At 60.4% G+C, this 115,343-nt stretch carries 99 protein-coding genes and 2 pseudogenes (2 of these 101 cut by a window edge); 65 read left to right on the plus strand and 36 right to left on the minus strand.

Annotated elements, in window-relative coordinates:
* The 9 genes from narH to TSA66_RS12675 form a co-directional block, all read left to right on the plus strand.
* Window positions 1-1,534: the 3' portion of a nitrate reductase subunit beta gene (narH, locus tag TSA66_RS12635; protein WP_040040285.1), read on the plus strand. It extends 23 nt beyond the left edge of the window; the window shows 1,534 of its 1,557 coding nt (coding positions 24-1,557); its start codon lies beyond the left edge, outside the window; it ends in the stop codon at window positions 1,532-1,534.
* A 60-nt stretch (window positions 1,535-1,594) separates the two neighbouring features.
* Window positions 1,595-2,263 carry a nitrate reductase molybdenum cofactor assembly chaperone gene (gene narJ, locus TSA66_RS12640; protein ID WP_040040286.1) on the plus strand — a complete coding sequence of 223 codons (669 nt, stop codon included), beginning with the start codon at window positions 1,595-1,597 and terminating at the stop codon, window positions 2,261-2,263.
* 27 nt (window positions 2,264-2,290) lie between these two features.
* Complete coding sequence (narI, locus tag TSA66_RS12645) at window positions 2,291-2,974, plus strand: respiratory nitrate reductase subunit gamma (protein WP_040040287.1); 684 nt, start codon at window positions 2,291-2,293, stop codon at window positions 2,972-2,974.
* 30 nt (window positions 2,975-3,004) lie between these two features.
* The gene (locus TSA66_RS12650; protein WP_040040288.1) at window positions 3,005-3,751 is read left to right on the plus strand and encodes a peptidylprolyl isomerase; all 747 of its coding nucleotides are present in this window, start codon (window positions 3,005-3,007) and stop codon (window positions 3,749-3,751) included.
* Between the two features lie 200 nt (window positions 3,752-3,951).
* Entirely contained in the window at window positions 3,952-5,064 is a 1,113-nt protein-coding gene (locus TSA66_RS25575) for a GGDEF domain-containing protein (RefSeq protein ID WP_052452292.1), read from the plus strand.
* Between the two features lie 178 nt (window positions 5,065-5,242).
* Complete coding sequence (moaA, locus tag TSA66_RS12660; protein ID WP_040040289.1) at window positions 5,243-6,217, plus strand: GTP 3',8-cyclase MoaA; 975 nt, start codon at window positions 5,243-5,245, stop codon at window positions 6,215-6,217.
* Between the two features lie 16 nt (window positions 6,218-6,233).
* On the plus strand, window positions 6,234-6,899 hold the full coding sequence (locus TSA66_RS12665; RefSeq protein ID WP_040040290.1) for a carbonic anhydrase: 666 nt from the start codon (window positions 6,234-6,236) through the stop codon (window positions 6,897-6,899).
* 121 nt (window positions 6,900-7,020) lie between these two features.
* Window positions 7,021-8,964 (plus strand): type IV pili methyl-accepting chemotaxis transducer N-terminal domain-containing protein, encoded by a 1,944-nt coding sequence (locus tag TSA66_RS12670; protein WP_040040291.1) that lies wholly within the window; start codon window positions 7,021-7,023, stop codon window positions 8,962-8,964.
* Between the two features lie 29 nt (window positions 8,965-8,993).
* Entirely contained in the window at window positions 8,994-9,674 is a 681-nt protein-coding gene (locus tag TSA66_RS12675; protein ID WP_040040292.1) for a response regulator, read from the plus strand.
* A 100-nt stretch (window positions 9,675-9,774) separates the two neighbouring features.
* On the opposite strand, the gene TSA66_RS12680 is transcribed toward TSA66_RS12675, so the two are convergent.
* From TSA66_RS12680 to TSA66_RS26890, 3 genes are all read right to left on the minus strand, one after another.
* A complete protein-coding gene (locus tag TSA66_RS12680) occupies window positions 9,775-10,044 on the minus strand; it encodes a heavy-metal-associated domain-containing protein (protein WP_040040293.1) in 270 nt (89 codons plus the stop codon).
* Window positions 10,045-10,225: 181 nt separating this feature from the next.
* Window positions 10,226-11,074, minus strand: coding sequence for a universal stress protein (locus tag TSA66_RS12685; protein WP_040040294.1), 849 nt, complete (start codon window positions 11,072-11,074; stop codon window positions 10,226-10,228).
* A 222-nt stretch (window positions 11,075-11,296) separates the two neighbouring features.
* Complete coding sequence (locus TSA66_RS26890; RefSeq protein WP_157691675.1) at window positions 11,297-11,488, minus strand: hypothetical protein; 192 nt, start codon at window positions 11,486-11,488, stop codon at window positions 11,297-11,299.
* Between the two features lie 11 nt (window positions 11,489-11,499).
* Here TSA66_RS26890 and TSA66_RS12690 point away from each other — a divergent pair, with 11 nt between their 5' ends.
* The 13 genes from TSA66_RS12690 to TSA66_RS12750 all read left to right on the plus strand — a co-directional run bounded on the left by TSA66_RS12690 (window position 11,500) and on the right by TSA66_RS12750 (window position 26,782).
* Window positions 11,500-14,196 (plus strand): bifunctional acetate--CoA ligase family protein/GNAT family N-acetyltransferase, encoded by a 2,697-nt coding sequence (locus TSA66_RS12690; RefSeq protein WP_040040295.1) that lies wholly within the window; start codon window positions 11,500-11,502, stop codon window positions 14,194-14,196.
* A gap of 87 nt (window positions 14,197-14,283) precedes the next feature.
* Window positions 14,284-15,483, plus strand: coding sequence for an NnrS family protein (locus TSA66_RS12695; protein WP_040040296.1), 1,200 nt, complete (start codon window positions 14,284-14,286; stop codon window positions 15,481-15,483).
* Between the two features lie 243 nt (window positions 15,484-15,726).
* Complete coding sequence (hemN, locus tag TSA66_RS12700) at window positions 15,727-17,157, plus strand: oxygen-independent coproporphyrinogen III oxidase (RefSeq protein ID WP_040042536.1); 1,431 nt, start codon at window positions 15,727-15,729, stop codon at window positions 17,155-17,157.
* A 270-nt stretch (window positions 17,158-17,427) separates the two neighbouring features.
* Complete coding sequence (locus TSA66_RS12705; RefSeq protein ID WP_040040297.1) at window positions 17,428-18,213, plus strand: sulfite exporter TauE/SafE family protein; 786 nt, start codon at window positions 17,428-17,430, stop codon at window positions 18,211-18,213.
* On the plus strand, window positions 18,213-20,756 hold the full coding sequence (locus TSA66_RS12710) for a heavy metal translocating P-type ATPase (protein WP_084199574.1): 2,544 nt from the start codon (window positions 18,213-18,215) through the stop codon (window positions 20,754-20,756). The genes TSA66_RS12705 and TSA66_RS12710 overlap by 1 nt, the downstream gene beginning before the upstream one ends.
* A gap of 17 nt (window positions 20,757-20,773) precedes the next feature.
* Window positions 20,774-21,007: a cbb3-type cytochrome oxidase assembly protein CcoS gene (ccoS, locus tag TSA66_RS28210; RefSeq protein ID WP_040040298.1), complete on the plus strand. Its 234-nt coding sequence runs from the start codon at window positions 20,774-20,776 to the stop codon at window positions 21,005-21,007.
* Window positions 21,008-21,126: 119 nt separating this feature from the next.
* Window positions 21,127-22,551 carry a cytochrome-c oxidase, cbb3-type subunit I gene (ccoN, locus tag TSA66_RS12720; protein WP_040040299.1) on the plus strand — a complete coding sequence of 475 codons (1,425 nt, stop codon included), beginning with the start codon at window positions 21,127-21,129 and terminating at the stop codon, window positions 22,549-22,551.
* 16 nt (window positions 22,552-22,567) lie between these two features.
* Window positions 22,568-23,179 carry a cytochrome-c oxidase, cbb3-type subunit II gene (gene ccoO, locus TSA66_RS12725; protein WP_040040300.1) on the plus strand — a complete coding sequence of 204 codons (612 nt, stop codon included), beginning with the start codon at window positions 22,568-22,570 and terminating at the stop codon, window positions 23,177-23,179.
* Window positions 23,180-23,181: 2 nt separating this feature from the next.
* The gene (locus TSA66_RS12730; protein ID WP_040040301.1) at window positions 23,182-23,364 is read left to right on the plus strand and encodes a cbb3-type cytochrome oxidase subunit 3; all 183 of its coding nucleotides are present in this window, start codon (window positions 23,182-23,184) and stop codon (window positions 23,362-23,364) included.
* Window positions 23,357-24,289, plus strand: a complete 933-nt coding sequence (gene ccoP, locus TSA66_RS12735) for a cytochrome-c oxidase, cbb3-type subunit III (protein ID WP_040040302.1) — start codon at window positions 23,357-23,359, stop codon at window positions 24,287-24,289. The genes TSA66_RS12730 and ccoP overlap by 8 nt, the downstream gene beginning before the upstream one ends.
* 144 nt (window positions 24,290-24,433) lie before the next feature.
* Window positions 24,434-25,828: a cytochrome c oxidase accessory protein CcoG gene (ccoG, locus tag TSA66_RS12740; RefSeq protein WP_040040303.1), complete on the plus strand. Its 1,395-nt coding sequence runs from the start codon at window positions 24,434-24,436 to the stop codon at window positions 25,826-25,828.
* A gap of 16 nt (window positions 25,829-25,844) precedes the next feature.
* Entirely contained in the window at window positions 25,845-26,384 is a 540-nt protein-coding gene (locus tag TSA66_RS12745) for a FixH family protein (RefSeq protein WP_040040304.1), read from the plus strand.
* 158 nt (window positions 26,385-26,542) lie between these two features.
* A complete protein-coding gene (locus TSA66_RS12750) occupies window positions 26,543-26,782 on the plus strand; it encodes a hypothetical protein (RefSeq protein ID WP_040040305.1) in 240 nt (79 codons plus the stop codon).
* 94 nt (window positions 26,783-26,876) lie between these two features.
* Here the strand turns inward: TSA66_RS12750 and fnr are convergent, their stop codons facing one another.
* Window positions 26,877-27,638 carry a fumarate/nitrate reduction transcriptional regulator Fnr gene (gene fnr / locus TSA66_RS12755; protein WP_040042538.1) on the minus strand — a complete coding sequence of 254 codons (762 nt, stop codon included), beginning with the start codon at window positions 27,636-27,638 and terminating at the stop codon, window positions 26,877-26,879.
* A 602-nt stretch (window positions 27,639-28,240) separates the two neighbouring features.
* Here fnr and TSA66_RS12760 point away from each other — a divergent pair.
* The gene (locus TSA66_RS12760) at window positions 28,241-28,966 is read left to right on the plus strand and encodes a hemerythrin domain-containing protein (RefSeq protein WP_040040306.1); all 726 of its coding nucleotides are present in this window, start codon (window positions 28,241-28,243) and stop codon (window positions 28,964-28,966) included.
* On the opposite strand, the gene TSA66_RS12765 is transcribed toward TSA66_RS12760, so the two are convergent.
* Both TSA66_RS12765 and TSA66_RS12770 read right to left on the minus strand, forming a co-directional pair.
* A complete protein-coding gene (locus TSA66_RS12765; protein ID WP_040040307.1) occupies window positions 28,963-30,300 on the minus strand; it encodes a GAF domain-containing protein in 1,338 nt (445 codons plus the stop codon). The two genes, TSA66_RS12760 and TSA66_RS12765, sit on opposite strands and share 4 nt — an antisense overlap.
* The gene (locus TSA66_RS12770) at window positions 30,297-30,788 is read right to left on the minus strand and encodes a pyridoxamine 5'-phosphate oxidase family protein (RefSeq protein ID WP_040040308.1); all 492 of its coding nucleotides are present in this window, start codon (window positions 30,786-30,788) and stop codon (window positions 30,297-30,299) included. Before TSA66_RS12770 ends, TSA66_RS12765 begins: the two co-directional genes overlap by 4 nt.
* Before the next feature lie 135 nt (window positions 30,789-30,923).
* Here TSA66_RS12770 and TSA66_RS12775 point away from each other — a divergent pair, with 135 nt between their 5' ends.
* Both TSA66_RS12775 and TSA66_RS12780 read left to right on the plus strand, forming a co-directional pair.
* Entirely contained in the window at window positions 30,924-31,640 is a 717-nt protein-coding gene (locus TSA66_RS12775) for a pseudouridine synthase (protein ID WP_040040309.1), read from the plus strand.
* Window positions 31,641-31,757: 117 nt separating this feature from the next.
* A complete protein-coding gene (locus TSA66_RS12780) occupies window positions 31,758-34,067 on the plus strand; it encodes a DUF1631 family protein (RefSeq protein WP_040040310.1) in 2,310 nt (769 codons plus the stop codon).
* Between the two features lie 36 nt (window positions 34,068-34,103).
* On the opposite strand, the gene ppnN is transcribed toward TSA66_RS12780, so the two are convergent.
* Entirely contained in the window at window positions 34,104-35,474 is a 1,371-nt protein-coding gene (gene ppnN, locus TSA66_RS12785) for a nucleotide 5'-monophosphate nucleosidase PpnN (protein ID WP_040040311.1), read from the minus strand.
* Window positions 35,475-35,775: 301 nt separating this feature from the next.
* On the opposite strand from ppnN, the gene TSA66_RS12790 reads away from it, so the two are divergent.
* From TSA66_RS12790 to TSA66_RS12840, 12 genes are all read left to right on the plus strand, one after another.
* Entirely contained in the window at window positions 35,776-38,457 is a 2,682-nt protein-coding gene (locus TSA66_RS12790) for a sensor domain-containing phosphodiesterase (protein ID WP_052452293.1), read from the plus strand.
* Window positions 38,458-38,468: 11 nt separating this feature from the next.
* Window positions 38,469-38,705: a hypothetical protein gene (locus TSA66_RS26895; protein ID WP_157691676.1), complete on the plus strand. Its 237-nt coding sequence runs from the start codon at window positions 38,469-38,471 to the stop codon at window positions 38,703-38,705.
* A gap of 36 nt (window positions 38,706-38,741) precedes the next feature.
* Window positions 38,742-38,966 carry a hypothetical protein gene (locus TSA66_RS12795; protein ID WP_040040312.1) on the plus strand — a complete coding sequence of 75 codons (225 nt, stop codon included), beginning with the start codon at window positions 38,742-38,744 and terminating at the stop codon, window positions 38,964-38,966.
* 436 nt (window positions 38,967-39,402) lie between these two features.
* Entirely contained in the window at window positions 39,403-41,661 is a 2,259-nt protein-coding gene (locus TSA66_RS12800) for an alpha,alpha-trehalose-phosphate synthase (UDP-forming) (RefSeq protein ID WP_040040313.1), read from the plus strand.
* 1 nt (window position 41,662) lies between these two features.
* Window positions 41,663-42,466: a trehalose-phosphatase gene (otsB, locus tag TSA66_RS25580; protein WP_084199576.1), complete on the plus strand. Its 804-nt coding sequence runs from the start codon at window positions 41,663-41,665 to the stop codon at window positions 42,464-42,466.
* A gap of 91 nt (window positions 42,467-42,557) precedes the next feature.
* On the plus strand, window positions 42,558-44,345 hold the full coding sequence (locus TSA66_RS12810) for a glycoside hydrolase family 15 protein (RefSeq protein ID WP_040042541.1): 1,788 nt from the start codon (window positions 42,558-42,560) through the stop codon (window positions 44,343-44,345).
* A 21-nt stretch (window positions 44,346-44,366) separates the two neighbouring features.
* Window positions 44,367-45,362 carry an ROK family protein gene (locus tag TSA66_RS12815; RefSeq protein ID WP_084199578.1) on the plus strand — a complete coding sequence of 332 codons (996 nt, stop codon included), beginning with the start codon at window positions 44,367-44,369 and terminating at the stop codon, window positions 45,360-45,362.
* A 122-nt stretch (window positions 45,363-45,484) separates the two neighbouring features.
* Window positions 45,485-46,333: a 2OG-Fe(II) oxygenase gene (locus tag TSA66_RS12820; RefSeq protein WP_040040314.1), complete on the plus strand. Its 849-nt coding sequence runs from the start codon at window positions 45,485-45,487 to the stop codon at window positions 46,331-46,333.
* 87 nt (window positions 46,334-46,420) lie between these two features.
* The gene (locus TSA66_RS12825; RefSeq protein WP_052452294.1) at window positions 46,421-48,298 is read left to right on the plus strand and encodes an adenylate/guanylate cyclase domain-containing protein; all 1,878 of its coding nucleotides are present in this window, start codon (window positions 46,421-46,423) and stop codon (window positions 48,296-48,298) included.
* A complete protein-coding gene (locus TSA66_RS12830; protein WP_052452295.1) occupies window positions 48,295-48,741 on the plus strand; it encodes an SH3 domain-containing protein in 447 nt (148 codons plus the stop codon). The genes TSA66_RS12825 and TSA66_RS12830 overlap by 4 nt, the downstream gene beginning before the upstream one ends.
* A 137-nt stretch (window positions 48,742-48,878) precedes the next feature.
* Window positions 48,879-51,398, plus strand: a complete 2,520-nt coding sequence (locus TSA66_RS12835; RefSeq protein WP_040040315.1) for a cation-translocating P-type ATPase — start codon at window positions 48,879-48,881, stop codon at window positions 51,396-51,398.
* Window positions 51,341-52,963, plus strand: coding sequence for a bifunctional aminoglycoside phosphotransferase/ATP-binding protein (locus tag TSA66_RS12840; protein WP_084199580.1), 1,623 nt, complete (start codon window positions 51,341-51,343; stop codon window positions 52,961-52,963). Before TSA66_RS12835 ends, TSA66_RS12840 begins: the two co-directional genes overlap by 58 nt.
* Window positions 52,964-52,970: 7 nt before the next feature.
* On the opposite strand, the gene TSA66_RS12845 is transcribed toward TSA66_RS12840, so the two are convergent.
* The 3 genes from TSA66_RS12845 to TSA66_RS12855 form a co-directional block, all read right to left on the minus strand.
* Complete coding sequence (locus tag TSA66_RS12845; RefSeq protein WP_052452297.1) at window positions 52,971-54,095, minus strand: glycosyltransferase family 4 protein; 1,125 nt, start codon at window positions 54,093-54,095, stop codon at window positions 52,971-52,973.
* A gap of 51 nt (window positions 54,096-54,146) precedes the next feature.
* Window positions 54,147-55,274 (minus strand): GNAT family N-acetyltransferase, encoded by a 1,128-nt coding sequence (locus TSA66_RS12850; protein ID WP_040040317.1) that lies wholly within the window; start codon window positions 55,272-55,274, stop codon window positions 54,147-54,149.
* Between the two features lie 294 nt (window positions 55,275-55,568).
* A complete protein-coding gene (locus TSA66_RS12855) occupies window positions 55,569-56,525 on the minus strand; it encodes a ketopantoate reductase family protein (protein ID WP_040040318.1) in 957 nt (318 codons plus the stop codon).
* A 222-nt stretch (window positions 56,526-56,747) separates the two neighbouring features.
* Here TSA66_RS12855 and TSA66_RS12860 point away from each other — a divergent pair, with 222 nt between their 5' ends.
* On the plus strand, window positions 56,748-57,680 hold the full coding sequence (locus TSA66_RS12860) for a serine hydrolase (protein ID WP_040040319.1): 933 nt from the start codon (window positions 56,748-56,750) through the stop codon (window positions 57,678-57,680).
* Window positions 57,681-57,893: 213 nt separating this feature from the next.
* Window positions 57,894-59,087: a serine hydrolase domain-containing protein gene (locus tag TSA66_RS12865; protein WP_040040320.1), complete on the plus strand. Its 1,194-nt coding sequence runs from the start codon at window positions 57,894-57,896 to the stop codon at window positions 59,085-59,087.
* Window positions 59,088-59,129: 42 nt separating this feature from the next.
* Here the strand turns inward: TSA66_RS12865 and TSA66_RS12870 are convergent, their stop codons facing one another.
* Window positions 59,130-60,050 (minus strand): LysR family transcriptional regulator, encoded by a 921-nt coding sequence (locus TSA66_RS12870; RefSeq protein ID WP_040040321.1) that lies wholly within the window; start codon window positions 60,048-60,050, stop codon window positions 59,130-59,132.
* Window positions 60,051-60,165: 115 nt separating this feature from the next.
* Here TSA66_RS12870 and TSA66_RS12875 point away from each other — a divergent pair, with 115 nt between their 5' ends.
* The 3 genes from TSA66_RS12875 (at window position 60,166) to TSA66_RS12885 (ending at window position 63,080) form a co-directional block, all read left to right on the plus strand.
* The gene (locus tag TSA66_RS12875; RefSeq protein WP_040040322.1) at window positions 60,166-60,786 is read left to right on the plus strand and encodes an FMN-dependent NADH-azoreductase; all 621 of its coding nucleotides are present in this window, start codon (window positions 60,166-60,168) and stop codon (window positions 60,784-60,786) included.
* 36 nt (window positions 60,787-60,822) lie between these two features.
* Window positions 60,823-61,698 carry a pirin family protein gene (locus tag TSA66_RS12880; protein ID WP_040040323.1) on the plus strand — a complete coding sequence of 292 codons (876 nt, stop codon included), beginning with the start codon at window positions 60,823-60,825 and terminating at the stop codon, window positions 61,696-61,698.
* 158 nt (window positions 61,699-61,856) lie between these two features.
* On the plus strand, window positions 61,857-63,080 hold the full coding sequence (locus tag TSA66_RS12885; protein ID WP_052452298.1) for an MFS transporter: 1,224 nt from the start codon (window positions 61,857-61,859) through the stop codon (window positions 63,078-63,080).
* Window positions 63,081-63,142: 62 nt separating this feature from the next.
* On the opposite strand, the gene pal is transcribed toward TSA66_RS12885, so the two are convergent.
* The gene (gene pal / locus TSA66_RS12890) at window positions 63,143-63,664 is read right to left on the minus strand and encodes a peptidoglycan-associated lipoprotein Pal (protein WP_040040324.1); all 522 of its coding nucleotides are present in this window, start codon (window positions 63,662-63,664) and stop codon (window positions 63,143-63,145) included.
* 270 nt (window positions 63,665-63,934) lie between these two features.
* Window positions 63,935-64,606 carry a YitT family protein gene (locus tag TSA66_RS12895; protein ID WP_084199586.1) on the minus strand — a complete coding sequence of 224 codons (672 nt, stop codon included), beginning with the start codon at window positions 64,604-64,606 and terminating at the stop codon, window positions 63,935-63,937.
* Window positions 64,607-64,993: 387 nt separating this feature from the next.
* Between TSA66_RS12895 and TSA66_RS12900 the strand changes: the two genes are divergently transcribed.
* From TSA66_RS12900 to mnmH, 3 genes are all read left to right on the plus strand, one after another.
* On the plus strand, window positions 64,994-66,244 hold the full coding sequence (locus TSA66_RS12900; RefSeq protein WP_040040325.1) for an acyl-CoA dehydrogenase family protein: 1,251 nt from the start codon (window positions 64,994-64,996) through the stop codon (window positions 66,242-66,244).
* 96 nt (window positions 66,245-66,340) lie between these two features.
* Window positions 66,341-66,592: a hypothetical protein gene (locus TSA66_RS12905; protein WP_040040326.1), complete on the plus strand. Its 252-nt coding sequence runs from the start codon at window positions 66,341-66,343 to the stop codon at window positions 66,590-66,592.
* Window positions 66,593-66,630: 38 nt separating this feature from the next.
* Window positions 66,631-67,686, plus strand: coding sequence for a tRNA 2-selenouridine(34) synthase MnmH (gene mnmH, locus TSA66_RS12910; protein WP_232429467.1), 1,056 nt, complete (start codon window positions 66,631-66,633; stop codon window positions 67,684-67,686).
* Between the two features lie 27 nt (window positions 67,687-67,713).
* Here the strand turns inward: mnmH and TSA66_RS12915 are convergent, their stop codons facing one another.
* The gene (locus tag TSA66_RS12915; RefSeq protein WP_040040328.1) at window positions 67,714-68,943 is read right to left on the minus strand and encodes a nucleoside recognition domain-containing protein; all 1,230 of its coding nucleotides are present in this window, start codon (window positions 68,941-68,943) and stop codon (window positions 67,714-67,716) included.
* A 391-nt stretch (window positions 68,944-69,334) separates the two neighbouring features.
* Complete coding sequence (locus tag TSA66_RS25585; RefSeq protein WP_052452299.1) at window positions 69,335-70,204, minus strand: response regulator; 870 nt, start codon at window positions 70,202-70,204, stop codon at window positions 69,335-69,337.
* 269 nt (window positions 70,205-70,473) lie between these two features.
* Between TSA66_RS25585 and TSA66_RS12925 the strand changes: the two genes are divergently transcribed.
* The 3 genes from TSA66_RS12925 (at window position 70,474) to TSA66_RS26905 (ending at window position 73,026) form a co-directional block, all read left to right on the plus strand.
* Window positions 70,474-72,351 carry a potassium transporter Kup gene (locus TSA66_RS12925; RefSeq protein WP_040040329.1) on the plus strand — a complete coding sequence of 626 codons (1,878 nt, stop codon included), beginning with the start codon at window positions 70,474-70,476 and terminating at the stop codon, window positions 72,349-72,351.
* 136 nt (window positions 72,352-72,487) lie between these two features.
* Window positions 72,488-72,712: a hypothetical protein gene (locus TSA66_RS12930; protein WP_040040330.1), complete on the plus strand. Its 225-nt coding sequence runs from the start codon at window positions 72,488-72,490 to the stop codon at window positions 72,710-72,712.
* A 155-nt stretch (window positions 72,713-72,867) separates the two neighbouring features.
* Window positions 72,868-73,026 carry a hypothetical protein gene (locus TSA66_RS26905; protein ID WP_157691678.1) on the plus strand — a complete coding sequence of 53 codons (159 nt, stop codon included), beginning with the start codon at window positions 72,868-72,870 and terminating at the stop codon, window positions 73,024-73,026.
* Window positions 73,027-73,086: 60 nt separating this feature from the next.
* On the opposite strand, the gene TSA66_RS12935 is transcribed toward TSA66_RS26905, so the two are convergent.
* Together TSA66_RS12935 and TSA66_RS12940 are read right to left on the minus strand one after the other, a co-directional pair.
* On the minus strand, window positions 73,087-73,827 hold the full coding sequence (locus TSA66_RS12935) for a Mut7-C RNAse domain-containing protein (protein WP_040040331.1): 741 nt from the start codon (window positions 73,825-73,827) through the stop codon (window positions 73,087-73,089).
* Window positions 73,828-73,883: 56 nt separating this feature from the next.
* Window positions 73,884-75,053 carry a methyltransferase gene (locus TSA66_RS12940; RefSeq protein ID WP_052452300.1) on the minus strand — a complete coding sequence of 390 codons (1,170 nt, stop codon included), beginning with the start codon at window positions 75,051-75,053 and terminating at the stop codon, window positions 73,884-73,886.
* A 132-nt stretch (window positions 75,054-75,185) separates the two neighbouring features.
* Here TSA66_RS12940 and TSA66_RS12945 point away from each other — a divergent pair, with 132 nt between their 5' ends.
* On the plus strand, window positions 75,186-76,016 hold the full coding sequence (locus TSA66_RS12945; RefSeq protein WP_040040332.1) for a class I SAM-dependent methyltransferase: 831 nt from the start codon (window positions 75,186-75,188) through the stop codon (window positions 76,014-76,016).
* A 7-nt stretch (window positions 76,017-76,023) separates the two neighbouring features.
* On the opposite strand, the gene TSA66_RS12950 is transcribed toward TSA66_RS12945, so the two are convergent.
* The 3 genes from TSA66_RS12950 to TSA66_RS12960 form a co-directional block, all read right to left on the minus strand.
* Entirely contained in the window at window positions 76,024-79,962 is a 3,939-nt protein-coding gene (locus tag TSA66_RS12950) for a translocation/assembly module TamB domain-containing protein (protein WP_040040333.1), read from the minus strand.
* A gap of 2 nt (window positions 79,963-79,964) precedes the next feature.
* Window positions 79,965-81,764: an autotransporter assembly complex protein TamA gene (locus TSA66_RS12955; RefSeq protein WP_332309943.1), complete on the minus strand. Its 1,800-nt coding sequence runs from the start codon at window positions 81,762-81,764 to the stop codon at window positions 79,965-79,967.
* A gap of 212 nt (window positions 81,765-81,976) precedes the next feature.
* The gene (locus TSA66_RS12960; RefSeq protein WP_040040334.1) at window positions 81,977-82,426 is read right to left on the minus strand and encodes a PPC domain-containing DNA-binding protein; all 450 of its coding nucleotides are present in this window, start codon (window positions 82,424-82,426) and stop codon (window positions 81,977-81,979) included.
* 174 nt (window positions 82,427-82,600) lie between these two features.
* On the opposite strand from TSA66_RS12960, the gene TSA66_RS12965 reads away from it, so the two are divergent.
* On the plus strand, window positions 82,601-84,439 hold the full coding sequence (locus TSA66_RS12965; protein WP_040042551.1) for a glycoside hydrolase family 15 protein: 1,839 nt from the start codon (window positions 82,601-82,603) through the stop codon (window positions 84,437-84,439).
* Window positions 84,440-84,587: 148 nt separating this feature from the next.
* Complete coding sequence (locus TSA66_RS12970) at window positions 84,588-85,136, plus strand: bacteriohemerythrin (RefSeq protein ID WP_232429468.1); 549 nt, start codon at window positions 84,588-84,590, stop codon at window positions 85,134-85,136.
* Between the two features lie 97 nt (window positions 85,137-85,233).
* Here the strand turns inward: TSA66_RS12970 and TSA66_RS12975 are convergent, their stop codons facing one another.
* Entirely contained in the window at window positions 85,234-85,695 is a 462-nt protein-coding gene (locus TSA66_RS12975) for an RT0821/Lpp0805 family surface protein (RefSeq protein WP_040040335.1), read from the minus strand.
* On the opposite strand from TSA66_RS12975, the gene TSA66_RS26910 reads away from it, so the two are divergent.
* Window positions 85,679-85,870, plus strand: coding sequence for a hypothetical protein (locus tag TSA66_RS26910; RefSeq protein ID WP_157691679.1), 192 nt, complete (start codon window positions 85,679-85,681; stop codon window positions 85,868-85,870). The genes TSA66_RS12975 and TSA66_RS26910 overlap by 17 nt on opposite strands.
* Before the next feature lie 131 nt (window positions 85,871-86,001).
* Here the strand turns inward: TSA66_RS26910 and TSA66_RS12980 are convergent, their stop codons facing one another.
* A complete protein-coding gene (locus TSA66_RS12980; RefSeq protein ID WP_040040336.1) occupies window positions 86,002-86,310 on the minus strand; it encodes a DUF2471 family protein in 309 nt (102 codons plus the stop codon).
* 320 nt (window positions 86,311-86,630) lie between these two features.
* Window positions 86,631-87,569, minus strand: coding sequence for a LysR family transcriptional regulator (locus tag TSA66_RS12985; protein WP_040040337.1), 939 nt, complete (start codon window positions 87,567-87,569; stop codon window positions 86,631-86,633).
* Between the two features lie 175 nt (window positions 87,570-87,744).
* Here TSA66_RS12985 and TSA66_RS12990 point away from each other — a divergent pair, with 175 nt between their 5' ends.
* From TSA66_RS12990 to TSA66_RS13000, 3 genes are read left to right on the plus strand one after another with little or no spacing between them, the layout of a single operon-like run.
* Entirely contained in the window at window positions 87,745-88,998 is a 1,254-nt protein-coding gene (locus tag TSA66_RS12990; RefSeq protein ID WP_084199589.1) for an L-lactate dehydrogenase, read from the plus strand.
* Window positions 88,968-90,596: an FAD-binding dehydrogenase gene (locus tag TSA66_RS12995; RefSeq protein ID WP_040040338.1), complete on the plus strand. Its 1,629-nt coding sequence runs from the start codon at window positions 88,968-88,970 to the stop codon at window positions 90,594-90,596. Before TSA66_RS12990 ends, TSA66_RS12995 begins: the two co-directional genes overlap by 31 nt.
* A gap of 19 nt (window positions 90,597-90,615) precedes the next feature.
* Window positions 90,616-92,349: a thiamine pyrophosphate-binding protein gene (locus TSA66_RS13000; protein WP_040040339.1), complete on the plus strand. Its 1,734-nt coding sequence runs from the start codon at window positions 90,616-90,618 to the stop codon at window positions 92,347-92,349.
* Between the two features lie 24 nt (window positions 92,350-92,373).
* Here the strand turns inward: TSA66_RS13000 and TSA66_RS13005 are convergent, their stop codons facing one another.
* Window positions 92,374-94,344, minus strand: a complete 1,971-nt coding sequence (locus TSA66_RS13005; RefSeq protein ID WP_040040340.1) for a peptidase U32 family protein — start codon at window positions 94,342-94,344, stop codon at window positions 92,374-92,376.
* 309 nt (window positions 94,345-94,653) lie between these two features.
* Here TSA66_RS13005 and TSA66_RS13010 point away from each other — a divergent pair, with 309 nt between their 5' ends.
* Both TSA66_RS13010 and TSA66_RS13015 read left to right on the plus strand, forming a co-directional pair.
* Entirely contained in the window at window positions 94,654-95,271 is a 618-nt protein-coding gene (locus TSA66_RS13010; RefSeq protein ID WP_040040341.1) for a trimeric intracellular cation channel family protein, read from the plus strand.
* A gap of 107 nt (window positions 95,272-95,378) precedes the next feature.
* Window positions 95,379-95,711, plus strand: coding sequence for a cupin domain-containing protein (locus TSA66_RS13015; RefSeq protein ID WP_040040342.1), 333 nt, complete (start codon window positions 95,379-95,381; stop codon window positions 95,709-95,711).
* Window positions 95,712-95,763: 52 nt separating this feature from the next.
* Here TSA66_RS13015 and hemN (TSA66_RS13020) read toward each other — a convergent pair whose 3' ends face one another.
* Complete coding sequence (gene hemN / locus TSA66_RS13020; RefSeq protein ID WP_040040343.1) at window positions 95,764-97,152, minus strand: oxygen-independent coproporphyrinogen III oxidase; 1,389 nt, start codon at window positions 97,150-97,152, stop codon at window positions 95,764-95,766.
* Between the two features lie 386 nt (window positions 97,153-97,538).
* Here hemN (TSA66_RS13020) and senA point away from each other — a divergent pair, with 386 nt between their 5' ends.
* Window positions 97,539-98,726, plus strand: a complete 1,188-nt coding sequence (gene senA, locus TSA66_RS13025) for a selenoneine synthase SenA (RefSeq protein ID WP_198358788.1) — start codon at window positions 97,539-97,541, stop codon at window positions 98,724-98,726.
* Here the strand turns inward: senA and TSA66_RS13030 are convergent.
* From TSA66_RS13030 to TSA66_RS13045, 4 genes are all read right to left on the minus strand, one after another.
* A complete protein-coding gene (locus tag TSA66_RS13030; protein ID WP_040040344.1) occupies window positions 98,707-99,216 on the minus strand; it encodes a bacteriohemerythrin in 510 nt (169 codons plus the stop codon). The two genes, senA and TSA66_RS13030, sit on opposite strands and share 20 nt — an antisense overlap.
* 227 nt (window positions 99,217-99,443) lie before the next feature.
* On the minus strand, window positions 99,444-100,112 hold the full coding sequence (locus tag TSA66_RS13035) for a hypothetical protein (RefSeq protein ID WP_157691680.1): 669 nt from the start codon (window positions 100,110-100,112) through the stop codon (window positions 99,444-99,446).
* A gap of 158 nt (window positions 100,113-100,270) precedes the next feature.
* Entirely contained in the window at window positions 100,271-101,824 is a 1,554-nt protein-coding gene (locus tag TSA66_RS13040; protein ID WP_040040346.1) for a methyl-accepting chemotaxis protein, read from the minus strand.
* A 541-nt stretch (window positions 101,825-102,365) separates the two neighbouring features.
* The gene (locus tag TSA66_RS13045) at window positions 102,366-102,893 is read right to left on the minus strand and encodes a hypothetical protein (protein ID WP_052452301.1); all 528 of its coding nucleotides are present in this window, start codon (window positions 102,891-102,893) and stop codon (window positions 102,366-102,368) included.
* A gap of 796 nt (window positions 102,894-103,689) precedes the next feature.
* Between TSA66_RS13045 and TSA66_RS27720 the strand changes: the two are divergent.
* A pseudogene (locus TSA66_RS27720) lies at window positions 103,690-103,800 on the plus strand (HAD family hydrolase); the annotation flags it as partial.
* A 12-nt stretch (window positions 103,801-103,812) separates the two neighbouring features.
* Here TSA66_RS27720 and TSA66_RS26200 read toward each other — a convergent pair.
* A protein-coding gene (locus TSA66_RS26200) for an IS5 family transposase (RefSeq protein WP_408639479.1) occupies window positions 103,813-104,638 on the minus strand; the annotation gives its coding sequence in 2 pieces (ribosomal slippage) (window positions 103,813-104,280 and window positions 104,282-104,638; 825 coding nt in all).
* On the opposite strand from TSA66_RS26200, the gene TSA66_RS13060 reads away from it, so the two are divergent.
* The 3 genes from TSA66_RS13060 (at window position 104,637) to TSA66_RS13070 (ending at window position 107,303) form a co-directional block, all read left to right on the plus strand.
* A complete protein-coding gene (locus TSA66_RS13060; protein ID WP_052452302.1) occupies window positions 104,637-105,200 on the plus strand; it encodes an HAD family hydrolase in 564 nt (187 codons plus the stop codon). The genes TSA66_RS26200 and TSA66_RS13060 overlap by 2 nt on opposite strands.
* Before the next feature lie 236 nt (window positions 105,201-105,436).
* A complete protein-coding gene (locus TSA66_RS13065; protein ID WP_157691681.1) occupies window positions 105,437-105,664 on the plus strand; it encodes a hypothetical protein in 228 nt (75 codons plus the stop codon).
* A gap of 616 nt (window positions 105,665-106,280) precedes the next feature.
* Complete coding sequence (locus TSA66_RS13070; protein WP_040040351.1) at window positions 106,281-107,303, plus strand: sensor domain-containing diguanylate cyclase; 1,023 nt, start codon at window positions 106,281-106,283, stop codon at window positions 107,301-107,303.
* 409 nt (window positions 107,304-107,712) lie between these two features.
* Here the strand turns inward: TSA66_RS13070 and yedF are convergent, their stop codons facing one another.
* The 4 genes from yedF to TSA66_RS13090 all read right to left on the minus strand — a co-directional run bounded on the left by yedF (window position 107,713) and on the right by TSA66_RS13090 (window position 111,552).
* The gene (gene yedF, locus TSA66_RS13075) at window positions 107,713-107,952 is read right to left on the minus strand and encodes a sulfurtransferase-like selenium metabolism protein YedF (protein ID WP_040040352.1); all 240 of its coding nucleotides are present in this window, start codon (window positions 107,950-107,952) and stop codon (window positions 107,713-107,715) included.
* On the minus strand, window positions 107,949-109,166 hold the full coding sequence (gene yedE, locus TSA66_RS13080) for a selenium metabolism membrane protein YedE/FdhT (RefSeq protein WP_040040353.1): 1,218 nt from the start codon (window positions 109,164-109,166) through the stop codon (window positions 107,949-107,951). Before yedE ends, yedF begins: the two co-directional genes overlap by 4 nt.
* A 119-nt stretch (window positions 109,167-109,285) precedes the next feature.
* Entirely contained in the window at window positions 109,286-109,651 is a 366-nt protein-coding gene (locus TSA66_RS13085) for a DsrE/DsrF/TusD sulfur relay family protein (protein ID WP_232429469.1), read from the minus strand.
* Between the two features lie 290 nt (window positions 109,652-109,941).
* A complete protein-coding gene (locus TSA66_RS13090) occupies window positions 109,942-111,552 on the minus strand; it encodes a sensor domain-containing diguanylate cyclase (RefSeq protein WP_084199591.1) in 1,611 nt (536 codons plus the stop codon).
* A gap of 385 nt (window positions 111,553-111,937) precedes the next feature.
* Here TSA66_RS13090 and tnpA point away from each other — a divergent pair, with 385 nt between their 5' ends.
* The 3 genes from tnpA to tnpC are packed head-to-tail and all read left to right on the plus strand — an operon-like array spanning window position 111,938 to window position 114,292.
* On the plus strand, window positions 111,938-112,363 hold the full coding sequence (gene tnpA, locus TSA66_RS13095; RefSeq protein WP_040038455.1) for an IS66-like element accessory protein TnpA: 426 nt from the start codon (window positions 111,938-111,940) through the stop codon (window positions 112,361-112,363).
* Window positions 112,339-112,689 carry an IS66 family insertion sequence element accessory protein TnpB gene (tnpB, locus tag TSA66_RS13100; protein ID WP_040038456.1) on the plus strand — a complete coding sequence of 117 codons (351 nt, stop codon included), beginning with the start codon at window positions 112,339-112,341 and terminating at the stop codon, window positions 112,687-112,689. Before tnpA ends, tnpB begins: the two co-directional genes overlap by 25 nt.
* Window positions 112,690-112,720: 31 nt before the next feature.
* The gene (gene tnpC, locus TSA66_RS13105; RefSeq protein ID WP_040040355.1) at window positions 112,721-114,292 is read left to right on the plus strand and encodes an IS66 family transposase; all 1,572 of its coding nucleotides are present in this window, start codon (window positions 112,721-112,723) and stop codon (window positions 114,290-114,292) included.
* A gap of 69 nt (window positions 114,293-114,361) precedes the next feature.
* On the opposite strand, the pseudogene TSA66_RS28215 reads toward tnpC, so the two are convergent.
* Window positions 114,362-114,493: pseudogene (locus tag TSA66_RS28215) on the minus strand (IS5-like element ISDds9 family transposase); the annotation flags it as partial.
* Window positions 114,494-115,264: 771 nt separating this feature from the next.
* On the minus strand, window positions 115,265-115,343 hold the final stretch of the coding sequence (locus TSA66_RS13110) for a DMT family transporter (protein ID WP_040042557.1). 293 nt of this gene lie beyond the right edge of the window; 79 of the gene's 372 nt are visible here — the last part of the coding sequence; the start codon falls outside the window, past its right edge — the gene reads right to left on this strand; it ends in the stop codon at window positions 115,265-115,267.

Consider the following 115,343-nt stretch of genomic DNA (forward strand, 5'->3'; position numbering starts at 1 on the left):
CATGGTGCTGAACCTGGACAAGTGCATTGGCTGCCATACCTGTTCGGTGACCTGCAAGAACGTCTGGACCAGCCGCGACGGCGTCGAATATGCCTGGTTCAATAACGTCGAAACCAAGCCGGGCATCGGCTACCCGAAGGAATGGGAAAACCAGGACAAGTGGAACGGCGGCTGGAAGCGCAACGCCGAAGGCAAGCTGGAACCGCGCCAGGGCAGCCGCCTGAAGATCCTGGCCAACATCTTCGCCAACCCGAACCTGCCGGAGATCGACGACTACTACGAGCCGTTCACTTACGACTACGAGCGTCTGCAAAACGCGCCGCTGTCGGAGACGCCGCCGACCGCACGCCCGATCTCAGTCGTTACCGGCAAGAAGATGGACAAGATCGAATGGGGCCCGAACTGGGAAGACGACCTCGGCGGCGAATTCGCCAAGCGCAGCAAGGACAAGCTGTTCGACGGCGTGCAGAAGGAGATGTACGGCACGTTCGAAAACACCTTCATGATGTACCTGCCGCGCCTGTGCGAGCACTGCCTGAACCCGGCCTGCGTCGCCTCCTGCCCGTCCGGCTCCGTGTACAAGCGCGAAGACGACGGCATCGTGCTGATCGACCAGGACAAGTGCCGTGGCTGGCGCATGTGCATCTCCGGCTGTCCGTACAAGAAGATTTATTACAACTGGTCTTCCGGCAAGGCCGAGAAGTGCACCTTCTGCTTCCCCCGCATCGAAGCGGGCCAGCCGACGGTGTGCTCCGAGACCTGCGTGGGCCGCATCCGCTATCTTGGCGTGATGCTGTACGACGCCGACCAGATCGAGTCCGCCGCATCGGTGGCCGACGAGCAGGACCTGTACGAATCGCAGCTCGGCCTTTTCCTGAACCCGCACGATCCGAAGGTGATCGAGGAAGCGCGCAAGCAGGGCATCCCGGATTCGTGGCTGGAAGCCGCCAAGCGCTCGCCGGTATACAAGATGGCAATGGAATGGAAAGTCGCCTTCCCGCTGCATCCGGAATACCGCACGCTGCCGATGGTCTGGTACATCCCGCCGCTGTCGCCGATCCAGGCCGCTGCCGAGTCCGGCAAGATGGGCATGAATGGCATCATCCCAGATACCCGCAGCCTGCGTATCCCGGTGAAGTACCTTGCCAACCTGCTCACCGCCGGAAAGGAAGCGCCTGTGGTGCACGCGCTGGACCGCATGCTCGCCATGCGCGCCTACATGCGCGGCAAGTCGGTCGACGGAACCGAAAACCTGGACGTGCTGAAGCAAGTGGACCTCACCAAGGATGTGGTGGAAGACATGTACCACATCATGGCGATCGCGAACTACGAAGACCGCTTCGTGATCCCGAGCAGCCACAAGGAGATGGTCGAGGACAGCTTCAACGAGAAGGGCTCCTGCGGCTTCAGTTTCGGCAACGGCTGTTCGGACGGCGTAAGCGACGCTTCGCTGTTCGGCAAGAAGAAGCAGGGATCGGTGATCTTTGTTGACATGCCGAAGTCGCGCAAGAAGAAGACCGCTGAAAACGTCTGAGCGTGAAGTGTCCGTTCCTTCTCCGCCAGGAGAAGGAACAACTGGGCTAAAGGAATCACAATGAAACACTACCAGGCGCTATCCGCCTTATTGCTCTATCCCGAACGGGAGCTGATCGACAGCCTTCCCGAGATCGAAGCGATCCTGCAGCAAGCCCCGGTTTCGGCTGCATCGCTGCAGCCGTTGCTGGCTTACCTGAAGCGGGAAGACCTGATCGCGCTGCAGGAAAACTATGTCGCCACCTTCGACCGCAACCCATCCCACTCGCTGCATCTGTTCGAGCATATCCACGGCGAGTCGCGCGACCGCGGGCAGGCGATGGTGGACCTGATGGAAGAGTACAAGAAGCACGGCTTGCAAATGGCCGGCGATGACTTGCCGGACTATGTGCCGCTGTTCCTTGAATTCCTCTCTCAGCTGGAGCGGGATGAGGCAGAACACCTGTTGGGCGACGCAGTGCATGTGCTGGCACACGTCGGCCGCAAGCTGGCCGCCAACGGCAGCCCGTATGCGCCGGTATTCGACGTGTTGCAGCAGCTGAGCCCGGTCGTGGCCGAAGAGTTGTCCGAGCCGCCGGTACGCGATATGGACGAGGCGCTGGAAACCTTCGGCCCCGGCGCGGACGGCGTCGAGCCGCTGCTCAAAAAGGCGGCGGGCGGCGTACAGCCGATCAATTTCCATCCAAAGGGAACGCGCGCCGGGGCTGGAACTACCGGCTGCGCCGGTTGACCGGATTCATGAAAAGGAGATAACAACATGAGTTACCTGCATCAATTCGCATTCGGAATCTACCCGTATATCGCGCTGGCGATCTTCCTGCTCGGCAGCCTGATCCGCTTCGACCGCGAGCAATACACCTGGAAGTCCGACTCCAGCCAGCTGCTGCATCGCGGCAGCCTGCGCGTCGGCAGTATCCTGTTCCACGTCGGGATCATCGGCCTGTTCTTCGGCCATGCAGCGGGCCTGCTCACCCCCGTATGGGTGTGGGACACGCTGGGCGTGGAGCACGGCACCAAGCAGGTTGTCGCGATGGTGGCCGGCGGGGTGATGGGCTCGCTATGCATGATCGGCCTGCTGATCCTTCTGGCGCGCCGTTTTTCCAATGACCGTCTGCGCGCGGTAACCACCTTCAAGGATAAGGTCGTGATGCTGTGGATTCTGGTGACCCTGTCGCTTGGCCTGTGCTCGATCGTGCTGTCCGCATCGCATACCGACGGCCACCTGATGGTGCAATTCATGAGCTGGGCCCAGCATGTGGTGACCTTCCGTGGGGATGCCGCACAATTCATCGACGAAGCGCCGCTCCTGTTCAAGCTGCATCTGTTCATGGGCATGTCGCTGTTCGTTATTTTCCCCTTCACCCGTCTGGTGCACATCTGGAGCGGCTTCGCATCGGTCGGCTACCTCGGCCGCGCTTACCAGCTGGTCCGCCCGCGCTAATCGATAACAGATTGATACAGGAGTGACATCATGGGTATTTCCGTCAACGGCGTCGAGATCACCGACCAGGACATCGAACTGGAGTTGCCGCATCATCAGAAAGCGGGTAACCCGTTGAAGGAAACGGTCCATGAGCTGGTGCTGCGCGCGCTGCTGCTGCAGGAAGCCGCGCGTCTCGGGATCGAAGCCGAGGACGATGATGAGCGTATCGAGGCGCTCTTCGTGCAGCAGGTTCGCGTGCCCGAGGCCGACGACGCAGCTTGCGAAACCTTCTACCGCAACCGCCCGGAGCTGTTTGCTAGCGGTGAGATGGTGGAGGCGCGGCATATCCTGTTTCAGGTAACGCCGACCGTGCCGCTCGATCTGCTGCGCGAAACCGGCGAAGCGGTCCTGGATGAGCTGAAGCAGCATCCGGAACGCTTCGAAGAACTGGCCAGGCAGTATTCCAACTGCCCGTCGGGCCAGGTCGGTGGAAGCCTCGGCCAGCTTACGCGCGGTCAGACTGTGCCGGAGTTCGAGGACTTCGTGTTCCGCCTCGCGCCAGGGGAACTGGGCAACCGGCTGCTGGAAACGCGCTTTGGCTTGCATATCGTGCAAGTACAGCGCCGGATCGATGGCAAGCGCCTTCCTTTTGAAGCGGTAAAGGCGCAGATTGCCGAAACGCTGACACGCCAGTCATGGCAGCGCGCCGTGCACCAGTATTTGCGCATCCTGGCAGGGAAGGCCGATATCCAGGGAGTGTCGCTGGAAGGCGCCGACAGCCCGCTGGTGCAATAGCGATAGATTGACTCGTTCTTGATCCAGCTTCTTCTTTTTGAAGAAGGTCTCACCGGGGGAATTGCGTGAAATCGGTGGCGCGGTTAAGCTGTTCGTTGCCAAAACGAAAAATTACGTGTCATTCCCCGTCGGTTTCTGCCGTTATTCATGCCATCGGTGGGTCCCCGGAAGTCGCGTTGATGCTAACCGGGAGCTGCTGGGTGCTACTAGACATACTGAACCCATCGCCTCTGCCGCCCGATGCCGAACGGCGTCTGCGCGACAAGCACGAGACGCTGATGGCCCTGCTGGCGTCCGCCGTAGCGCCCATGCTCGGCGCCCTGGTCATCCTGTTTGTCGTGTGGGACTATTTTGTCGATCCCACCCGCGTTGCCTGGACGCTTCCTGTCCGGATTGCCTTTGTCGCCCTCAGCGCACTCGGTTATCGCCCTGGAGTGCTGCCGCTGGGCGCTTCGGCGCGCTGCATCTACATCCACTGGATGTTCAGCGCCGCCATCATCCTGTCCGATTTTCTGCTGACGGACGGCTTTCGCTACGGCCTGGTCGGCGTGGTGGCCGGCGTCTTTTTCGTCTCGCTCATTACGCAGACTACCCGCGGCTTCCTGCTGGCCGTGAGCGCGCCGTTCGCGCTGTTCGTTGCATGCGCGGCGGTCGACAGGCCGTTGCCCGAGCTGGCGAACGACATCGTTTTTTATCTGCTCGCCATGGCCATTGCCTTTGTGCTGATGGCCATGATCCGCTATCTGCGCCGCAGCGAGGCGTTGCTGGAGGAAGAGCTGATGCGACAGGCAACGCATGACAGCCTGACCGGGCTGTTGAACCGTGGTCGCCTCAACGAGCTGGCGGCGCGCGAAATGGCACTGGCGCGTCGGCACGGCCGGCCGCTTGCGGTGCTGATGCTCGATATCGATCGTTTCAAGCTGGTCAACGACACCTATGGACATGACGTCGGCGATATGGTGATCCGGCGGCTGGCCGACGCTTGCCGGGAGCAGATGCGCACGGTCGACCATGTAGGTCGTTTTGGCGGCGAGGAGTTTGTCTGCATTCTGCCGGAAACCGATCAGTCCGCAGCGCTGGCTTGTGCCGAACGGCTGCGCCAGGTAATGGAGCGGCAGCGCGTCGAGTCGGCGCGCGGCGAAGTGCGCTTCACGGTCAGCATCGGTGTCGCGTTGTATGACTCCGCCCATGGCGACTGGGATGCATTGCTCAAAGATGCCGATACCGCTTTGTACCGCGCCAAGCAGTCGGGCCGCAATCGCGTCATGCTGGCTGACGACTGCTTGCCGGTTTGCGCCGAAGCCGATCGCTGAAGATCGTTAGCGCCGGGTGCAGCTTGCGATGCAACCGCTTTCGCATGCGCGCGAACCATGAAAGAGGCCAAAAGGCGCTCTAATACCAAAGGACTACTCGCGCTAGCTCGTCGTGCCAACTGCCAGGCACAGCCGCTCCCCCCTACAATGGGATCATCCACCATGTACGGGAGTGACGATGTTAAGCGATAGGTTTGGCCGTTCCATCGACTATCTGCGCCTGTCGGTGACCGACCGTTGCGATTTGCGCTGCACCTATTGCCTGCCGAAAGGCTTCAAGGGATTCGAGGAACCGAAGCACTGGCTGACTTTCGACGAGATCGAGCGCCTGCTTGGCGCGTTCGCGCGCCTAGGCACTTCGCGCGTGCGCCTGACCGGCGGCGAACCACTCTTGCGGCGCAATCTGCCGGAGCTGGCGGCGCGCATCGCGCGGCTTCCCGGCATGCGCGACCTGTCGTTGTCGACCAATGCGACACGCTTGAATCGCCATGCAGGCGAACTCAAGGCGGCTGGCGTATCGCGCATCAACGTCAGCCTCGATTCGCTCGACCGCGAGTGCATGGAAAAAATCACCGGCCGCGACAGCCTGCCGCAAATCCTTGAAGGAATCATGTCCGGCAAGGCCGCCGGATTCGATCCGATCAAGATCAACATGGTCGCCATGCGCGGCATTAACGAGAACGAAATCGATGCGATGGTGGCGTTTTGCATCGAGCACGGCTTTATCCTGCGCCTGATTGAGGCGATGCCGATGGGAGCGACCGGGCGTGATGCTGCGTTCCTTGAACTCGGGCCGATCCAGACGCGCCTGCAGTCGAAATTCGGCTTGCAGCCGCAGGCGGCCGAGCTGGGCGGCGGACCGGCGCGCTATCTGGCCACTGCCGACGGGCGGGCCAGTGTCGGATTCATCACGCCAATGTCGCAGCATTTTTGCGCCACCTGCAACCGGGTGCGCCTGGCCGTCGACGGCACCTTGTACCTTTGCCTCGGCCAGGAAGAAAAATTCGAGTTCCGGCCGCTCTTGCGCGGCGGCGCGAGCGATGCCGAACTGGAGCAGGCGATCCGGACCGCAATCGAACTCAAACCGCAAAAGCACGAATTCCGCGAACAGCCGGACAAGGTCATTCGGTTCATGGCGCAGACCGGCGGCTGACCACGAAAGGCTGAGCATGGAAGACATCGAAAAATTCATCCACGGCTTTTCCCGCTTCCAGCAGCAATATCTCGGCGAACACTGCCTGTTCAACAGCTTGCGCGAAGCACAGCGGCCCGGCACCCTGGTGATCGGCTGCTGCGACTCGCGCGTCGACCCGGCGCTGCTGACCGGCAGCGACCCCGGCGATATGTTCGTCGTGCGCAACGTCGCCAATCTGGTTCCCCCGTGTACGCCGGATGCGCCGCCCGGAGTGGCTTCGGCCATCGAGTTCGCGGTATGCGGCCTCGAAGTGGAACGCGTGATCGTGCTCGGCCATGCACGCTGCGGCGGCATCCGGGCGCTGATGTCCCCAAGGCGCCTTGCGCAGGAAACGGATTTCGTCGGCCGCTGGATGCGGCACGCAGAACCGGTGCGGCAGCGCGTCCTGCGCGAACTGTCGCACAAGACGGACGACGAGCAGCACAAGGGGTGCGAGATGGCCAGCATTCTGCATTCCCTCGATAACCTGTTGACCTATCCCTGGCTGCGGCGGCGGGTGGAGGAGGGCCGGCTGCGCTTGCATGGTTGGTATTTCGATATCGATTCCGGCGCGCTGCTGGCCTACTCGGCGCGCCAGCAGGAGTTCTTGCCGCTGGTTTGTCCTCTGGAAAAACCTGAGATGGAAAGACGGCGGGCATGACTGGCACCAGGGGCGCCACTTCCGGGCGCACACGCCATATTGGCTGGCGCAATGCAACCGCTATCCCGTATGATTGGCAGATAGGCCTGCTATCGGGCCCGACCGGGCTATCACCATCTCAATGAACTTAGAGACACTCCTGCCGACGTGGCAACGGCTTTCGACCAAGATCGTCAGCATGCTGCTGGGCTTTTTCGTGCTGGCGCTGTTCGCGATCTGCGCCACGCTTTTCCTGTCTTGGCAACTGGAGGGGAGCTCCGCCGCGATCAATGAAACCGGCAGCCTGCGCATGCGCAGCTACCGGCTGGCTACGCTGTTGTCGCGCATCGTCAACGAACCGGAGACGGCGGCGGCACGCGCAGAAACCGTCGCAGAACTGAATACGATAGAAGCTGCTTTCGCGGCAGTGCGCAGAGGAAATCCGCAGCGCCCGCTATCCCTTCCTCCAACCGAACAGATCCAGGTGGAGTTCGATCAGGTGTACAGTCACTGGCAGCAGACCATGCGCCCGATGGCCACTCTCATCCTCGACAGCACAGGCGCCGAGCGCAACGCGGCGTGGCGGCGGTATCAGCCTCGGGTCGCGCCTTTCGTGGCCGAGGTCGATGCGCTGGTGCAGCTGATCGAGCGCGACAGCGAGTTGCGCACTGCCTGGTTGCGTTCATCGCAGCTGGCGCTCGTGGCATTGGCGGTCGGCGGCACCGTGGTCATGACCTATTTTATGTTCCTGGTTATCATCACCCCGGTGTCGCGCCTGCGCGGCGGCATTCTGCGCATGACGCAGAAGGATTTTACGGTGCGCCTGCCGGTGGAGAGCAAGGACGAGTTCGGCCAGCTGGCGCTGGGCTTCAACCAGATGGCCGACCGCCTGGAAGAGCTGTACGCCAGCCTGGAAGATCGTGTCAAGGTGAAAACCGCCGCACTGGAAGACCAGAACCGGGAGCTGGCGCTGTTGTATGACAGCGCTGCCTTCCTGCAGCGCCCGCAGGGCGTGGAAGCCATGTGCCAGGGGTTTTTGCAGCGTATCAGCCAGTATTTCAATGCCGACGGCGGCGCCGTGCGGGTGCTCGACGAGCGGAGCGGCAACCTGTTCATGGTCGCGCATCAGGGCGTATCGCCGGCGCTGGCGAAAGACGAAAAATGCCTGAAGGTGGGCGAGTGCCTGTGCGGCGATGCGGTAACGAAGAAAATCTCGGTGGTGCACGACCTGCAGCAGATGGACCGGGCGAATGACTTGCAGTGCCACCGCGACGGCTTTGCCACGGTGTCGGTATTCCACATCCTGGTGCATCAGCAGCACGTCGGTTTCTTCAATTTGCATTTCCGTAACACGCGAAGCTTTACCGAGCGGGAAAAAGCCTTGCTCGAAACGCTCGGCCAGTTGCTCGGCATCGCCATCGAAAACCTGCGGCTGGCATCGCGCGAGAAGGAGATGGCGATTTCCGAGGAACGCAACTTGGTGGCACAGGGCTTGCACGACAGCATAGCGCAGGGGCTGACCTTCCTGAACATCCAGGTGCAGATGCTGGATGACTCGTTACGCAATGGAAAAATCGAGGATGCTGCCGCGATCGTACCGGCGCTCCGGGCCGGTGTGCAGGAAAGCTACGAAGACGTGCGCGAACTGCTGCTGAATTTCCGCAGCAAACTGGCCGAGGGCGATCTGATCGTGGCGCTGAAAACGACCGTCGAAAAATTCCGCCGCCAGACTGGCATCGCGGTCGATCTCGTCGATGCCGACACCGGCGCACCGTTCGGGCGCGAACAGCAGCTGCAGATGCTGTTCATCGTGCAAGAGGCGCTCTCCAATATCCGCAAGCATGCATTCGCCAAAAAGGTCGACATCCGGCTCGACGACAGCCAGGACTTCACGCTGATCATTCGCGACGACGGCGTCGGATTCGATGCGGCCACGTTGCTGCAAAAGGGCGATTCGCACGTCGGCATCAATATCATGCGAGAGCGGGCGCAGCGCATTCACGCGTCGCTCGACATCCATTCCCGACTCGGCGAAGGTACGACCGTCGCCCTGCACCTGGCGCAGGAACACCGACGCGCCGCATGAACACTACATTTCACGGACAAGAGCCCAACATGAATGCTGCATCTAAACCGATTTCAGTCCTGCTGGTCGACGACCACACTCTGTTCCGCAGCGGAATACGCTCCCTGTTGCAGCGGCACTCCGATTTTTCCATCGTGGGCGAGGCATCCGACGGCGTCGAGGGCATCAAGCGCGCCAAGCAGTTGCGCCCGGACGTCGTCCTGCTCGACCTGAACATGCCCGGCATGTCGGGGCTGGAAACGCTGCAGCTGCTGCTGCAGGATTGCCCGGATATCGCGGTCATCATGCTGACCGTCTCCGAGGAAGCGGAAGACCTGACCTCAGCGCTGGCCTCCGGCGCGCGCGGCTATCTGATCAAGAACATCGACGCGGATTACCTTGTGCGCGCCATCCGCCGTGCCGCGGCGGGCGAGCCGGTACTGGCCGAGGCGATGACGACCAAGCTGGTCGCGCACCTGCAGGGCGGTACGCCAAAACCTGCGGCCCCCTCCGAATTGGACAAGCTGACGCCGCGCGAAAAGGAAATTCTGGTCTGCCTGGCGCGCGGGGAAAGCAACAAGATCATTGCGCGCACGCTGGAAGTGGCCGAGAGCACGGTCAAGATCCACGTGCAAAACATACTCAAGAAGCTCAACCTGACCAGCCGCGTGCAGGCGGCGGTGTTTGCGGTGGGACACGGGATGGCGGGCTCGTCGGACAAGCCGAATTGATTATGGTGATAACAAATACCGCCGCCTGCGCCTGCCAGCACGGGCAGCGGCGTGATGACTCGCGGCGCCAAGTGCTTGCAAGCACTCGCCGCTTCCGCGCTTAACCGCAGCCGCCACCGCAGCAGCTTCCGCCGCCACTGCCGCTCAGGTCGATCGCCCTGACGCCGACGACGCCATAGCCCGCCTGCTTGATTGCGGCGACCAGCTGCGGCCTGGCGAGGCGCTGTTCGTCGAACTGGACTACGGCCTTGTTGCAGGAGACGGACACGCTGGCGCTGGCCACACCGTCGAGGGATTCCAGGGCTCGCTTGACATTCTCGCCGCAGGCGTCGGACGACATGCCGTTGATTTTCAGGGTTTCGGTTTGCATTCTGATATTGAAGAGTGAATTGATCGGTTCTGATAGCCGCGCGGGAACGGCGTGGACCGATACTACTGGAGCGTTTCCGCCGGAATAAATGATCAGGATCAAGTTTCCGTAACTGGCGCAAACACGAAAAAACGGCCGTCGCCATCGGGCGGCAGCCGCTACAACTGGATGGACTGCGCTGTCAGTGCGCCATCAGCACCGGCACCGTCATCGATTCGAGCACCGTGCGCGTGACGCCGCCCAGCAGAATCTCGCGGAAACGGGTGTGCCCGTAGCCGCCCATGACGATCAGGTCGGAGGCGAAGTCGGTCGCCGCCGACAGCAGCGCATTGCCAATATCGATCTTGCTCTTTTGCCGGACCACGTTCACGCGAATGTTGTGGCGGGCCAGGTACAGTGCGATATCGGCACCGGGCTGCTCGCCATGCGCATCGCCCTGATCGTCGGCATTGAATACGAGGACCTCGACAATGTCGGCGCGCTTGAGCAGCGGAATGGCCGCCGTCACGGCACGCGTTGCGCTGGTGCTGGCATCCCATGCAACCAGCACGCGCTTGCCGACCGTGTCAAACTGGCCGGCGTAGGGCACGATCATCACCGGCCTGCCGGAATTGATCACCACATATTCGGGAAAGTCGGGCAGGGTGGCAGGTGACGGATCTTCCAGGTCTGTCTGGCCAATCACCACTAGGTCGCTGTAGTGCGCCTGCAGGCTGACACCGGCGCCGGCTTCGTCATCCACCAGATGCGATTCGAAGGAATTTACGCCCATGCGCTGCACCGTTTTCTCGAACTCCTGGAGCGCTTCCTTGCCCTGCTGCCGCAGCACTTCCATGTGCGCTTCCAGATGTGCAGTGAAGCCGGCGCCGTCACCCAACATGCCCGCCTGGTAAATGTAACGCGACACGCCGGTCGGGGCGGCACCGATCAGGTGTGCGTCTTCATTGAGCGCGATCGCGGCCGCAAGCTTGACGCGCTCGGCGGAATGCTTTGATTTGTCTACATGCACGAGAATGGTTTTGTAAGACATGTGGTGCCCCTTTCAGGTTCGGCTCGTTGTCGGGAATGGGTCTTTTCTTGTTGATTTTCAGTTTCGAAGAGCTCTTCTCTTGGTCGATGACCCAGCTTCATTAGCGTAGGGCCAAGCCAAAAACCAGTCCAGAGAAAATGCATGCCGATCAACGAATAGTTTTGGCATATTTGACTTGAGTCAAATTTTTCGGGGGAGCCCATTTGTAACATCGGTCGAATATCAACATGCGGGTTTTCGGCCCGGCGAAAATGCAGGTTTGCCGGGCTTTTTCCATGTGTTTGCGCCGTCGTTGACTTGCCAGTAGCCGCCCGTTCCGGAGGCGACAAGCTCTACCGTTACAATCATGTCGCGCAGTGCGGCAATCCACACGCTGCCAACCCAGGCGGAATTCACAGCAGAAAGCATATCCAAGGACGGTACCCATGAGCGTCAGAAACCTCAAGCATCTGTTCGAGCCTCGTTCCGTTGCCGTGATCGGCGCGTCGATCCGGCCGCACAGTGTCGGCGCGACCGTACTGCAAAACATGGTGTCCGGCGGCTTCGAGGGCGAGATCATTCCGGTCAATCCGAAATACGACACGCTTGCGGGCCTGAAGGTGTATTCCAGCGTTTCGCACCTGCCGAGCGCACCCGACCTCGCGATCATCTGCACGCCGCCATCGACCGTGCCCGAGATTATCAAGGACCTCGGCGCGCTCGGCACGCGGGCCGCGATTGTCCTCACGGCCGGGTTGGGCACGATCAAGGACCTGCGCGGGCGCACCATGAAAGACCTGATGCTGGCTGCCGCCAAACCGCATCTGCTGCGCATCCTCGGACCGAATTGCGTGGGGCTGCTGGTGCCGAAAATCGGGCTGAATGCGAGCTTTGCGCACACCAGCGCACTGCCGGGCAAGATTGCGTTTGTATCGCAGTCGGGCGCGATGGTGACCGGTGTGCTGGACTGGGCGCGGTCGCGCGGAATCGGGTTTTCGAAATTCATTTCGCTTGGCGACAGTGCCGACATCGATTTCGGCGACGTGCTCGACTATCTGGCCAGCGACAGCGATACGCAGGCGATCCTGATGTACATGGAAGCGGCCAGCGCCGCGCGCAAGTTCATGTCGGCCGCCCGCGCAGCTGCGCGCGCCAAACCGACCCTGGTGATCAAGGCAGGGCGCGCGCCCGAAGGCGCTAAGGCGGCGGCATCGCATACCGGCGCGCTGGCCGGCGCCGACGATGTGTATGACGCCGCGATCCGCCGGGCCGGCATGCTGCGCGTATATAGCACCACAGACCTGTTCGACGCAGCCGAAACGCTTGCTCGTGCCCGGCCGATGAAAGGCGACCGCCTGGCGATCATGACCAACGGTGGCGGTCCTGGCGTGATGGCTACCGATGCGCTAATCGCGCAACAGGGGCGCCTGGCGAACCTGTCCGAACAGGCGCTGGCGAAGCTGGACGAAATCCTGCCAGGTACTTGGTCGCACGGCAATCCTGTCGACATCATCGGCGATGCGCCGGCGCAGCGCTACGTCGACACGCTCGGGGCGCTATTGCAGGAGCCGGAAGCGGACGCTACGCTGTTCATTCACGCGCCGACTGCCATCGTGCCCAGCGCCGAGATCGCCCAGGCGGTAGCGCCGGTCATCAAGGACGCGCCGCGCAATGTGCTCGCCTGCTGGCTGGGCGGCGATTCGGTGGCGCAGGCTCGAGCGATCTTTTCAGATGCCGGCATCGCGACGTACGATACGCCCGAAGAGGCGGTGCGCGGCTTCATGCAGATCGCCGAGTACCATCGCAACCAGTCGCTGCTGATGGAGGTCCCGCCTTCGGTGCCGCATGCGGCGCAGGACGATCGGGACGAAGCGCGGGAGGTGGTGCAGCGTGTGCTGGCCGCTGGCAGGAACATGCTGTCCGAGCCGGAAGCCAAGCAGGTGCTGGCCGCCTATGGCATTCCGGTGGTGCAGACGCGTTCAGCGCGCAGCGTCGAGGAGGCGGTGCAGCACGCGGCGGAAATCGGCTTTCCCGTCGCGTTGAAGATCATTTCGCCCGACATTACGCACAAGTCGGATGTCGGCGGCGTGGTGCTCGACCTGGCCGACGAAGCGGCGGTGGCCGCGGCCGCCGTGGGGATGAACCGGCGGCTGCGCGAATTGCGCCCGGGCGCGAAACTGCAAGGCTTCTCGGTCCAGTCGATGGTTCGCCGCCCGGAAGCGCGCGAACTGATCGTCGGCGTCACCACCGACGCAGTGTTCGGTCCGGTGATCCTGTTCGGGCAGGGCGGTATCGCGGTGGAGGTGACGGCTGATCATGCCATTGCCTTGCCGCCGTTGAATATGGTGCTGGCGCGCGATCTTGTCACCCGCACGCGCATTTCGCGCCTGTTGGCGGCATACCGTAATCTGGAAGCGGCTGATGTGGATGCGGTGTGCCGCACCTTGATCCAGATTTCCGACCTTGTTGTCGATATTCCCGAAATCGCCGAACTCGACATCAACCCCTTGTTGGCCGATGGCAATGGCGTCATCGCGCTCGACGCCCGCATCCGCGTCGTACGCGCGCGCGGCAGCGGCGTTGACCGGTTGGCGATCCGTCCTTATCCCGGAGAGCTGGAAGAGCAGATCGCGTGGCAGGGGAGGCCGCTGGTGCTGCGCCCGATCCGCCCGGAGGACGGGCCTCAGCATGTCGAATTCTTCGGCATGCTCGAACCGGATGACATTCGCTACCGCATGTTCATCAGCATGCGGTCGTTATCGAAGTCGGACCTCGCGCGCTTTACGCAAATCGACTATGACCGCGAGATGGCGTTCATCGCAACCCGCCCGCGTGAGGACGGCGTGTCGGAAACGCTCGGCGTGGCGCGCGTCATCGCCGATCCCGACAATATCAGCGCCGAGTTTGCGATCATCGTGCGCTCCGACCTGAAAGGAAAGGGGTTGGGAGGATTGCTGCTCAACAAGCTGATCGAGTACTGCCGCTCGCGCGGGATCCACGAAATCGTCGGCGAAACGATTAGCCATAATCACGGCTTGCTGATGCTTGCCAAGAAATTCGGGTTCGTCACCATTCCCGGCGGCGGCAGCGACACGACCGGATTGCGGCTTGAACTGGTGGCGGCACGCGCTTCGGCGTCTTGATGTTTCTCGAAAGATGTAATTGCGTCATTGCGCTATAGCCCGTTGCGATATAAGATTCATTCTAAATGAATCTTTGTGGGGTGAAAAATGGCGCTAATGATCATTGACGAGCCGCGTGTGCCAGGCAAGAAGGGGCAGGCGGCGGGTGGGCATCCCCTGTTCCGCCTCGGTTTTCGTCCTTTCTACCTGCTGGCGGCGTCGTTTGCGGCAATCAGCGTCCCGTTGTGGATCGCGCGCTATCTCGGCTGGACCCAGGCATTGGGTAACGTGGATGTTAACTGGCACATGCACGAGATGGTGTTCGGGTTTGCGATCGCGGTGATCATCGGATTCGTGTTCACGGCGGGCCGAAACTGGACCGGCCTGTGGACGCCGCGAGGCAATCATCTCGCTGCGCTGGCGGGCTTGTGGCTGGCGGGACGCCTGGCGATGCTGGCGGCGCCGCCGGTACTGGCGGCCCTGGTCGACATGCTGTTCCTGCCGCTCGCCGCATGGCCTATCTATAGCGTGTTGAAGCGGTCCGGTAACAAGCGCAACATGTTCCTGGTCCTGTTGCTGAGCCTGCTTACGGTGGCAAACGGCCTGTTTCATGTGGCGCGGCTCGGCTGGATCGACATTGCCCCCTTCACCCCGATCCATGCGGCGATTCTGGTCATCGTGATGATCGAGTCGGTCATTGGCGGGCGCGTGATTCCCGGCTTTACAAGCAATGCGACCGGCGTCAAGACGATCACGAATCCCAAGCTCGACAAGATCTGCATCACGCTGACCGCGCTTGCCTGCCTGGCGTGGATCGTACGCATCCTGCCCCCGTTCAGCGCTTCCCTGGCATTTGCGGCGGCTTGCGCCCAGGCCGTGCGGCTGGCTGGCTGGAAGCTGCCTGCAACCTTGAAGAATCCGCTGCTGTGGATACTGCATGTCTCGTATGCATGGATTCCGCTCGGGTTTTTCGCGCTGGCCGCAGCGTCGCTGAATCTCGTATCCGCCAGTGCGGCATTCCATATTCTCGCCGTGGGTTCGATGTCGGGATTAATCATCGGAATGATTACGCGTACAGCCCTGGGACATACGGGCAGGCCGTTGAAGGCGGGAGGTGCTGAACTGGCAATGTATGTGCTGGTCCAGCTTGGCGTGATCGCGCGCTTTGTTGCTGCCGTCAGCACGACTGACTTGCGCGACCATGCGCTGGCCTGTGCCGCTGTCAGCTGGTCTGGCGCATTCCTGCTTTATGCCGCTGTGTATGGCCGCTACCTATGGAACCCGCGCATCGACGGCCGCGAAGGTTGAAAAAAAAGCACGCGAAATGTGGCGTGTGTGATCGTGATGAAAGAGGCAAGCCGGCAGCGGCTTGCCTCCCTGTTATTGCGAGCGTGCGCCGCATTCCTCCTTCAATTTCATGACATTTTGCCTACACTAACCAGTTCCGGCATTTTTGACTTGGATCAAGGCCCCTGTTTGGCCCGATTCGTACACTGCAACGCAGTCTCAAAGCGTTCCGGCACCGGAACACGACCCCAGGAGTAAATAATGATGGCCGTTTCCGCCGCTCACGCGTCGCACGTTCCGACAGTGCAGTTCGATGCTGCGCTGATTCGCAAGCTCAGCCAGCAAGGCCCGCGCTACACTTCTTATCCGACCGCAGACCGTTTCACGGATCAGTTCGGTGTGGGCGACTATCTGCAGGCGGTCAACAGCGTGAGAGCAATGGGAGCGCGCAACCCCCTGTCGCTGTATATCCATATCCCATTCTGCGACAAGCTGTGCTATTACTGCGCATGCAACAAGATCATCACGAAGAACCGCAGCAAGGCCGAGACATATCTGACCTACCTGAAGCGCGAGATCGAAATGCAGGGCAAGCTGTTCGCCGAGATGAACCAGGTCGAGCAGCTGCACTTCGGTGGTGGCACGCCGACGTATCTCAACGATGCGCAGATGGCGGATCTGCTCGCGCATCTGCGCAAGTGGTTCCGCTTCGCCACGGACGATGCGGGCGAGTATTCGATCGAGATCGACCCCCGCACGGTGTCGCCGGAGCGTGTGCACACGCTGCGTGCGCAGGGCTTCAATCGCATTAGTTTCGGGGTGCAGGATTTTGATCCCGATGTGCAGAAGGCGGTCAACCGCATCCAGCCTGAAGAGCAAACGCTGGGCGTGATGCAGGCAGCCCGCGACGCCGGCTTCCGCTCGATTTCCATCGACCTGATCTACGGCCTGCCCAAGCAAAACCTGATCACAATGGGCCAGACCCTGAACAAGGTGGTGGCGGCCAACCCGGATCGCATTTCGATTTACAATTACGCCCACATGCCGGCCTTGTTCAAGTCGCAGCGCCGCATTGCGGAAGAGGACCTGCCGAGCGGCGAAACCAAGCTCGACATGCTTTCGCTGTGCATCAAGCGCCTCACCGATGCCGGCTATGTATATATTGGCATGGATCATTTCGCCAAGCCCGATGACGATCTCGCCATTGCGCAGCGCCAGGGCCGTCTGCACCGCAATTTCCAGGGGTACTCGACCCACGCGGAAGCGGAGATGGTATCGTGCGGCGTATCGGCCATCAGCGCCGTCGGTTCGAGCTACAGCCAGAACGAAAAGACGCTGGAGGCGTATTACGAGAGCATCGAGCAGGGTGAACTGCCGATTGCACGCGGCATCAAACTCAGCGTGGACGATCTCCTGCGTCGGATCATCATCCAGATGTTGATGTGTAATTTTGAATTGTCGATCAAGTCGTTGGAGATGGCCTATCCGATCACATTCGCGCACTATTTCGCGACCGAGCTGGAAAAGCTGCGTGCGCTGGAGCAGGATGGATTGTTGAAGATCGATAGCGAATGGCTGACGGTGACGCCAAAAGGACGCCTGCTGATCCGTAATATTTGCATGGTGTTCGATCGCTATCTGAACTCGCCGCGCGAGGCCAAACTGGAACGACTGAAGTATTCGAAGACTATTTAGTGCCTGTCATGAGCTGTTTTAGGGGGCGAGTTCGAACCGGATGGTGTGCCGGGCGAGGGGCAAGCTACGCTGCGGTGTGCATCGATGCAAGCGGTTTGCAAGACAGTGCCACGCGACTCCGGTTTGAACCCTCTGCGCAGTACCTTGAACGGGCCGCCTGCGGTGTTGCGGCTTCTTGCCATAGCACTGCCACGACGCGTCGCCAGGCCTTGCATTCGACCTGTTCAAGGGGCCGCGCGACCCCTAAAACAGATCAATACAGGCTCTAACGTGACCGATTTGCATCTTATTTCCGTTTTTCTAATTGGCTTGCTGGGCGGAGTGCACTGTGTAGGCATGTGCGGCGGAATCGTTGGAGCGCTGTCGGTCGCTTCGCGCAGCAAGCAGCCGTTTCCGGTTCCGGTAGTTTCCGCCGCGCCAGCTCTGCCGCAATCGGCAGTCGTCGACAACGCATTGCGCGTCGTGGCTTATAACGGCGGGCGTATCGCAAGTTACATGATCGCCGGTGCGATTGCCGGCGGTCTTGCGCAGGGTGCGCGCACCCTGTCTTTCGTTTCCTCCCTGCAGATCGGTGGCTACTGGGCTGCAAACCTGATGCTGGTGGCGCTCGGGCTGTATCTGATGGATGTCTGGCGCGGCCTGGCGCGTGTCGAAGCCGTGGGGCAGGTCGTATGGCGGCGCGTGCAACCGCTGATCAGGCATTTCCTTCCGATGGACAGCGTGCCGAAGGCATTCGCGCTGGGCGGGCTGTGGGGGTGGGTACCCTGCGGCATGGTGTACAGCGTATTGTTGACCGCGATGTTGAGCGGCTCGGCGGCATCCGGCGCGGCGGTGATGTTCGCCTTCGGGCTCGGAACCTTGCCGGTATTGCTGACCATGGGATTGCTCGGCACTCGCCTTCAGGCATGGACGCGCCAGCGTCGGGTGCGAATCGCGAGCGGCCTGCTCGTGCTTGCCTTCGGGCTGCTCGGTTTGGCGCGCGCTGCCAACGGCGTGTCGCTTGGCTGGCTCGATACGTTTTGCGTGACACCGGCAGCGCACCAGGGAGGGCATTGATGGCTGCCGTGTCGTCCGGTGTGTCGCGCATTGATGCTGCCGCAGCTGATTCCTCTGTTGCCGCAGCCGGCTGCTTCCATTGCGGATTGCCGGTGCCCTCGGATGCCACCTGGCAGGTGGTGATCGAAGGTGCGGCGCGACCGATGTGCTGTCCGGGGTGCGCCGCCGTGGCACAAACAATCGTCGACAATGGCCTTGCCGACTACTATTCCTCGCGCAGCGGTTTTGCGCCGACAGCCGATCAGAAATCGCTGGTTCCCCCTGAACTTCGCCTGTACGACGCTCCGGAAGCCGTCGAACGTTTCGTCGAACGTGCCGATGACGCGCAGGACAGCTGCGACGCGGTCTTTTCCGTCGACGGCATTCGTTGCGCAGCTTGCGTATGGCTGATCGAGCGGCGCCTGTGCGGCGTTCCCGGCATAGAGCATGCCAATCTCAATGTGGCAACCGAACGCCTGCAGGTGCGCTGGGACAGGCAGCGCTGCAAGCCGAGCGACATCCTGAAAGCGGTGCGCGAACTCGGCTATGTCGCATACCCGTTTGATCCGATCCGGCACGGCGAGCAGTTGCAGCGCCAAAGCAAGCGGCTGTTCCGCCAACTGTTCATCGCCGGCCTGTCGATGATGCAGGTGATGATGTACGCGGTGCCGGCCTATCTTGCCGCCGACGGCACGATGGAGGCGGACATGGCAAGCCTGATGCGCTGGGCCAGCCTGTGGCTGACGGTGCCGGCCGTTTTCTATTCAGCGATGCCATTCTTCAAAGGCGCCTGGTCGAACCTGAAGGCACGTGCGCTCGGCATGGATGTGCCGGTGGCGCTCGGTATTGCGGCGGCATTCGGCGGCAGCGTGGTTGCCACAATCCACGGCCAGGACGAAGTCTATTTCGACTCCGTCACGATGTTCATTTTCCTGCTTTTGTGCAGCCGTTATCTGGAACTTGTCGCAAGGCGCAAGGCGGCTTCAGCCCTGGAAAAGCTGCAGCGCGCCTTGCCTGCATCGGCCGCCCGACTGACCTCTTATCCCGCCAGTCGCGATACCGAGATCGTGCCTGCCGGCCAGTTGGTCGAAGGCGATCTGCTACTGGTCAAGCCGGGTGAGGCGATCGCGGCTGACGGCGTGATTGTCGAAGGCTCGACAGCGGTGGACTTGTCGCTGCTGACCGGTGAAAGCGAACCGGTGCGGCGAACCGTCGGCGAGACCGTTCCGGGCGGATCGGTCAATGCAACACAAGCCATCGTGGTGGAAGTGGCCAAGCCGGTGCGCGAGAGTACATTGTCAACGCTCGTCAAGCTGATCGAACGCGCAGGGCAGGGCAAGCCGCAACTGGCGCTATGGGCTGACAAGGTAGCGGCATGGTTTGTCGGGGCATTGCTGGTGTTCGCACTTGTCATTTTTGGCATTTGGTACTGGGTTGATCCGTCCCGCGCATGGCCGATCGCGATTGCGGTGCTGGTCGTGTCCTGCCCGTGTGCATTGTCGCTGGCCATGCCGAGTGCACTGGCGGCAGCGACGGACAGGCTGGTGCGCCAGGGGGTGCTGGTGGTGCAGCCGCATGTGCTGGAAACCCTGCATCGCGCCACCCATGTCATTTTTGACAAGACCGGGACGCTTACCTTAGGAAAACCAGCACTGCGGCATGTCGAAACGGCAGGCACTGCACCGAGCGCCTGGTGTCTTCAAGCGGCGGCGGCCCTGGAGGCGTCGAATGCGCATCCGCTCGGCGCGGCTATCGTCGAGGCGGCTGCCCGTTTGGGGGAACGTCCGGCGGCGCGCGAGGTGGAATACACCGCCGGCCAGGGGCTGGAAGGCATCGTCGAGGGTATGCGCCTACGTCTCGGGCGTGCCGCCTTTGTCTCGGGCATCACCCGCTCCCCAATTGCTGAACATGACGACAGCAGCGTAACTGCTGTCTATCTCGGTGGCGAACATGGTTTGCTGGCCCGTTTTGAGCTGGCGGACGCCGTGCGCTCCGACGCGCGCGAGGTGGTCGATTATTTCAAGGCCTGCGGCAAGCATGTCATCCTGCTCAGCGGCGACCAGCGGAGCGTGACGCAAGCCGTCGCCGCCGAGCTTGGCATTCCGGTCGCGCACGGCGAATTCCTCCCGGAGCAAAAGCTCGATTTCGTGCGGCGCCTACAGGCCGATGGGGCGGTGGTCACGATGGTCGGCGATGGCATCAACGACGCTGCCGTGCTGCGCGCCGCAGATGTCTCGTTTGCAATGGGGAGCGGCGCGGCGCTGGCGCAGGCCCACGCGGATACCGTGCTGCTGTCGGGGCGCCTGTCGTCCGTGCGCGAGGCAGCGCAGACCGCTACCCGGACCATGCAGGTGATACGGCAGAACCTTGCATGGGCTACGCTCTATAACGCACTTGCCATTCCTGCCGCTGCGCTTGGCCTGCTCACGCCCTGGCTGTCGGGGATAGGCATGTCGCTCAGTTCTGCGCTGGTGGTGGTGAATGCACTGCGCCTACGCCGCATTCCCAAAGACCCGCATGGCTCGTCCACGGTACAGGCGCAGTCGCGCCGGCAAGCGGCATAACCATACGGATTGACATCATGGAAGCTCTTTACATCCTTGTACCTCTCAGCGTTGTGCTGGTATTCGTTGCGATCTGGGTATTTCTCAGCATGTCCGACGGAGGCCAGTTCGACGACATGGTGGGGCCGGCCATGCGCGTGGTGCTTGACGATGATCAGGCCGGCGAGGACGCTCCTGAGGCGGGAAAAGCGCATGGCGGGAGCGATGCCAAAGGCGCAACGCACAAGCACAATACCGATTCTCTAAATTGAGAAAACCAGAGTAAATCACTCGGTTTTTTGATTCGGATCAATTTGACTCAAATCAAAGTTTTTGAGTACCCAAAACCGTACCCTCCCCACATCGTATTACCAACCCTGGGAGATCGTACGTGGATACAGCACTCAACTACAACTACAAGGTCGTTAAGCAGTTCACGATCGCTACTGTAGTGTGGGGCGTGGTGGGTATGCTGGTCGGCGTTTTTATCGCCGCACAGCTTGCCTGGCCTGCCCTGAATTTCGACATACCTTGGCTCACCTATGGACGCTTGCGTCCTTTGCATACCAATGCGGTGATTTTTGCGTTCGGCGGATGCGCGCTGTTCGCCACGTCTTACTACGTCGTTCAGCGTACCTGCCAGGTACGCCTGTTCTCCGACGCGCTGGCTGCCTTCACCTTCTGGGGCTGGCAGCTCGTTATCGTGGCAGCAGCAATTACGCTGCCGCTCGGTATGACCACCGGCAAGGAATACGCCGAACTGGAGTGGCCGATCGACATCCTGATCGCGCTGGTCTGGGTGGCGTACGCGATGGTTTTCTTCGGCACGCTCATCAAGCGCAAGGTGCCGCATATCTACGTCGCGAACTGGTTCTATGGCGGCTTCATCCTCGCCGTGGCCCTGCTGCACATCGTCAATAGCGCCGAAATGCCGGCGTCGCTCACCAAGTCCTACTCGGCATACGCTGGCGTGCAGGACGCGATGGTGCAATGGTGGTATGGACATAATGCGGTCGGCTTCTTCCTGACCGCGGGCTTCCTCGGCATGATGTACTACTTCATCCCGAAGCAGGCCGAAAAGCCGGTTTACTCCTACCGCCTGTCGATCGTGCACTTCTGGGCACTGATCTTCACCTACATGTGGGCGGGCCCCCACCATCTGCATTACACCGCGCTGCCGGACTGGACCCAGTCGATTGGCATGGTGTTCTCGCTGATTCTGCTCGCACCGTCCTGGGGCGGCATGATTAACGGCATGATGACCCTGTCCGGCGCATGGAACAAGCTGCGCACCGACCCGATCCTGAAGTTCCTGATCGTGTCGCTGTCCTTCTACGGCATGTCGACCTTCGAAGGCCCGATGATGTCCATCAAGACCGTCAACGCGCTGTCGCACTACACCGACTGGACCGTCGGCCACGTGCATGCAGGCGCTCTTGGCTGGGTCGGCTTCATCACCATGGGTTCGATCTACTACCTGCTGCCCCGCCTGTCCGGCAAGACCGAAATGTGGAGCAAGCGCCTGATCGAAGTCCACTTCTGGGTGGCGACTATCGGCATCGTGTTGTACATCGCATCGATGTGGATTGCCGGCGTGATGCAAGGCCTGATGTGGCGCGCAGTTAATGCTGACGGCACGCTGACCTATACCTTCGTGGAAGCTGTGAAAGCAACGTTCCCGTACTACGTGATCCGTTTCACCGGCGGCCTGCTTTACCTGAGCGGCATGGTGCTGATGGCTTACAACGCGGTGATGACGCTGCGCGATGCAAAACCGGTGAATGCTCGCATCCCGGCAGTTGCGGCCCACGCTTGAGAATGAGGAGTTACGAATGAAATTCAAACATGAATGGATTGAGAAGAGCCCAATCCTGTTGCTCGTGCTGGTGTTGATCGTGGTGAGCTTCGGCGGCCTGGTCGAGATCGTTCCGCTGTTCTTCCAGAAGTCGACTACCGAGCCGGTAGCCGGTCTGCAACCGTACTCGCCGCTGCGACTGGCCGGCCGCGACATCTACCTGCGCGAAGGCTGCTACAACTGCCACTCGCAGATGATCCGTCCGTTCCGTGCCGAGACCGAGCGCTACGGTCACTATTCGGTGGCTGGCGAGTTCGTCTATGACCATCCGTTCCAGTGGGGCTCCAAGCGCACCGGTCCGGATCTGGCCCGTGTCGGCGGCCGTTATAGCGACGAGTGGCACCGCACCCACTTGAACAATCCGCGCGACGTGGTTCCCGAGTCGAACATGCCGGGCTATCCTTGGCTGGCAAAGACCAAGCTCGTTCCGGATGAGATCGCGCCGAAGATGCGCGCGCTCAAGCGGTTGGGCGTGCCGTATACCGACCAGGAAATTGCCGAGGCGCCGAAGTCGCTGGCCGACAAGACCGAGCAGGATGCGTTGGTCGCCTACCTGCAAGGCATGGGAACCCTGATCAAGGCGAGGTAATCATGGCTTTCGAACAAATGATCACGGATTCGCGCATCCTCTTTACGGTGGTGAGCTTCCTGACCTTCATCGGGATCATCCTGTGGGCCTACAGTGCGCATCGCCGCGCAGATTTCGAAGCGGCAGCCAACCTGCCATTCGCCGACGAATTCGACACGCAAGTTGCGGAGAAACAACATGTCTGATTTTACAAATAGCTTTTGGAGCATCTACATTACGCTCCTGACCCTGCTTGGTATCGCCGGCTGCGCGATCCTGCTCTGGGCCCAGTCCAAGGCCAAGGTCGAGGTGGGACCCGACGGCAAGGTAACGCAAACGACCGGTCACAGCTGGGACGAGTCCCTGCAAGAACTGGATACGCCGATGCCGCGCTGGTGGATGTGGCTGTTCTACATCACCATCGTGTTCGGCCTCGCTTACCTGTTCCTGTATCCGGGCCTGGGCACGTATGCAGGCAAGCTGGGCTGGAAGTCGACCGGCGCGTACCAGGAAGAGCTGAAAAAGGCGGATGCTGAATTCGGCCCGATCTTCGCGAAGTACCAGCAGCAGGATCTGAAGGCGGTAGCCGCCGATCCGCAGGCGCATGCCATCGGCGAACGTCTGTTCCTGACCTACTGCGCTCAGTGCCACGGCTCTGACGCACGCGGCAACAAGGGCTTCCCGAACCTGACCGACAAGGACTGGCTGCACGGCGGCGAGCCGGACGTCATCAAGACCACCATCATGAATGGTCGTCACGGCATGATGCCTTCGATGGCGGCAGCGATCGGCGGCGACAAGGAAGTTGAAAACGTCGCGCAGTACGTCCTGAGCCTGTCGAACTCGGCGCATGATCCGATCAAGGCTGCCTTTGGCAAGGAGAAGTTCGGTGCCTGTGCCGCATGCCACGGTGCAGATGGCCACGGCAACCAGGCCATCGGTGCGCCTAACCTGTCCGACAAGATCTGGCTGTACGGCGGCAGCGCCGACACCATCATGGAAACCATTCGCAAGGGACGTGACAACACCATGCCCGCGTTCAAGGATTTCCTGGGTGAGGCGAAGGTGCACCTGCTGGCCGCATATGTGTGGAGCCTGTCTAACGACACCGGTTCTGTCGCACAGAAGTAAGGGCGCCTGACAGTAGCAAAGGAAGCAGTCGCGGGCCGCACAAAGTCCCGCCGCCGCACGTGATACGATACGCGCGGCAAGTGCGGCCCCGGCTGCTTAATTACTTGGCATAAAGCCCTATTAATCAAACGTTGTGAGTCTGTAATGAGTGAGGCTGCTCCAAAAGTATCGGTAATCAAGATGTACGCCGCTCGCGAGGAAATCTATCCGCGCGAGGCCAAGGGCTTGTATGCCAATTGGCGCTGGGTGTGCGTGTGGCTGACCCAGCTGGTGTTTTACGGATTTCCGTGGCTTTCCTGGAATGGCCGCCAAGCAGTTCTGTTCGACCTTGGCGCGCGCAAGTTCTATATCTTCGGCGTGGTGCTGTGGCCGCAGGACTTTATCTACCTGGCGCTGCTGCTGATCATCTGCGCGTATGCGCTCTTTCTCTTTACTGCCGTCGCCGGCCGACTGTGGTGCGGCTTCTCCTGCCCGCAGACGGTGTATACCGAAATCTTCATGTGGGTCGAGCGCAAGATCGAGGGAACGCGCAGCGCCCGCATGCGGCTGGACAAGCAACCATGGACTGCCGAGAAGGTCGCCAAGAAATCGGCGAAGCATCTGGTCTGGGGCGTAATCGCGCTGTGGACCGGCTTTACCTTCGTCGGCTATTTCACCCCGATCCACGAACTCGTCGGCGAGGTGAAAACCCTCGGCATGGGGCCATGGGAATGGTTCTGGATCCTGTTTTACGGCTTTGCGACCTACGGCAACGCCGGTTGGATGCGCGAGCAGGTGTGCAAGTACATGTGCCCATATGCGCGCTTTCAGAGCTCGATGTTCGACAAGGACACGCTGACTGTCACGTATGACAAGGAACGCGGCGACCCGCGCGGCGCACGTAGCAAGTCGGCTGCCAAATCGAACCTGGGCGACTGCATCGACTGCTCGATGTGCGTGCAGGTTTGCCCGACCGGCATCGATATCCGCGACGGCCTGCAGTACGACTGCATTGGTTGCGCCGCCTGCGTCGACGCCTGCGACTCGGTGATGGACAAGGTTGGCTCGCCGCGCGGCCTGATCCGCTATACAACAGAAAATGCACTGAAAAACCATCTGACGCCGCAGCAGATCCGACGCCGCGCGATGCGCCCGCGTGTGCTGATCTACACGGCCATCCTGGTGCTGATCGTGGCAGGATTCTTGGGCTCGCTGCTGACGCGCACCCCGCTCAAGCTGGATGTGATCCGCGATCGCGGCGCTATGGGACGCGAGGTTGAGGACGGCATGATCGAGAACGTGTATCGCCTGCAGATCATGAACACGGACGAATTCCCGCACAAGTACAAGATCAAGGTGTCCGGCATCGAATCCATTGCGCTGGCTGGCGCTGAAGAGGTCGAGTTGCCGGCCACCGGCTCGCGTGCAGTGCCGGTGCGCGTAAGAATCTCCCACGGCAAGGGGCAGCCCGGCTCGAACAAAATCATGTTCGAAGTAGAGTCGACTGACGGTTCGGATGTGGAAGTGAAGGAAAAGGCGGTATTTTTCGTGCCGCGTTAAACGCAAGGAGATTGTGATGCAAAGTGCTAATCCGACTTTGAAGGCCGACGACGGTACGCCCTGGTATGCGAACCGCTGGCCATGGTTCCTGATGCTGGGGCCGTTCCTGGTGGTCGTGGCGGGCTGCTTCACCGCCTGGCTCGCGGTCACGCGCTCCGATGCGCTGGTGGTCGATGACTACTATAAGCAGGGCAAGGCTATCAACCAGGACTTGCGCCGTGACCGCGTGGCGGCAGATTTGCAGCTGAACGTTAATGTGCGTTTCGATCCGGCAGCTGGAAAGCTGATTGGACACATCGATAGCCCGCATCGTCCAGTCGCCGGCAAGCTCGCCATCCGCCTGGTGCACTCGACCTTGCCGGAAAAGGATATCGTGCGCGAGGTGCAGCCAGACAGCCAGGGGAATTTCGCGGTTGACTTGGCTTTTCTGGAGCAGGCCCATTGGCAAGTGCAGGTGGAAGATCAGGCGCGCGACTGGCGCCTGACTGGTGCTTGGTCCTGGCCGAAACAGCGCGATGTCGTGTTAAGGCCAGACCTTGCGCCTGCCGAAGGCTGATCGTTGTCTTGCCGCGTGCAGATCTGCTTGAAATCGAATATCGTATCAGGGCGTGTTCTCGATTATTAAAATCAATTCTCAATAACGAGAAGCGAGGCGCGAGGATGTTGGACTGATATGGCTTTATCTAAAGAAAAAGCCGAAAGGAGGGTGGGTTGATGGCACGGTTGATGATGGTCGTCTTGTGGCCGTCTTTTTTGGTGGCGATTGTAGCGGAAGGGTTTTTCTTTTCGCTATTTGATCCACGCGACCTCGGAATGCTTGGAATTCATCTGGACGTGAGTCCGATGACGGCTTACTCCGTGGGATTTTTCTGTTTCTGGCTGTTTTGTGCATTGGCCAGCATGCTGACCTGCTATCTGGTCGGCATGCCGAATGACCGGCAACAACCGTTCTGACTTATCTGCATTACAACCGGGCCTTGCGCCCGGTTTTTCTCAAATCTCCACCCCGCCAGCGCGTGGTTTTGTCCTTACATTAACTACTGCTGCATCATGCACAGCTTAGAGTGCCGGCAGCGACCGCTTTCAGCGTCGTCGGCTCCAGCAGTTCCAGTTCACGATTGCTGACCTTGATCCAGCCGCGTTTCTTGAATTTAGACAGCAACCGGCTGATGCTTTCGATGGTCAGGCCAAGATAATTGCCGATTTCTTCACGTGTCATGCGCAGCTGAAAGCTGGTGGAGGAGTAGCCGCGCGCTGAATAACGGGAAGACAAGTTGCTCAGGAAAGCCGCGAAGCGCTGTTCCGCCCGCATATTTCCCAGCAAAAGCATGACGCTTTGTTCACGCGTGATTTCCTGGCTCATCATCCGATGGAAATGGTGCAGCAACGTCGGCATTTCCACGAACAAGCCCTCCAGCCGCGCGAACGGAATTTCGCACACCTCACTGTCTTCAAGCGCAACCGCATTGCAGTGATGGCGGTCGGTGCTGATGGCGTCCATGCCCAACAGTTCGCCGGCCATCTGAAAGCCGGTGATTTGCTGGTCGCCGCTGGGATTGATCTGATGCGTCTTGAAGTGACCGAGGCGGATTGCATACAGATTGGTGAACGGATCGCCGACGCGATACAAATGGCCGTCACGCGGAATACGGCGGCGGCGGCCGATGATTTTTTCCAGCTTGTCCATCTCCATTGATCCCAAGCCGGTGGGCAGGCAGAGCTGGTGCATGCCACAGGCAGAACAACGCGCTCGCAGGTCGTTCGCAGCCGTAACACCCGACGCATTGGAGGAATAGGTGGGGTGGGTCATATCGGCAGAGTTCATTCTGTGCAGGATCATGTTCGCGCTCGCTGTCGGTTTTGTTGATGTATTTCGGCTCAAAAAAAATTGAGCTAGGTCAAGAATCCTAAAGCAAGTCCCGTACCAAGTGGGAACTAATTCGACTTAAACAGAACAACAAAATGGCAAACCCTGCGGCAGGCCTTGAAAATCAAGGTGGAAAGCAAGGACGCCGCTCGAAATCGTTGATCACCTCTGCCATGACTGTCAAAAAAAGGAACAGAAATGGCCATCTTCCTGTTCTTAGATTTGGGAAGACGGAGCGATGAATTCGATTAACCCTGAATGTGGCGCATTTCTGGAAAATCGAAAGCATGTGATGCTCTCATGGTGCATCGCAATATTTTACTGCTCTTGCCGTTCGCTTGGTTGACCTATCCCAGTGTCGTGGCGTGGGCAGGTGCGGACAGAAGGCGAGTGCGATCGCCGATTTGCAAATCCATTAGAACTTAAGAATTTTTTAAGATTTATTGAATGAAGTTTTAAGAAATCCGTTCAGGACAATCCCTTAATCTAGGCCTGTCACATCACTTGAACCTCTTTTTGCAACCGACCATCTTCCGGAGACCTTCATGAAACAGGCCAGTTTTCCTTCCCACTCGACCGACATCCGCGCTGCGCAGCGCATCGATATCTATGCACACATTCACAAGGCGTTGCGCCTGTTCATGAACGATACCCTCCATGTTGTTGGCGCCATGGACGACGCCGATGATCAGGAAGTGGCCGGCGGCTTGGCGCAGGTACGTGAATTAACGGCGTTTTGCCGCAAGCACTTGCAGCATGAGAATCAGTTCATCCACGCCGCAATGGAAGCACGCCGGCCAGGTTCTGCTGCAGCGATTGCAGCCGAGCATGGGCATCATGAATTTTCACTGGACCGGATCGAGGAACTGGCTTCAACGGTCGAAACGTCGCATGGGAGCGTCCGGGCCGCCGCCATCGTCGCCCTGTATCGATCCCTCGGCCTGTTCATCGCCGACAACCTCGTGCATATGCATAGCGAAGAAACCGAGAACAACGCAATATTGTGGGCAACGCACACTGACGAGGAAATCATCGGCATCGAGCAGGCACTGGTCGCATCGATTCCGCCGGACGAGTCGCTCGCGACCATGCGCTGGATGATTGCGGCGCTGAGCGCTTCCGAGCGTGCGGAAAAATTGACGATTATCCGCCGCCACGCACCGCCGCCGGCATTCGATGCATTGCTGGGTGTGGCGCGGGAGACCCTGGCGGAACGCGATTGGCGCAAGTTGGCAGATGCACTGGGTCTGGCGGACCGGATGGCTGCCTAGTCTTCCCGCAATTGAACCGGGCGGTCCACGCACAGCCGGAAGCGCCCGCGCCCGGTTTTCTCGATGCGGATCGCCGCCTCGCGTTCGGTCAGGCGCCGGCTGAGCAGGATCAGGCGCGCCTCCAGGTTGTCGCTGATGTCCGGCAGGCGCAAGCGCGAATCGAGGCGCAGTTCCCGGTTGGTAAATTCGGTGCGGTTCTTGTCGGCGTAATCGCGCAGCAGGGTCCAGAAAATCGATCCGGCCACGCCCTTGATCAGGTAATCGTCATCCAGGAAGACGCTGCCGTTTCCCCGGTAATGGCGCACCGTCAGTGGGGTGCCGCCGACCAGCCTCGGAGTACGCTCGGCGGCAGGCGCATCCTCGGCGGCATCCGCGGCATTTTGCAGCAGCTGCGCCGCCATGCCGAGTTGGGTCGCCAGCGTGACCAGCGCATCCTCGTCGTCATAGGTGAAGCGCAAGTCGTGCGGGCTCTCGACATACAGCACGCCGAGCAGGTGCTCGCCGGTCGTGATCGGCACCGCAAGCTGGCTGCGCGGCTCGCGCAGGCCTGGCAGCGGAATCTCGGTTTCAAGCGCATGGGCCCAGTCGCTGCGCGAGGCGCTTTCGCGGATGGCGCGGCTGTACGAATATTCCGCATTCATGTGGCTGATGCGGATGGGAGTGCGCTCCAGCGCGGCTACGCCAATGACACCATGGCCGAGCGGAATTTCCGAGCCGACACCCGATTCTTCATAGCCACGGCTGGCGACGGTATAGAGTCGGTCGCTCGGCGCGTCGAACATGAGCACCATGGTGTGCCGGATCCCGAATTGCTGTTCCAGGCAGGTCAGGGTTTCGGCCAGCAGCCGCTCCAGGTCACCGCAGGCGCGCAGCCGCTCGCAGGTTGCGCGCAGGCCGGCCAGCAGGTTGCGTTGTGCCGGAGGCGGCGGCAAGGTTTCGCCTGGAACGCGCTCGATGTCGTGCACGCGAAACACATCCGCTCCCAGCAGGCGGAATACGCCGCCCATCCCGGTATGCGATGCAATGCCGGCCAGTTTGGCCTTCATGCTTGCGAAGAGCGGGCCGGAGGTTTCGGTGCGCAGGTATTCGATCGACAGCCGGTATTGCGCCCCGCTCAGCGGATTAATCAGGGACAGCATGGCACGCGGATTGGCCATGATGTTTTTCCGGGTCTTGTTGAAGAACTGGTAGGAAAGTGCAATATGGTCGCTGTCGATGAACTGCACCTGCGACAGGTAAGCGACGTTCGGCGTACCGTCGGGAGAGGCGGTTGCGATCGTGCCGGGAATGACGCCTTCCAGGCATTCGCGGATTGCGTCGACCTTGAGGCTCATGCATCGGCCCTTAGCGGTGCGCCAGCTTGCGGGCCGGGTGTTTGCGAATATGCTTCCGTCGGCGTGAATCTGAGCGCGACGACATTGGCCTGCGGGTGCGACAGGAGGGTACGCACCATGGCAGGGTCGAAGCCGAGTGGCCCCAGTTCGCGCACGAATGCGTCGCGATGGGCCAGAACCTGCTCCCATTCGTCTTTCTCCAAGGTTGAAACGACGGCGTCGCTTCCCTTGAGCTGCACGGTGCGGTGCGTCGACGGCTCGCTGAAGACCACCGCAACAGCCCCGTTGTCTCGGACGCACTTGAGCAACCGTGCCGACTGAACGGCAGAAAGAAAAATGGTCACCTGCGGACTGTCCGGCGCTATTCGGCAGCCGATGGCGCGCACCAGGGTTGGCATGCCGCTATGCGCGCATGCGGCCACGGAAATCCCGACTGGGCCCTGGATGAAGGCGGCGTGGCTGGCGTCGATCAGCGGTGCGGGCGGCATAGGTGTCGAAATGGTATTAAAAATGCAATGCAAATGTTGTTGCAAATGATACCGTCGAACGGTGCCGCCGTCACCGAATGCATCAATTCGCCGACGGCGGCAGTTCATGCGGAATGTTTCTGGTAGAGTTCGCCCATGAGCAAACTGACACTGGATCGCATCCTGCAGTCGCAGGGATTCGGCACCCGAAAATGGTGCCGCACATTGGTTGCCGACGGCGACGTGGCCGTCGACGGCAACACAGTTACAGACTACCGCGCCGCATTCGACACTGCCGGGCTGGAATTCGACGTGTTCGGCGAACGATGGGCCTACCGCGAGCATGTCTATATCGCCTTGAACAAGCCCTCGGACTACGAATGCTCGCGCAAGCCGAGCCACCATCCGGGCGTGCTGACGCTGCTGCCGGAGCAATTCGGCTGGCGCGATGTGCAGCCGGTGGGGCGTCTCGACCACGATACCACCGGCTTGCTGCTGCTCTCGGACGATGGCGCATTCATCCACGCCCAATCGTCGCCGAAGCGCCACGTGCCCAAGCTGTACTTGGCGACGACAGCGGATGCGGTGACCGATGAGCTGATCGCGCGCCTGCTGGCCGGGGTGCAGCTGCATGACGAGCCTGCGCCGCTGGCGGCCGAGCGCTGCCGGGCGGTAGGGCCGAACCAGCTGGAAATCGTGCTCGAACAAGGCAAGTATCATCAGGTCAAGCGCATGCTGGCCGCAGCCGGAAATCATTGCGCGGCGCTGCAACGCACGGCGATCGGCAGGCTGACGCTGGATATGCTTGGATTGGCGGAGGGCGAGTGGACCTATCTCGATGCGGAACAAATGGCTTTGCTGGTGACCGCATAAGCGCACTCCATTCCCGGAACTTGGGGCAAAATCCGCGTCTGTTCCGGGAGTCGTCAGTTTCTATGGCAGTGCGATTTGCGCATAAGATAGAGCCTTTGGATCCCCCGACAGTTTTCCATGTCAGACACTGAATATAAACGGCTGCTCGATTCGGCGAAGGACCGCGCTTTTTTCGGCTTTCTGGCGCTGATCCAACGTGCCATGCAGGATGCGGACAAGAACGCCGGCACGCAACAGTCGAGGGCATCTTCCGGGATCAGCCAGAGCGCGCTGATGTCATTAAGACACTTTTTGCGCCAGGACAGCAGCGTTTTGCTGCGGCGAGTCGAGGCCTTGCTGCGTAACTACCTGGACCGCGCCATGCAGACCATGTACGTCGACATGCGCCCCGGGTTGCACAACGTGACGGCGGACGATTTGTCGCTGATCGATGATGAAGCTGTCAACCTCCAGATCGAAGTCGGCCGCCTGGCCCAGCGCATGCGCGACGCGGACGAAGAAGGCATCGGCCGTTTGAACGTGATCATTTCGCAGCTGCATGGTCGGCACGATGCCAAGGAGCGGGAAAATCCGTTCCGGCCGTACTTGCTGGCGCGCGTGCTGTACGAAGCGGTACACGAGACGGCCGGCGAGGATGCGAAGGCGCGCTTGCTGTTCGAGCATCTCGCGGAAGGACTGATTCCGCACCTGCCCGGCTATTATGGGGCGATCAGGCAGGTGTTCGAGTCGTCCGGCGTGCACGGGAAATTCATCGCCCAGCAGTCGCGCGCCGCTCATTTCCAGCGCTATTACGGGGGGCAGGCATCGGACCTGCCTGCAACATCCGCAAATTTCGCCGGGCGCGTCATTCCCGAGCTGCGGCGCATGGTCGATGCGTTGCAGCAGAATGCTGCATACAGCATTGCCGGTGACCAGAGCGTGCACGACCTGCTTCGCGCCGTGCTGGGGGCTGCGCAAGGAGGGCTGCATGGCAACGCTGCCCCGGTCGGCACTGGCCTGGAAAATGTCGCCGCCAAAGGTTCCGGCTCCCTTGCGGCTCAACTTTGCGAATACCAGAAAAAGGTGGCGCAGGGCGAACCGATCGATGCCGGCAAGCCGCAGGAGCGTAACCAGCTGTTTGCGCTACGCGACAAGCTCAAGCCCGATTCGGTGTCGGCCGAGGATCGCATGACCATGGAAGTGGTCGCCATGCTGTTCGAATTCATCCTGGAAGACGAGCAGATTCCGGTTGAGCTGCGGGTCCAGATCGGGCGGCTGCAAGTGCCGATTCTCAAGGCGGCGGTGCTGGATGCGACACTCATGCACAACGAGGCCCATCCGGCGCGCCAGCTGTTGAATCGCATGGCCTCAGCTGCAGTGTCCGCCGACCCGTCCACGAAGGAAGGCCGCCAGCTCGGCAGCGAAATCGAGCGCGTAGTCGATCAAATCCTGCGCGAGTTCGACCGCGACGTGGCGATCTTTGCCGCCAGCCTGAAACGCTTCGAAGCCTTCCTTGAACAGCATTTGCGGCAGGATCATGCGTATACTGCGCCCGCGATCGAGGCGGTGGAAACGGCGGAAAAGATCAGCATTCTTCTGACGAACATCACCAGCGAATTGTGCAGCATGCTGGTGCCGCTGAATGCCGACAAGCGCATCACCGATTTCATCATCCATGTGTGGCCGCAGGTGCTGGTGCGCGCGGCCTGGGCCGACCGCGACCGGAAGATCGATTCCGGGCAGGCAGGCAGTACATTCTGCATGTACCGGGCGGTTCTTCCCGATTTGTTGTGGAGCATCCAGGGCAAGCTCAATGCGCAAGACAGGGCCGCGCTGATCCGCCTGCTGCCCGAACTGGTCAAGCGCCTGAACCAGGCGATGCAGCTGATCCAGTTGCCCGAAGAGGATAGCCGGCAGATCATGGATCAACTTGTGACGGTGCATACCCAGGTGCTGCGCGGTCAGCAGACGGACGCTGCACAGCCGGTCGCACGTGAAAAGCTGGAACAGGACTTCGGGCGCCTTGCGATCAACTGGGATCGCGTTGCGTGGACGCAGGCTGAACCACCGCAGCCGCGCTCGGACTTGATCGAGGAAGTCGTGGCGCATTATGGCCTGCCCGTCACGCTGAACCTGGGTGTCAATACCATCGCCGCAACGGCGGCGGACCGGGAATTCCTGGCGCAGACTTACCTGCTCGGCACGCGCGTGGAGATTTGCACCGCGGAGGGCAGCCACCAGCCGGCGCAACTCGTATGGATCAGCACGCACCGCTCGCTCTACCTGTTCCGCCATGACGACGGTGGGCTTGCGATCTATACCAGCGCCGCGCTGCTGGAAGCGCTGCGCGATGCGGCAATGGTGCCGGTCGAGTACGCGCCGGTATTTGAGCGCGCGGTCGAATCACTGCTGTTTGGCGCGGAAAAAATCGGCAGCGGCGCAGCTTGACGGCGTTGGGCCCGCGCGAGAAGGCGGGTCCAAGCCTTACTTGACTATCCGGTAGCAGGGATTGTATTTCTTGCCCGGCAGCTTCATCCGATGCTGTGCGACGAACGAAGCCAGCAGCGCGTCCATCGGATCCATGATGGCGGCATCGCCATGGATTTCGAAACGGCCATGCTGTTCGATGGCCCGTATTCCCTGATCCTTCACATTGCCGGCGACGATGCCGGAAAATGCGCGCCGCAGGTTAGCCGCGAGCAAGTGCTTTTCCTGATTCTTGTGCAAGTGCAGGTTGCGCATGTTTTCATGGGTCGGCTGGAACGGGACCTGGAAGTCGTGGTCGATCTTGAGCAGCCAGTTGAAGTAATAGGCGTCGCTTCTCTCCTTGCGGAACTGCCGCACTTCCTTGATCCCCGCTTGCATTTCTTGTGCGACGCGCTCCGGGTCGTTGACGATGATCTTGTAGCGGCGCTGGGCAACGCTGCCCAGGGTTTCGCCGATAAAGTGATCGATCTGCCGGAAGTAGTCATGCGACTCTTCCGGACCGGTGAAAATCAGCGGGAATGGAATGGAGGCATTGTCGGGATGGAGCAGGATGCCAAGGATGTAGAGAATTTCTTCCGCCGTGCCGGCGCCGCCCGGAAATACCACGATGCCATGGCCGGTGCGCACGAAGGCTTCCAGCCGCTTTTCGATATCCGGCATGATGACCAGATCATTGACGATCGGATTGGGCGATTCGGCGGCGATGATGCCCGGCTCGGTGATGCCAAGATAGCGCCCGTTGCGGATGCGCTGCTTGGCGTGTGAAATGGCGGCGCCTTTCATCGGCCCCTTCATCGCACCCGGGCCGCAGCCGGTGCAGATATCCATGGCGCGCAAACCGATCTGGTAGCCGACTTCCTTCGAATAATCGTATTCCTCTCGCGAAATCGAGTGCCCGCCCCAGCAGACGACCAGGTTGGGATTCGTCATCGGGCGCAGAACGTTGGCATTGCGCAGGATATGGAATACCGAATCGGTGATGCCTTCGGATGTCGCAAGGTCGAATTTCGGATTGTCGTTGATTTCGTCGTTAACGTAGATCACGTCACGCAGCACGGCGAACAGATGCTCGTGGATGCCCTTGATCATTTCACCATCGACGAAGGCACGGGCCGGTGCCCCCTTGATGTCGAGCTTGATGCCGCGTTCGCGCTGGATGATGCTGATGTCGAAGGGCTTGTAGCGCTCAAGCAATTCCTTGCCGTCGTCGAGCGCATTGCCGCAATTTAGAACAGCGAGCGAGCAATTGCGGAAGATGCTGTACAAGCCACCCTGGCTGGTATCAAGAAGTTTTGCGACTTCCGATTTGGACAGGATATCAAGGCGGCCTTCGGGAGAGATAAGTGCGTCAACAACGTGGTGTGTCATAAATATGCAATGATCAGATGAAATAGAGCTGTCCAGATACAAGTGTCGGTATTGCCGTCCAACTTATGTTTTCCCCATGCTACACCGTTTAACGTATCGCAATCAGGTTTTGTTTAAAGAAACAACTACACCGATTTTTACCCGGTACGCGACGGATGTGGCGCATGACACATGGCAAGGCCGGGTGGAGAACGTTTAGTGTAGCGAAGCGTCATAACATCATCCAGGTTCTTGGAAGATTGACAAACAAATTGGGCGCATCCGACAGATGGCGAATCCCGCTCGCTAGTGGAGTTGAATCATGAGCCACTCCGGCACCATGGCTGAACGCATGCGCCTGCAAGCCCTGGAACGGTATCAGATCCTCGATACCGCGCCCGAAGCGCGGTTCGACGACATCGCGAAACTGGCTGCCGTCATGTGCAATACGCCGATCGCGATGGTGTCGCTGATCGATGAAAAGCGCCAGTGGCTCAAGGCGAAGGTCGGCTTGGAATTCAACGAAGTGCCGCGCGAAATCGCGTTCTGCAGCATCACGATGGAGAGCCGAGACATGTTCGTGGTGCCGGATGCGCGGCGCGATCCGCGTTTTGCGGACAATCCTTTTGTCGTGCAGGAGCAAGGCATTCTCTTTTATGCCGGCGCGCCACTGATCTCGCACGACGGCTATGTGCTCGGCTCGCTGGGTGTGATGGACCGAATTCCGCGCGACCTGACGCCGCAGCAGCTGCAGGCGCTGAGCACCTTGGCGCACGAAGTCGTGGCGCAGCTGGAATTGCGCAAGCTCCTGTCCGAACTCGAAGACGTCATCGCGCAGCGCGACTCCTCGCAAGCGCAACTGCAGCAGGCAAATCAACTGCTTGAAGAGCGTGTATCGCAGAGAACGGCCGAATTGAATCGGGCGAATACCTCATTGCAGCAGGAGGTCGAACGTCGCGGCCGCGAGGCGGTGCTGTCTCAGGCAATTATCGATAGCCTGCCCGGCATTTTCTACCTGATGGACCGGAATGGAAAATTCGAGCGATGGAACAGGAATTTCGAGCGGATCACTGGCTATTCGCATGACGAGATGGCGCGCACCCATGCGCTCAGTTTTTTTGCCACCCCGCAGGAAAAGAGCGTGGCGCAATCCATGGTGCGCCAAGCACTGGCCGAAGGCAGCAGCACGGTAGAGGCGGAGTTGCTGACCAAGAGCGGCAAGCGGATTCCTTATTACTTCACCGCGGGGAGAATCGAGCTCGACAACCATCTATGGATTGCGGGCATGGGCATCGATATCACAGAGCGGCGGCGCTCGGAAGAAATCCTGCGGCTGAAGAACCGGGCTATCCAGGCCAGCGTGAACGCGATCATCATCACCGACCTAGAGGGCAATATCGAATATGCGAACCCGGCTTTCGAGAACATTACCGGCTACAGCGTGACGGAAGCGGTCGGATGCAATTGTCGCTTCCTGCAGGGAAATGACCGGGCGCAAGCCGGCGTGGCGCGGTTGCGCAACGCGATCCGGCAGCGCGAAGAATCGAGCGTGTTATTGCGCAATTATCGCAAGGATGGCCGGCTGTTCTGGAATGATGTGCACATCGCGCCCGTGCGCGGGCCGGACGGCGAGGTGACCCATTTTGTCGGCGTGCTCAATGACATCTCGGACATCAAGCATTACGAAGCGGAGCTGGAGCGCCAGGCCAATTTCGACACGCTTACCGAACTGGTCAACCGCAATGTGCTCAAGGACCGCATGCGCCAGGCGATTGCGACCGCGCAGCGCGAACGCACCTTCGTCACGGTCGGCTTCATCGACCTCGACAACTTCAAGTTCATCAACGACAGCCTCGGCCACAACATCGGCGACGAATTGCTCAAGCGCGTGGCGGACCGCTTGGTGCGCTGCCTGCGCGGCCAGGACACCATCGCGCGCTACGGCGGCGACGAATTCGCATTCGTGCTGGTGGGGCAGAAGGACGAAAAAAGCGTCGCGGCGCTCATGGAGCGGGTGCTCAAGACCATCGATCGTCCCTTCAATGTGGACGGGCACAAATTCTTCATCAGCTGCAGCATCGGCGTGAGCTTTTACCCGAGGGACGGGCTCGATCCCGATACCCTGATGAAGAACGCGGACGCCGCGATGTATCGCGCCAAGGAAAAAGGGCGCAACAACTTCCAGTTCTATACGCCGGCGATGAACAAGCGCGTGACCGAGCGCTTGTCGCTGGAAGCCAAGCTGCGCCAGGCGCTGGAGCGCGAAGAGTTCGCGCTGTACTACCAGCCCAAGGTCGAACTGGCCAGCGGGCATATCGTCGGTGTCGAGGCTCTGCTGCGCTGGCATTGCCCGAGCGGTGCCACGATTGGGCCGGCGACCTTCATCCCGCTGGCCGAAGAAACCGGCCTGATCGTGCCGATCGGGGAATGGGTGCTGGGCAGCGCTTGCGCGCACATCAAGGCGTTGCAGGAAATCGGACTGCCGCCACTGCGAGTGGCGGTCAATATTTCGGCGCGCCAGCTCGATTCGGGGCCGCTGATCGATGTCATCCGTGGGGCACTGATGAAAGCCGGGCTGGAGGCTACTTTCCTCGAACTGGAATTAACCGAAAGCCTGGTGATGACCAACCCGGAGGAAGTCATCAAGCTGCTGCACGACCTGAGGGAAATGGGGTTGTGGCTGGCCATCGACGACTTCGGTACAGGCTATTCCAGTCTGAGCTACCTGCAGCGCCTTCCGGTGGACCGCCTGAAGATCGATCAGTCCTTCGTGCGCGACATCGGTGCCGATCCGAACGACGCGATCATTGCGCGCGCCGTTATTTCCCTTGGACATAGCCTTGGCATGAGTGTCATTGCTGAAGGCGTTTCCAGCAGTGAGCAACTGAGTTTTTTGCGCCAGAATGGATGCGACGAAATGCAAGGTTACCTGTTCAGCCGGCCGTTGCCGTTCGAGGAATTGACCATGCTGCTTAGGGAAAACAGGGTGTTGCCGCTGCATTGAAGCAAGCTTTATTGAAAGAGGCGAAAGACGTCGCCCGGAGCGGCGCGGTTGTAAAAAATAAATTTGGCTTCGAGGTTGAGCACAATCATCGAGTGAATTCTCGCGGTATGAAATATTTACTTCAATCATCGAGTTGTCGATGGAACTGGGAATCTTCGCGCACCATCGTGGAGCCGCGGCGCATTGCTTTGCAGTGTTTTTATGTGCCGCCCGGCATCAAGAGCAGCCGGGCCAAAATTTGCTTATAGAGGAGTGATCCTGATTGAAACTTTTGGAGAGATTTGATGCAGACGCTAAGTTATACCGTTGGTCAATGGCGCGCTGAGGCGCAGATTGAAGAATTGGAAACGGGAAAATTGATGGCGGTCATTTCGGTTACGGATGACAAGGGGACGGCAAGTGCCGACTCAAAGCATACGGTGGTTTTTGAGCATCAGGCAGGCATGGATACGGGAAGGGAAACCGAAGTGCTGGTGCGCCGCCTGTTACGTGAGCGATATGGAATTTAACATGGGGTAAAGCCGCTTTTCGCGGCTATTCATTTTGACATTGAGGGCGGCGTACTGGCGACAGTGCGCCGCCCTTTTTCATTCCACATGCGTTGCCACCCGGCGTTCCTCGTCTCCGTAAAAAGGGAGTGATGCAAGCGGGCGAAGCGCGCCATCGCCTTGTTTTTGCCGTGCATGATTTGCCGTAGCGCCATGCTGTTCGCCATGAGGAAGGAACTATTGGGGAAAAAGATGATCTTTTTCAAATATACAGAACAACAAGCCGGTGATGGACATCCATGTCTCGAATCATTCCGCGTACGTTCCCCCTAGGATCAATTTTGTCTCATGACAAGTACAGCATTCAGCTCCTTGTCTCAACGTTTCAACATGCCTTCCATCTCGCCGCCTGTTTGGGCGCGCGGGATGCGACCGCATAAATCATCGGATATCAACCATGCATTCTCGGCTTCTTCGTCTTTCCCTGCGGTTTGTATTGCCGCTTGCGCTAGTATTGGGCGTATCCGCCTATGTTGTCGTACCGCTGGTCGATGACTTGACTCTGCGCTGGTTCGTCAGGGATCTGGATACCCGGTCGCAATCCCTGGCCAACGCCTTGCAGGATCCGCTGCAGGAATACGTGCCGGCCGGTGCGGAGAAAAAGATCACGCAATTGTTCGACCGCGCCATGCGCGACGAGCGCTTGTACGCGATCGCCTTTTGCGATGCTGGCGGCAATCTTCTGTACAAGACCTCGACCTATCCGAAATCGCTCGGCTGCAACGTTGAAAAGGGAACGGACGGCAAGCGGCAATCGCTGATCCGCCTGCCGGAAGGCGCGCTGCATGTCTCAGTCAGCCCGCTGGAAAACGAAGGACGTTCTCTCGGCACCTTGATCCTGGCGCATGACATGAGCTTTATCGAGCGCCGCAGCGCTGATACCAAGAACTATGTGATTACGCTGTTCGCGGTGCTCACACTGCTGATCTCGCTGGTGACCGTCTTCATTGCCCACTTGTCATGGCGTAACTGGGTTTCATCGATGAAAGGCATCCTGCGCGGAGAGATCGGCCCGCGCCCGCAGCAGCAGTCGACGCCGCCGGAAGTCCTGCCCCTCGAAGGCGACTTGCGCATGCTGTTGCATGAGTTCAATCTGGAGCGCAGGACGCGCGATGACGTCACCCATTTGTGGACGCCGGAAAAATTGCGCACGCTCCTACACGAGGAATTGGCCGGCGACGAAGTGCTGGTGGTGTCGAACCGTGAACCTTACCTGCACATGCGCACGCGCAATGGTATCGAAGTGCAGCGACCGGCCAGCGGCCTGGTCACTGCCGTGGAGCCTGTCATGCGCGCTTGTTCTGGTACCTGGATTGCGCACGGCAGCGGCTCGGCCGACCGTGACACTGTGGACCGCTTCGACCGTGTTCCAGTACCGCCGGCCAATCCCGCGTATACGCTGCGCCGGGTCTGGCTGACCAAGGAAGAAGAGCAGGGGTATTACTATGGCTTCGCCAACGAAGGCATGTGGCCGCTTTGCCATATTGCGCACGTGAGGCCGGTGTTCCGCTCCTCCGACTGGGATCAGTACGTCGCCGTCAACCAGCGCTTTGCCGATGCGGTCGTCAAGGAGGCGCGCACCGACGATCCGGTGGTGCTGGTGCAGGATTATCACTTTGCTTTGCTGCCGCGCATGGTGCGCAACGTGTTGCCGAAAGCGACCATCATCACCTTCTGGCACATTCCTTGGCCGAATCCGGAGTCCTTCGGTATTTGCCCATGGCGCGAAGAAATCCTGGAAGGGCTGCTGGGCAGCACGATCCTCGGTTTTCATACGCCATTCCATTGCAAGAACTTTATCGAGACCGTCGATCGTTACCTGGAAACCCGCATCGAGCATGAGGCATCTACCATTTCGTACGGCGGCAAGTTGACCCAGGTCGAGCACTATCCGATCTCGATCGCCTGGCCGGAAAACGACAACGCCGACAAGCCGAGCGTGGCCGAATGCCGGGCATCGGTGCGCGAAGAGCATGGCATGCCTGCCGACCACCTGCTGGGCATCGGCGTCGACCGCCTCGACTATACCAAGGGCATCATTGAACGGTTCCAGGCAGTGGAGCGCATGCTGGAGCTGCATCCGAACCTGATCGGGCGGTTCACCCTGATTCAGATCGCGGCCCCCAGCCGATCGTCGCTCGACGAATACCAGAATTTCGACGCGCGGGTGCGAATGCTGGTGCAGCGTATCAATAATCGTTACTCAAGCGGTAACTACCAGCCCATCATCCTGAAAGCCGAGCATCACGATGCCGACTCCGTCATCCGCTATTACCGGGCGGCCGATGTCTGCCTCGTGACCAGCCTGCACGACGGCATGAACCTCGTTGCCAAGGAATTCATCGCTGCCCGCGAGGACGAACGCGGTGTTCTCGTGCTGTCGCAGTTCACCGGTGCGGCGCGCGAGTTGCACGAAGCGCTGATCGTCAATCCGTATCATATCGAGCAAAGTGCGGACGCCGTGTATCGCGCCGTCACCATGCCGGACGTGGAGCAGCGCGAACGGATGCGCAGCATGCGCTCGTTAGTCAAGGACTTTAATATTTATCGTTGGGCTGGCCGCATGCTGCTGGATGCCGCGCGCCTGCGCCAGCGCGAGCGCATCATGACGAAGATCCGTTCGCATAGCCGCAAGTCTCTGCGCCGCGTGGTCTGACATGATCGAACTGCATTCTGAGGTAGGGCGCAGGCGCCTGGATGAATTCGTCAGGCCGGGCCTGTTGTGCGCATTCGATTTCGATGGCACGCTGGCACCGATCGTGCCGCATCCGGACCAGGCGCGGCTGCCTGTCGACATCCGGCGTCGCTTGGGCGAACTGGCGGGATTTGCTCCGGTGGCAATCATCACCGGGCGCTCGGTCGACGATATACGCGACCGTCTTGGCTTCGCGCCGGATTTTATCGTTGGCAACCACGGCCTGGAAGGCTTGCCCGGCTGGGAAGCAAACGCGGCACGCCACGAGGCGCTGTGCAGCCAATGGCGCGCGCAACTTTCGCGGGTCTTGCCCGAGGCGGGCAATGCCGGCATCGTGCTGGAAGACAAACGCTATTCGTTGTCACTGCATTATCGCCATGCGCCAGACCAGGAAGCGGCCGCGCGCAGATTGACCGAACTGTTTGCACAGTTGACGCCGGCGCCGAGCATTGTGGCGGGAAAGCAGGTGTTCAACCTGGTGCCGGTCGACGCCAGGCACAAGGGCGATGCACTGCGACAGTTGATGACAATCACCGGAGCGGCGCGTGCCCTGTATGCGGGCGATGACGTGACGGATGAGGATGTGTTCCGCTTGCCGCGCCGCGCAGTGTTGTCGATACGAGTCGAGTACGACGCGCAAAGCGCAGCGGAATTTTTTCTGCCGCAACTGCCGGACGTCGCGTTATTGCTGAGCGATCTGACGCGACGGTTGCAGGTGGCGGGCGCCGTCAACCGGCTGCGCGGGGAAACTGCCGGGATGGTGTGAAACCTGGCCGAGCCGGGAACACGTATCCACCTGCGCCGTCTGCTCCGATTTGGAGTATGCTGAATTTGCCGTTATCGCCAAACGATTGCGCATGAAAAATCTTGATCTCGGGCTTATCGGTAACTCGCGCACCTGTGCGCTGGTGGACCGTCGCGCGTCGATCGTCTGGTGGTGCTATCCCTACCTCGACGGCGATCCGGTCTGCTGCTCGCTGCTGCAATCCGACGAGCAGAACGCGGACTTCGGCCAGATTGACGTGGAACTCGACGGCAGTGCCGAGTCCGAGCAGTTTTACGAGCGCAATTCCGCGATCCTGATCACGCGCTTTCGCGATAGCGCCGGCAACGGCATCGAGGTCATCGATTTTGCACCGCGTTTCTATCTGCACGGCCGCATGTTTGCGCCCGCCATGCTGGTGCGTGTCGTGCGGCGCCGGTCCGGCCGTCCGCGGGTAGCACTGCGCGTGAGGCCGGCGGTGGATTACGGCCGCGAGCGCGCGCAGGTTCGCTGCGGCGCGCATCATCTTTCCTATTACGGCATGTCGCAGTCGATGCGGCTGACCACCGATGCGTCGGTATCGTCGGTGCTGGACGAGCGTCCGTTCTTCCTGCATGACAGCGTGACGCTGCTCATGGGGCCCGACGAGACCGTGGACGGCGCGCCGCACGAAGTAGGGCGCGCATTCTACGAAAAGACCCAAGCGTTCTGGCATCAGTGGGTGCGCAATCTTGCCATTCCATTCGAGTGGCAGGAAGTGGTGATCCGCGCGGCGATCACGCTCAAGCTCAATGCGTTCGACGATACCGGCGCCATCGTGGCCGCCGTCACCACCTCGATACCGGAGGCGCCGGGCAGCGGGCGCAACTGGGATTACCGCTACTGCTGGCTGCGCGATGCCTATTTCGTGGTCAATGCGCTCAACAGCCTGGGCGCCACCGGCACGATGGAGCATTACCTCGACTACATCCTAAACATCATCGCCGATACGCGCGACGCGCCATTGCAGCCGGTATACGGCATCCGGCGCGAGGCTGCGCTGGACGAGCGGGTCGCCCCGGCGCTGGCCGGTTACCGCGGCATGGGTCCGGTACGGATAGGCAATTTCGCGTATTTCCAGGTACAGAACGATGTCTTCGGCGAAGCGGTGCTGGCCAGCACCCATGCCTTTTTCGATACCCGGCTGGAACGTCCGGCCGGGCGCCACATGTTCAACGACCTGGAACGGCTCGGCGAGCAGGCGGTGCGCCAGTACAACGCCCCCGATGCCGGCCTGTGGGAGTTGCGCGGCGCGACGCGGGTGCATACCTTCTCCAGCATCATGTGCTGGGCTGCCTGCCACCGGCTCGCGATCATCGCGCGCAAGCTCGGCTTGCCGGAACGGGAACGGCTATGGAGCGGGCACGCCGGCAAGATGCATCGTGAAATCTGCGAGCGCGCCTGGAATCCGCGACTCGGCAGTTTTGTATCGACCTTCGGTGGCGACAGGCTGGACGCGAGCCTGCTGCTGATGGCCGAGTTCCAGTTCCTTGATCCGCACGATCCGCGTTTTGTTGCGACGGTCGACGTCATTGAACGGCATCTTCGGCGCGGCGACTTCATGCTGCGCTACGACGAGGAAGACGACTTCGGCCGGCCGGAAACCGCCTTCCTAGTGTGTACCTTGTGGTGGATACTGGCGCTGGCGCAGATCGGGCGCAAGGAACGCGCGAGGGAATTGTTTGGAAATGTCCTTTCCAGGTGCAACCATCTCGGCTTGCTGTCGGAAGACGTCGCACCTGACAGCGGGGAACTGTGGGGAAATTTCCCCCAGACTTACAGCATGGTCGGGCTGATCCATTGCGCGTCGCGGCTCAGCATCCCTTGGGACAAGGCGTATTGACGAAACGAGAAGAGTTCTATTATGGAAACCCGCTACATCGGCGCCATCGATATCGGCGGCACCAAAATTGCCGCCATGGTCAGCAACAACGACGGGCCGCTCGCCAGAGCCGTACAGCCGACGGCCAAGACCGGCACCGAGCGTGCATTGCCGGAACAGGCCGTTTCGTTGCTGGAACAGGCATGCCGCATGGCCGGCATCGAACTGTCGACGGTGAGCGAGCTGGGCGTGAGTTCCTGCGGCCCGTTCGTGCGCACCAACGGGCTGACCTGCCTGTCCACGCCGAATATTTGCGGCGGACTCACGCCGGACTCCGACTTGCCCAACGACTGGACCGTGATCCCGCTCGAACAGGTCCTGCGTGAGCATTTCGACCATGTGCGGCTGGAGAATGACTGCGTCGGCGCACTGATCGCGGAGCGCACCTTCGGCGCCGTCATCGACGAGCCGGACTGCGCCTACGTTACCTGGAGCACCGGCATCGGATTCGGGCTGTGCGTCGATGGCCATATCCTGAATGGCAAGAACGGCAATGCCGGCCATGCCGGCCACATGCTGGTGAGCGAGCGCGACGCGCTGTGCGGCTGCGGCAATCGCGGCGATGTCGAGTCGCTCACGTCAGGCCGCAATATCGGCGCCCGGCTGCATACCAGCGCCTCGAAATTGTTTAACGCCGCGCGCGACGGCGACGAGGCATCGCGCGCGCTGGCGGTCGAGGCGGCGCAGTGGTTCGGGCGCGCCCTGTACAACATCGTCGCGACGCTCGATACGCGCGTCTTCGTCATCGGCGGCTCGGTCTGGCAGCATCACGGCGACTGGCTGGCGCCCGTGGTGGAGCGAGAAATCGCCAGCCATTTTCCCGCCCTCACGCAGGGCGTCAAGCTGGTGCCGGCGGCGCTCGGCCCGTTGGTGGCCGACGTCGGCGCCCTGAGCCTGGTGCTGCCGGCGGACTGGATTGCGCAATGGCGCCTCACCTCGCCGTGGGAAAGGCTCCGGGACGCGCCTCCCGTGCCATAAACCCTGCTAAAGCCCGCCCTCCGGAGTCTTCGGCGGGCCGGCGATTTCCCTTGTTGTCTCACGGAACTTTCGGACGGCATGCCAATCACACTGGCGCAGACTGAACCGATGAAAGGCCCTTGATGACAACGCTGTCCGCCCTCGCTTCCTTGCCACAGGAATGGCAACTCTGGATCAACCAGAACCTCGCACGCGCCTGCACGCCGGGCAGTATGGCCGAAGTCATGACGCGCGACGGCAGGTTCGACCAGCATCTGGCGCGCGCAGCCATCGAGGAGGCGAGACGTGCCCGCTTCCCTAACTTGCCTAGATTGCAATCCTTGCCGGAAGTGGACACTTCCGCCAACACCATCGTGACGCCGGACCGGACGGTGCAGGTCCTGCTCACGCTGAAGTCGCCGCGCATCGTCTTGCTTGGCAATGTGCTGAGCGACGAGGAATGCGATGCGCTCGTTGCCTACAGCGAGCAGCGCATGCTGCGCTCGCCAGTCGTCAGCGATGCAGAAGGAAAAAACGAAATCAATGCCTACCGGACCAGCCGCGGCGCCATGCTGCAGCGGGGCGAGAGCGAACTGGTCGAACGCATTGAGGCGCGGCTGGCAGCACTGACGCGCTGGCCGGCCGAGCGCGGCGAAGGATTGCAGGTGCTGCGTTATGAATCGGGCAACGAATACCGGCCGCACTTCGACTGGTTCAATCCCGACCTGCCGGGGCCGCGCAAGCACATGGAACGTGGCGGCCAGCGGGTGGCGACCATCGTCATGTACCTGAGCGAGGTGGAGCAAGGCGGCGCCACGTCGTTTCCAAACATCGGGCTGCAGGTGCAGCCGAAAAAGGGCAGTGCCGTGTTCTTCGCCAATACCGACGTGTACGGCAATCCCGACCAGCAAACGCTCCATGCCGGCGAACCGGTCGTCGCCGGACGCAAGATGATCGCCACCAAGTGGTTGCGCGCGCAGACCTACATATAAGCGCAGCGCCGTATTGCGGCGGTATGTGACTTGCCGCTAATATTGACGTTGGTCAATATTTAACAGCGGCGCGGGAGGTGCCGCCAGATGCGGCAATTCCTGTTGCGTTCGCTGCCCGGTCCGACAGCGCGGTGGCACGCCGCCGTCGCACTGGCCTTCATCGCCGCGCTGGCCGCAGAACTATTCCTCCTGCAGACCTTCGCCACCACCGAAGCTCGCCTGGGCGACCGTTACCTGCAGCGCCACGCGGCGCAGTACCGCGCCGACCCCGACATCGTGATCGTCGACATCGATGACGCCAGCATCGGCGCAATGCTGGCGACCGCCGGCCTGTGGTCGTGGCCGCGCGAAATCCACGCCGACCTGCTGGAAGGCCTGGCGAGCTTTCATCCGCGCGCCGTGGTATTCGATATTGCGTTTTCCGAACGGGACGTGAAGCGCCCGCGCAGCGACGCGCGCCTGTCGCAGGCCGTCGCCGCCATGCCGCAGGTGTATCTGGCGGCGGCACGCCTGTCGCCCGCGCTCGATGCCAATGGCGCCGTACTCGGCGACTTGGCCGGGCCCTTCGGCGTGGCGCGGCACGGCGCCGCCGGCGCGCGCGCGGCGCTGCTGTTGCCGCATGCGCTCGATGCGGGCGGCTGGCGGCTTGGACTGACCAACAGCATCGAGGATGGCGACGGCGTACTGCGCCGCTACCGCCTTTACATGGATATTGGCGGCTGGCATCTGCCATCCTTGCCGGCGCGCGTGGCGGCGGCGCTCGGCACGCCGCTGCCGGATTCGGCTGAATTCCTGCTGCACTGGCCGCACGCCGGCCACAAGCGCTTCGCCTACGGCGAGCTGTATCGCGTGCTGACCGAGCAGCGGGCCGCGCTTTCGCCGCAAGAGGTGCGAACGCTTGACGCCCTGTTTCGCGACAAGATTGTCGTGATTGGCGCTTCCGCGACCAGCCTGTTCGACCATCATGTGACCCCGCTCGATGCCGGCTATCCGGGCGTCGACGTGCTGGCGGTTGCAATCGACAATCTTAAGAACGGCGGCCACATCCGTATCGTGTCGCCACTGTGGCCGCTGGCGCTGGGGGCCGTGCTGATCGCCGCCCTCGGCGTGGCGTTTGCGCGCCGCATCAATCCGTTGCTGGTCAGCGTCGCGCTGGCGCTGCTGTCCGGCGCCGCATTGGCAGCTGCCGACGCAGCCATCGGGCGCAACCTGTGGCTGCCGGTCGCCACGCCGCTGCTCTTTGCCTGGGCATGGTTCCTGTGCGCGGCAATTGCCGGCTACCTGCGCGAGCGGCGCACGCGTGACCAGGCGGTGTCGCTGTTCCGGCGCTTCCTCAATCCGAACGTGGTGCGCCAGATCGTGGAGCAGGGGGAAACGGTCGAGAGCCTGTCGGGCCGCACGCGCGAAATCACGGTGCTGTTTTCGGATATCCGCGGATTCACCACCTTGTCGGAAAGCCGGCCACCGCACGAAGTGGTGGCGCTGCTCAATCGCTACTTCGAAAAACAGGTGGAAGTGGTGTTTCGCCACGGCGGCACGCTCGACAAGTTCATCGGCGACTGCATCATGGCGATCTGGGGCGCGCCGCTGGAAGATGCTTCGCATGCGCGGCACGCGGTCGATGCAGCGCTGGAAATGCAGGAGAACCTGCTCGCATTCCGCCGCGAGCTCGAGGACGAAGGTTCCGACGTGGGGGATTTCGATGTCGGTATCGGCGTGCATACCGGGCCGGCGGTGGTCGGCTTCATCGGCGCGCAGCGCAAGCTCGACTACACCGCTATCGGCGACACCGTCAATCTTGCAAGCCGTGTCGAGGGATTGACCAAGGGCGTGGCGCGCGTGCTGGTCACGCGGGAAACCATGCAGGCATGCGGCAGCGCGTTCGAGTTCATTCATCACGGCGCGTTCGCCGTCAAGGGACGCAGCGCGCAGGTCGACTTATACGAACCAAGGAGAACAACATGAAAACACGATTGCTGGCGCTTGCCTTCCTGCTGACGGCGGGCGCGGCGCACGCGGAATCCGCCATCACCTTGCGATCCACCGAACTGCAGGCGGATGCCCAGTCGGACGCCGCTACGCTCGCCACCGTGCCGCAAGGCACCCGGCTCGACGTTCTGTCGCACAAGGGGGCTTGGGGCGAGGTCAAGACAGCAGGCGGGCAACGCGGCTGGGTGCGCATGTCCAGCCTGAAATCCGAAGCAGGCACGGCCGTGCCAGAAGCCCCTGCAGGCGCATTGAATAGACTGTTGTCGTCCGGCCGTACGTCCAATACGGCGACGGTCACGACCGGCGTGCGCGGCCTGCCGCGGGAGACGCACAACGACATGCTAGACGATGCCGGAAGCGAATCGGACAACCTGAAAGCGGCACGGGAGTTCGAGCGCGACAAGGCAGCTACGCAATAGCTTGTCGCGAGGCGTTTTTTCACCCGCGAAACAGCCGTGACGGCAGCATTTTTCGCTGCCCCGCGCACGGCTTCGTACCCGGGCATTCTTGATGTGAGTCAAACAAGCGCGCCGCGCCGCCGCCGTATGATGGCGACATGAATACGGACACTGCAGATGTACGGGGCTTGTCGGGTTCGGAGGCGGCAAGCCGTCTGCGCCAATCCGGTTATAACGAACTGCCCTCGAAGGATCGGCGCACGGTGCTGCGCATCATGCTGGAAGTGGTGCGCGAGCCGATGTTCCTGCTCCTGCTGGCCGCCGGCTCGGTTTACCTGCTGCTTGGCGATCCCGACGATGCCTTGATGCTGCTCGGCTTCGTGTTCGTGTCGATGGCGATCACCATCTTCCAGGAACGCAAGACCGAACGCGTGCTCGAAGCATTGCGCGACCTGTCGAGCCCGCGTGCACTGGTGATCCGCGACGGCGATCAAATCCGCATCCCGGGCCGCGAAGTGGTCGTGGGCGACTTGCTCGTGCTGGAGGAGGGCGACCGCATCGCCGCCGACGGCGTGCTGCGCGAATCGCACGACCTGCTGGTGGACGAATCCCTGCTCACCGGCGAGTCGTTCGCAGTGTCGAAGAAAACTGGCGAAGATGAGGCGGGCCGGGTTTTCTCCGGCTCGGTGGTGGTGCAGGGCGGCGGCCTGGCATGGGTAACCGCCATCGGCGCGGCGACGGAGATCGGCAAGATAGGCCGTGCGCTGCAGGAACTGGAAACGGCGAAAAGCCCGCTGCAATCCGAAATCGGCACCCTGGTAAAACGCTTCGCATGGATCGGCGTGGTGGTATCCGCGTTGGTGTTCGTCCTGTTCGGTGCCATCCGTCAGGACTGGTTCGGTGGCCTGCTGGCCGGGATTACGCTGGCGATGTCGATGCTGCCGGAGGAATTCACGGTCGTGCTGACGGTCTTCATGGCGCTTGGCGCATGGCGGCTCTCGCGCAGCCAGGTGCTCGCGCGCCGCACGCCAGTGATCGAAACGCTGGGGGCCGCTACCGTGCTGTGCGTGGACAAGACCGGCACGCTGACGCAAAACCGCATGTCGGTGCAGGAAGTCGTCGCTCCGGGGCAGAAATGGGAAATCGCTGCCCAGTCCTCCGCCACGCCCGAACCCGCGCTTCAGGACGTGCTGGAGTATGCCGTGCTGGCGAGCGAAAGCTTGCCGTTCGATCCGATGGAAAAGGCGTTTCACCGATGCGCGGCCGAGTTGCTGCCGCCGGAGCGTTTGAGCCACGACGGCTGGGAGTTTGTTCACGAGTATCCCCTCACCGCCGAATGCATGGCGATGACCCACGTCTGGCGCACGCCGGATGGCAGGCACGTTGTCGCCACCAAGGGGGCGCCGGAGGCGGTCGCTCGCCTGTGCCGCCTGGGCCGCGCCGAAAGCGCGCAGATGCTGCAGCAGGTGCAGGGCCTGGCCTCGCATGGCATGCGCGTGCTGGCGGTGGCACGCGCCGCGCACGATGGAGAGCCCTGGCCGGAGCAGCCGGGTGGATTCGGTTTTGAATGGCTTGGGCTGGTCGGGCTGGCCGATCCCTTGCGGGCTTCCGTGTCCGGGGCCGTGCGGGCATGTCATCAGGCCGGCGTACAAGTCGTCATGATTACCGGCGACTACCCCGCCACAGCGCAGGCGATCGCCAGGCAAGCAGGTCTGCCGCATGAGCGCATCATGACCGGCAACCAGCTCGATGCGTTGAGCGACGCGCAGCTGCAGCAGTCGGTGCGCGAGCATCACGTGTATGCCCGCATCCTGCCGCAGCAGAAGCTGCGGCTGGTGAATGCGTTCCGCGGCAACGGGCAGGTGGTTGCCATGACCGGCGACGGCGTCAACGATGCGCCGGCGCTCAAGGCGGCGCACATCGGTATCAGCATGGGGCAGCGCGGCACCGATGTCGCGCGCGAGGCGTCGTCGCTGGTGCTGCTCAATGACGATTTCGGTTCAATCGTGGAAGCGATCCGCGTCGGGCGGCGCATCTACGACAACCTGCGCAAGGCGATGATCTATATCGTTGCAGTGCACCTGCCGATCGCCGGGATGAGCCTGCTGCCGCTGTTGTTCGGCGCGCCGCTGGTGCTTGCGCCGGTGCATATCGTCTTCCTCGAAATGGTCATCAATCCCGCTTGTTCGATCGTGTTCGAAGCCGAACATGCCGAACGCGACATCATGCGCCGGCCGCCGAGGCGGCCGCACGAGCGGCTGCTGGACCGGCGCACCATGGGCCTAGCGCTTCTGTACGGCGCCGGCTTGCTGGCGGCGGCCGCGGCGGTGTACTTTGGCGCGCTCGCGCGTGGTTCCGACGCGGCACAGGTTCGCGCGGCGACCTTCGCCTGCCTGGTGCTCGGCAATCTCAGCCTGATCGTCGCCAGCCGTTCTGTCGGAAGCAGCATCATCGAACTGATCCGCATCCCCAACGCGGCGCAGTGGAGCGTGCTGGCGGGAGCGGCGCTTGCACTGGCCGCCGCCGTCTATGCTCCGGCCTTGCGTGGCGTGTTCCATTTTGCGGTGCCGGGCGCGGAGACGATGGCAAGCACGGTGTTTGCAGCTGTCGCGGCGGTAGCATGGTTCGAAGCCATCAAGCGGGCGTACCGGAAATCCGCTGCGCGGGTGAAGCGGTGAACGAAGATATCGACCTGCAGCGGCAGCGTACCCTCGTAAAGGCGTTTGGCGCAGCGCTGGAACGCGAACATGGCCGTGTCGAGTGCTTCGAGACGCATATCTCCTGGGTGCTCGTGGCCGAGGAGTTCGCATACAAGTTCAAGAAGGCGCTGCGCTTTGACTTCCTCGACTTCTCGACGCTGGAGGCGCGCCAGTTCTACTGCCGGGAAGAAGTCCGCCTCAACCGGCGTCTGGCTCCCGCGCTCTACCTCGGCGTGCTTGATATCGGCGGCACGGCGGAGCACCCGCTGCCCGGCCAGGGAGAGGCGATCGACTACTGCGTGCAGATGCGTGCCTTCCCTCAGGATGCGTTATGGACGTCGCGGCTCAGGGAAAATCTTTTGACCGGCGAAGAAATCGATGACCTGGCGTGCCGGGTCGGACAATTTCATCTCGCCGCTCCGTCCGCGTCGGCCGATAGCTGCTGGGGCGATGCCGCGCAGCTGAGGCAAGTCGCGAACGACAATTTCGTGCAGATCGCGGCGTCGACACACGGTGCCGCAGATGACGTCCAGGAACGAGTGATGCAGCTGTTGCTGCGGCTGGAGGCGCTGTTTGCGATGCGCAAGCGCGGCGGCTTCGTCAGGGAAGGCCACGGCGATCTGCATGGCGGGAACATCGTCACGCTCGACGGCAAGGCACAGGCATTCGACTGCATTGAATTTAACGAGGGCCTGCGCTGGATCGACGTGATCAACGACATCGCCTTTATTTACATGGACCTGCGGTTCCGGGGGCGCGGCGATCTGGCGGCGCGCTGCCTGAACCGCTACCTTGAAACCACTGGCGATTACGAAGGCGTGCGCCTGCTGCGCTACTACCAGGTGCAGCGCGCACTGGTGCGCAGCAAGATCGCGTTGCTGCATGCGGCGCAAGCCGGTATCTCACGCCAGGAGGCAGTCGTGCACGAGGACGAAGGCATGCGCTACCTGGATTATGCCGCGCGCGAGCTTGCCGCTGCTCCGGCAGCCATCATGATTACGCACGGATTTTCCGGCAGCGGCAAATCGGTGTTCGCGCGCCATGTCGTCGAATGTGTCGGCGCGGTGCAGTTGCGCTCGGACGTGGAGCGCAAGCGCTTGCATCGCGCGCTGCCGTCTTCAGCTCCGGATCATCCGACGGCGGACGGTCTGTACAGCGAGGAAGCGACGAGGAGTACCTATGGGCGCCTGTTGGAGCTTGCACACACGCTGGCGCTGGAGGGCGTGCCGGTGGTGGTCGATGCGGCCTTCCTGAAGCAGCCCCAGCGCCGCCAATTCATGGCGCTGGCCGATGAGCTGAACGTACCGTTCGCCATTTTCGACCTGCGCGCGAGCGAGGCGACGATGCGTTCGCGAGTTGCGAAGCGCAAGGCGCAGGCCATGGATGCGTCGGATGCAGGAGTCGAGGTCCTGCTGCATCAACTGCACCACCACGATCCCCTGTCGGACGACGAATTGCGGTTCACCGTTCCGGTCGATGCCGAATCCGGCATCGGTTTGGCGGATGTGCGTTCGCTTTGTGCGCGCATCGGGGTGGGACGCTGATCTGCGTTCAGATCGGCTTGCGGAATTTGCCTCCCGCCACCGGCAACAGCGCCTTGCGGCAGGCTTCGAGTATGCCGTTGGCGGCATTGTCGTAGCTGTATTCCCTGACCAGCCACAGGCTGCGCGCCGAAAAATTGTCCCAGACGTTTTGATTGCTGAGCAACAGGGTTGCGCGCTTGGCCCACTGGTTGACGTTCAGGTCGCAGATGAAGCCGTTCTCGCCGTCCCGCACCAGCTCGCCGGCCACTCCGGCATCGGGAGTGACCAGCACCGGCAGGCCGGACGCACATGCCTCGTTGGCCACGACGCCCCACGGGTCCCACAAGGTCGGGAACAGGAAGATGCGCGCCGAGCGGTACAGCGACGGCAGGCTGTCGTGCGAGGCAAAGCCGTTGAATTCGGCTTCGATGAACTCGGATCGGCGCTGCGCGGCGCTACGCAGCCTTTCTTCCTCGCTACCGGCGCCGACGAACAGGATGCGCACCTTGCGCTGTAGTCGGCGCGCGGTTTCCTGCGCCACATTCAAAGCGAAGAAAGGATTTTTCACCGCCTCCATGCGCCCGCAGAACAGGAAATCGAACCGCTTTTCATCCTGTTTCCCGCGCGGCGAGAACGCGTCGTTATCCACGCACAGGCAGGCACGATAGCACCGTTCTGCCGGGATGCCATAGCTCTCGTACAGGCGCTGGCCGCCCATGCTGGCGGAAACGAAGACATTGGTGCGCCCATACACGAAGCGGCGCACGGCCTTGTGCACCCGGCCGAGCGACTGTTCGGAGGCATAGGTGCCGTCGGTCATCGCCACGTGCGGGATACCTTTCATCATCGCGTAGGCGAATGCGTACAGGTGGGTCGGATTGAATCCTCCGGTGACGAGGACATCCGGAGAAAAGGTCTTCAGGCTCCGAATGACGCCCGGCGTGTAGTGGATATAGCGTCCGCGCACCGTGAGGTACTGCTCGCTGAGAAAGGTATGTGCGAAGTTCAGCTGCGGCAGTTCCCAGTGGCGATTCGGTTCGCGTCGGGTACAGAAGATGGCATGCAGCGCGACGTCCGGCATTTGGGCAAGGCGCTGGAAGAATGGAACGCGGTAAGGGGGCAGTTCATTGGATACGATGGCAAGTCTGAGCATGGAGCGGCTCCCGTGTCGGCATGGAACGTATCGTCGGAAAGGCGGGTCTTGCTATCCGCCCAGCGGCAGGCGGTGCATCTGGCGCAACCATGCGATCGCGGCGCGCAGCACCGGTCGATCCTGCCGTTTCGGATCGAGCAGCCAGAATTTCGCTTGCCGCAGCGCGGTGCGCCGCGCATTGTTCAGTATCGCGGCACCGTGCAGAAGGTAGTCGGCGCGCGTGCGGTAGATGTCCAGATGATCCAGGTCGCGCTGCGCGCCGGCCAGCATGTACTTGTACTGATAGCGCCCCCAGAGCAAGTGGAACTCGCGGCCGCCGCGCGCGATGGCCTCGCAGATGGTCAGGTAGCAGCACAGTGTCCCCAGTCGATAGGCGTCATAGGCCGGATCATGCGCGGTGACGTAGGAAAAATAGTTGTCATTGACGCGGACGCAGATGGCGCCGGCGCAGAGGCGGCCCTCGACGCGCATCGTCGCGACCATGCCGCACGACTGCGCAAGCCGCAGCAGGCGCTGTGATTCGGCATCGTCCAGGTAAGAGGTCTTCTGCTTGCCGCTCATCCGCATGCGGTTGAGCGCAATGATTCCATTGACTTCGGCTGCACCGATGTTCCCGGTTTCGCGTACTTCGAAGCGCAGCGAAGGATGATGTCGCTTCAGCCGGCTCAGGTGGTGCTTGATGTTCTTGCGCGTTGCCTTGCCCAGTTGCGCAAGATAGGCCTCCGGCGTGGCAGGAAGCGCCACCACGATATCTTCGCTGCAGTTGAAGCGCTGCGCGGGAAACGGCAATCGCACTGGCGGCAATTCGACCGCATTGAAGCTCACGCAGTGCAGCGCCGGATAGGCGGCAAACACGGCTTCGGCAAAGCGCGAGATTTCCTGCCGGTCGAGGCGGATGAATTCGTTAAGCACCTGTGCCTTGCCTTGCTCGATGCGGAATAGCATGACGCTGACCACCTTGCCGCCGCTGCGCGCGACATAGGTGCTGATGCGCTCGGTGCCGCCATAGATGCGGAAGTGTTCAAGCGACGAAAAGATGCAGCTATACAGGCGTATCAGTTCGACTTCGGCAAACCTGGGAATTTCGTCTGGATAGAATTCCACCGAGACTTGTTCCTTTACGGCTTCATGCGGGGGGACGAACCGGAAGGCGGAGACCGCCTCTGGATGTCTCATCATTCGACTTTCCTCTGTGGCTGAAACTTGACTGTTCTGCTGGCGCACCGCCGGAGCCGATGCAGGCATATCGCCGACTCAGGCGTCGTGGCCTGTGTATGTTGAATGGCGGTGTTATGAAAAGTTCATCGCTTGGAGAATTGCCGCAAGCATTATTGTGCAAGCACAAACAATGCGGAGCGGGCAGGGCGCCGGACTTGCTTGGAAAATGAGTAAACCGGGCAAGTGGTCGCAGGCAGAATTGGCATGACAGTGCGCCGCTCCGCAAACGGCTTCAGGCTGCGTGCTACGCACACACTACGCAGGCTTGCCAGCCTTGTGTTCCACCATCTTGAGCAGCGCATAGAGGTTTTCGAGCGTCGGTATATCCACCCGCTCGCGCCGGCCGGCGCGTACCGCGTTGCCGATGATGGCTTCGATCTCCATGGGACGCCGGTGCAGGTAGTCGAGCGCCATGCTGGTCTTGTAAGCCGGCGCCTTGCGCGTGTTCTCGATGTACTGGTCGATCAGTTCCGGCGCGAGTGAATGGCCGGCGGCGTCGGCAACCGCACGCACTTCCTGCATCGCGCGCCGCACCAGGGCCTCGCCTTCGGGCGTGCCGAGCATGTCCTCGGTATCGAGACCTCCACCCAGCACCGAGGCTGGATTGAAGGCGGCATTCCACAGGCATTTCGCCCAGCGCGCAGTCACGACCTGTTCAGTCAAGGCGCACTGGATGCCGCCGCTCTCCAGCAATGCCCCGAAATGCCTGCTTCGCTCTGACAGGCCGCGCGGGTAATTCCCGAAGGTCAGGTCGCCAAAAGCAAAGTGCCTGATGACACCGGGCGCGATTCGGCTGACTTGCACGAATGCCAATGCGCTGATCAATTCGTTGGCGGGAAACGCTTGCGCGATTTCGGATTCGATCTCGACGCCGTTCTCGATCAGGACTATTGCCGTATCCGGTCCGACTGCATCGCGTATCAACGATACGCGGTCGAGCCCGTGCACCACCTTCACGCTAAGCACCAGATAGTCCGGCGGCCCGCCCTGGTAATCGGCGGCCGACAGCAGAATCTGGTTTGGGCGCAGCACACTGTCGCCGCGCCGTACGCTTTCGATGCGATAGCCGTGCTGTCGCACGACCTCGGCCTCGGATCGGCATACCAGCGAGACGTCCGCGCCGCCGCGCTGCAGTGCAGCACCATAGAAGCCGCCGATGGCGCCGGCACCGACGATGAGAACGCGCGTCTGGCGCGCTTGATTGGCAGTCACGTTACGTTGCTCCGGCAATGGTTGAGAGAGGCGACTGCATTTTAAGGCCGATCCCGCATTGCGCGCTGACCATCCACCTGACGAGATGCTTGAAAACCGTTCAAGACTTGTTCGCAACAAAATTGAAAATTTTTTTGTCATCGGGTAGATCTAGTGCAACGTTGTTCCGCGTTAACACGATATGATTAATGCCGCAGAACAACTCTTAGATTTCTCCCCCGTATGTTCAAAAAAACGATACTGGCGCTGCTCCTGAGCTATGCAGCCGCCACCGCCTCCGCCATGCCGTTCAGCTCGCAACACGCCTTGGTGTTCGAAGAGGAATCGGGCAAGGTCCTGCTCGAAAAAGACGCTCATGCGGTAGTCCCGATCGCATCGCTCACCAAGCTGATGACAGCCATGGTGGTGCTGGACGCGAAACAGGACATGAATGAACAGATCAGCATCGAGGAAAGCGATGTCGACGTGCTCAAGCACAGCTCCTCGCGCGTGCCGGTCGGTGTCGTGCTCGCGCGTGCCACCGTGCTGCAGCTGGCGCTGATGTCTTCCGATAACCGTGCCGCCGCCGCGCTGGCGCGTACCTACCCGGGTGGCAAGCCGGCCTTCGTCGCCGCGGTGCGGGAAAAAATTAACACGCTCGGCATGCACGACACAGTGATCGAGGAGCCGACCGGGTTGTCGCCACACAACCGTTCGAGCGCCGCCGACCTGCTCAAGATGGCGACGGCCGCATCGTATTACCCGGAAATTTCCCGCATCACCACCGAAAGCGGTGACCTGATCGACATCAACGGCAGGCCAACCCAGTACCGCAACACCAACCGTCTGGTCGGCCGCGACGGCTGGGACATCCTGTTGTCGAAGACCGGTTTCACCCATGAAGCGGGCCGCTGCCTGATCATGCGCATGCAATCGGCCGGCAAGCATGTGGTGATGGTGCTGCTCAACGCGCAGGAAAGCGCGCAGCGTCTGATGGATGCGGAAAACGTCCGCCGCTACATCAGCGGCGAACCGATGCTGGCGGCGCGCGCGCCGGTGCACACCGTTTCGCGCAAGGCGAGGGGGCATCGCGGCGGCATCGTCCTGGTGAAGTCGAAGTCGCGTACCCACGCCCATTCCCAGCCGAAGATCCACAAGAAGCGCCGCACCGTCTAAACCGCTTCAATAAGGCGAGGTGGATGTGTGCGTTCCGCCTCGCTTCCCATCCTCGTTGCACCTGCCGACGATAGACTTACCTCCCCGCCCATTCCTCCAGCCGCTCCAGATGCATTGACCGCCGTCGCGGCGCGCCTGTATGATCGTTGAGAAATAAAACGGTCGTTCGGTTATTTTTTCTTATCCGGCAAATCTTGATTCTAGGGAGCTACGATGGTTTATTCCGGCCTGTCCAAGGGCTTTTCCGCGCGCCGGCTTGAAATGCTGACCGCACGCATGCAGGCTGACATCGATGCCGGCCGGATTCCTGGCGCCGCCATGCTGATCGCGCATCGCGGCTGCGTAGCATACGAACAGGCGCTGGGCTGGCAGGATGCCGCGGCCGGCATACCGCTGGCACTCGACAGCATCTTCCGCATCTATTCGATGACCAAGCCGATCGTCTCGGTGGCGGTCATGATGCTGGCGGAAGAGGGCAAGCTGCTCATCAGCGATCCGATCTCGCGCTACCTGCCGGAGCTGCGGAACCTGCAAGTCGGCGTCGAAAGGCTTGATGCCACCGGACGGCCCGCGCTGGCGCTGGAGCCGACCCGCCAAGCAATCACGCTGCAGGACTTGCTGCGCCATACCTCCGGTTTCACCTACGGCATTTTTGGCGAGTCGCTGGTAAAGGCGGCCTATCGCGAAGCGCGCGTGGGCAGCCCGAAGGCGACCAGCGACGAGTTCGTGCGCGCATTGGCGCAGGTCCCGCTGGCCTACCAGCCCGGCACCACCTGGGAGTACAGCCATTCCACCGACGTGCTCGGCGTGATTCTGGAACGCATATCCGGAAAACCGCTCGACGAGTTCCTGGACGAGCGCATTCTCAAGCCGCTGGGCATGCATGAAACCGGATTCTGGGTCGAGCCGCAACGCCAGCACCGCATGGCGCAGGCATTCAGCATCGATCCGGTGTCGGGCGCGGAAGTCAAGCTTCCCCAGCTCGCGCAGCGGCCCGCCTTTCTGTCGGGCGGCGGGGGCATGGTGTCGACGTTGCGCGACTATCTGCGTTTCGCACAGATGCTGCAAAACGAAGGAGAGCTGGACGGGGTGCGCCTCCTGGCGCGCAAGACGATGCGCTTCATGACGAGCGACCATCTGGCGCATCTGCCGGCGGCGACGGCGGGGGCGAGCTATCTGCCGGGCCCGGGATACGGCTTCGGCCTCGGATTTGCGGTGCGCACCGACAGCGGTTGCGCGATCGCGCCCGGCAGTCTGGGCGACTATACGTGGAGCGGGCTGGCCGGGACCTACTTCTGGATCGATCCGGAGGAAGACCTGCTCGCGATTTTCATGATGCAGGCGCCGGAGCAGCGCAACCATTACCGCCAGCTGTTCCGCAATCTGGTGTATGCGGCGCTGGAGTGATTTGCTCGCGGTCCCCGCACCGCGGTAATTCCAGACGCGGGGCTATCCGGAAACGGCACCCCGCTGCGCGCATTCCTTGCCGGTCGTTTCGCGGATGATCTGCGCCAAGCGCAACGTACCGGGACCGGCAGCGTCCGGGTCGGCGAGGATCAGATAGAGTTGCGCAAAGCGTTCGCCGCCATCCTTCAGGGACAGCGGCTTGAGGCTGCCGTCCGCCAGCTCGGCGCGGATTTTCTCTTCCGGCAGCCAGGCAAAGCCGAACCCCATGCGCACCGCCTCGATCTGGGTGGCGCTGTGGCTGACGGTCCAGCGCTGGGTCACGTCGACACTCAACACATTGCTGTTGCGCTTGCTGCCCGATTCGCGCACCACGACATGGCGGTGGGCGCGTAAATCCTGCAGGGTGAGGTCGCGCCCGAGGCGGTGCAAGGGATGGTCCGGGCTGGCAACCGGGACGGCGCGCAAGCGGATCAGCGGGGTGCCGAGGAATCCCGACGGAACCTGATTGGCAATCGCCAGATCGGCCTGCCCGTGCAGCAGCGCCTCGGTTGTGCCCCCCAACACCGATTCAATCATTTCGACGCGCGTATGCGGGCTTTCCGCACTCAGCTGGTTCAGGCAACCGAGCATGAGCCAGGTCGGAAACAGGATTTCCACTGCAATGCGTATTTCCGCCTCCCAGCCGGCGGACAGGCGGCTGGCTGCCCGCTCCAGCGCGCGCGATTCCTCCAGCAAGGCTTTGGCCCGGCGGTACAGGAACTGGCCGGTCGGCGTCAGGATCGCCTTGCGCCCCTGGATTTCGAATGCCTTCACGCCCAGCAGCGACTCGATTTTCTGAACGGCGTAGGTCACCGACGACTGGCTCTTGTGCAAGACTTCGGCCGCCTGCGCATAACCGCCGGTATCGACAACGGTGATCAGGGTGCGCCATTGCTCCAAAGTAATGTAGTTGGTCTCAATCATGCTCAGTGATCTTCATTATCTATTCATTAGATTAATTAGCCCTAATTATTCTACTTTTTTATCGGATCAATAAATAGTTTAATGAGCTTACCAAACCAACACGAGGAGTATTCACATGACCACATTGCTACAAATTAATGCCAGCCTATTTTCCAACAATGGCCAGTCCAGCCGTCTGTCCGAGCAATTTGTCGGCGGCTGGCGCGCAGCCAATCCGCAAGGAAAAGTGGTGGTGCGCGATCTTGCTGCCGCGCCGGTGCCGCACCTCGATGCGCAGCGCTTTGGCGCCCTCCTGGCAAAGCCCGAAGAGCGCAGCGCGCAGCAGCAGGCCGTGGTCGATTTTTCGGATCAGCTGATCGACGAATTGCGTCATGCTGACGTGATTGCGCTTGGCCTTCCGATGTACAACTTCGGCGTGCCGTCCACGCTCAAGGCATACTTCGACCATGTCGCACGCGCCGGCGTCACATTCAAATATACCGAGACTGGTCCGGTTGGGCTGCTGAACGGCAAGAAGGCATATGTATTCGCCGCGCGGGGCGGTCAGTACGCGGGCACCGCACTCGATACGCAAACCGGTTATGTACGCGATTTCCTGCGTTTCATCGGTATCAGCGATGTCGAATTCGTGTATGCCGAAGGATTGAACATGGGGGAAGAGAGCAAGCGCAGCGCGCTGGACGCCGCATCCGCATCGATCCGGCAACTGACGGCGCCACTGCGCGCGGCTGCCTGATACCTCGTACCTTGGATTAATGGAAGGAAGAACATCATGGAAACGAAAAGCCAGGTTCGCAGCCTGCAACGCATCATCGAAGCGATCGCCACCTCCGACGGCGCCGGGGTCAAACTGCGCCGCAGTTTGGGACGCGGGCAGGGCACGCGGCTGGACCCGTTCCTGATGCTCGACGAGTTTTCATCCGATAATCCCGGCGACTACATCGCCGGGTTCCCGGCCCATCCGCACCGCGGCTTCGAAACCGTCACCTACATGCTTGACGGGCATATGCGCCATGAAGACCACCTTGGCAACCAGGGCGACCTCAAGGGCGGCGGCGTGCAGTGGATGACGGCCGGGCGCGGCATCGTCCACTCGGAAATGCCGCAGCAGGAGCAAGGACGCATGCGCGGCTTCCAGTTGTGGATCAACCTGCCCGCGAAGGAAAAGATGAAGCCGGCCGGTTATCGCGACATCCAGCCGGAACAGATCCCTGTACTCGAATTCGAGGGCGGCCGCGCCAAGGTCATCGCCGGCACGCTGCAGGTGGGCGAACGCCAGGTGCCGGGACCGATCCAGGGCTTGTCCACCGACCCTCTCTATATCGATATCGAACTGGCGCCGGGCGCGCGCTTCAGTCATCCGGTGCGGCACGACTATCACGCCTTTGTCTATCCTTATGAAGGCAGCTTGCAGGTTGGAGCCGATGCGCCGAGACCGGTCGGAACGCATCAGGCGGGCGTGCTGTCGGCTGGTACGCAAGTTGACGTCGGCGCCGGCCCGGAGGGGGCCCGTTTCCTGCTGCTGGCAGGGCGGCCGCTGAACGAGCCGATCGCGCAGTACGGCCCGTTCGTGATGAATACCAGTGAGGAAATCGAGCAGGCGATTGTCGATTTTCAGAGCGGGAAGTTTGTCCAGCCAGCCATGTGAATCTGGTAGCGGCTGGCCAGGCAAGGCAGGGGCCAGCCGGTGTGATTTTCATCCCGGCGCAGGGACGCGGCACATTGGCTACAATGACCGCTGCCGCGTCCGCCAGCTGGAGGCGGCGTCCCGTTTCCCCATCCAGCCATCGCCTCCAAGACCTTCAGATGCATACGGAACCCGCTCCGGCCACTCCCCAGTCCATACCCGTCACCGCCGTTCCGCTGCTGTCTCTTGCGGCGTTCGCCAGTGGCATCTCGCTGCGCGTCACCGATCCCTTGCTGCCCCATCTGGTAGGAGAGTTCGGCGTGTCGCTCGGCGACGCCTCGTATGTCATCACATTTTTCGCCGTCGCCTACGGCTTGTCACAATTGTTCTTCGGGCCGGTCGGCGACCGTTACGGCAAGTATTTCGTGGTCGGCTGCGGTAGTGCGGCGTGTGCCCTGACAGCGGCACTGTGCGGCCTGGCGCCAGGATTCCCGTTGCTGCTGCTGGCGCGCCTGCTGGCCGGTGCCACTGCAGCGGCGATCATTCCATTATCGATGGCATGGATTGGCGATGTGGTGCCGTATCACGAGCGCCAGCCCGTGCTGGCCCGGTTCCTGATCGGACAGATTCTCGGCTTGTCCACCGGCGTGCTGGGCGGCGGGATCGCCGCCGATCATCATAACTGGCGCGTGCCTTTTTTCGTGATCGCCGCCATTTTCGTGGTGGTGAGCGCCGGACTGCTGCGCTTGAACCGGCGCCTGCCGGCACATGCGCGCATCACTCATAAGGCGGAAGGTTCGCCCCTGGCGCGCGTGGCCTCTGAATTCCGGCAGGTGCTGTCACGGCCATGGGCGCGCGTGGTGCTGGTCACGGTCTTTCTCGAAGGGGCCTTTCTTTACGGCGCATTTGCCTTCATCGCGTCCCATCTGCACCATGTCTTCGGGCTGGCGCTGACCACGGCGGGAGCGCTGGTCATGCTGTTCGGATTCGGCGGGCTGCTGTTTGCTGTCGCTTCGCGGGTGCTGGTGAATCGTCTGGGCGAAGCCGGATTGTCGCTATGGGGGGGGATCCTGATCGCGCTGTCATTGCTGGCGATCGGGCTGGCACCGGTGTGGTGGTGGGCTGTCCCGGGGTGTTTTTTCTGCGGGCTAGGCTTTTACATGCTGCACAATACACTGCAGATCAATGCGACCCAGATGGCGCCGGAGCGCAGGGGCGCGGCAGTGTCGGCATTTGCGTCGTGCTTTTTTCTGGGACAGTCGGTTGGTGTTGCGTGCGCCGGCTTGCTGGTGGTGCGGGCCGGGACTGCAACTGCCATTTCCAGCGGCGCCGTCGGCGTGCTGGCAGTGGCACTCAACTTCAGGCATCGCCTGCGGCTGAAGATTCAGACGCAGGCTCATTGATGCGTCAAGGCTGGCGGAGAAACTCTCGTCCAGCCGTGACGAGGTTGGTTCAGTACCGCAGATTACTTTGCGCTATACACGATGTCGGCGCGGCGGTTTTCTGCCCACGCTGCTTCATCGCTGCCGGTTGCCTTCGGCTTTTCCTTGCCGAAGGAAACAGCTTCCATCTGTGCATCCGTCACGCCCATTGCGGCGAGCGACTTGCGCACGGCTTCGGCGCGCTTCTGGCCGAGTGCCAGGTTGTACTCGCTGCTGCCGCGCTCGTCGGTGTTGCCCTGGATGACGATCTTGCGGGTCTTGTTGTGCGACAGGTAGTCGGCATGGGAGGTAACGACCGGCTTGAACTGGTCCTTGACCGTGTACTGGTCGAAGTCGAAGTACACGCTGCGCTTGGCAAGTGCGCCCTTCGGATCGTTCAGCGGATCGGTAGTGCCGGCGTCGACAGTGGCGACGGTGCGGGAATCGGTTGCCGGGGCAGCCGGTTTCGCGGCGGCGGTCGGCTCGCTGACTTTGGTTGCGGTGCTGCAGGCTGCCAGCAGGCAGATGCTCGACACCAGCAGGGGAAGGGTCTTCAACGTGCGCATCTAATTCTCCTATGAAAAATGAAGCCGGCTGCGGGCGCCGGGAAAAGCAAAGGATAATATATTCGGACGAACATATTGCACTATATCAAATAAATAGACAATATCGGACCGACCCAGCAGCTAGTTTTTTCGCAGAATCATCGAATTGGCGATCCGCATGGAAGTCTTGGCGGTACGTTGGCGGCACAGGGCAGCACCAAAGATTGTTGTTGCGGCAATAAAAACAGGAGCGCCGGGCTGCGCCCGGCGCAAGCCCGGTTGCATAGCTGGTCAGATCGCCATATACCGGCCTGGCCGGTGATTGACGGCCAGCGTCATGTTGAGGACCGCCGCGCCGAGAAGCGAGATGGCGACTGCTCCGGGGGAAATCATGGGCAGCGACGCCAGCATGATGGCGCCGTCCAGAACAAGCTGCACCACCCCGGCGCGCAGGCCGTAACGTTCCTGCAGATAGAGCACCATCACATTGAATCCGCCCAGGCTCGCCTTGTGGCGGAACAGCACCAGCAGCCCAACTCCGCACAGCAAGCCGCCCATTGTTGCGGCATATGCTGGATGGACGCTGTTCATATTGAACACCAGCGGCAGCAGCTCCGACATGCCCGACAACAGCAGGATCGCGGTGAAGGTCTTGATGGTGAATTTCCAGCCCATCTTCTTCACGGCGAGATAGTAGAACGGCAGGTTAAGCGTGAAAAACAGCTTGCCAAAGCTGATGCCGGTGACATAGTGCAGCAGGAATGCCAGACCGACCGTTCCGCCCGTGATCAAATGTGCCTTGCCCAGCATGGCCACGCCGAGTGAAACAAGCAGCGTTCCGGACAAGAGTGCCTGTGCGTCTTCGAACAAGGTATGCCGTGCGACCGTGGTCGAGGCTGCGGCTCCATGCGGTGCGGCGTCGGCGAGAGCGCTTTCATTCAACTTGGTTGTTTCTGGTGTCATGTTGATTCCTGTCCTGTGGCGCTTTGGTAAAGCGCGTCCGGATCTGTAATGGCGTACCGGATAGGCAGCGCCGGTTTCGATGGACCGCCAGCTTAGACCACACAACAAGCAATAAAAATTGACCGTGGTCAAGAATATTCAAAGATGAAAATCGGGTGCGGCCCGTGTTTCATGCTCCTGTCGCCTCCATGAAAAAGAGGCGAGCCTGCTGCATCGCGGTCTGGCGAACGGTGCCTGCGGCGTGCAGCATGGTATGCGCAAATTTTATCGAATGCAATCACAACTATTCATTTGAATGATGGAGCGGATCGCCTTACGATTTGCGTGACGCCTCCTACTGGTGGTCCGCGCTTCCGACTTTGTTTGGGCAGATACTGAAAGATCAACATGGACTTTGAATACTCACCGAAGGTGCAGCAGTTGCGGCGCAAGCTGCTCGACTTCATGGATAACTATGTCGTGCCGAACATTCCATTATGGCGGCAGGAAGTAGATAGCGGCCACCTGCATCCACCCTGCATGGAAGACTTGAAGGAGCTTGCGAAGTCGGAAGGATTGTGGAACCTGTTCCTGCCTTCGCTCGACGCCGATGCGCCCGGCCAGGGACTGTCGAACCTGGAATATGCCCCGCTGGCGGAGATCATGGGGCGCGTACACTGGGCAGCCGAGATCTTCAATTGCAGCGCCCCGGACTCCGGCAATATCGAGCTGCTGCATATGTTCGGCAACGACGAGCAGCAGCGGCGCTGGCTTGCTCCGCTACTGGACGGCAGCATCCGTTCTTGCTTTGCGATGAGTGAGCCTGACGTGGCGTCGTCCGACGCGACCAATATCCAGATTTCGATCCGCCGTGTCGGGGACGAGTATGTGATCAACGGGCGCAAGTGGTTCATTTCCGGCGCTGCTCATCCGCTGTGCAAGTTCGCGATCTTGATGGGCGTGACCGATCCAAACGCCGAAGCGCACCGGCGCCAGAGCATGGTGATCGTGCCGTTCGACACGCCGGGCTTGAAGGTGGTGCGCGACATCCCGGTGATGAACCACCATTTCCCCGGCGGCCATTGCGAACTGGTGTTCCGCGATGTGCGGGTGCCGTGCTCTAATCTGATCCAGGAGGAAGGCGCCGGTTTCGCGATCGCCCAGGCGCGCCTGGGCCCGGGCCGGATTCATCATTGCATGCGCTCCATCGGCCAGGCGGAACTGGCGCTGGAGCTGATGTGCGAGCGCGCGGCGGAGCGCCGCACTTTTGGACGCTATCTGCACCAGCACGGCGCGGTCGCCGACTGGATCGCGCAATCGCGCATGGAGATCGAGCAGGCGCGATTGCTGGTGCTGAAGACTGCCTGGCTGATTGACCGCCACGGCGCCAAGGGGGCATTGCGCGAAATCGCGATGATCAAGGCGATCGTGCCGCGCATGCAGACGACTATCTGCGAGCGCGCGATGCAAGCGTTCGGCGCAATGGGTTTGAGCCCGGACACGCCACTGGCGGAGTTGTGGACCTGGGGCCGGGTGCTGCGGATCGCCGACGGGCCGGACGAAGTGCACCTGCGCACCGTGGCAAAGTTGGAAATGGCGGCAGCCGGCGAGCGCCGCGGAAGCACGCTGCCGTACATGAATGCGCCCGAGCTCGCCTGAGCGCGCAACTGAGTGCGCAAATATCAGTGCGTCGGCTCAATGCGAGTGCCTGCGACGGCGGTACGATTTCAACTTCTCTACACCGGAGGGCGAGCGATGGCTCTGAAGCAGGATTGGCGCACCGAATCGTACAAGGGCATGGAGGTGCACGTGTGCGCGCTACGTCATTCGGACGTCCCGGCGCGCTGGGATTTCACGGTCCGTATAACCCAGCCGGGCGAAGACTCCGGGTCGGAGAGCGAACTGACGGCTGAATCGGGCGACGATACCGATTATCCGAGCCGCGAGGCGGCGGTGCAGGCGGGCTTTGAAAAAGGGTATGCCATGGTGGATGAGTTGCTGAAATAGCATTGCCATCACGGTGTACGCCGTCATAAACATGCAAAATGTTCCGTCAGAAAACGTACAATGGCGGGATGCTCGATTTCCACTCTTATGACTTGATCATCGACGCGCGCAGCCCGCACGAATTCGATGAAGACCACATTCCCGGCGCCATCAATCTGCCGGTTGTCAACGATGCCGAATTTGCCGAGGTCGGCACGCTGCACCGGACCGACGCGCTCGGCGCTTACCAGCTCGGCGCGCGCTATTCGTTGATGAACATTGCGCGTCATATCGAAACCCATCTGTCGAGGTATCCGGCCAAAAGCAAGATCCTTGTCTACTGTTTCCGAGGCGGCAAGCGCAGCAAAGTCTGGTTCGACGTGCTCGATACCATTGGCTATCGTGTCGAAAAGCTCAAGGGCGGCTGGAAAACATATCGGCGCTGGGTTAACGAACAGCTCGCGAGCCTGCCCGCCAATTATCGCTACATCGTACTGTCGGGATCGACCGGGTGCGGCAAGACGCGCCTGCTGCACGCATTGCACGAGCGCGGCGCGCAGGTGCTCGACCTCGAGGGGATTGCCGTCCATCGTGGCTCCATCATTGGTGCCGTGCCCGGCAAGGCGCAACCGACGCAAAAGATGTTCGACAGCCTGCTGCTGCGCCGCATGTCCGAGCTCGACCCGGCGCGTCCGGTCTGGGTGGAAGCGGAAAGCAAGAAGATCGGCCAGGTGCAGTTGCCTGAATTGCTGCTGGCAACCATGCGCAAGGGAACGCTCATCCCCGTCGATGCCGCCATGCCGCAACGGGTGCAACTGCTGCGTGAAGACTACCATCACTTCGAGCTGGATCCGGCCGCGCTGATCGAACGGCTATCACATCTGCGCGCGCTGGTGGGCGGCGCCGAATTCGAGGAATGGCAAGTGCTGGCCGAGCAGAAGCGGGTGCCGGAACTGTTCGAACGCCTGATGCGCAACCATTACGATCCGAGCTACCGCCGTTCCATCGTACGCAATTACCCGGAAATCGATGCTTCGCCTAAACTCATGCTCGACGATTTGTCACACCAGGGATTGCTGCCGGTGGCCGAGAAGCTCGCGGCGCAATTCGGCTGAGCATTTCTCCAGCCGCTTTTCCGTCGCTCAGCCGAAAAACCAGTAGCAGACCACGATCGATGCAATCACGCCGGCAGCATCGGCCGCCAGCGCGCAGCCGACCGCATGGCGGGCGCGCTGAATACCGACCGCGCCGAAATACACCGCCAGCACATAGAACGTCGTTTCGGTGCTGCCCTGGACGGTTGCCGCGACCAGCGCCGGAAAACTGTCAACGCCCATGGTTTTCATGGTTTCGATCAGCATGGCGCGCGCAGCGCTGCCGGAGAACGGTTTGACCAGCGCGGTCGGCAGCGCGTCGACGAAGCGGGTATCCCAGCCGGCGGCTTGCGCGACGTAACGCAGGCCGTCGAGCACCGCGTCAAGTGCGCCGGACGCGCGCAGCACGCCCACCGCGCAGAGCATGGCGACCAGATACGGCAACAGGTTTTTCGCCACGTCGAAGCCTTCGCGCGCGCCCTCGATGAAGCTTTCGTAAAGCGGGACGCGGCGCAGCGCTCCGCATAACAAAAAGAGCAGGATTAGGCCAAACAGCACAAGGTTGCCGAGCAGCGAAGACAGCGCGCCAAGCGCTGCCGCCGACATACCGGCCAAGCCGGTCATCAAGCCGCCGAGCAGCAGCGCAAGCGCGGCCAGCCAGGCCAGCACGACCGGGTCCCACAGCCTCAGGCGCTGCATCAGGGCGACCGACAGCAGTCCCACCAGGCTGGAAGCGCTGGTGGCAATCAGGATTGGCAGGAACACCATGGTCGGGTCGTGCGCGCCTTGCTGCAAGCGATACATGAAGATCGAGACTGGCAGCAGCGTCAGCGACGATGCATTCAGGACCAGGAACAGGATCTGGGCATTGCTGGCAGTCTTGGGATCGGGATTGAGCTCTTGCAGCGCGCGCATCGCCTTGAGGCCGATCGGCGTCGCCGCGTTGTCCAGCCCCAGCGCGTTTGCTGTGAAGTTCAGGGTAATCAATCCCAGTGCCGGATGGCCGGGCGGGACCTCGGGCATTAACCGGCGAAATAGCGGCCCCAGCAGCCGGGCCAGCAGATCGACGATCCCGGCTTTTTCCGCGATGCGCAGGAAGCCCAGCCACAGGGTGAGGGTGCCGAACAGCAGGACCATTACTTCGACCGACAGCCGCGCCATGGCAAACAGGCTTTCCACCATGGCAGAAAACACGGCGGGATCGCCGCCGCCCAGCCAGCGCCAGAATGCGCTGGCGGCGGCGATCAGGAAAAAGCCCAGCCACAGGCCATTGAGCATTCGGAGTCCTTCGAATTAGATGATGAGGCGGGCAAGATGCCGCGCGGATTTGCGTCGGCGAATATTAATATGTCGGGTGTCAAACAGGCTAGTTGAAAAGCTTTTGCGCTATCGGAAGTTCAGTGTAATATTCCACCCGCATTAAAAAAATCCACCCAAGGATGACGGAGACAGGAGCCCGCGCATAGCGCGGGCTTTATTTTTCCGGTAAGAGTTAGTGATATTGGAAGTTGTTATATCTGATATCACAACAATAAAGAGGAAGTATTTGCGGCGCTGCCGTATGATCGTTCCTGTCTCCTCCAACTCTCCTTGAATTGGATTTAACCCGCTACCGCAAGGCTGGCGGGTTTTTTTTCGCCTTCGGATTTACAGGAGTCGCCGATATGGCTCAGGCGCGCGCGAGGATGGAAAGCGCGACGCGTCGCGCGCTGGGCAGGAAACGGCCTATCGTGGCAAGCAATTCATCTTCTCCGACCGGTTTTCCCAGATAGGCATCGCAGCCGGCCCAGCTGCCGCGAAACTTGTCGAAAGGCGAGGATTTGCTGCTTAACATGACGACGGCCGTTTCCCGGGTGGCGGGATCCGACTTGATGCGCTTGCAGACCTGGTAGCCATCCATGCCCGGCATGACGACATCGAGGAAGATGCAGGTATAGCGCTTGGCTTGCGCCATGCCGACTGCGGCTTCGCCGTTTTCGGCGTAGTCGACGTCGAAGCGGAACGGAGCGAGCCTGGAACGCATGAAGGCCCGCACGGTCGCACTATCGTCGACGACCAGCACCGATTCGGCGGGGGCAGGCGCAAGGAATTCGGGCGGCGGAGCGTGGCGGTCGACTGCGCGCCGGAAGCTCCTGCCGTCCCATTGTCCTTCGGCCGAAGCCGGACGGCCGCTGCGCATTGTTAATGCCGCTAGCATGGTCTGGTCGAGCAGTTCGAACAGCTTCATCCAGCGGATCGGCTTCTCGACGACAGGCCAAGGCGACGCGTCCGGTACGCGTCCGACTAGCAGTGCAGGCGCATAGGCGTTTGGCACGCGCTGCTGCAATTGCTGCAAACCGGATGGATTGTCGGCATTAACCAGATAGACGTCGGCGCGTTCCGTTGGCCCAGTCGGTTCGGCGTAACAAAATGCGCGTCTGCCCGTCAATCGGAAGGTGGACGCCAGTAACGCCTTTTCCGTTTCGGAAAAACCAAGCATTTCGAGGACGAAACGCTGGTTGTGGGGCTTGGTGTCCTGCTGCGCGAGCGTCTGGTTCATAGGGAAGTCTGCTGGAAAGATGAATGCCAGGGCGTTGTTCGACGTGATTGCTGAAATGATAACAGGATGAGATGCTGCAAGGAACTAATTGGCACTTGAGAGGCATAAGATACGTCGCCGATGTCGGTATCAACAATAGGTTGCATGCGCATCAAGTACAATCCGGCCTTCGCAGGAAACCATGAACAGTTCCCGTTTGCCTAAGTCGATGACGGCAAAAGGAATCGGCTTCTAGGGCGTCAGTTCAATAACAATTCCCAAGGTGTCTCGTGTCTTCCGAGCATACAAAAGACAGTCTCAGAACCCTCACGCTTGCTGCCATCGGTATCGTCTACGGCGATATCGGAACCAGTCCCCTGTACACCATGAAAGAGGTGTTCTCCGCCGAGCACGGTGTTGCGCTCACGCCCGCCAATCTGCTCGGCGTGGTGTCGCTGATCCTGTGGGGACTAACCATCATCGTCTCGCTGAAGTACGTCTCGCTGATTCTGCGCGCGGATAACCGTGGCGAGGGCGGCATCATGGCTTTGATGGCACTCGCGCTGTCTTCGGTGACGACGAAGTCGCGCTGGTATCAGCCGGTGATGCTCGCCGGCCTGGCGGGGGCCGCGCTGTTTTTCGGCGATGGCGTGATCACCCCGGCCATTTCGGTTTTGTCTGCTGTCGAAGGCCTTGGGATTGCGACCCCGGTGCTGGAACCCTACGTGGTGCCGCTCACGGTGGCGGTGCTGGTCGGCCTGTACATGGCGCAGCATCATGGCACGGCGGGGATCGGCAAGTGGTTCGGGCCGATCGTGTTGATCTGGTTCCTGGCCTTGGCGGCGATGGGCATGATCAATATCGTGCGCAACCCCGCCATTCTCGAAGCTATCAATCCGCTTCATGCACTGGAATTCATGACGCGTAACAGCTGGCTGGCATTCGTCGCGCTGGGCGCTGTGGTGCTCGCGTTTACCGGCGCCGAGGCCTTGTATGCGGACATGGGACATTTCGGCAAGCGGCCGATTCGCATGGCCTGGTTTTTCGTGGTGTTTCCCGGCTTGGCGTTGAACTATCTGGGGCAGGGGGCGCTACTGCTGGCCAATCCCGCTGCTGTCGTCAATCCGTTTTATCACCAGCTCGGGCCGTGGAGCATTTACCCGCTGGTGGTCCTGTCGACCATTGCCACCGTCATCGCTTCGCAGGCGACCATTTCAGGCACCTTCTCCATGACGCACCAGGCGATCGCCCTCGGCTTCTTGCCGCGCATGCGCATCCTGTACACGTCGGAGCGCGAAATCGGGCAGATCTACATTCCACTGATGAACTGGCTGCAGCTGTGCGCCGTGGTGCTGGCGGTAATCGGCTTCGGTTCGTCGTCCAAGTTGGCGTCGGCCTACGGCATCGCGGTGACCCTGACGATGCTGATCACGACCGTCTTGACCTTCTTCGTGATCCGCTACCGCTGGCACTACAACCTGCTGCTGTGCGCGCTGGCGACCGGCTTCTTTTTCATCATCGACCTCGCCTTCGTGTCGGCCAACTCGCTGAAGATCGTGCATGGCGGCTGGTTTCCGATCCTGCTGGGCGCGGTGATGATCACGATCATGCTGACCTGGAGAGACGGGCGCCATCTGGTTTATGAAAACCTGAAAAAGCACATGATTCCGATCGAGGAATTCCTGCGGTCGCTGTTCATCAGTCCGCCGACGCGGGTGGAAGGAACGGCGATTTTCTTTCGCGCGGAAGGCGATGGGGTACCGCATGCGATGCTGCATAACCTGCTGCACAACAAGGTGCTGCACGAACGGACCGTGTTCCTGACGGTCACTAATGCGGACATCCCGACCATAGCGCCGGAAGAACGCATACAGATCGAGCCGCTCGGGCACGAGTGCTACCAAGTCAATGTCCGCTATGGCTTCAAGGACGAGCGCGATATCCCGCATGCGCTGGAACTGTGCGCGAAGAAGGGGCTGGCGCTCGACATGATGAATACCTCGTTCTTCATCGCGCGCCAGACCGTGATTCCGCGCGTCGGATCGGGAATGGCGATGTGGCGCGAGGCGTTGTATGCGACGATGTCGCGCAACGCGCGCGATGCCGCCGATTATTATCGGGTGCCAAGCAACCGGGTGATCGAATTGGGAACACAGGTCGAGATCTGAGCGATCTTCCGAGGCGGCGTATTTCTGCCTGATTTTCTTGGCGAAGCATGGATTTTTCACAAGTACTGTTTATTTATACAGTAATTGTGATACAGTAATGCTTCGTTCAATGCTGTTATCAGGGAGGAGAACTGCCATGGCCCAGCTTAATCATTCCATGAGCCCGCGATTCGGTCTGGAATATGCACCGACGTCGTTTCTGATGCGTTTCGGCCGGCGTGAAATGTTTGTCTGCCGCGACTTCCGCAAGCGTTATTACAAAGTCAATCCGGTACTCGATTGCAGCACCGGCGTCGAACCCGGCCACGTGGAGTTGCTGGTATTTGGCAAATGGCTGGTCATCCTGTCCCGCGCGCGATAAAGCGCTGTTTGCATGAACTGCATCAAGTGACGGCCGGTCCGCGGAATTAGTCCTCGCGCATGGCGGCCGCGCTGTCTATATTGGTAGTCTCTCTTTGCATGGCGCTGGGCGCGGTGCGGAGTGATTGCAATAGATTCGTTGAATGGAGTCATGCTATGAAAAGACTATCGCTCATTCTCGCGGTCCTGGTGTTGGCAAGCTGCTCGGGCATGCGCTCGCAAAGTAACTCCAGCGGCGCCAGCGGAACTAGCGGCGCGAGCGGGTCCGGCTATCCGGGCACCGAGCAAAACGATCTGTATCGCCCCGGCAGATGACAATCGACGCCGTGTCGGGCAAAGCGGGGTATGACGGAGCCGCGCATGTCAGATTGTTGCTTATGATGGCAGGATGCCTTCAAGTAGCGCCCGTAGGCGTTCCCAATGCGTTCCTTCCCAGTAGATACGGCCGCACGCACTGCACATGCTGAAGCTCTCATAAGCGTCGAAAACACGCAGTGGCACCTTGTGCTGCACCAGTTGCTTGTCAATGGCATGCAAAGGGGCGTTGCACTGCATGCATAGCGTAAAGGGGCGGGCGCTGCGGATCAGGTCGAGACGTTCGAAGATTTCGCGCAACTGTTGTGCCGATTTCAGCGCATGCACATAACAGCCATGCGTGATCTCGCGCCGCATCAGCAAGCCGCGGTCACGCGTGAGCACGATCCGATCATCGCGCGCCGAGATGGCGGCAATCTCGTGATCGTGAAAGGCGTTGTTATAAAGCGTATCGAAACCGGCCATGCGCAGCAGGCGAGCGAGGCCGCCGAGATGGGTGTCGGCGACGAAGCGCGTGACGCGCAGCGGATAATGACGTATGCGAAGCAGCGGTGTGACGTCGAGCGTTTCGCATTTCGGATAAACCGCGACACGGTCTCCTTCTTTTAGCACCCGGTCGAAACCGACCGATTCGCCATTGACCAGTATCAGTTCGACTTCCGTATGCGGCACGCCAAGCGCCTCGATCATGTGCTTGGTCGTCGCGGCCCGCGCGCAAACGGACTCGATGTCACGCTTGCGCCGATCAGGCGCAAGGAAATCATTCAGCTCTTCGTAGAAGCGGAATGTCGCCGTAACCATGGTCCCGTTATGGCACTCCGGTGCGATGTGGGCGAGGGTGTGTTTTGCAATCCGGCTTAGCGAATGGCAAGACGCCACAGCGATGTGACTTCGGCCGAACGCGCCGCGTGGAGCGGATCAGCGGCGTCGGCGGCTTTCGGATGCCGGGGACGCATATCGAGGCGTCCCAGCACCTTCAGTCCTGATGCATCGATGAGCGCGAGCAGTTCGTCGCGCGTGCGCAGTCCAAGGTGCTCGGCGAAGTCGGACAGAATCAGCCAGCCTTCGCCGCCCGGTTCGAGATGATCGGCCAGGCCCGCGAGGAAGCCGCGCAACATGCGACTGTCGGGATCGTACACAGCATGTTCGATCGGCGAGCTCGGTCGTGCCGGCACCCAGGGCGGATTGCATACGACCAGAGGCGCGCGGCCGGGCGGGAACAAGTCGGCCTGCAGGATCTCCACCTGTCGCGCGAGGCCGAGGCGTTCAATGTTGTCACGCGCGCAAGCCAGCGCCCGCGCATCCTGATCGGTACCGACCACGCGCGCAATTCCGCGCCGCGCCAGCACGGCCGCCAACACGCCGGTGCCGGTGCCGATATCGAAGGCCAGCGCCGCTGGCGGCAGCGGCGCCTGCGCCACCAGGTCCACATACTCGCCGCGTACCGGCGAGAAAACGCCGTAATAGGGATGGATGCACTCGCCAAGCGCTGGAATCTCTACCCCCTTCTTGCGCCATTCATGCGCGCCGATCAATCCCAGCAGCTCGCGCATCGATACGACCGATGCCTCGTCCGCCGCTCCCCATGCCTCGGCGCAGGCCTGTCGAACGTCGGGCGCGCGCCGCAGCGGTATCGCATAACCGGCGTCCAGCGGCACCAGCAGCATGCCAAGGATGCGTGCGCGCTGCGCTTGCGCCTGCCGCTGCAGGTGGAAGGCTTCGGCGGGCGAAGCCGGCTGCCTGGCGGGGGGGGCGCGGCGCGGTTTGCGGTCGATGCGGCGCGCCATTGCTGCCAGTAACTGGCGCGCATTCTGAAAATCGCCGCGCCATAGCAGTGCGCTTCCTTCGCAAGCCAGCTTGAAGGCGGCATCGGCACTCGTGCGGTCGTCGGCAATCGCCACGCGCCGGGGCGCAGGAACGCCGCTTTCGGAACGCCAGCGTGCCGAACATGGCTGCCCCGCCTCGCTCCAGGTCAGGATGGGTGACGTGGCTGCGGAGGGCGGGCTCGAAGGAGGATTTTGTTGCATCGGGTTACGGTGGTGAGTGTTGGACGAAAATCGCTTTTCGTCCGGAAGGTGGCATTTAAACACATCCGCGCCTTGACGGCGCACCGATCGGATAGAATCGCACTCCCGGCGCGCACATCAGGAATTCCAGCCATGAACCACATCCCCGAAATCAAACCCGGCCAGTCGATCGAACTGCTCAAGGAACTGCACATCCTGACGCGCGACGGCAAGATGAACCAGGATAGCCGGCGCAAGCTGAAGCAGGTGTATCACCTCTATCAGTTCATCGAGCCGCTGCTCCAGGAAGTGCGCGACCAGCACGCGGATATCCGGCTGGTCGACCATGGGGCAGGAAAATCGTATCTCGGCTTTATCCTGTACGACCTGTTTTTCAAGACGTTGGGCGACCAGTCGCACATCTATGGCATCGAAACGCGCGACGAACTGGTGACGAAGTCGCGCGAGCTGGCGCAACGGCTGAATTTTCCCGGCATGTCCTTCCTCAACCTGTCGGTGGCCGAATCGATCACATCGCCGCTGCTGCCTGCCACGGTCGATATCGTGACCGCGCTGCATGCCTGCAATACCGCCACCGACGACGCGATCCGCTTTGCGCTGGCCAAGCAGGCGAAATTCATCGTGCTCGTGCCGTGCTGCCAGGCCGAGGTGGCGTCGGTCCTGCGCAAGAACAAGGGCAAGGCGATCGGCAAGAGCGCGCTGACCGAGATCTGGCGCCACCCGCTGCACACCCGCGAGTTCGGCAGCCAGGTCACCAACGTGCTGCGCTGCCTGCAGCTGGAGGCGCACGGCTACCAGGTGACAGTGACCGAACTGGTCGGTTGGGAACACTCGATGAAAAACGAGCTCATCATTGCCAGCTACAAGGACTTGCCGCGCAAGCGCCCCTCGGAGCGGCTGAGCGAGGTGCTGCGCGAGCTGGGCCTGGAGGAAATGAGCGAGCGTTTCTTCGCACCGGCGTGACTTATTGCTAGCGCCCCAGCGCGTCGCCGCCGGCGTCGAAACGCTTGTTGTACAACACATCCAGCCCGCCGATGGTGCCGCCGCGCAGCACGACCGACCAGTGGCGCGTCCAGTCGTAGGTCAGCTTCAGCACACCGGACGCTCCCGCCAGGCTTTGTTCATAGCCGATGTACAGGCGGTTCGAGATTTCCTTGCCGAGGCTGACCACCTGCTGGGCGCCGAGGCCGAATTCGCTGCTGCCGACGGCCAGTTGGTCGAGGCCGAAGCCTTTCGCGATGCGTGCGCCGCCGACGCGGTTGAACAGGCTGCGCGCGGCCTCCATGGCAGCCGCCTGCGCCTGTCCCGATCCGGCATCGCTGCTGGTTCCTCCGCGACCGAACACCAGCCACGACAGCTTATCTTCCTCCGGCACCTCCGGTTCGGACACCAGTTGCACGCGCGGCTGACGCACCGTGCCGGTGACCTGTACGCCGGCCGCCACCTCCTTGTCTCGCCTCATCGCCAGGATATTCACGTCCGGATTGGAAAACGAATTGTGGAAATTGAGCAGTCCGCGTTCTATCGTCAGCTTGGTGCCGAACGCCTCGTAGGTGCCGTCGACGATACGCACCGTACCGCTTGCCCTGGATTGCTCACCCGGTGCGCTGGCGATGGCAAGCGTGCCGCCGAGCAGAACATCCGCGCCGGAACCCTCGAAGCGGAAGTCGTCGCCAAGGTCGAAGTCGATGGCAGCCAGCGGCGTGAACGGACCGGCCCTGGCGCCGCCGGCCTGCACCGTGGCCCCTGTGCTCGGGGAGGCGATCCGCTGCTTGCCGCGGATGATCAGCACATCGTCGTCGAGCGCGGGCGCGCTTTTTTCAGGTAGCTGGAAGCGAGCATTGTCGGCGCGCACCTTGCCGCTGATTTCGAGCGGGCCGCCGGGACTGGCCACACTGGCCTGTCCCGAAATCGTCAGTTGCGCGGAGGGTTTGGACAACAGCTGCAACCGGTCGGCGACAAGCGTGGCCGACAGCGTCAAGTTATCGCCGGAGAGAGGAAGGCGGCCGGTCGCGCGCACCGTGCCTTCGCCACCACGTAGTTCGAACTGGCGCAATTCGACCACGTTATCGGCTAGGCGGATATGCGCATTGCCGTCGTGCAGGCGTACGCCCTGGTCATAGACGGTCAGCGAGAGATTGCGGCCAAGGATGTCGCCGGACAACAGCGGCGCACCCAGGGTTCCGCTCGCTTGCAAGTCCATGCCGATGCTGCCGTCGAAGCCGATTTTTGGGCCGGCCAATGACACGATGCTCTGCAACCGCGGAATGTCGGCCGTGAATCGGCCGGACAAGGGTGAATCCAGTGTCGGCCAGAGGCGTCCCGGGAGACGCTGGAAAATAGCCTTCGCCTGGCCGTTGACGCTTCCGATGCGGCTGGCGGCTGTATCGAGCGCGATTTGCAGTGCTTGTCCTTGCAGGTCGCCGCGCAGCTGCAATGTCTTAATGCCGAGCGCAGTTTCGCGCGCGCCGCTCGCTATCCGTACATCGCCGCGGGTCCGTTCAAGTAGAAAGAATCCGCCTGCGGAGCCGGAAAGCGCAAATTTCCAGCGACCGTCGAGCACCAGGTCGGTCTTGATCGGGAGTGCGCCACCGCCGAATTCGCGCTGCAGCTCCAGCACGCGACCGAGATCAAGTGCCGTGACAGATCCTTCGGAACTGAATTGTGCCTCGTCCAGCCGCAAGCTTTTCAGATCGATTTGCGCCTGTTCCAGTGTCATGCGGGTGGCGCCCAGAATAATGCGCTGCGGGGCGACACTGACCTGCAGCGGCTGCGCCAGCGACAGGCGAGGCGCTCCGCGATTTTCAAGTTTCCTCAACTCGCCATCCCACCCATAGCCTTGCGCTAACTCCCGCAGAGAGCCTTGTGCCGAGAGGTCGAGCGACAGCGGTGTGCCGTGCATTTTTCCGTCGGCTGCCAGTGCAATGGCATGGCCGGCGTACGTGCCGTTGATCGAAACGTTCAGCCGGCTCAGGGTGATTTGTCCGCTTTGCACATCGCGCGCATCGAGTTCCAGCGTGACACGGGCATCCGGATTCCTGCCGGGGACGCCTTGCGTGCGGATTTGGCTGGCAAGATGAGCGAGGCGGTATTCCTGGTACGCCAGACGCTCGGCGCGGATACTTGCGTCGATCATCGGACGCTCCACCGTTCCCCCGAGCTCGCCATCTGCCTGCACCTGACCCGACAGCCCGAAACCGAGACGGGCCAGGGCCGGCGCATCGATATTGAAATTCAGCCGTTGCGGCGGCGCGCCGAAACCGCCCCGCAGTTGCACCCGGTTGCCCGCCACCGTCAGCCGCGCGTCGCCAGACAGGGCACGCGTGCCGTTCAAACGCAGGCGGCCCTCGCCATACATCGGCAAGCCGGCATACGTGCTGTCGCTCACCTTGAATTGCAACTGTGCTCTCCATTGCGGCAGTTGCGCCCCCTGCGCGCCGAAGTCGGCATTGATGCGCGCTTCGGGCAGCGCGCCGGCCGACTTGGCGCCGTTGCCCGGTTGCCGCGCGAGGAGGCCGGCCGGATTGAAGTCACTCAGGCTGCCGCGCACCGCGAATGTGTGCTCGCCGCCGCGCGCCAGCGTGCCGGAAAGCTTTAGCCGCCCGGCGCCGGTTTCCAGCAACGCGTTTTCCAGCACGATGTTTTGCGCGCTGAGACGGGTGTCTGCGGCCAGGGCAAGCGATGCGCCGGAAAGCTTGAGGCCGATGCGCTGCGTGCCGTTTTCCGCGTCGATCCTTATCGGGCCGCCCAGTTGCGCTGGCCGGAGCCGCGTATGCAAGGCATGCGGATCGAGGCTGTCGGCCTCAAGCGCCAGGTAGCCCCGGGCGCCCTGGCTCATTTCGCCCGCTCCCCGCAGCGCGCCGCGCGGCAGCTGTATCCGCAATCGGGACAACTGCTGACGATCCGCATCCAGTCGGAGGTCGGCGTTAGCCGTGACGAGCGGCAGCAATCCGGCGTCGATCGGGCCGGCAAGCGCATTGGTGAGCGCAACCGGGCCGGCAACCGCAAATCCGGGAGCGCCTTGCGCCGCACCGCTCAGGCCGTTCGATGGCACAAGGTCGGCGGTAATGTCGAGATCGGCGCGCGGGGCGCCGGCATTGAACAGTTGCGGATTCAGGTGACGCAACCCAATTTGTGCCCGCCGCAATGGCATGGGCTCGAACGGCGTCGCCTCGATCCGCGCATTTCCGTTGAGGCGGTCGCCGGTCGCATCGAGCCGCAGCTCCAGCGCCTGCAGCGTGCCGCCGACATTTGCATCGATGCGGTAATGTTCGCTGCGCCATGCGCCGTCCAGGCGCGCGCTGCCGCTCGCGCCGAACGGCGCCATGCCGTTCAGGTTCAGGGTGGCGCGCACTGTACCGTAGGGAGTATTCGCATGGTTGAGCGTCAGTTCGTGTTGTACTTTGTCCGAACTGGCGTTGAGCCGGATATCGCTTATCGCCGTGACGACCGCATCGCGCCGTATCACGATCTGGCGCAGCGTTGCGTCATGGAGCGCGATTTCAAGGGGCAAGGTGAGCTGGCGCGGCAGGACCAGCGGCGTGGACGGCGTCGGGTACAGCATCAGATCGACAGTGCCGATGCGCAGCGCATCGACGGACAGCTTCAGCGGGGCACGTGACCAGGACCAGCGGGCCGCCAGCGTATCGATTCTAAGCAGCTTGCCGCTGTCGCGATAGGAGACGTTGCGCAATTCCACGCCGCTGCTGATCGTGCCGCCCACGAGTTCGCCCGACAATGATCCCGGTACCAGCCGTATCGCAATTTGCCACAGGGCGCGTGCGCCAGTTTCTGTGCATAACGCGTCCAATGCCAGCGCCACCATCAGGGCGAAGAACGAGAGCGCCGCGGCCAGGCGTCGGCGGGCGCTAAGGGAGAGGACCGGTTTGGCGGAGGATGCGCTTTTCATGATCAGAACACAATCCCCAGCGACAGGTGCGGCCGGATATTCCCACCCTGAAAACCGTAGGCCAAGTCGCCGTTGACCGGCCCTACCGGGCTGCGCCAGCGCGCCCCGATGCCCACCGCATGGAAAAAGTTCTTGCCGCTCCAGCGGTCAGTCGCGGCGCCCGCGTCGTAGAACAGCGCCGCACCCCATTTTTCCGACATCCAGCGCTGGTACTCAATGCCGCCGGTGACCAGATAGCGCGTGGGATAGACGATGCCATTGCGTTCGTTGCCGATGCTCTGATACCCATAGCCGCGCACCGATTCTGCACCTCCGGCGCGAAACAGCAAGGATGCCGGGATTTCGGCGTTGCCGCCCCTGGATACGACTGCGCCCAGTTCACCGCGCAAAACGACCAGGTCGCGCCGTCCGACCGGGTGGTACTGGCGCACACGGCCATAGAAGCGAAAGAAGGATTGGTCCGTCAGCACGTTGTGCAGCGCGGCCCCGGCTTCGAACGCCGCGATGTGGCCGCGTCGCGGGAACAGCGGATTATCGACCTGGCGGCGGGTCAGCGCTACGCCCGCCATCAGCGCGCTGTGGGTGCCGGGCTCGACCACGGTGTCGGGCGGCAGCGTACTGGTGCCCAGCTGCTGCAAACGGTCGCTGTAGTATTCGAGGGTATAGGACAAATCGCTCCGGTCACTGTTGCGGGTGCGGCGCAGGCCGGTGCGCTTGCTGCGCAGGTCGATTCCTTCGAGCGTGGTGCGCTCGACCGAGCCATGGCCGCTATTGACCCAGGCGCCTTCGCCAGGCGGCATCGCCAGTTCCAGCGCGCCGGACTGGCGGCGCTGTTCCAGGCGGGTCTGGGTGTCGAATACCCACGCGCGATCGAACAGGTTGTAGTAGGAGTAGCGGCCTTCCAGATGGGCGCCCGTATCGGTGGCATAGCCGGCGCCGGCGCGCATCCGCTGCGCGGGATATTCCGTCACGTGCACGTCGACCGGTGCGCGCTGTGCATGCGCCGGGCTCTTGTCGATGTCGACCACCACGTTGCTGAAGTACGGCGTGCGCTGGATCTGGTGCTGCAGTTCGAGCAGCCGGTCGGCACTGTATTCCTCATCCGTCCACAATGGATTGACATTGTTGATGATGCTTTCCGGGTAGCGGCTGGCGCCGCTGATGCGCAGCGCGCCGAACGTGAACAGCGGGCCGCGGTCATAGTCGACTTCCAGATCGGCCTGGGTCAGGTCGGGGTAGATGCGGGCCTGCGACCGGGCGATGCGCGCGGCCGGATAGCGGCGCTGCTGCAGGCTTTGCAGGCCGGCTTGCTTGGCCGCGGCCCAGTCATCCTGGCGGAATGGCGCACCCGGCTGCAGTTCCCATTGACGACGTATCTGTTCCGCCTGCGACACCGTATCCTCGTTCCCGGCGCCGCTCAGGAGCACGTCGAGATGGGCGACGGCGGTGCGCGTCCCCGGCACCACCTTCAGTCGCACCACGGTCGCGCCGGCTTCGCTGTCGACATTGAGTTCGGTCTGCGCCAGGAAATAGCCTTCGGTCGACGCCAGCCGTGTGACCTGTGCCGCTGCGGTATCGAGCATGAAATTGAACTGGTCTTCGTTCAGATCGTCGCGGTCTTGGTAGCGGATCAGGTCGAGATGCGCCGACAGCAGTTCGTGCAAGGGTTCCGGCGCATCCAGTTCGACGCGGTAGGCGGCCTGCGCCCACGGACCGGCGGTGATGAAAAGCAGGCATGCGAGGCGGGAAAGGAGGCGGCGTGAACTGAATGCCGATAACCGCAAAAACCGTAATGCGCTCAAATCTTTCCCTATGCGTCAGCGTCTTGCCCCCGTGTCGGGAGCGGATACGCTGCCATTGTGCAACAGTAGGGCGTTGTGTGCAAATTGACAAGTCAAGCTGAGGCATGAATGCCGCGTGAAGCGCACTTGCGGCCAATGTCTGACTGACGCGCCGGAAAAGGGGCTGCAATGACTGGAAAATGCGCGTTACTGGGAAGGTAAAGGCGTTCGCCTCAATCGGCGCCGGACGCGTCAATGTCGATCAGCGGCAGCCCGCTTTCCGCGTCCATGGTACGCCGCAGGTGGCGCGGCGATTCGATCAACATGACTTCCAGCGTTGGGCGCACACAGGCTTTTAGCAAGTGTCCGCCATGCGCGCTGCCATCGCGCTTGCCGACGACGACATGGGCATGGATTTTCGGTCGCGATTCATGCAGGGCAACATCTCCGACTAGCGTCAATACCTCGACTTGTTCTCGCAGCGGGATTTCCTCGTAATCCTTGCTGTCCCAGTTGAAATAGCCGAGGACGGCGGAGCTGAATGCGCCGATGGCGCTGAACCGTGCCGATGAAATGCCTTGCTGGTCGCAAAATCCCTGCAGGCTCGACACGGCCTCGTCGCCGGTTTCCATGATCAGCGCATAGGTGCGCTCCGCAGCGTCATTGATGAGTTTGTAGCGCATGTTCTCTCCGTCGCAGGTGCTATGCCAGCCCTGGTTTCGGCTCTGGCTTAACTGCGAGACCGCGGTTTCTGCAAAAGATTCGGCGGGCCGCGAGGCAATGCAACTTGTCATTGCCTTGTTGGTCACAACTTTTACTTGCCGCAAGCGCCGCCACTGATGGAATCGCCCCCCGACATGAATCCACAAGAAAACCGGTATCCGCCGATTGCCGACTATGCGCTGATCAGTGACTGTCATTGCGCAGCATTGGTCTCGACAAGCGGATCGATTGACTGGTGTTGCATGCCGCGCATCGATTCCGACAGTTGCTTCGGCCGCCTGCTCGACTGGGATGGTGGCGGCAATTACGCGATTTGCCCGACATCGGATCAGACCCGGGTGACACGGCGCTACCTGCCAGAAACCATGGTGCTGGAAACTTGCTTCAGCACGCCGCAAGGTCAGGTTCGGCTCTACGACTTCTTTGCAATGGACGGCAATGCCAGCGCGCAGTCGAACTTCGAGCTGGTGCGCCTGATCGAGGGCGTGTCCGGCACCGTCGATCTGCGCGTCGACATCACCCCGCGCTTCGATTACGGCGAAATCATTCCGCGTGTGCGGAGCAAGGGACATGACACGTACACCGCGATCGGCAGCAACATGGGCCTGGTGATCCGGTCCGATATCCCGCTTGAGGTGGTCCGGCATCGCGAACTCACCGCCGGCTTTTGCGTAAGTGCCGGACAACGGATCAGCCTGTCCGTGCGCTTTGAACCTCCGGAACTGATCGATAACGCGCCGGCGCCGTCGCCGCCTCCAGAGGGGCAGCGCAGCGATGCGAGCTTCGAACGGACGTGCGCGTGGTGGCACGATTGGTCGCAGCGCATCCGCCAGCCCTGCGAATTGGACGAGCAAAGCCTGCGCTCGGCGATCGTCTTGAAATCGCTGAGCTTCGAGCGCACCGGCGCGATCGTGGCGGCACCGACGACATCCCTTCCCGAATGGGTAGGCGGATCGCGCAACTGGGATTACCGGTTCAGCTGGGTGCGCGACTCGGTGTTCACCGTGCGCGCGCTGTACCGGCTCGGCTGCAAACGGGAGTCCGACCGTTTCCTGCAATTCGTCCAGCGCAGTTCGGCCGGCAGTGCCGCAGAACTGCAGATCATGTACGGGGTGGACGGCAAGCGCCGCTTGACCGAGGTCGAACTGGACGGACTGGAAGGCTATCGCGGTTCGCATCCGGTTCGCATCGGCAATCTTGCATCGCTCCAGAACCAGCATGACATCTATGGCGAAATCCTGGAGCTGGCGTGGATATGGCATGACCAAGGCGGCGATATCGAATTGCAATACTGGGATTTCCTGGTCGACGTGGTCAATGCCTGCTGCGAAAAATGGCAGGAAAGGGATTACGGCATCTGGGAGTTTCGCGATGGACCGCGCCATCACGTTCATTCCAAGGCGATGTGCTGGAGCGCGCTGGAATATGGAATCAGGCTGGCACAGGAAAGGCAGTTGCCCGCGCCACTGGAACGATGGATCGATACCCGCCGTCGCATACGGGAAGCAATCGAAAGCGACGGTTACGATGCGCAGCGCGGCATTTTCATCCAGTCGTTTGGAAAAGATTACCTCGATGCGGCGCTGTTGCGCCTACCGCGCATCGGCTTTATCGCTTACGATGATCCGCGCATGATACGCACGACCGATGCGATCCGGACCGGACTCGACTGCGGTGGACTGCTGCTGCGCTACAACTCACCCGATGGGCTGGCGGGCCGGGAAGGTACGTTTGTGCCGTGCACTTTCTGGCTGGTCGACTGTCTCGCGCAGCAGGGAAGGCAGGAGCTGGCATGGAGCTATTACCGGCGAGGATTGCAGTGCGCGAATTCGCTGGGTTTGTTTTCCGAAGAGTTTGATCTGACCAGCGGACAGATGCTGGGGAATTTTCCCCAGGCGCTGACCCATGTATCCCAGATCATGGCGCGCATTGCACTGGCTAAAGCGGAGCTGTCCAAGTCTCAACCGACGTGAGTGAGATCGCCAGCACTTGGCGCGTGGAAGCGACATGTTAACGCCGTGCATTTCATTGCAATAAATCTCATCAATGGAATACGGTCATGTGCCGGCGATGCATCTTTGCGATCTTTGACCCGAGTCAAACGGGCGGGATGACTTGCGAATGCGGATGGAATACAGTCGATACAGGACTTCGATACAACTGCCGGTCATCTCCATACCGCAATGGCCGGCCATGAATGTGGAGCTAATTATGAGCATCCCCGTATGGTCGTCTCAGATGGAACTTGGCATTCCAGACCTGGACAGCGCGCACAAGGCATTTTTCGCAGAGCTTGCGCACATCACAGCGGCGCCCGACGATCAATTCGGCGCGCTCTTCTTTCTCCTTATCGCCAAACTGGAGCGCGATTTCGAGGAAGAGGAAGAATTAATGGAAAGAATAGATTTCCCAGCGCTGAATAGCCACCGCGAGCAGCATGCAAGAATCCTGAGCGGCTTGCATCATGTCGTTCCGCACGTGATGAACGGTGAGATCGAGAGCGGGCGGCAGGCGATCGAGTTACTGCAGGAATGGTTCCTGTTTCATTTGACTACAATGGATCTGGCATTGGCGGTGGCGGTCGATCTGGACAATGGGGCCGACGGCCTGCCAGAGTCGATTGTGGCCCAGGCAACTCAGGAACACGTGCAGGATCAGTCCAGGAACTGATTGATCAACTAACCGGGGTGGCCAAGGGCCGACCGAAGGTGGTGCCAGGCAGGGCGCGCCACCTGCCGAGGTGGCTGATTCCATGCACGAGCACGGCCTATGAGTTCGTCGCGCGCCAGGTGCCGTCCGCCTGGCGGCAGGCTGTGCCGTAAATTTTCTCCTTCTTGCCGCCGACGACACCGTCGACCGTGTATTCCCTGCATGGCGTTCCCGAGGCTTCATAGGTACGCGTCGGCGTCACGGTGTACTGGTTGCCACTATCCGGATTGCGCCAGTGCGACGAGGCGCCGGTGCGGTCGGTTTCGAGCGCGCGCGTAACTTTGAGACGGTCGGTGTCGTCCATCGAGCGGCCGATCGCGCCACCGATAAGTGCACCTGCCAGCGATCCTGCGATGGTGGCGGCTGTCCTGCCATCGCCTCCACCCACCTGCGATCCGAGCACACCACCAAGAACTCCGCCGAGCACGGTGCCGGTCTGTTCTTGCGTGGGAGTAGTATTGCAGCCAGCGAGGCTCAGACCGCAGCATACGATTGTGCAATGAATGAACGAGCGTTTCATCAACGATATCCTTCCCTGGAAAGTATTGTTCACAAAAGGATATCGACGGCATCCCCTTGCTGCCTTGACTGGAGTCAATCAGTCAAGGCAAGGTGCGCTGCTTGATGGTGAAGGGCGTGTAAAGATTGGTATCGCGGCCTGGGAGTCGGTGATTGCCGGGTTCAGGAAAGTGTGAAGTAATACAATCAGCTGCACGCTTACCAGGCTGGTTTGCCCTCTGCAGTCGATGAAGAAGGTGGATTGCGGCGAGTGCAAGCGAAGGCGAGAACTGCAGAGCGGTCGGTGTTGTCGCTGGCGCGCTTCAGCTTAGTGCAAGGTGTGATATGCCTTGCGAATCATGGTAAGTGCAACCGGCAGGCATTCATGGTTTTCCAAATCGGCTGGCTGGTTTACCTTCGGGACATATCCCCAACGGGAAGAACGCACCATGCGAATATATTTCATGTCGAGGTCGCCGGCTTCTTCCAGCGTCCGCAACGCTTCCTTTTCAATTTCATGCACCAGGCGCCACGTCAAGACGCGTCCCGCCGTGCGATGGCGTTCCACGATCGCATCTACGGCGAGTGCCAGCCTTGCCTGGACCGCATGCAATTTATGGCCTTCAAAGAGTTTCATCCGACGTCACTTACTCCTAGGGTTGAAGTACTGTATGCGCATACAGTATAAGGCAAAATGCGTCGCCTTTCTATGAGGCTTCGCAAACCTCTTTTCAGACTTTGTTTGCGACAAATTTTTTGTTAAGAAAAATTTCAGATAATCAACAGTTGCACACGACCCGACTTTCTACTCGGAATGCAAAGTTAATATCTTGCAAACGGAAAAGGCCGGGTGATTTCCTTTTCTGCAACTAAATGCTTTAAGGAAATTAAGAAAGGGATTGGACGCCGAGCACGAACACAAGTTCGCTCGCGTTACCGAAAATCAATGAGCGGGAGTTACACCGAAGCGGGCAGGCTCGTTCCGGTTTGAAAATGTTGCAATGCGCATTCCATGATCGTGCGCTTCATCAGTTCCGCCGAAGTCGATAGTTGACGGCTTTTCAACCAGACAATAGCAAAATGCGTTTGCAGTTGCGGCGGCAGCGGCAGGTTCAGGCGAACCAATTCGCGCCGCCTGATCTGGTCTTGCACGGCACTGGGTGGCGAGAAAAACAGCACGTCAGTGAGCGCCGCGCTGGCGCGCAACAGTCCAAAGTCGTTACTTGCAACTGCACTGGCTGACAGCATTCCGGCAGGCAGTTCGGGATACATGGCCAGCACTCTTTCCAGCTCTTTCGGAATTTTTGTCAGGCCGGTGAACGGATACCTTTGCAAGTCCGACAGCGCCGGCTTTTTCTTTTTGAGCAGCGCGTGGCCGCTACGTACATAGACGCAGATCGGCTCGGCCGGCAGCTGCACCAGTTCGAATTCGATGATGTCTTCCAGCTCGCGCGAGTCGGCGACGAAAAAATCGATTTCGCCGTTCAGTAGCATGTGCTTCTGCTGATCCCAGTAGCCCGACTCGACGGCAATCTGCACATTGGCGGCAACCTCGCGCAGGCGCGCCAGCGCAATCGGAATCAGGGAAGAACACAGCACGGTGCCGGCAGCGATGCGCACGGAGCCGTTTGCCTGCCGCTTGATCAGGTCGATTTCGGTATGCAGCTGCTGCACATCCGACAGCAGGGAGCTCGAACGCGACAGCAGCCACTGGCCGACAGGGGTCAGGCGCACGCCGCGCGATAATCGCTCGAACAGCACGACGTCGAGATCCTCTTCCAGCGTGCGGATGCTTTTCGACAGCGCCGGCTGCGAGATATTCAGCCTGGCGCTTGCCTTGTGCACATTGCCGGATTCGGCCAGCGTCACGAAATGCTGCAACTGCTTCAGGTTCATCCGATAACTCCGGGATATCAATCGCCATATTAAATCTCATTGGACAGTGCAATGAGCCATGCCAGATACTAAGCCAAACTATCGCCGCGCCGGTAGGGGATGCATTCGGAAACGCCGCGTGGCATGACCACGGGCGTCGGCCGGCACACAATAATCCAGTTCGTGGAGACACCGTATGCCGCATGACCAATCGCTTTTTCTGCAACCCGCCAGCGCCGGCGACTACCGGGAACTGGCGCGCCGGCGCCTGCCACGCCAGTTTTTCGACTATCTCGATGGCGGTGCCTATGGCGAGGCGACGATGCGCGCCAACAGCGACAATCTTCGTTCGGTGCTGCTTCGCCAGAGGGTGATGCGCGACGTGTCGCGTATCGACTTGCGCACCGAAGTACTCGGGCAGCAGCTCGCCATGCCGGTCGTGCTCGGCCCGGTCGGATTGGCGGGTATGTTCGCGCGGCGCGGGGAAGTGCAGGCAGCCAGTGCCGCGCAAGGTGCTGGAATTCCATTTTGCGAATCGACCGTCTCGATCTGCTCGATCGAGGAAGTACGCGCCGTAAGTGCACCATTCTGGTATCAGCTATATGTGATGCGCGACCGCGGATATGTCCGGGAACTGCTTCAGCGCGCGCATGCGGCGGGATGCCCGGTGCTGCTGCTGACCGTCGACCTAGCCGTCGTCGGCGCGCGGTACCGCGACGTGCGCAACGGTGTGACCGCCATAAAAAGCATCAAGGGCAGGCTGGCCCGTGCCTGGGACTTCGCCTCGCATCCTTCCTGGCTGGCGGATGTCGCGCTGGGCGGCAAGCCGCTGGTGTTCGGAAACCTGCGCGAGGTGCTGCCGCATGCGCAAAGTCTGACCGAATTCCGGTCGTGGATCGATGCGCAATTCGATCCGTCCGTTACCTGGGACGACTTGGGATGGCTGCGCGACAACTGGCCGGGAAAGATCGTTGCCAAAGGCATTCTGGATGCCGACGATGCGCGCATTGCCGCCGACATCGGCCTGGATGGCGTGGTTGTTTCCAACCACGGCGGACGCCAGCTGGATGGCGTGCCGTCGGCTATTTCGGCATTGCCCGCGGTGGTCGAAGCAGTGGGCGACCGGATCGAGGTGCTGGTCGACGGCGGCATTCGCAGCGGCCTTGACGTGGTCAAGGCATTAGCGCTGGGCGCACGTGCCTGCCTGTTGGGGCGCGCCTGGGCTTACGCCTTGGCCGCACGCGGCGGCGCAGGTGTGTCGCACGTGCTCGACATCTTGCACAAGGAAATGGAAGTCGCCATGGCCCTGACGGCATGCCCCGACGTGCATTCGATCACGCGCGGCGCGCTGGCCAGCGTTTCAGGATGGCGGTCGCAGCACGACAGCGGAGACGGCAAACACGAAGAGAGGAGGGCGCAATGCGGCAGTATCAAAGCGATGTCGTCATAATCGGCGGCGGTCTGGCGGGCATCGTCGCGGCGCAGGAGCTGCTGTCGGCTGGCAAGAGCGTCACCTTGCTCGATCGCGATGACGAGCAAAACTTCGGCGGCCTCGCGAAGGAAAGCTTTGGCGGCATCCTGATGGTCGGCACGCCCGAACAGCGCCGCAGCGGAATTCGTGACACGCCGGATTTGGCGTTGCGCGACTGGCTTTCGTTCGGCGACTTCGGCCGCGACAAGGCTGCGGAACTATGGCCGCGCCGCTGGGCAGAGGCTTATGTGAATGATAGCCATGGCGAGATCTACTGCTGGCTCAAGGAACGCGGCGTCCGATTCTTGCCGCTGCCGCTATGGGTCGAGCGCGGGCAATTCGGCGGCGGCAATTCGGTGCCGCGCTGGCATGTTACCTGGGGCACCGGCCACGGGCTGGCGACGCAACTGATCCGCACGCTGCTGGCGCACCCGCGGCGACAGGCGCTGACGCTCGCGTTCCGTCATCGGGTGGACGACCTGAGCATGCAGGCCGGCCGCATCAGCGGCTGCTGCGGCGCGACCGAGGACAGCAACGAGGAATTCACTGCGCGCGCCGATACCGTGCTGGTGGCGACCGGCGGCATCAACGGCAGCATCGACCGGGTGCGCAAGCACTGGCATGCGGAATGGAATTCACCGCCGCAGGCCATCCTCAACGGTTCGCACAAGTTCGCGGATGGCCTGCTGCATGACGCCGTGCAGTCCGCCGGCGGCAATGTCACCCACCTTGACCGCATGTGGAACTACGCCGCGGGCGTCCATCATTGGCGGCCGCGCAAGGCCGGACATGGGCTGTCGCTGGTGCCGCCGCGATCTGCACTGTGGCTGAACTGGCGCGGGGAACGCATCGGCCCGCAGCCGCTGGTGAGCGGATTCGATACGCGCGAGCTGGTGACCCGGATCTGTCACGAGGAAAGAGCATACTCGTGGCAAATTCTCAATCAGAAAATCGCGCTTAAGGAGCTTGCCGTATCCGGCGCCGAATTCAATCCGTCCCTGCGCGACAAGAGCATCCCCGGCTTCCTGCGCGATACGCTGTTCGGCAACCGCTGGCTGGTGCGGCAAATGACCGAAAATTGCATCGATTTCGTGACCGCTTCGTCGCTGCCGGAACTGGTGGACAAGATGAATGCCTTGCAGGGCGACCGATCGGTCGACCTTGGCACCGTCAGATCGGTCGTCGAATCCTACGACGCCGAGATCGCGCGCGGGCCGGCCCTGCATAACGATGAGCAATTGCGGCGCATCGCGCATTTGCGCCAATGGCGCGGCGACCGCATACGCACCTGCAAATTCCGCAAAATTCTCGACCCGGGCGCCATGCCGCTGATCGCGATCCGCGAATTCATCATCAGTCGCAAGAGCCTGGGCGGCATCCAGACCGACCTCGACAGCCGCGTGCTGGACACGGCGGGCAAGCCGATTTCCGGCCTGTATGCAGCGGGCGAAGCTGCCGGCTTTGGCGGCGGCGGCATGAATGGATTGCGCGGACTGGAAGGGACTTTCCTCGGCGGCTGTGTGTATAGTGCGCGCCGCGCCGCGCGGGCGATCGCCGGACGAATAAGTGACAAATAATCAGACCTAGGAGACAAGCATGAAGAAAACCGCAGCATGGCTGGCCGTCTATGCGATGGAACAGCTCGGCATCAAATTCACGTTTGGCATACCCGGCGTGCACAATACCGAGCTGTACGATGAACTCAACAATTCGCAGTCCGTGACGCCGGTGCTGGTGACGCACGAAGGCGGCGCGGCCTTCATGGCCGATGGCGTGAGTCGCGCCGCCGGCGACACGATCGGCGCGCTGGCCATCGTTCCCGCCGCAGGCTTCACCCATGCTGCCAGCGGCATCGGCGAAGCCTTCCTGGACGGCATCCCGATGCTGATTTTTTCCGGCGGCATCCGCACCGATACCGGCAAGCGCTATCAATTGCACGAGATCGACCAGATGGAGCTGGCCAAGCCCCTGACCAAGGCGGCTTTCCGCGTGCTCCGGCATGAGGATGTGGTGCCGACCATCTTCGAGGCCTATCGCATCGCCACCGGTGGCGAGCCGGGGCCGGTGCTGATCGAAATTCCGGTCAACCTGCAGCTGTTTCCCGGCGAAGTAGGCGAGCTGCCGCGCTGGCAGGCGCAACCGGTACAGCAGGCGCCGGAACGTGCGGTGATCCGGCGTGCCGCCGACATGCTGCTGGGCGCGCAAAAGACCGGCCTGTTCGTCGGCTGGGGGGCGCGGGCAGCGACCGATGAACTGGTCGCCATCGCCGAGCTGCTGCAGGCGCCGGTCAGCACGACTCTTCAGGGACTGTCGACCTTCCCCGGCGACCATCCTCTGCATGCAGGCTTCGGCTTCAGCCCGTCGGCGGTGCCGGCGGCGCGCAATGCATTCAAGGACTGCGACGCGATGCTGGCCGTCGGCACGCATTTCGGCGAGATCCCGACCGGCAGCTTCAGCGCCGTGGTGCCACGGAACCTGGTACATGTCGATATCAATCCCGATGTGTTCGATGCCAATTATCCGGGGGCGGTCAACATCGCCGGCGATGCGAAGGCTACGCTGGCGGCGCTGCTGGCTGAGTTGAAGGCGAGGGGCCCGCGCGCGGCCAATACCGAACTGCGTGCCCAGATCGCGCGCGACAAGCGCGCCTATCGCGAGGAATGGTACGCGCACGACAGCAAGGGCAGGGTCAATCCGGCGCGCTTCTTCGATGAGCTCCGGCGCCAGATGCCGGACGACGCCGTCACCGTGCTCGACGACGGCAACCATACCTTCCTGACAGCCGAACTGTTCCCGATCCACCCCGGCGGCAGGCTGTTGACGCCGACCGACTTCAACGCGATGGGCTACGCCGTCCCGGCTGCCATCGGCGCCAAGCTGGCGCAGCCCGACATGGAAGTATTTGCGATTGTCGGTGACGGCTGCTTCATGATGACCTGCATGGAAATCGTGACCGCCGCCGCCAACCGGCTCGGTGTCATCTATTTCGTTTTTCACGACGGCGAGCTGTCGCAGATCGCCCAGGCGCAGCAGATTCCATACAACCGCAAGCCGTGCACGGTGCTGGCCGGTCCAAATATTGAAGGCATCGCGCTGGCGACCGGTGCGGCCTACGTTGCCATGCCGGATGAGAAGGCGATTGCCGGCGCGATTTCCGAGGCGCGGCGCATTGCCGCCGGCGGGCGTCCGGTCATTGTCGATGTCGCGATCGATTATTCGAAGCGAACCGCCTTTACCAGCGGTACTGCCAAGTCGACGTTCAAGCGCTTCCCGCTGTCGCAGCGGGTGCGGTTCGCCGGGCGCGCGCTGATGCGCAAGGTAACCGGCTGAACGCGTATCTCCGCCCAGGAGGCATCAGTTTCGCGGGCGCTGGCGGTGGAATACCAAGGGGCTGTAGGGCACGGCCGACGGGGGCGGGGAGTTCAGGATGCCCGGCTTGATGGCGCCGACGACGTGCATTTCACACGGCTTGCAGTCGAAGCGCAACGTGTAGCGCTCGTTGCCGCTGACCAGCGTCATCGGCTCGGCGCGCACCTGTCCCTGTACGCCCTGGACACCCTTGGCTTGTTTCGGACACAGGTTGAACGAGAAGCGCAGGCAGTGCTTGGTGATCATCAGCGAGACCTCGCCCGCTTCCTGGTGCGCCTCGTACGCCGCATCGATCAGCTGCACACCGTGCTTGTGATAGAAGGCGCGGGCTTTCTCGTTGTAGACATTGGCCAGGTAGGAAAGCTGCGTTTCCGGATAGGCCGGGCACGGCTGCACCGGCGCCTTGCGCGGCGGGCGCGACCAGGTTGCCAGGCGCGCCGCCTCGTGCGCTGCCACCGCGTCGCGGCGCAGCGCGTTGATGGCCGCTGCCGGCACGAACCAGGGCTGCGACAGCGACAGTTCGATTTGTGTGGCCTCGAACATCGTGTTGCCGAGCTTGCCGAGGCTGGCGCGCAGCGCGCTTTCGGCCTGCGCGGACTGTTGTGCCGGTTGCAGCGCAATCGCGGTATCGGTCGTGCTGGAGACCCCGTCTTCGTCAGTGATGGACAGACGCAGGCCGCCGGCATGCTCGGTCAGCGTCAGCCGCAGCGCCACCCGGCGTTCTGCCGATTTCTTTTGCAGCGCCGCTTCCCACTGGTGGTCGCGGTTGCGGTGAATGACGCTGCCGACCTTCAAGCCGGGCAGGGTAGTCATTGCTTCGTTGGGAAATACGCGCCAGCGCTGGCCTTCATTGTCCTCGCCAAGCTTTTCGACGCGGTTGGCGAGGATGCCTGCTGTCTCGCGCTTGTGCATGTAATTCAGGCCGTCGCCGTTGGCCATTGGGGCATCGGTCGCCAGGTCGAAATGGTCTGTTCCGATGCGGGTGACGGTGCCGAGCGCGACACCCAGATATTTGGGCGAATCGAAGGCGCCGATGTCAGGCTGGCGGCCCTGCGCGAAGTAATCCGTGTGCCCGCGGTGGAAGTTCTTGTCCACGTTGGGCGAAAACAGCAGGCGCGTTTTTCCGCTCGACGCGCGTGAAAATTCGGGGCGGCGCTCCAGGACTGCGTCGAGCAGCTGCCGGTAGTGGCCGGTGACGTTCTTTACATAGCCGATATCCTTGTAGCGCCCCTCGATCTTGAATGAGCGGATTCCCGCGTCGATCAGTGCCTCCAGGTTGCGGCTCTGGTCGTTATCCTTCATCGACAAAAGATGCTTTTCATAGGCGACGACGCGGCCCTGACCGTCGGTAAGCGTGTAGGGCAGGCGGCAAGCCTGAGAGCAGTCGCCGCGGTTGGCACTGCGACCGGTGTCCGCATGGGAGATATAGCACTGGCCGGAAAACGCCACGCACAGGGCGCCGTGGATGAAATATTCGAGCGGGGTATCGACTGCCGCGCGGATTGCGCGGATCTGGTCGAGGCTCAGTTCGCGTGCCAGCACCAGCTGGGAAAATCCGACCGCGCCCAGAAAGCGCGCCTTGTCCACGGTGCGGATGTCGCATTGCGTACTGGCATGCAGCTGGATCGGCGGCAGATCCATTTCGAGCAGGCCCATGTCCTGCACGATGAGCGCATCGACGCCGGCGTCGTACAACTGCCAGATCTGCTTGCGCGCGAGGTCGAGCTCGGCATCGTGCAGGATGGTATTCATCGTCACGAAGATGCGGGCGTGATACCGGTGCGCAAATTCCACCAGCCCGGCGATGTCGGTCAGCTCGTTGCTGGCATTGTGGCGCGCGCCGAATGCGGGTCCGCCGATGTAGACGGCGTCGGCTCCGTGCAGGATGGCTTCCCGGCCGATCTCGACGGTTTTGGCGGGCGATAGCAGTTCAAGCTGGTGATCGAGGAGCGACATGGAGGATCCTGTGGAGCGAAGGCGGAAATTATAGCCAAATCGAGGCGGATGACTGTGGTGCGTCAATGGCGCATTCACGTTGAGCTCAGATTCCCGCCGCGGGACACAAGTTCTCAGGCGCGGTGATTGTTTTCAAAATTACAATGCATGAGCCGCCTGCGGAGTGGATGTGATATTTTTTTGCCATTGATCATGCCCCATACGGGCAAGCGGACTGCTACACTCCCGTTCCCTTGCAGCCCTTTCCGACCACCTTCCCGGACTGCCATATAGCATATTTGGATCGCCGGAAGAGCATTACTGCCTAGCATGTACAGTTTTACTACGCTGATCCAGATTATCGAGACCCTTGGGATTCTCGCGTTTGCGTTTTCCGGATTCGTCGAGGCGCGGCGCAAGGACATGGATCTCGTCGGGGTGTTTACCGTCGCGTTCATTACCGCGTTTGGCGGCGGAACGCTGCGCGATCTGCTGCTTGATCGACGCCCCTTGTTTTGGGTCGAGCATCAGGAGTACACGCTGCTGGTGTTCATCCTGGCGATGGTCGTTACGCCATTCATGCGCCACCTCCGCTTTGCGTTTTCCGAAAAGATGCTGGTAACGGCCGATGCATTCGGCCTCGGGCTGTTCAGCGTCCTCGGCGCCTCGCTGGCCAAGGAAGCGGGCATGCCGCTATTCGTGTCCGTCATGATGGGCGTTATCACCGGAATCTTCGGCGGCGTGCTGCGCGACGTCATCTGCAACGAGATCCCGATGGTATTTCGGCGCGGGCAGTTGTATGCGACCTGTGCCTTTCTCGGCTGCTGGTGCTACCTCTTGCTCGCCAAGGTGCACGTTCCGGAGGTGTTGAGCCTTTCGGTCAGCATTCTTTTGACCGTCATCATCCGGCTGTTGGCGGTGCGATTCAACCTGCGCTTGCCGGCATAAAGGTATTGGATACGGCCAATGCAGGCATCCGCCGCCGTGGCGATGCGCTCCCTTGCGTCTGAAGTGTTACGATGTCCTTCCGTTGTACGTCGGTAAAGGAGAAATCGATGGCCCAAGCCCATATCAAGTCCGGTGAAGTTGTCAATGTCGGTCCGCTGGGAAACCAGCTGGCCGCATCGACCACCACAGCCTTGCTCAAGGCCGAACAGCTCGAGGTCATACGACTGGTACTTCATGCGGGCAAAACGCTGCGGGAACATCGCGCGCCGGGCGAAATCACCGTGTTGTGCATCGAGGGCAGCGTGGAATTTTCCACGCCGGCGTCAACCACCGTCCTCAACAAGGACGATTTCCTGCACCTGGACGCACAGGTGCCGCATGCCCTGAAGGCAGTGACAGATTCGTCGCTGCTCGTGACGATCTGCCTTCCCGCCAAGTAAAGACAAAGCACCGGTGCGCTCCCTGCAAGGAAGCGCACCTAGCGCGAATTGACTAGATCAGCTTGGAGTAGGTCGAGGTAGTCGGCTGGGACAGATACTTGTCGAAGGCCATGCCGATGGCGCGCACGAACAGGCGTCCCTTCGGCGTTACCCGGATCGCTTCCGGAGCGATCGTGATCAATCCTTCATCTTCATACTGCCTGAGCAGGGCGACTTCATGGGCGAAATAGGTCCAGAAGTCCACCTGGTACTGCGCTTCGATGGCCGCGATATCTAGCGGAGCGCTGCACATCAGTGCCATGATGATCTGGCGACGCATCAGATCATCGCTGCTCAGTTCAAATCCCTTTTCGATGGGCAGGCGGCCTTCCGCCAGATGCTCGTAATACGCCTTCACGGTGCGCACCGACTGGCTGTACGAATTACCGACCTTGCCGATGGCAGATACGCCGAAGCCAATCAGGTCGCAGTCGGCGCGCGTGGTATAGCCCTGGAAATTGCGGTGCAGGCTGTTGTCGAGGCGAGCCAGGTTCAGCTCGTCATCGGGCTTGGAAAAGTGATCCAGGCCGATGTAGACGTAGCCGGCATCCAGCAGGCGGCGCGTCGACATCAGGAAAATCTGCAGGCGTGTTTCCGCCGAGGGCAAGTCGCTGGCGACGATTAGCCGCTGCGCCTTGAAACGGCTCGGCAGGTGCGCGTAGTTGTACAGCGCGATACGATCCGGGGATACCTTGATCAGGCTGTCGAGCGTGCGGCTGAAGCTCTCCAGTGTCTGTTTGGGCAAGCCATAAATCAGATCGGCATTGATGGATTGAAAGCCGGCGGCGCGGCTGGCACCGACCGCCTTTTCCACCATCTCCAGCGGCTGGATCCGGTTGACCGCCTGCTGTACGTCCGGATCGAAATCCTGCACGCCGAAACTGGTGCGGTTGAAGCCAAGTTCCGCCAGGAAGGCGAGCGTGTCGTCCCGCACGGTGCGCGGATCGATCTCGATGCCCAGTTCGGCGTCGTCGGTGAAGGTAAAGTGCTTGCGCACCATGGCCATCAGCTGGCGCAGTTCGTCCGAGTTGAAGAAGGTTGGGGTACCGCCGCCGAGGTGCAGCTGCACCGTGCGCCGGTCCGGGCCGATCCGGGACGTCACCAGTTCCATTTCCTTTTCCAGGTACTGCAGGTATTCCGTGACGCGGCTATGGTCCTGCGTGATGATCTTGTTGCAAGCACAAAAGTAGCAAAGCGATTCGCAGAACGGCAAATGCAAATAAACGGATAAGGGCGGATTGTCGGTGCGCGTCGCGCGCTGTGCCAGATAGGTGTTGTAACTCTGCTCGGCGAAAGACGGATTGAAGCGGTCGGCGGTCGGGTAGGAAGTGTAGCGCGGCCCGGACTTGTCGAAGCGGCGGATCAGATCTTCGGGGATTTCGATATCGACGACAGAAGACATGGTAAAACGTCCTGATAAAAGTTGAGGGGCCGAACTTGTTTCTTTCGGACAGAAGTACGGGCGATGAGTTCAGCCATCGGCCGGGTAGCTTCATCGCCAGAAACAAGGGCGGAACATTGGCAGGCTTCAATTGGTTGCTCAACTTGTCACGGCTAAGAGCCGGAATTGGAAAACTTGCTGGCAACAATTACTGCAAATGTGACACAAGGTAATGTTATTACGGATACACAAAAAAGGCATCTTACAAAAGAAGCCAGACACTCATGTCGATGACGGAAGGGCGCCCGGGCGTCATTTTCCCTCTATCTGGCATTTCTTCGTGGAGGTCAACGCTAAGGGCGTTCCTGCATGCGACACTGGCGAATAGTTCTTTCCCGTTGATGTCGATGAATACATCCTTTCGAACCGCCTCTCCGGAAATGCTGGCCGTCGCCTTGCATGAAGCACGTGATCATACCCTCGCGCTGTTCGATTGTTTTGCCGCAAGCGGAATGGCTGATCCATCCAAGGTCCCGCGACTCCCAATTGTCAATCCGCCACTGTGGGAGTTGGGGCATATCGCTTGGTTTGCCGAGTGGTATATCTTGCGCGAGGCGAAAACAAGCGCACCAAACGCTGCGCAGCAGCCCTCGATACTATTGAATAGCGACGCATGGTTCAATTCCAATACCGTCCCTCATGCAGCGCGCTGGTCGCTCGATCTGCCTTCGCCCGCTGAAGTGAAGACATATTGCCGTAGGGTGCTCGACAGTGTGCTGGAAAAATTGCGCTGCGCGGGGGACAGCGACGCTACGCTCTATCCTTACCGTCTTATCCTTGCGCATGAGGATATGCATGGCGAAGCATTTGCGTATACGCTGCAGACGTTCGGCATTACGCCACCACTGCAGTACCCGGCGCTCGACGCAGCGCGGGAAGCTTCGGACGAAATTCGTTTTTCAGGTGGCAGCGTCGAGATGGGCAGCCGGGCTAACGATGGCTTTGTTTTCGACAATGAAAAGTGGGCGCATGCCAGGGAGGTAAAGCCGTTTAGTATCGATGCATCGCTGGTATCGAATGCGCTGTACCGTGAATTTGTCGTCAGCGGAGGCTACCAGGAAAATCAGCTCTGGAGTGCGACAGGGCTTGCATGGTTGGCGCAACACGCCGCAGATGCTCCTGGCGGATGGCGACGCGACGGCAGCGACTGGTACGAGCTGCGGTTCGGGATTCCGGTCGCGCTTGCCCCCGATGAACCGGTGCGCCATATTAGCCTGCACGAAGCGCAAGCTTATTGCGCATGGGCAGGGCGAAGACTGCCGAGCGAAACCGAATGGGTCTATGCCGCCCAGTCTGCGCATCCGGCATTTCGCTGGGGAGGTTTATGGGAATGGACTGCTTCCCGTTTCACGCCGTATCCAGGATTTTCGGAAGATGCCTACCGCGAATATTCCGCACCATATTTCGGCACTCATCAGGTGCTGCGCGGCGCATCCTTTGCCACGTCGCCACGGCTGCGCTCGGTCAGATTCCGAAATTTCTATGCACCGCAACGCAACGACATCTTCGTCGGCTTCAGGACGTGCTCGCTGTAGTGAAGAGTGATTCTTCCCAAATTTTGGTCTGGCTAGAAGGTGCCTTGGAGGCAAATAGCGCCATCCGTACGTCGGCATTCATGATGTGATACCGAAGCCACCGCCGGAGAAATTGCCACATTTCTTTATTTGCTACACGCTGGCCATCTAAAAATTCTCGATACAGACTCTGCACACGCTGGATGAGCAGGCCATGTTCAAACTGATGATCGGCCAAGCCCGGGTAGTTAACGTCTTGCATAAGCGCTTCTTCGCGGGCGAAGTGGCCTTGCACATACTCCATCAGTTCAAGCAAGAGATGGACGACGACAGCATCGTCTTGGCCTTGCATGTCCGCAGTGCGCACGCGTTCGGCGATATCTAAAAGACGACGATGATCGGCATCTACGTCGCCGTTGCCACAAGATAAGGAATCCGACCACGCATAATATTGTTCCTCATCTTGCTTGTCTTCATCTTCATAATGAGAAATAAAGAGAAGTTCAGCCATACAAAATCTTTCACAATGCTGTTTCCGCTAGTAATGATCTAGCGACTCACTTCATTTTGCAAGACATTGATGCTCGACTCTGGCCTATGAGGACAAGTTGGCGATAACGAACCCCGCTCCGGGCTAGATCGGCCGCTTGGGATGGGTTTATATCCAGGCTCTCTATTAGCTTCATCGCAGCCGGCATTTCAGCTAAAACACGAGCAGTTATTTTGCTTTTTTGATCATTAGTTCCCAGACCGTGCTGCTGACTCACGTTGCAATGTTGCGATCTTGTTTGCGTCCAAGTGCTTTTCAAGTTCGAGCAATTCAGTCTGAGTTGAATACTCTCCTTCTCTGACGCCGACGCTGCGATTGCATTCTTGGGTGCAGCGTAATGACCAGAAATAGGCATTGTCGAAATCTTTCAGCCGCACATAAATATGTGCTAACTGTCCCGCAGATTTAACGTCACCGGCTGCCCATGCGCGTTTCAAATACTCAATTTGTTGGGCCTTGTTGACTACCCCCAGAGTATCGTTACCGTAAATTCTGGCGGCACTGGCAAGTAAATCAGCATTCTTACTATCCTTGGCTCGAATAAGCACCGACCCTTTCATCTCATTTTGTAGGTCAATCATATCCGGACGCACGGTGAATAGTTCGCGCAACACTCGTTCATTCCCCAGCTTAGCCGCTTTCAGAAAATACTCTTGATCCGCCGCTACCAATGATCTTGGTACGCTACAACGCAAAGAGTTGCATTGCTCAAGATAGGATTTCTCTGCTTGGCGGATAACTTCCAGTGATTTTGCCGGATCACTTTCTGCTTTGGCTTTTTCAAGCGCTTGCTGTATATCCTTTGAGCAAGCTGTGAGTATCAATCCCGCAATAACGACAGTGATAATTCGCTTCATGTATTCTCTCTTTTTAGACCTAACCCGCGTCCACGTTATTCTACGACCAGAATTCATTTCATAAATATCGACGCGGCAAAATCATAGAACAAGCGAGATAAATGATCGCGGGAACTTTGTCCGAGCGCGGCTTGGGCTCGGATGCCAGGAGGCGGAGATCAACGGCGGAAGATCTGTACCGCACGGTGCAGCGTACCGGCCTGTTGTTTAAGACGTTTGCTGGTGGCGGCGTTTTGCTGGGCCAAGGCGGCGTTTTGCTGGGTGGTGCGTTCGATGTCGCTGATGGCGCGATTGACCTCGCTCACGCCCATCGATTGCTCGTTAGCCGCATGCGTAATCTCCTGCACCAGGGTGGTGACGTCCGATACGGAGCGCACCATGGAGTTAATGATCTCTGCGGCCGAGTTGACATGGTGCGAACCTTGGTTGACCTGCTCGCTGGAGGTCGTGATCAAGGCGCGGATCTCCTTGGCCGATTCGCCGCTGCGGTTTGCCAGGACGCGCACTTCGCCGGCAACCACGGCAAAGCCCTTGCCCATTTCGCCCGCCCGTGCCGCTTCCACCGCCGCATTCAGTGCGAGGATATTGGTTTGGAAGGCAATGCTCTCGATCACCTTGATGACTTCCGTCACCCGCCCTGACGCGTCGTTAATCGACTTCATGGTCTTCACCAGGTCTGCCACCGAGGCGCCGCCGGTACCGGCCGTGCGACTGACTTCCTGGGTATTGTTTTCCACCTGCCGCGCCGTGCTGGCCGTTTGCTGTACCACCGAGGTGATCTGTTCCATGGCTGACGCGGTCCGCTCCACGCTGGACGACTGTTCTTCCGAGTGCTCGGCCAAGTAGTTGCTGCCCTGGGCAATTTCCTCGGCGGCTGCTGTGATGCTGGACACTTCCGCCCGCACATCCTCGACGATCGCTTGCATGTTCAGATTGATCAGACGGATATTTCGGATCAGCTTGCCGATCGGGTGACGCATGTCAGCGGATATGTCGCCCTCCAGATTGCAGCCGGCGATGCGCGCAGCCAGATTGGTACACTGCTTTAGGGGCTCGGCTACGGCCCAGTGGAACCAGCTCACCACACCTGCTGCGCCCACCAACAGTACGGCGGCGTCGAGTACTGGCCCGAAGGTTGTGCCGGCTCCAGCCAAGTGGCTGACGATCAGGACCGATAGCCACAGGCCCAGCGCCCCGGTCATGCGTTGGGTCAGCGACAGGCGAAACAAGCGCTGGGGCCAGTCGCGCCAGCCCACCTTGCGTACGCCGCCGGCATGCAGGCGCACGCGTGGCCCACCATTTCCGGGGTGGCGAATTTGCTGGTACAGGGTTTCGGCCTCAGCGATCTGCGCGCGAGTGGGCTTGGTCCGCACTGAGATATAGCCGACATTTTTGCCGTTGCGTACCACCGGGGTGACATTTGCCAGCACCCAGTAGTGGTCACCGTTTTTGCAACGGTTCTTCACCACGCCCGACCAGGGGCGGCCGCGGCCGATCGTGGACCACATGTCGCGGAACGCTTCCGGCGGCACGTCGGGATGGCGCACCAGGTTATGTGGCTGCCCCAGCAGTTCGTCGTAGTCGTAGCCGCTTACAGCAACAAAAACGGCGTTGGCATGGGTGATGCGGCCTTGGGCGTCGGTCGTCGATACCAGCATGGCACCGTCGCTTATCTCGACTTCACGTTGAGTAACTGGCAGGTTTGTGCGCATCGCTTTCTCTAATGGTAGTAGAGCGCCCGAGGAAGATTGTGAGGTGGGGCGTATCACCTCCGGCAGGCGCGGCGACTGTGGTGGCCGCGCTGACGAGATCAAGGGAATCAAAGGCTGTAATGATATAAATCAATCATCTTTCATCCATGATCCAGATCAAGATCAGTTGCCATGTAGCGATTTTTCGCAGTGGCAAGCAAGCTATGCTGCGGCTGTCGCAACTATCATGCTGTGGCTTCACTGAACCGGCAGCAGCCCGGATCATCGCTTAACTGGCTTCGTTCATCTCGCTTGTTCTATGATTTTGCTGCGTCGATATTTACGGAATTGGGGTGCGGTTGCCGTCATTTTCAACTTTAACGCAGCCCTGTCGCTTACTGTGTCCCAGTAGAGTAGGGCGGCAAAGCACAACGCCGATTAAAGGCGCAGAGACTCCGCCGGGATGGTCGAAACCCATGCGAGGTTAATTAATCGAGGTAAAGCTGCGTGGTCATATAACGGCGCATCCAGCAACCGCATGCCAGTTAGAAAAAGTCCATTGCTAGTGCGATATCCACCAGAGCCAAATCGCGATCGGGATGAGATATGGCCATGAGCGCAAGGCGATCAGCACGTCGGCACGTGAAGGCCAGAAACTGAGGAAAATTGGTGCGACCAGCGCGGCAACCCCAAGGTCCCACCAGCCATAGGAACGTCCCAGATTAGCGCGGCCAAAGGTAATAAGAATCGGCACCATAAGAATCAGTACTGGCGCCAACCCAACGAACACCGCGTTGTACCAGCGAATATTGGCGAACGAAACGCTGCCAAGAACCCAATGGTTACCAGTCATGCGCCGAGGAAAAACCGAGAAATGTACCGGTTGGGCATTGGTCAGTGCACCAGCGAAAAAATGGGTCAGTTCATGCAGGATCGTGCCACTCAGGTATAAGCCGAAGAATATGGGATGGTACTTACTGAGTATCCGGAAAACGAAGGCAAGAAATACAGATGGCAAAAGGTACAGTAGCTTATCCCAATACCCGGATAGCCAAGATGGAAGCCAGGTCATGGAGTCGACGATGGACATGCGATGAAAAGGAGTCAACAAGCTGCGTGGAATTAGTTGCGCTTGGCCGATAACTATCTTGAGTAATGGTAGCGATTCTAAAGTAGTTCATCCCGGCAAAGTCAAATCTCACTCGACCCAATGCACCTGTTATGGTTGGGCGCTTTTGCTTCCGCACATCGGGCAAATTCACTTCAACGGAGGCCAAAAAGGCGTGCGGATCAGGAACTAAGGTGAAATGGCAGTCGAGTCGCATTACGATTTATTTTCGTGACGCGTCCCATAAATGGTTTTTTGTGATTCTAGGCAAAGATATGCGGGAAAAGAACGGACGCGTAGCGTAAAGCTAAAGCTATAGGGGAAAAGATAAAACTTCTATTTTTCGTTTTCCCGTATAGCTTTACCGTCAAATACCCAATACTTTTACATTGGAGCGCTGTTGCGTAAATTGACCCCGGAATAGCAACACCATCTATACTACCTTCAGTTCGCATAATTTATATTATGTAAAATGGCTGACTAAGTTTCTACAAGTATTGAAGGCATTCCGTCTACTGAAGCAAAACTCTCCCACTTGTGATGGCGAGTTAGAGAGCTCCAAGGTAAATCTATTTTGTACGTCACCCGCTAGGCCCGTCTTCCGCCCGAGCATTTAAGCGCGTTTGCATAAATCTCACTCCATGGCCCAAATGTCCCATTGGCGATGATGAATCTCGAATGCAACGGTCTTCAAATGCCACGCTTGCTTTGTAAGACCTGCCTACTCCAGGTGCGTCAGCTTGATGTATAGCAGTTTGAGCGTTAGCATGATTCCGTTATGAAACCGATAATTGCGCTTGATGCCGATGGCGTCTTACTTGATTACCACCAAGCCTATGCGAACGCTTGGGCAAAGGCATTTGGCTCTATGCCCGCGTTACGCGATCCTCTTGCTTAGAGCCTATCCCAGTAGGCCTATGATTCGCCAAGTGATGATGCCGCAGGCCAGATGAAGGAACGCAAGGTGGTTCTTTGCCTTCTTGGCCCAGTGGATCAGCAAGCCACGAAACCGATTCAGCCAACTGTGCGTACGCTCGACCACCCAGCGGTACGCTTTCTCTCCAGTACGCCGCTGCTGCGCTTCCTCACCGCGTGACCGGATGTGCGGCCGATAGCCCAGTTCAATGGCAAGCTGCTGAATCTGCGGATAGTCATAGCCCATGTCCAGGCACAGCCCCTGCGGCCACACCGCAAGCAATGACGGCCGCTCCACTTCCAGTGACTCCAGCGTCGGCCCGACCAACTTCATGTCATGGCGGTTGGCGCCATCAATGATGATGGCCAGCGGAATGCCGTGCGCGTCCGTCAACAGACTGCGCTTGACGCCGCCTTTGCCGCGATCTGTAGGATTGGGGCCGGTTTTTTTCCCCACCCAACGGCGCCTTGGCCATCGCACCATCCAGGGACAGCCAGGACCAGTCGATTTCCCGCAGCACCGAGGCCGACAACAGGCCATGCATCCAGAACTCTTCGAATACGCCGGCCTCGACCCACTCCTGAAAACGCCGATGGGCCGAACTGCTGGAACAAATCCCGGTGCCGTTCAATGCATTCCACTGACACCCGGTACGCAGCACAAACAAAATCGCCTCCGTGGCCGCGCGGTCGCTGACGCGCGGGTTATGGCAGCCCAGCGGGTGCGGTTTGCGTGGCGGCAAAAGCGGCTCCATTTGCCCCCACAATCGATCCGGCAAACGCCCCCCATCGTCGTGCTTGACCATGCCCATGTCGCACCTCCTTCTGACATGGGCTTGGACCACCCTTTACGCCAAAATTTCCCTATTCCAAAAGCCTACTGGGATAGGCTCTTATTGGCCGCTCGACCGCTGGGATGTCCGGCGTCTCGACGCTGAGGAACTGCCGCAGTTACGCGCCTGCTTTGATCACCAATACTGGTCTACGATTCCGGCCATTTCTGGTGCCGTAGATGCTTGTCATGCCCTCGCAGCAGCGGGTTACGACTTAGTGTGTGTTACCGCAATCAAGCCACAGTACCAAGCTGCCCGTTTGAAAAACCTGTGTGATTGCGGTTTTCCGATCACGCGTGTGCTTTCTACGCCCAATACCGGCACCGCTGTCAGCCCCAAGGCGGCCGCGCTCATGGAACTCAGGCCTGTTGCCTTCGTTGACGATTTCCTGCTATACCTGCGCGGTATTCCGGCTGAGATCCACGCGGCGTTGGTCCTGCGTGAGCCCAACGGTTCACCAAATACCGGCGAAGACCTTGTACCGGCACATTCTCAACATCCGCATCTGGCAGCCTTTGCCGAGTGGTGGCTATCCCGATGAGGGCTGTGACTAACGTTCTGGGCACTTGCGCGTCCGCTTAAAACGCCATCCAATTGAAACTCAAAGGAAGATCTTTGCCCCCTTCTCTGTAAATAAGACATTAGTTCTTTAATGTCTAATTCATTAGAATGGACGCGTTAATACATGCGTCACCGCCTATATGTGGTCCGAATCGCTGGCGCTCGGTTGCATCCCTCCCCCTCCCGGCCCTCGACGCAACCGAGTGCGTGCCGCTCTTGTCTGAACTTGATGGCCGCAACGGCAGCAACCGTGCGGCGGGAAATCACGCGCTGATCACCGCCGATAACGATCTCGATGCGCTGCACGCGTGGCTCGTATGCTTCGTCGACACGAACACCACGTTCGACAACTACCGCAAGGAAGCCGACCGCCTGCTGCTCTGGGCCCATGTCGAATTGCACAAGCCAGTCTCGCCGCTCACGCACGAGGACCTACCCGCGTAACAGCGGTTTCTCGCTGACGCGCCGCCGGCAGCGCGCTGGATCATGCGCAAGGGCCGCAAGGTCGCGCGCTCGCATCCGAACTGGCGCCCTTTTGCGGGACCGCTCGCGCCGTCTAGCCAGCGGCACGCCTTGATACCAGCGCTGCCCGAGCTTGCAGCGGGTCGCGGACGCCTTGAACGGGATTCAGCCGAGATGGCGCCGCGCATCGCCGGCCTTGCGCCATGCCAGGCGCACCTTTTTATGCTGTTTGCGGCGCGTGACCACCTCTTCGGTAATCACCTGCACCGTTTGCGAATGCAGCGATAGGCCTTCTTTCGCCGCGCCGCGCGTGCTTGTCTATGACTCGCAGGCGAAGGGTCTTGAGGATCGCGCCTGAAGAACTGGACATCTATCCCTGTATATCCCCGGCATGACGACATCACAACCTCTGTTGCCTTATATCCCCCCCTGAAGGATGTGGTTTAACGGCAACCCATGATAAACATGGCATATACAATTACTTTAAGCTCGGGCTCTCGACGCATTCAATTTCCTGATTGAACTATTTGATCTTACGCGTCAAAATCGCGCCGGACGATCGACGACTTCGCGGAAAGGGCGATAAGGAAAGTCAACTATGGACAAAGCAATAGGGATGGCATCCCTTGACAGCCGTATTCTGCTCGAAATTATTCGCACCCAAGCCGAGGTGGCAAAGGCCGGAGTCGATCTCGGCACCGTGATGGACATTGTGGCAAAGCAGTCCCAGCAGCTCACTCGCGCCGCGGGTGCGGTCGTGGAATTGGCAGAGGACGACGACATGGTGTACCGCGCCGCGTCCGGCATCGCGGAACGCCAACTTGGTCTGCGCCTGAAACTAAATACAAGCTTGTCCGGAACGTGTGTCCGGGAGCGCCAGATCTTGCAATGCATTGACTCGGAAACTGACACGCGCGTTAATCGCGACGCGTGCCGGCGGGTAGGATTGCGTTCGATGATCGTTGTCCCGCTCAACCATCTCGACACCACCGTCGGCGTGATCAAGGTAATGTCTGCGGAGGTGGGCGCATTTTCCAAGAGTGACATCCAGATTCTGCACCTGATGTCCGACCTGATTGCCGCTGCCATGTTCCATGCAACGCGGTTTGAGTCCAATGAATTGTATTGGCGCGCCACGCATGATGCGCTAACCGGACTGGCGAACCGGGCGTTGTATTATGATCGGCTGCGGCAAAGTCTCGCTCTCGCCAAACGCCACGATGAGCGTCTGGCGATTCTGAACGTAGACATGGATGGACTCAAGCCAATTAATGACACGCTCGGCCATCGTGCCGGCGATGCCGCCCTGAAAGAAATGGCTTCACGAATTAGTGCTGAATGCCGGCAGTCCGACACGCTTGCGCGAATGGGCGGCGATGAGTTTGCCATGATCCTGCCGCGGGTGACTGACACGCGCGCGGTCGAACAATACTGTGCGCGTGTGTCTGAAAACATCAGTCGCGCGCCGTGGAAATTCGATAACCAAACATTGAAGTTGAGGGCCAGCATCGGCTATGCGGTATTTCCCGATGATTCCGAAGACATGGATGACCTGATCGAACTTGCCGATCAAGCGATGTATCAGATTAAGCGTGTGAACAAGGCGAGCCTTCCAAACTGACGCGAAGCATTGCCTCTGCTGCCCATTGTCGATTTCGCCGCGGCCAAGGCCGCCATCGTCGCACGGTCGCCGGTTGCCCCGCCGACCGCCCCCTTATGTCTCTTATCCTATAGATGTAGTGATCACATCGCTGCGACTCAATGGTTGGCAAAGAAATATGAATTGAACATCGTTGTCGAATGACCGCAGATGGCCGGCAATGCCTCATTGTCACTCTTGAGGCATCGATCGCTATCGGCTGCCTTTCAGACGATCACCCGTGCGGGAGGAAGGAGAACAGCCGCCCCTTCCAGCCAGTCGCTGTTTTTGAGAGAAGTCATTCTCCACGGAGCGGCTGTTGAAGAAAAAGCAGGACAGCATGCTTGGTCAGTTCGTGAACCAGCCGGCCCATGCTCCAGGCACGCTCACCTCAACGCCGAATCAAGTAGCGGATGGTTGGTCCATCCTGCTGAATTTCGAGGACCTCGTAGCCGTGATTACGAGCATCCAGCGGAATGTTGTTGATTGACTGTGGGCAATCAGAAATCACTTCCAAAATTTCGCCCGGCTTCAGTTTTGGCAGCGCTTCTAAGGTAGCAACGGCCGGATAGGGACAAGGTTCCCCCATCATGTTCAGACGATAATTGGGGATAACGGTGGTATTGCTCATACAGTCTCCTTAGCCAATTCTGCTCTGGCCGCAGCGGCTTTGATAACGAAGAATCGGTTTTCCCACCACAGCACTGCCAGCATCGCTAAAGCCAGCATCAAGTAGGTAATTATCAAGCCCCCTACCGGACCGAACACGGTGAGCAGGTTGATTTTGCCGTAGCTCGTTGCGACAGCCGGAGCAATGCTGTCCCACCAAGCGGCAAGCAGAGTCGCACCGATGATGTTACCCAGCCCTACCCACCAGTAATGCATCTGCCCTTCAACAGCGCGGTACATCCAACCGGTTTCACACCCTCCGGCCAATACGATGCCGAAACCAAACAATAGACCGCCGATTATGGCATTCGGTCCGGCCCAGAGTATTTTCGGCGCGACCCCCAGTTGTACATAACTGAACACGCCGATCGTGCTGACGGCCATGCCGACGATAATGGCTTTGGCCATCTGTGTTCGACCCGTTAACCACAAGTCACGGAAGGCTGACGTAAAGCATATTTGCGCTCGTTCAATGATCAGGCCGAATGCCAAGCCAAACATAGCGGCCAGGCCAAGCTTCGGTGCTTCAAAACTCTTTCCAACAGCCCACAAAACACAACCGGCAAAAACGAGCATCCCGAGGCGAAACCGCCTGCGGGCCAAGCCGGGGTTGTGACCGAGTGGTAGCGCGGCAGAAACCTTTTGCAGGGTCACCGGAACCCGAAATAAGGGCAGCATGGTAAAACGCGCGCCGAACCAGGAGCCGGCGGCTGTTGCCAAAGCAAAAAACCAGGCATGTAGAGAAAACTGAGGAATCCCGGTGAAGAAGGCAGCCAGATTGCATCCCATGGCCAAACGTGCGCCAAAACCGGCAATCACCCCACCGGCTACTGCCTGGAAAATACGGATGCGATGTTGCGGCAGACGCAGCTTTACGTTGTTGGCCCAGAGTGCGGCAGATAGGCAACCGGCAAACATGCCGATGATCATCATTCCATCCACGCGGTCTAGCGGGGTGCCGTTGAGGCCGATGATTTTGAAATAGCCCCACGATTCCGGGTGGTAGCCGGCCATCTGCAGGAGGTGGCCGCCCCAGCGGGTGAACTCGCCGGTAACAGCCCAAAAGGTCCCGGTAATACCGAAGTAGTACGCAGAGAGTACGCCAGCTGCAATCACAGCGGGCACCGGTGACCAGAAACGCACAAGATAATTTTGTTTAAACGTCTGCCAGTTCATGACTGGGAAGCCCTTCTTTTATCGTTTGTATCGGCTTGCGGCATACGAATATGCACGACTCGCGCACGGAGACCTCGTCCTGTAACACAACCAATGTGTAATCGAAATGCGGCGTGTCGTCAGAAAGTGATGACTTTGTCGGCAGCCAGGGTCCATTCCGCGAGCTCGGGCAGTGTGCCGATGCTGACGCCGGGAATCAGCGGTAACGCAGCGAGGCCACGCGCTAGCGCGCAGGTGCGGCATAACTTGATCGACACAGCCAGTTCGACCAGTTGCTCGACCATCGCCTGCAGGCCGTTGCCAGTACCGTCTACCTGATTCGGCAAACCGAGCACTGATGCATCAGACATGAGGAACAAACGCACTTCGGGACGCGCCTCTTCATTGCCCGCCAAGGCTGTGGCTAGCCGTAGTGCAGAGAGGCAACGCTCGCTGCCATAGGGAGGAGCATGGACAATAATTAAAATTTTTTGCATCGCATTCATGCTTTATCCAAATTGGAAGGAAACTTGGTTTCAAAAAACAATCCACCAATCCGCTTTTAAGGATGCGAATAATAACAGCACAGCCTACTTTCGGTTGTAGTCGGCAATCGCCTGAACAGCAATCCAGCGTAACGGCAGCTTCGAGTCGCCTTCCGGACGACTGTCAAATCGGCGCGACATGCGCTTGGCGACCCATCGCTGATGGTCCATATTTATGTGCGAGAGCCAGCTTTGCCGCGAACAGCGAGACTTTTTTGGCCAATCGGCCGGGGAACCATGTCGGCCTTGGCTCAGGCTGCTAGGTTTTCAGCGATTGCCGACTTGACGTTGTTTCTCCCCGCTGCCTTCGCAGCATAAAGGGCATCGTCTGCAGCCTTGAGCAGGGCGCCCTCCTCTCGTCCGTGGTCAGGAAAAACGGCAACGCCCGCGGAAAGGGTGGCGCTTATATCAGTTCCATTGCATGAGCAACTAAGTGCGGCGAATTCGGCCCGCCATTGCTCTGCACGCTGCAACGCGATTTGGTGAGATGTCCCGATAAGAATGATGACAAATTCTTCTCCACCGTAGCGACACGCTAGATCGCCTGCGCGCGACTTCTGCAAGAGCATGGCGCCAAGTGCCTGCAAAACGGCATCACCACATGCATGGCCATGGGTGTCATTGATTTTCTTGAAGTAATCAATGTCGATCAACACGATTGCAAGTGGGTCGCCAGTCCGTTCCGCCTGGCGCAGTTCCCGTTGCAGCGTCTCCTCCAGATAGCGCCGGTTAAACAGGCCGGTCAGCGCATCCTTGATTGCCTGTTCCCGCAAGAGTTTTTGCATCGATTCGATCGCAAACAGTTGCGCTCGTAACTGCTGATTGGCCTGCTCCAGCGCCATTGCCGTATTTTTTTCTGTCGTGATGTCGCGCAGTACCAGTACGCTTCCCTTTAATGTGCCCGATGCATCCTTGAGTGAAATGGGCCGCAGGTCTACATACTTGTCACTGCCTGCAATGAATACTTCGGTACGCTCGTTTTCGCCATCGCAAGTACCTGATGCAACTGTCCATTGAGGAAGCACCTCCTTGAGGTGGCGACCGCGCAGCGGCCGGGCATCGCCTTTCAGAATGTCATGCGCAGCCGGGTTGCTATCGACGATGCATCCCGAGGTATCGACGACCAATACGCCATCGCTGATCGCTTCGATTATCTTTTCACGGGCAATGGGAACCAACAGGCCGTGTTTGAAGACAGCCGTTGCCACAAACACGCTACAAATAGCAAACCCGATTGGAGTAATGTCGATGCCGGGTGGGATCACGTGCAACACGGTGATGACATTGAACACGAAGGGTATCGCCATGCCGATTAACAGCAACTGAACCGGCCGACGATATAGCGGTGATTCCCGCAGATAGTGGCGAACCAGCAAACCGTAGCCGATCATGATCAGCATGTAGTCGTAGAGCGTATGGGCCCAGAACAAGGGGCCGCCCTTGAAGTACCCGTCTCCCGGGCGACCGCGCCAGGCGCCAAAGAGCAGATCATGCAGCGGTGCCCAAGAGACCGCCAGCAGCAGGATTGCTGGCTTGATCAGCAACAGTGCGATGAAACGCCAGGCGGCCTGGTTCTTGCGGCCTGTGTATTCGAGCGAAAATACCAGGATGGCAGGTGCCACCAATACAATGCCGGGAAACGCCAGCCGGAATCGCAGAAAGCGCTCGGCTTGATCTAATTCAGGAAGCGGGACGGCGTAGCACAGTGCCCACCAGCCGGCACCGAGAAACATGGCGATCAACGGGATGGCGCCAGACGCCATACGCCGACGCCATGCAATAAGCGCAAGTGCCAGCAACAGGGTGATACCGCCGGCGAGAACTGGACGGTATGTGGCGAACAGAAGGCTTTGTATTGTCATCGAATATTCGCGAGGCCGCTGAATTTGCAAGCGATTTACTCAATAATATGGCAATAATTGCATTTTGGAAACATCGAACGGTAGCCTGCCAGAAAACTGCCTCGCTTCCAACGCCTGTTGGATTCCTCTTGACGTGAGCCACACGCATGGCTTCCCTGCATACCACGAGCGGATGCGTATTCCGGTAAATATCTGCAGTGTGTCCAACGCTCTCAGCAGTCAGACCGGTGCTCGTGAGCGCCGGCAGGCATTGGCCAGTCTCAGCTGTTAAGCACGCGAATCCAACTGTAAGCGATCCATCATCGGTAAGCGATCCATCATCGGCGTCTTGAATCGCGGAGTTTGAGCAGTCAGGATATGTCCACCTACATGGAGGTGGACACCTATGGCAGAGCATGACTCAGAGCTGTTGCAGCGGCTGGTTGTCGGCAGCAAGCGGGATGGACGCCGGCGATATGACAAACAGGCGAAGGCCGAGCTGGTCCAGACATGCCTCAAGCCAGGCGTGTCAGTGGCGCGCGTGGCGCTCAAGCATGGCATCAACGCGAACCTGCTGCGCAAGTGGATCAGCCTGCACCTGCAGAAACAGGAGCAATCTCCTGTTGCGACATCACAGTCTGTCGCGCCTTCACCGCCTCCATTCATACCGGTCGTGCCGGCGGGCTCCTGCAGCAAGCCCACAGAGTCCGGGTTACGAGTGCGGCTGCCCAACGGCATCGAGATTTGTCTGAGTGGGCATGGCGAAGATGAGCTGTCGTGCTTGTTGCGCCTGCTGTGCACACTGCCATGTTCCGTCTCGACCCGGCTCTGAAGGTATTCCTGCACCGCGAGCCGGTGGACGGCCGCAAGAACATCAATGGCCTGGCTGCGCTGGTCGAACAAGGCCTCGGGCTCGATCCCTTTGCTCGGGCGGTCTACGTCTTCAGCAATAAGCGGCGCGACCGCATCAAACTGCTGCTGTGGGATCGCACCGGATTCTGGCTTCTGTTCAAGCGGCTGGAAGCGGACCGCTTCGTCTGGCCGAAAGCGTCAGCGGTGGTCGAGCTCAGCGTCGAGCAGCTGCAATGGCTGCTCGATGGGATCGACCTGGAAGCCATGCGCGGCCATCCTGTGCGCCATTACCGTCGCACGGCGTGAACCGGGGCGGCAGAGCGTTGTCAAAAAGTCCATGCAAAACGTCATGATCACGGCCGAGGAACTGGAAGCGTTGCGCCAGGCAGCGCAGGAGCGTGACGCGTTGCGCGGTGAGCTGCGGGTCGTGACGCTCGAGCGGGGCCTGCTCAAGGAACGCGTGCAGGCGTATCTGCACAAGCTGTATGCGGCACGCAGCGAGGCACGCAGTGCCGGGCAAAAGGATCTGTTCTTTAACGAGGCCGAGACCCTGGCGCCGACTGCCTCCGCTGAGCCTGCCAAAGAGGACGAGCCAGGCGTTGAAGTGGCGAGCCATCTGCGCAAAAAGCGTGGTGGCCGCAAGCCGCTCGATCCCGCGCTACCGCGCGACGTCGTGCGTCACGAGCTGCCCGAATCCGAGCGTATTTGCCCGCATGACGGCAGCGTCCTGATCGAAATCGGTGCCGAGATCAGCGAACAGCTCGACATCATTCCCCAGCAGGTACGCGTGATCCAGCATCAGCGCATCAAGTACGCCTGCCCGTGCTGCGATGGCGGCATCAAGGTCACGCCTGCCGCAGCGCGCGTCATCCCCAAGGGCCTGCTGACCGAAGCGGCGCTGGCGTGGATCGTGACGGCGAAGTATCAGGATGGCTTGCCGCTGTATCGGCAAGCGGCCTTGCTGCGCCGCTTTGGCGGCGACCTGTCGCGCACCACGCTGGCCGCCAGCGTGGTGCGCGTTGGTCAGGCAGTGCAGCCGATCATCAACCTGCTGCGCGACGTGCTGCTGGAATCCGAGCTGGTGTACGGCGACGAGACGGAACTGCAGGTGCTCAAGGAACCGGGCCGCTCGCCGCAGACCCAAAGCTATCTGTGGGCGCAGATGAATGGCACGGGGCCGCCGGTGCGCTTGTTCGGCTACTCTCCCGGTCGGGGAACCAGCCATGCGCTCAAACTCTATGCCGGCATGACCAAAGGCGCAGTGCTGATGACGGATGGCTATGAGGTCTACAACGCCATCGCGGCGACCCATGGTCTGGTGCACCTCGGATGCTGGGTCCATTGTCGACGCTACTTCATCGAGGCCGAGGACGTGCTGCCGAAAGAGTCGCGCACACCGCAGCAGCCTGCCACGCAATTCATTGCAGCCATCGGCAAGCTCTATGCCGCCGAGGCCCGAGCCAGGCACGCCGACGCGGCCCACCGACAACGGCTGCGCGCCCGCTACAGCGCCCATGTGCTCAAGCACATCGAGCGCCTGCTGCTGACGTATCAGCCGATCGTCACGCCCAACAGCAAGCTCGGCCGTGCTCTTGCCTATCTGAGTGGGCAGTGGTCCAAACTGACGCGCTACATCGAGAACGGCCTCTGGCCGATTGACAACAACCAGTGCGAAAACGCGATCCGTCCCTTCGTGATCGGGCGAAAGGGCTGGCTGTTTGCGGACACCGTCGGCGGCGCTACTGCCAGCGCCAATCTGTATTCCATCATCGAGACCTGCAAGGCCAATAACGTCAATCCGTACGCCTACCTGATCAAACTGCTCCGCGCGCTGCCTCTGGCAACTACGGCCGATGATTACGAGGCGCTGCTGCCCTGGAAAATCTCCCTCCCGACGACTCGGTTGTAATCGCGCTAACAACACGCGAGACTATCCGACAAGGGACGTCCGTCATGGATCGCTTACTTAGCACTCACTTCATAAATATCGACGAGACAACATCATAGAACACGCAAGATGTATGAAGCCTGTGAATCGCTGGTCGTCATATTCCCTGCGGGTCAGTATCAGTCGAAAATTGTTTAGCCATGCGAACAGTCGCTCAATCTTCCATCGCCGTTTGAAGCTACAGAGTAAGCTGCCGTCCTATTTGTTCGCCTGACGCGCCCTCTTCAGTGAGGCACAATCACCTCAATTCCATCGCCGGCGAATCTTGCATCGAGCGGCTAAATATCATAGTCACGATCCCCGAATCTTCCCCCGACAAATCGTTCCGATAGCCCCACGGTGACAAGCTCATCGCTGGTAGTTTCGACAAAGGTGACTTCATGTAGGACTAGCAGAAGCTGTGTGCAGAGCGAGTGGAAGACCTGCAGCGCACGCAATGGCCATGAGCTTCATACCTTTGCCGCGCTTGGTCTTTCCCACTTTGCGCCCATTTTTTCCACCACGAAGATGCCGTCGATGAAGCATTCCGACGGGTCGAAGCCGACTCTAACTTGCAGGTCCAACGCTAACGCTTCAAGTACATGCCGCAACATGCCATCCTTGCCCTATTCCATTGGCTGAAGCGGCGAAAACAGGGTGAATATGATGATACCTGTCTGGCGAATCGGCCCATGCTGCGCCGGTACTCAATACTCCGGGCTCCCATCCAGAACTGCCAGATCATCGTGCTTAACTGATCGGGCTCACCCGTCTACACGACATTTGGGTGGGGGGATCAGTTGAGATTAGATCGCCTATTGTGCATCTGTAAGAAATTGCCGTCTCACCATTTCAGACTCCGCTGTATCTAAAATTCGTGCTGGCCAGTATTTATGAAAGGAGTCCTAATTTAAATTCCGGGAGAAAGGAGGGCTGCGCCTTTATTCATCTTTTTTAAGATCTAGTGACGAGGACTGCTCCTGCTGCGATCAGAATTGTTCCAGCAATGCGAAGAGTCCCGATAGTTTCCCCG

This window comes from Noviherbaspirillum autotrophicum (assembly GCF_000818395.1).
Lineage (GTDB): Bacteria > Pseudomonadota > Gammaproteobacteria > Burkholderiales > Burkholderiaceae_D > Noviherbaspirillum > Noviherbaspirillum autotrophicum.

Bases quoted from the DNA above. Each gene is read 5' to 3' on its own strand.
- TSA66_RS12840 (WP_084199580.1), top strand. From the start codon at position 51,341: ATGGTTCGAAGCCATCAAGCGGGCGTACCGGAAATCCGCTGCGCGGGT.
- TSA66_RS12835 (WP_040040315.1), top strand. From the start codon at position 48,879: ATGAATACGGACACTGCAGATGTACGGGGCTTGTCGGGTTCGGAGGCG.
- TSA66_RS12680 (WP_040040293.1), bottom strand. From the start codon at position 10,044: ATGCAAACCGAAACCCTGAAAATCAACGGCATGTCGTCCGACGCCTGC.
- TSA66_RS12690 (WP_040040295.1), top strand. From the start codon at position 11,500: ATGAGCGTCAGAAACCTCAAGCATCTGTTCGAGCCTCGTTCCGTTGCC.
- TSA66_RS12845 (WP_052452297.1), bottom strand. From the start codon at position 54,095: ATGCTCAGACTTGCCATCGTATCCAATGAACTGCCCCCTTACCGCGTT.
- TSA66_RS13030 (WP_040040344.1), bottom strand. From the start codon at position 99,216: ATGGCTGAACTTCTCTTTATTTCTCATTATGAAGATGAAGACAAGCAA.
- TSA66_RS12875 (WP_040040322.1), top strand. From the start codon at position 60,166: ATGACCACATTGCTACAAATTAATGCCAGCCTATTTTCCAACAATGGC.
- tnpA (WP_040038455.1), top strand. From the start codon at position 111,938: ATGGCAGAGCATGACTCAGAGCTGTTGCAGCGGCTGGTTGTCGGCAGC.
- TSA66_RS13070 (WP_040040351.1), top strand. From the start codon at position 106,281: ATGGACAAAGCAATAGGGATGGCATCCCTTGACAGCCGTATTCTGCTC.
- TSA66_RS12815 (WP_084199578.1), top strand. From the start codon at position 44,367: ATGGAAACCCGCTACATCGGCGCCATCGATATCGGCGGCACCAAAATT.
- TSA66_RS12965 (WP_040042551.1), top strand. From the start codon at position 82,601: ATGAATCCACAAGAAAACCGGTATCCGCCGATTGCCGACTATGCGCTG.
- senA (WP_198358788.1), top strand. From the start codon at position 97,539: ATGAATACATCCTTTCGAACCGCCTCTCCGGAAATGCTGGCCGTCGCC.
- yedE (WP_040040353.1), bottom strand. From the start codon at position 109,166: ATGAACTGGCAGACGTTTAAACAAAATTATCTTGTGCGTTTCTGGTCA.
- TSA66_RS12945 (WP_040040332.1), top strand. From the start codon at position 75,186: ATGAACCACATCCCCGAAATCAAACCCGGCCAGTCGATCGAACTGCTC.
- ccoS (WP_040040298.1), top strand. From the start codon at position 20,774: ATGGAAGCTCTTTACATCCTTGTACCTCTCAGCGTTGTGCTGGTATTC.
- TSA66_RS12760 (WP_040040306.1), top strand. From the start codon at position 28,241: ATGAAACAGGCCAGTTTTCCTTCCCACTCGACCGACATCCGCGCTGCG.
- ccoP (WP_040040302.1), top strand. From the start codon at position 23,357: ATGTCTGATTTTACAAATAGCTTTTGGAGCATCTACATTACGCTCCTG.
- TSA66_RS12860 (WP_040040319.1), top strand. From the start codon at position 56,748: ATGTTCAAAAAAACGATACTGGCGCTGCTCCTGAGCTATGCAGCCGCC.
- TSA66_RS12800 (WP_040040313.1), top strand. From the start codon at position 39,403: ATGCATTCTCGGCTTCTTCGTCTTTCCCTGCGGTTTGTATTGCCGCTT.
- TSA66_RS12685 (WP_040040294.1), bottom strand. From the start codon at position 11,074: ATGTCTTACAAAACCATTCTCGTGCATGTAGACAAATCAAAGCATTCC.
- tnpC (WP_040040355.1), top strand. From the start codon at position 112,721: ATGCAAAACGTCATGATCACGGCCGAGGAACTGGAAGCGTTGCGCCAG.
- TSA66_RS13045 (WP_052452301.1), bottom strand. From the start codon at position 102,893: ATGTCCATCGTCGACTCCATGACCTGGCTTCCATCTTGGCTATCCGGG.
- ccoO (WP_040040300.1), top strand. From the start codon at position 22,568: ATGAAATTCAAACATGAATGGATTGAGAAGAGCCCAATCCTGTTGCTC.
- TSA66_RS13010 (WP_040040341.1), top strand. From the start codon at position 94,654: ATGTACAGTTTTACTACGCTGATCCAGATTATCGAGACCCTTGGGATT.
- TSA66_RS12825 (WP_052452294.1), top strand. From the start codon at position 46,421: ATGCGGCAATTCCTGTTGCGTTCGCTGCCCGGTCCGACAGCGCGGTGG.
- TSA66_RS12975 (WP_040040335.1), bottom strand. From the start codon at position 85,695: ATGAAACGCTCGTTCATTCATTGCACAATCGTATGCTGCGGTCTGAGC.
- TSA66_RS12790 (WP_052452293.1), top strand. From the start codon at position 35,776: ATGAGCCACTCCGGCACCATGGCTGAACGCATGCGCCTGCAAGCCCTG.
- mnmH (WP_232429467.1), top strand. From the start codon at position 66,631: ATGTTCCGTCAGAAAACGTACAATGGCGGGATGCTCGATTTCCACTCT.
- TSA66_RS12935 (WP_040040331.1), bottom strand. From the start codon at position 73,827: ATGGTTACGGCGACATTCCGCTTCTACGAAGAGCTGAATGATTTCCTT.
- TSA66_RS12820 (WP_040040314.1), top strand. From the start codon at position 45,485: ATGACAACGCTGTCCGCCCTCGCTTCCTTGCCACAGGAATGGCAACTC.
- TSA66_RS12765 (WP_040040307.1), bottom strand. From the start codon at position 30,300: ATGAGCCTCAAGGTCGACGCAATCCGCGAATGCCTGGAAGGCGTCATT.
- fnr (WP_040042538.1), bottom strand. From the start codon at position 27,638: ATGACCCACCCCACCTATTCCTCCAATGCGTCGGGTGTTACGGCTGCG.
- TSA66_RS12650 (WP_040040288.1), top strand. From the start codon at position 3,005: ATGGGTATTTCCGTCAACGGCGTCGAGATCACCGACCAGGACATCGAA.
- ccoG (WP_040040303.1), top strand. From the start codon at position 24,434: ATGAGTGAGGCTGCTCCAAAAGTATCGGTAATCAAGATGTACGCCGCT.
- TSA66_RS12745 (WP_040040304.1), top strand. From the start codon at position 25,845: ATGCAAAGTGCTAATCCGACTTTGAAGGCCGACGACGGTACGCCCTGG.
- TSA66_RS13060 (WP_052452302.1), top strand. From the start codon at position 104,637: ATGTCGCACCTCCTTCTGACATGGGCTTGGACCACCCTTTACGCCAAA.
- tnpB (WP_040038456.1), top strand. From the start codon at position 112,339: ATGTTCCGTCTCGACCCGGCTCTGAAGGTATTCCTGCACCGCGAGCCG.
- TSA66_RS26905 (WP_157691678.1), top strand. From the start codon at position 72,868: ATGAAAAGACTATCGCTCATTCTCGCGGTCCTGGTGTTGGCAAGCTGC.
- TSA66_RS12695 (WP_040040296.1), top strand. From the start codon at position 14,284: ATGGCGCTAATGATCATTGACGAGCCGCGTGTGCCAGGCAAGAAGGGG.
- TSA66_RS12880 (WP_040040323.1), top strand. From the start codon at position 60,823: ATGGAAACGAAAAGCCAGGTTCGCAGCCTGCAACGCATCATCGAAGCG.
- TSA66_RS12670 (WP_040040291.1), top strand. From the start codon at position 7,021: ATGAACTTAGAGACACTCCTGCCGACGTGGCAACGGCTTTCGACCAAG.
- TSA66_RS12770 (WP_040040308.1), bottom strand. From the start codon at position 30,788: ATGCCGCCCGCACCGCTGATCGACGCCAGCCACGCCGCCTTCATCCAG.
- TSA66_RS12775 (WP_040040309.1), top strand. From the start codon at position 30,924: ATGAGCAAACTGACACTGGATCGCATCCTGCAGTCGCAGGGATTCGGC.
- moaA (WP_040040289.1), top strand. From the start codon at position 5,243: ATGTTAAGCGATAGGTTTGGCCGTTCCATCGACTATCTGCGCCTGTCG.
- hemN (WP_040040343.1), bottom strand. From the start codon at position 97,152: ATGTCTTCTGTCGTCGATATCGAAATCCCCGAAGATCTGATCCGCCGC.
- TSA66_RS12940 (WP_052452300.1), bottom strand. From the start codon at position 75,053: ATGCAACAAAATCCTCCTTCGAGCCCGCCCTCCGCAGCCACGTCACCC.
- TSA66_RS12710 (WP_084199574.1), top strand. From the start codon at position 18,213: ATGGCTGCCGTGTCGTCCGGTGTGTCGCGCATTGATGCTGCCGCAGCT.
- TSA66_RS12850 (WP_040040317.1), bottom strand. From the start codon at position 55,274: ATGATGAGACATCCAGAGGCGGTCTCCGCCTTCCGGTTCGTCCCCCCG.
- hemN (WP_040042536.1), top strand. From the start codon at position 15,727: ATGGCCGTTTCCGCCGCTCACGCGTCGCACGTTCCGACAGTGCAGTTC.
- TSA66_RS25585 (WP_052452299.1), bottom strand. From the start codon at position 70,204: ATGAACCAGACGCTCGCGCAGCAGGACACCAAGCCCCACAACCAGCGT.
- TSA66_RS12780 (WP_040040310.1), top strand. From the start codon at position 31,758: ATGTCAGACACTGAATATAAACGGCTGCTCGATTCGGCGAAGGACCGC.
- TSA66_RS12995 (WP_040040338.1), top strand. From the start codon at position 88,968: ATGCGGCAGTATCAAAGCGATGTCGTCATAATCGGCGGCGGTCTGGCG.
- TSA66_RS12870 (WP_040040321.1), bottom strand. From the start codon at position 60,050: ATGATTGAGACCAACTACATTACTTTGGAGCAATGGCGCACCCTGATC.
- TSA66_RS12930 (WP_040040330.1), top strand. From the start codon at position 72,488: ATGGCCCAGCTTAATCATTCCATGAGCCCGCGATTCGGTCTGGAATAT.
- TSA66_RS12980 (WP_040040336.1), bottom strand. From the start codon at position 86,310: ATGAAACTCTTTGAAGGCCATAAATTGCATGCGGTCCAGGCAAGGCTG.
- TSA66_RS13000 (WP_040040339.1), top strand. From the start codon at position 90,616: ATGAAGAAAACCGCAGCATGGCTGGCCGTCTATGCGATGGAACAGCTC.
- TSA66_RS12665 (WP_040040290.1), top strand. From the start codon at position 6,234: ATGGAAGACATCGAAAAATTCATCCACGGCTTTTCCCGCTTCCAGCAG.
- TSA66_RS12865 (WP_040040320.1), top strand. From the start codon at position 57,894: ATGGTTTATTCCGGCCTGTCCAAGGGCTTTTCCGCGCGCCGGCTTGAA.
- narI (WP_040040287.1), top strand. From the start codon at position 2,291: ATGAGTTACCTGCATCAATTCGCATTCGGAATCTACCCGTATATCGCG.
- TSA66_RS12810 (WP_040042541.1), top strand. From the start codon at position 42,558: ATGAAAAATCTTGATCTCGGGCTTATCGGTAACTCGCGCACCTGTGCG.
- otsB (WP_084199576.1), top strand. From the start codon at position 41,663: ATGATCGAACTGCATTCTGAGGTAGGGCGCAGGCGCCTGGATGAATTC.
- TSA66_RS12950 (WP_040040333.1), bottom strand. From the start codon at position 79,962: ATGAAAAGCGCATCCTCCGCCAAACCGGTCCTCTCCCTTAGCGCCCGC.
- yedF (WP_040040352.1), bottom strand. From the start codon at position 107,952: ATGAGCAATACCACCGTTATCCCCAATTATCGTCTGAACATGATGGGG.
- TSA66_RS13085 (WP_232429469.1), bottom strand. From the start codon at position 109,651: ATGAATGCGATGCAAAAAATTTTAATTATTGTCCATGCTCCTCCCTAT.
- pal (WP_040040324.1), bottom strand. From the start codon at position 63,664: ATGCGCACGTTGAAGACCCTTCCCCTGCTGGTGTCGAGCATCTGCCTG.
- TSA66_RS13015 (WP_040040342.1), top strand. From the start codon at position 95,379: ATGGCCCAAGCCCATATCAAGTCCGGTGAAGTTGTCAATGTCGGTCCG.
- TSA66_RS12885 (WP_052452298.1), top strand. From the start codon at position 61,857: ATGCATACGGAACCCGCTCCGGCCACTCCCCAGTCCATACCCGTCACC.
- TSA66_RS12960 (WP_040040334.1), bottom strand. From the start codon at position 82,426: ATGCGCTACAAACTCATCAATGACGCTGCGGAGCGCACCTATGCGCTG.
- TSA66_RS12900 (WP_040040325.1), top strand. From the start codon at position 64,994: ATGGACTTTGAATACTCACCGAAGGTGCAGCAGTTGCGGCGCAAGCTG.
- TSA66_RS26910 (WP_157691679.1), top strand. From the start codon at position 85,679: ATGAACGAGCGTTTCATCAACGATATCCTTCCCTGGAAAGTATTGTTC.
- ppnN (WP_040040311.1), bottom strand. From the start codon at position 35,474: ATGACACACCACGTTGTTGACGCACTTATCTCTCCCGAAGGCCGCCTT.
- TSA66_RS13090 (WP_084199591.1), bottom strand. From the start codon at position 111,552: ATGACAATACAAAGCCTTCTGTTCGCCACATACCGTCCAGTTCTCGCC.
- TSA66_RS12750 (WP_040040305.1), top strand. From the start codon at position 26,543: ATGGCACGGTTGATGATGGTCGTCTTGTGGCCGTCTTTTTTGGTGGCG.
- TSA66_RS12915 (WP_040040328.1), bottom strand. From the start codon at position 68,943: ATGCTCAATGGCCTGTGGCTGGGCTTTTTCCTGATCGCCGCCGCCAGC.
- TSA66_RS12985 (WP_040040337.1), bottom strand. From the start codon at position 87,569: ATGAACCTGAAGCAGTTGCAGCATTTCGTGACGCTGGCCGAATCCGGC.
- TSA66_RS12990 (WP_084199589.1), top strand. From the start codon at position 87,745: ATGCCGCATGACCAATCGCTTTTTCTGCAACCCGCCAGCGCCGGCGAC.
- TSA66_RS12795 (WP_040040312.1), top strand. From the start codon at position 38,742: ATGCAGACGCTAAGTTATACCGTTGGTCAATGGCGCGCTGAGGCGCAG.
- TSA66_RS13035 (WP_157691680.1), bottom strand. From the start codon at position 100,112: ATGAAGCGAATTATCACTGTCGTTATTGCGGGATTGATACTCACAGCT.
- TSA66_RS13005 (WP_040040340.1), bottom strand. From the start codon at position 94,344: ATGTCGCTCCTCGATCACCAGCTTGAACTGCTATCGCCCGCCAAAACC.
- TSA66_RS12895 (WP_084199586.1), bottom strand. From the start codon at position 64,606: ATGACACCAGAAACAACCAAGTTGAATGAAAGCGCTCTCGCCGACGCC.
- TSA66_RS12675 (WP_040040292.1), top strand. From the start codon at position 8,994: ATGAATGCTGCATCTAAACCGATTTCAGTCCTGCTGGTCGACGACCAC.
- TSA66_RS13040 (WP_040040346.1), bottom strand. From the start codon at position 101,824: ATGCGCACAAACCTGCCAGTTACTCAACGTGAAGTCGAGATAAGCGAC.
- narJ (WP_040040286.1), top strand. From the start codon at position 1,595: ATGAAACACTACCAGGCGCTATCCGCCTTATTGCTCTATCCCGAACGG.
- TSA66_RS12905 (WP_040040326.1), top strand. From the start codon at position 66,341: ATGGCTCTGAAGCAGGATTGGCGCACCGAATCGTACAAGGGCATGGAG.
- TSA66_RS12830 (WP_052452295.1), top strand. From the start codon at position 48,295: ATGAAAACACGATTGCTGGCGCTTGCCTTCCTGCTGACGGCGGGCGCG.
- TSA66_RS12730 (WP_040040301.1), top strand. From the start codon at position 23,182: ATGGCTTTCGAACAAATGATCACGGATTCGCGCATCCTCTTTACGGTG.
- TSA66_RS12970 (WP_232429468.1), top strand. From the start codon at position 84,588: ATGCGGATGGAATACAGTCGATACAGGACTTCGATACAACTGCCGGTC.